Origin of the sequence: Actinoplanes sp. SE50/110, from assembly GCF_900119315.1 — a bacterium.
In the GTDB taxonomy this organism is placed as follows: domain Bacteria; phylum Actinomycetota; class Actinomycetes; order Mycobacteriales; family Micromonosporaceae; genus Actinoplanes.
This window is the reverse complement of sequence record NZ_LT827010.1, coordinates 7,513,676-7,629,018: the sequence shown is the minus strand read 5'-3', so window position 1 is coordinate 7,629,018 and position 115,343 is coordinate 7,513,676. Positions and strand designations below refer to the sequence as shown.

At 71.9% G+C, this 115,343-nt stretch carries 92 protein-coding genes, 1 pseudogene and 2 riboswitches (2 of these 95 running past the window's edge); of the genes and pseudogenes, 53 read left to right on the top strand and 40 right to left on the bottom strand.

All coding sequences use genetic code 11. The features are described from left to right. Positions 1-1,012: the beginning of a glycogen/starch/alpha-glucan phosphorylase gene (locus ACSP50_RS34060; RefSeq protein ID WP_043512736.1), read on the bottom strand. It extends 1,430 nt beyond the left edge of the window; only the first 1,012 of its 2,442 coding nucleotides appear in the window; its start codon is at positions 1,010-1,012; the stop codon falls past the left edge of the window. Positions 1,013-1,447: 435 nt separating this feature from the next. Between ACSP50_RS34060 and ACSP50_RS34055 the strand changes: the two genes are divergently transcribed. Continuing rightward, positions 1,448-3,220, top strand: coding sequence for a hypothetical protein (locus ACSP50_RS34055; RefSeq protein ID WP_014693865.1), 1,773 nt, complete (start codon positions 1,448-1,450; stop codon positions 3,218-3,220). A 51-nt stretch (positions 3,221-3,271) separates the two neighbouring features. Here ACSP50_RS34055 and ACSP50_RS34050 read toward each other — a convergent pair whose 3' ends face one another. After that, a complete protein-coding gene (locus tag ACSP50_RS34050) occupies positions 3,272-3,934 on the bottom strand; it encodes an HAD family hydrolase (protein ID WP_231956774.1) in 663 nt (220 codons plus the stop codon). A 121-nt stretch (positions 3,935-4,055) separates the two neighbouring features. On the opposite strand from ACSP50_RS34050, the gene ACSP50_RS34045 reads away from it, so the two are divergent. Next, complete coding sequence (locus tag ACSP50_RS34045) at positions 4,056-4,697, top strand: 4'-phosphopantetheinyl transferase (protein WP_043512731.1); 642 nt, start codon at positions 4,056-4,058, stop codon at positions 4,695-4,697. Here the strand turns inward: ACSP50_RS34045 and ACSP50_RS34040 are convergent. Then, a complete protein-coding gene (locus ACSP50_RS34040) occupies positions 4,677-8,849 on the bottom strand; it encodes an AAA family ATPase (RefSeq protein WP_014693862.1) in 4,173 nt (1,390 codons plus the stop codon). The genes ACSP50_RS34045 and ACSP50_RS34040 overlap by 21 nt on opposite strands. A 176-nt stretch (positions 8,850-9,025) precedes the next feature. On the opposite strand from ACSP50_RS34040, the gene ACSP50_RS34035 reads away from it, so the two are divergent. Both ACSP50_RS34035 and ACSP50_RS34030 read left to right on the top strand, forming a co-directional pair. Beyond that, entirely contained in the window at positions 9,026-9,424 is a 399-nt protein-coding gene (locus ACSP50_RS34035) for an ester cyclase (protein WP_014693861.1), read from the top strand. A 111-nt stretch (positions 9,425-9,535) separates the two neighbouring features. Beyond that, positions 9,536-10,498, top strand: a complete 963-nt coding sequence (locus ACSP50_RS34030; RefSeq protein ID WP_014693860.1) for an LLM class flavin-dependent oxidoreductase — start codon at positions 9,536-9,538, stop codon at positions 10,496-10,498. A 48-nt stretch (positions 10,499-10,546) separates the two neighbouring features. On the opposite strand, the gene ACSP50_RS34025 is transcribed toward ACSP50_RS34030, so the two are convergent. The 3 genes from ACSP50_RS34025 to ACSP50_RS45265 all read right to left on the bottom strand — a co-directional run bounded on the left by ACSP50_RS34025 (position 10,547) and on the right by ACSP50_RS45265 (position 14,322). Next, positions 10,547-11,749, bottom strand: coding sequence for an MFS transporter (locus tag ACSP50_RS34025; protein ID WP_014693859.1), 1,203 nt, complete (start codon positions 11,747-11,749; stop codon positions 10,547-10,549). 33 nt (positions 11,750-11,782) lie between these two features. Beyond that, complete coding sequence (locus ACSP50_RS34020) at positions 11,783-12,613, bottom strand: siderophore-interacting protein (RefSeq protein ID WP_014693858.1); 831 nt, start codon at positions 12,611-12,613, stop codon at positions 11,783-11,785. 233 nt (positions 12,614-12,846) lie between these two features. Continuing rightward, entirely contained in the window at positions 12,847-14,322 is a 1,476-nt protein-coding gene (locus tag ACSP50_RS45265) for a hypothetical protein (RefSeq protein ID WP_099343929.1), read from the bottom strand. 716 nt (positions 14,323-15,038) lie between these two features. On the opposite strand from ACSP50_RS45265, the gene ACSP50_RS34010 reads away from it, so the two are divergent. The 8 genes from ACSP50_RS34010 to ACSP50_RS33975 all read left to right on the top strand — a co-directional run bounded on the left by ACSP50_RS34010 (position 15,039) and on the right by ACSP50_RS33975 (position 24,392). Further along, on the top strand, positions 15,039-15,815 hold the full coding sequence (locus ACSP50_RS34010; protein WP_014693856.1) for an L-type lectin-domain containing protein: 777 nt from the start codon (positions 15,039-15,041) through the stop codon (positions 15,813-15,815). Positions 15,816-15,948: 133 nt separating this feature from the next. After that, positions 15,949-16,845: a glycosyltransferase family 2 protein gene (locus ACSP50_RS34005; RefSeq protein ID WP_014693855.1), complete on the top strand. Its 897-nt coding sequence runs from the start codon at positions 15,949-15,951 to the stop codon at positions 16,843-16,845. After that, positions 16,842-17,948: a glycosyltransferase family 4 protein gene (locus ACSP50_RS34000; protein WP_014693854.1), complete on the top strand. Its 1,107-nt coding sequence runs from the start codon at positions 16,842-16,844 to the stop codon at positions 17,946-17,948. Before ACSP50_RS34005 ends, ACSP50_RS34000 begins: the two co-directional genes overlap by 4 nt. Further along, positions 17,945-19,879 carry a hypothetical protein gene (locus ACSP50_RS33995; protein WP_014693853.1) on the top strand — a complete coding sequence of 645 codons (1,935 nt, stop codon included), beginning with the start codon at positions 17,945-17,947 and terminating at the stop codon, positions 19,877-19,879. The genes ACSP50_RS34000 and ACSP50_RS33995 overlap by 4 nt, the downstream gene beginning before the upstream one ends. Further along, on the top strand, positions 19,876-20,748 hold the full coding sequence (locus ACSP50_RS33990) for a hypothetical protein (protein ID WP_014693852.1): 873 nt from the start codon (positions 19,876-19,878) through the stop codon (positions 20,746-20,748). The genes ACSP50_RS33995 and ACSP50_RS33990 overlap by 4 nt, the downstream gene beginning before the upstream one ends. Beyond that, positions 20,742-22,013 (top strand): lipopolysaccharide biosynthesis protein, encoded by a 1,272-nt coding sequence (locus ACSP50_RS33985; RefSeq protein ID WP_014693851.1) that lies wholly within the window; start codon positions 20,742-20,744, stop codon positions 22,011-22,013. Before ACSP50_RS33990 ends, ACSP50_RS33985 begins: the two co-directional genes overlap by 7 nt. Next, complete coding sequence (locus ACSP50_RS33980; protein ID WP_014693850.1) at positions 22,013-23,248, top strand: glycosyltransferase family 4 protein; 1,236 nt, start codon at positions 22,013-22,015, stop codon at positions 23,246-23,248. Before ACSP50_RS33985 ends, ACSP50_RS33980 begins: the two co-directional genes overlap by 1 nt. Continuing rightward, on the top strand, positions 23,226-24,392 hold the full coding sequence (locus ACSP50_RS33975) for a glycosyltransferase (RefSeq protein WP_014693849.1): 1,167 nt from the start codon (positions 23,226-23,228) through the stop codon (positions 24,390-24,392). The genes ACSP50_RS33980 and ACSP50_RS33975 overlap by 23 nt, the downstream gene beginning before the upstream one ends. A gap of 45 nt (positions 24,393-24,437) precedes the next feature. Here ACSP50_RS33975 and ACSP50_RS33970 read toward each other — a convergent pair whose 3' ends face one another. The 4 genes from ACSP50_RS33970 to ACSP50_RS33955 form a co-directional block, all read right to left on the bottom strand. Further along, a complete protein-coding gene (locus tag ACSP50_RS33970) occupies positions 24,438-26,096 on the bottom strand; it encodes a cellulase family glycosylhydrolase (protein ID WP_014693848.1) in 1,659 nt (552 codons plus the stop codon). A gap of 188 nt (positions 26,097-26,284) precedes the next feature. Continuing rightward, a complete protein-coding gene (locus ACSP50_RS33965; RefSeq protein ID WP_080128268.1) occupies positions 26,285-28,069 on the bottom strand; it encodes a precorrin-2 C(20)-methyltransferase in 1,785 nt (594 codons plus the stop codon). A gap of 193 nt (positions 28,070-28,262) precedes the next feature. Continuing rightward, positions 28,263-28,883 carry a precorrin-8X methylmutase gene (locus tag ACSP50_RS33960; protein ID WP_197688248.1) on the bottom strand — a complete coding sequence of 207 codons (621 nt, stop codon included), beginning with the start codon at positions 28,881-28,883 and terminating at the stop codon, positions 28,263-28,265. Continuing rightward, positions 28,880-30,244: a precorrin-3B synthase gene (locus tag ACSP50_RS33955; protein ID WP_014693845.1), complete on the bottom strand. Its 1,365-nt coding sequence runs from the start codon at positions 30,242-30,244 to the stop codon at positions 28,880-28,882. The genes ACSP50_RS33960 and ACSP50_RS33955 overlap by 4 nt, the downstream gene beginning before the upstream one ends. Before the next feature lie 81 nt (positions 30,245-30,325). Further along, a riboswitch (cobalamin riboswitch) is annotated at positions 30,326-30,466 on the top strand. A gap of 30 nt (positions 30,467-30,496) precedes the next feature. Between ACSP50_RS33955 and cobN the strand changes: the two genes are divergently transcribed. Continuing rightward, complete coding sequence (cobN, locus tag ACSP50_RS33950; RefSeq protein ID WP_014693844.1) at positions 30,497-34,036, top strand: cobaltochelatase subunit CobN; 3,540 nt, start codon at positions 30,497-30,499, stop codon at positions 34,034-34,036. Here the strand turns inward: cobN and ACSP50_RS33945 are convergent. Continuing rightward, on the bottom strand, positions 34,033-34,401 hold the full coding sequence (locus tag ACSP50_RS33945) for a carboxymuconolactone decarboxylase family protein (RefSeq protein ID WP_014693843.1): 369 nt from the start codon (positions 34,399-34,401) through the stop codon (positions 34,033-34,035). The two genes, cobN and ACSP50_RS33945, sit on opposite strands and share 4 nt — an antisense overlap. On the opposite strand from ACSP50_RS33945, the gene ACSP50_RS33940 reads away from it, so the two are divergent. Further along, complete coding sequence (locus ACSP50_RS33940) at positions 34,402-35,079, top strand: sigma factor-like helix-turn-helix DNA-binding protein (protein WP_014693842.1); 678 nt, start codon at positions 34,402-34,404, stop codon at positions 35,077-35,079. Between the two features lie 6 nt (positions 35,080-35,085). On the opposite strand, the gene cobF is transcribed toward ACSP50_RS33940, so the two are convergent. From cobF to ACSP50_RS33925, 3 genes are all read right to left on the bottom strand, one after another. Beyond that, positions 35,086-35,841 (bottom strand): precorrin-6A synthase (deacetylating), encoded by a 756-nt coding sequence (gene cobF / locus ACSP50_RS33935; protein ID WP_099343926.1) that lies wholly within the window; start codon positions 35,839-35,841, stop codon positions 35,086-35,088. A gap of 82 nt (positions 35,842-35,923) precedes the next feature. Continuing rightward, entirely contained in the window at positions 35,924-37,192 is a 1,269-nt protein-coding gene (locus ACSP50_RS33930; protein ID WP_014693840.1) for a sialidase family protein, read from the bottom strand. Next, positions 37,185-37,688 (bottom strand): RNA polymerase sigma factor, encoded by a 504-nt coding sequence (locus ACSP50_RS33925; protein ID WP_014693839.1) that lies wholly within the window; start codon positions 37,686-37,688, stop codon positions 37,185-37,187. Before ACSP50_RS33925 ends, ACSP50_RS33930 begins: the two co-directional genes overlap by 8 nt. Positions 37,689-38,677: 989 nt before the next feature. On the opposite strand from ACSP50_RS33925, the gene ACSP50_RS33920 reads away from it, so the two are divergent. Beyond that, on the top strand, positions 38,678-38,881 hold the full coding sequence (locus ACSP50_RS33920) for a cold-shock protein (protein ID WP_014693838.1): 204 nt from the start codon (positions 38,678-38,680) through the stop codon (positions 38,879-38,881). Between the two features lie 180 nt (positions 38,882-39,061). Here ACSP50_RS33920 and dinB read toward each other — a convergent pair whose 3' ends face one another. Further along, complete coding sequence (dinB, locus tag ACSP50_RS33915) at positions 39,062-40,237, bottom strand: DNA polymerase IV (protein WP_014693837.1); 1,176 nt, start codon at positions 40,235-40,237, stop codon at positions 39,062-39,064. A 139-nt stretch (positions 40,238-40,376) separates the two neighbouring features. On the opposite strand from dinB, the gene ACSP50_RS33910 reads away from it, so the two are divergent. After that, positions 40,377-40,772: an Hsp20/alpha crystallin family protein gene (locus ACSP50_RS33910; protein WP_014693836.1), complete on the top strand. Its 396-nt coding sequence runs from the start codon at positions 40,377-40,379 to the stop codon at positions 40,770-40,772. On the opposite strand, the gene ACSP50_RS33905 is transcribed toward ACSP50_RS33910, so the two are convergent. The 5 genes from ACSP50_RS33905 to ACSP50_RS33885 all read right to left on the bottom strand — a co-directional run bounded on the left by ACSP50_RS33905 (position 40,769) and on the right by ACSP50_RS33885 (position 47,161). Continuing rightward, positions 40,769-41,404 (bottom strand): carbohydrate-binding protein, encoded by a 636-nt coding sequence (locus ACSP50_RS33905; RefSeq protein WP_099343925.1) that lies wholly within the window; start codon positions 41,402-41,404, stop codon positions 40,769-40,771. The genes ACSP50_RS33910 and ACSP50_RS33905 overlap by 4 nt on opposite strands. A gap of 120 nt (positions 41,405-41,524) precedes the next feature. Continuing rightward, on the bottom strand, positions 41,525-42,397 hold the full coding sequence (locus ACSP50_RS33900) for a TIGR03619 family F420-dependent LLM class oxidoreductase (RefSeq protein WP_014693834.1): 873 nt from the start codon (positions 42,395-42,397) through the stop codon (positions 41,525-41,527). Positions 42,398-42,640: 243 nt separating this feature from the next. Next, the gene (locus ACSP50_RS33895; protein ID WP_014693832.1) at positions 42,641-45,361 is read right to left on the bottom strand and encodes a bifunctional diguanylate cyclase/phosphodiesterase; all 2,721 of its coding nucleotides are present in this window, start codon (positions 45,359-45,361) and stop codon (positions 42,641-42,643) included. A gap of 89 nt (positions 45,362-45,450) precedes the next feature. Next, positions 45,451-46,095 carry a response regulator transcription factor gene (locus ACSP50_RS33890; protein WP_014693831.1) on the bottom strand — a complete coding sequence of 215 codons (645 nt, stop codon included), beginning with the start codon at positions 46,093-46,095 and terminating at the stop codon, positions 45,451-45,453. 10 nt (positions 46,096-46,105) lie between these two features. Next, the gene (locus ACSP50_RS33885) at positions 46,106-47,161 is read right to left on the bottom strand and encodes a sensor histidine kinase (RefSeq protein WP_043512724.1); all 1,056 of its coding nucleotides are present in this window, start codon (positions 47,159-47,161) and stop codon (positions 46,106-46,108) included. 124 nt (positions 47,162-47,285) lie between these two features. Here ACSP50_RS33885 and ACSP50_RS33880 point away from each other — a divergent pair, with 124 nt between their 5' ends. Next, on the top strand, positions 47,286-47,807 hold the full coding sequence (locus tag ACSP50_RS33880; RefSeq protein ID WP_014693829.1) for a hypothetical protein: 522 nt from the start codon (positions 47,286-47,288) through the stop codon (positions 47,805-47,807). Between the two features lie 11 nt (positions 47,808-47,818). Here the strand turns inward: ACSP50_RS33880 and ACSP50_RS33875 are convergent, their stop codons facing one another. The 3 genes from ACSP50_RS33875 to ACSP50_RS33860 form a co-directional block, all read right to left on the bottom strand. Next, complete coding sequence (locus ACSP50_RS33875) at positions 47,819-48,784, bottom strand: DNA polymerase domain-containing protein (protein ID WP_043512721.1); 966 nt, start codon at positions 48,782-48,784, stop codon at positions 47,819-47,821. After that, positions 48,784-50,028, bottom strand: a complete 1,245-nt coding sequence (locus tag ACSP50_RS33870; protein ID WP_014693827.1) for an ABC transporter substrate-binding protein — start codon at positions 50,026-50,028, stop codon at positions 48,784-48,786. Before ACSP50_RS33870 ends, ACSP50_RS33875 begins: the two co-directional genes overlap by 1 nt. A 446-nt stretch (positions 50,029-50,474) precedes the next feature. Continuing rightward, a complete protein-coding gene (locus tag ACSP50_RS33860; protein WP_014693826.1) occupies positions 50,475-50,723 on the bottom strand; it encodes an SCO4226 family nickel-binding protein in 249 nt (82 codons plus the stop codon). A 124-nt stretch (positions 50,724-50,847) separates the two neighbouring features. On the opposite strand from ACSP50_RS33860, the pseudogene ACSP50_RS45260 reads away from it, so the two are divergent. The 4 genes and pseudogenes from ACSP50_RS45260 to ACSP50_RS33840 all read left to right on the top strand — a co-directional run. Further along, positions 50,848-51,138 (top strand): annotated as a pseudogene (locus ACSP50_RS45260) (ATP-binding protein); the annotation flags it as partial. 154 nt (positions 51,139-51,292) lie between these two features. Then, positions 51,293-52,576: a helix-turn-helix transcriptional regulator gene (locus ACSP50_RS44925; protein WP_014693825.1), complete on the top strand. Its 1,284-nt coding sequence runs from the start codon at positions 51,293-51,295 to the stop codon at positions 52,574-52,576. A gap of 63 nt (positions 52,577-52,639) precedes the next feature. Beyond that, on the top strand, positions 52,640-53,446 hold the full coding sequence (locus ACSP50_RS42765) for a hypothetical protein (RefSeq protein WP_155123705.1): 807 nt from the start codon (positions 52,640-52,642) through the stop codon (positions 53,444-53,446). Between the two features lie 36 nt (positions 53,447-53,482). Beyond that, complete coding sequence (locus ACSP50_RS33840) at positions 53,483-53,830, top strand: MmcQ/YjbR family DNA-binding protein (RefSeq protein ID WP_014693823.1); 348 nt, start codon at positions 53,483-53,485, stop codon at positions 53,828-53,830. Between the two features lie 414 nt (positions 53,831-54,244). Here the strand turns inward: ACSP50_RS33840 and ACSP50_RS33835 are convergent, their stop codons facing one another. Further along, on the bottom strand, positions 54,245-54,838 hold the full coding sequence (locus ACSP50_RS33835; RefSeq protein ID WP_043512710.1) for a TIGR03086 family metal-binding protein: 594 nt from the start codon (positions 54,836-54,838) through the stop codon (positions 54,245-54,247). An 80-nt stretch (positions 54,839-54,918) separates the two neighbouring features. On the opposite strand from ACSP50_RS33835, the gene ACSP50_RS33830 reads away from it, so the two are divergent. Further along, positions 54,919-55,368, top strand: coding sequence for a MarR family winged helix-turn-helix transcriptional regulator (locus ACSP50_RS33830; protein ID WP_014693821.1), 450 nt, complete (start codon positions 54,919-54,921; stop codon positions 55,366-55,368). A 44-nt stretch (positions 55,369-55,412) separates the two neighbouring features. On the opposite strand, the gene rnhA is transcribed toward ACSP50_RS33830, so the two are convergent. Then, complete coding sequence (gene rnhA / locus ACSP50_RS33825; protein ID WP_043512708.1) at positions 55,413-55,880, bottom strand: ribonuclease HI; 468 nt, start codon at positions 55,878-55,880, stop codon at positions 55,413-55,415. Positions 55,881-56,147: 267 nt separating this feature from the next. Between rnhA and ACSP50_RS33820 the strand changes: the two genes are divergently transcribed. From ACSP50_RS33820 to ACSP50_RS33795, 6 genes are all read left to right on the top strand, one after another. Then, on the top strand, positions 56,148-57,080 hold the full coding sequence (locus ACSP50_RS33820) for an ABC transporter ATP-binding protein (protein WP_014693819.1): 933 nt from the start codon (positions 56,148-56,150) through the stop codon (positions 57,078-57,080). Beyond that, positions 57,077-57,844, top strand: coding sequence for an ABC transporter permease (locus ACSP50_RS33815; protein WP_014693818.1), 768 nt, complete (start codon positions 57,077-57,079; stop codon positions 57,842-57,844). The genes ACSP50_RS33820 and ACSP50_RS33815 overlap by 4 nt, the downstream gene beginning before the upstream one ends. 82 nt (positions 57,845-57,926) lie before the next feature. Beyond that, positions 57,927-58,763: an ABC transporter ATP-binding protein gene (locus ACSP50_RS33810; RefSeq protein WP_014693817.1), complete on the top strand. Its 837-nt coding sequence runs from the start codon at positions 57,927-57,929 to the stop codon at positions 58,761-58,763. Beyond that, on the top strand, positions 58,760-59,545 hold the full coding sequence (locus ACSP50_RS33805; protein WP_014693816.1) for an ABC transporter permease: 786 nt from the start codon (positions 58,760-58,762) through the stop codon (positions 59,543-59,545). Before ACSP50_RS33810 ends, ACSP50_RS33805 begins: the two co-directional genes overlap by 4 nt. After that, positions 59,542-60,678, top strand: a complete 1,137-nt coding sequence (locus tag ACSP50_RS33800) for a sensor histidine kinase (RefSeq protein ID WP_014693815.1) — start codon at positions 59,542-59,544, stop codon at positions 60,676-60,678. Before ACSP50_RS33805 ends, ACSP50_RS33800 begins: the two co-directional genes overlap by 4 nt. Then, positions 60,675-61,292: a response regulator transcription factor gene (locus ACSP50_RS33795; RefSeq protein ID WP_014693814.1), complete on the top strand. Its 618-nt coding sequence runs from the start codon at positions 60,675-60,677 to the stop codon at positions 61,290-61,292. The genes ACSP50_RS33800 and ACSP50_RS33795 overlap by 4 nt, the downstream gene beginning before the upstream one ends. A 412-nt stretch (positions 61,293-61,704) precedes the next feature. Here ACSP50_RS33795 and phoA read toward each other — a convergent pair whose 3' ends face one another. Then, positions 61,705-63,051 carry an alkaline phosphatase gene (gene phoA / locus ACSP50_RS33790; protein WP_014693813.1) on the bottom strand — a complete coding sequence of 449 codons (1,347 nt, stop codon included), beginning with the start codon at positions 63,049-63,051 and terminating at the stop codon, positions 61,705-61,707. Positions 63,052-63,325: 274 nt separating this feature from the next. Then, a riboswitch (cyclic di-GMP riboswitch) is annotated at positions 63,326-63,405 on the top strand. Positions 63,406-63,510: 105 nt separating this feature from the next. Here phoA and ACSP50_RS33785 point away from each other — a divergent pair. Further along, positions 63,511-66,759, top strand: coding sequence for a Calx-beta domain-containing protein (locus ACSP50_RS33785; protein ID WP_043512703.1), 3,249 nt, complete (start codon positions 63,511-63,513; stop codon positions 66,757-66,759). A gap of 197 nt (positions 66,760-66,956) precedes the next feature. Here ACSP50_RS33785 and ACSP50_RS33780 read toward each other — a convergent pair whose 3' ends face one another. Genes ACSP50_RS33780 through ACSP50_RS33770 form a run of 3 tightly spaced genes read right to left on the bottom strand, consistent with a single transcriptional unit; the run spans position 66,957 to position 71,277 of the window. Continuing rightward, entirely contained in the window at positions 66,957-68,900 is a 1,944-nt protein-coding gene (locus ACSP50_RS33780; RefSeq protein WP_043512701.1) for an ABC transporter ATP-binding protein, read from the bottom strand. Between the two features lie 29 nt (positions 68,901-68,929). Continuing rightward, positions 68,930-70,666, bottom strand: coding sequence for an ABC transporter ATP-binding protein (locus ACSP50_RS33775; protein WP_014693810.1), 1,737 nt, complete (start codon positions 70,664-70,666; stop codon positions 68,930-68,932). Further along, the gene (locus tag ACSP50_RS33770; RefSeq protein ID WP_014693809.1) at positions 70,660-71,277 is read right to left on the bottom strand and encodes a TetR/AcrR family transcriptional regulator; all 618 of its coding nucleotides are present in this window, start codon (positions 71,275-71,277) and stop codon (positions 70,660-70,662) included. The genes ACSP50_RS33775 and ACSP50_RS33770 overlap by 7 nt, the downstream gene beginning before the upstream one ends. Positions 71,278-71,373: 96 nt before the next feature. On the opposite strand from ACSP50_RS33770, the gene ACSP50_RS33765 reads away from it, so the two are divergent. Continuing rightward, positions 71,374-73,029: a sulfatase-like hydrolase/transferase gene (locus tag ACSP50_RS33765; RefSeq protein ID WP_043512699.1), complete on the top strand. Its 1,656-nt coding sequence runs from the start codon at positions 71,374-71,376 to the stop codon at positions 73,027-73,029. Positions 73,030-73,105: 76 nt separating this feature from the next. Then, the gene (locus ACSP50_RS33760) at positions 73,106-73,798 is read left to right on the top strand and encodes an adenosylcobinamide amidohydrolase (protein ID WP_014693807.1); all 693 of its coding nucleotides are present in this window, start codon (positions 73,106-73,108) and stop codon (positions 73,796-73,798) included. Between the two features lie 36 nt (positions 73,799-73,834). Here the strand turns inward: ACSP50_RS33760 and ACSP50_RS33755 are convergent, their stop codons facing one another. Next, positions 73,835-74,419, bottom strand: a complete 585-nt coding sequence (locus tag ACSP50_RS33755) for a DUF1684 domain-containing protein (RefSeq protein ID WP_014693806.1) — start codon at positions 74,417-74,419, stop codon at positions 73,835-73,837. Positions 74,420-74,641: 222 nt separating this feature from the next. Here ACSP50_RS33755 and ACSP50_RS43230 point away from each other — a divergent pair, with 222 nt between their 5' ends. After that, entirely contained in the window at positions 74,642-75,622 is a 981-nt protein-coding gene (locus tag ACSP50_RS43230) for a class I SAM-dependent methyltransferase (protein WP_014693805.1), read from the top strand. Positions 75,623-75,634: 12 nt separating this feature from the next. Here ACSP50_RS43230 and ACSP50_RS33745 read toward each other — a convergent pair whose 3' ends face one another. After that, positions 75,635-76,444: an HAD family hydrolase gene (locus tag ACSP50_RS33745; protein WP_157432815.1), complete on the bottom strand. Its 810-nt coding sequence runs from the start codon at positions 76,442-76,444 to the stop codon at positions 75,635-75,637. 189 nt (positions 76,445-76,633) lie between these two features. Between ACSP50_RS33745 and ACSP50_RS33740 the strand changes: the two genes are divergently transcribed. The 4 genes from ACSP50_RS33740 (at position 76,634) to ACSP50_RS33725 (ending at position 81,705) form a co-directional block, all read left to right on the top strand. Beyond that, positions 76,634-77,782, top strand: coding sequence for an NAD(+)/NADH kinase (locus ACSP50_RS33740; RefSeq protein WP_014693803.1), 1,149 nt, complete (start codon positions 76,634-76,636; stop codon positions 77,780-77,782). A 13-nt stretch (positions 77,783-77,795) separates the two neighbouring features. Further along, the gene (locus ACSP50_RS33735) at positions 77,796-79,454 is read left to right on the top strand and encodes an FAD-dependent oxidoreductase (protein ID WP_014693802.1); all 1,659 of its coding nucleotides are present in this window, start codon (positions 77,796-77,798) and stop codon (positions 79,452-79,454) included. A gap of 2 nt (positions 79,455-79,456) precedes the next feature. Beyond that, positions 79,457-80,926 carry an ATP-binding protein gene (locus ACSP50_RS33730; RefSeq protein ID WP_014693801.1) on the top strand — a complete coding sequence of 490 codons (1,470 nt, stop codon included), beginning with the start codon at positions 79,457-79,459 and terminating at the stop codon, positions 80,924-80,926. A 377-nt stretch (positions 80,927-81,303) separates the two neighbouring features. Continuing rightward, positions 81,304-81,705 (top strand): SRPBCC family protein, encoded by a 402-nt coding sequence (locus ACSP50_RS33725; protein WP_014693800.1) that lies wholly within the window; start codon positions 81,304-81,306, stop codon positions 81,703-81,705. Positions 81,706-81,923: 218 nt separating this feature from the next. On the opposite strand, the gene ACSP50_RS33720 is transcribed toward ACSP50_RS33725, so the two are convergent. From ACSP50_RS33720 to ACSP50_RS33705, 4 genes are all read right to left on the bottom strand, one after another. Next, on the bottom strand, positions 81,924-82,790 hold the full coding sequence (locus tag ACSP50_RS33720) for a class I SAM-dependent methyltransferase (protein ID WP_014693799.1): 867 nt from the start codon (positions 82,788-82,790) through the stop codon (positions 81,924-81,926). A 90-nt stretch (positions 82,791-82,880) separates the two neighbouring features. Beyond that, positions 82,881-83,384 carry a DinB family protein gene (locus ACSP50_RS33715; RefSeq protein WP_014693798.1) on the bottom strand — a complete coding sequence of 168 codons (504 nt, stop codon included), beginning with the start codon at positions 83,382-83,384 and terminating at the stop codon, positions 82,881-82,883. A gap of 4 nt (positions 83,385-83,388) precedes the next feature. Beyond that, entirely contained in the window at positions 83,389-84,117 is a 729-nt protein-coding gene (locus tag ACSP50_RS33710; RefSeq protein ID WP_014693797.1) for a hypothetical protein, read from the bottom strand. Between the two features lie 10 nt (positions 84,118-84,127). Further along, positions 84,128-85,474: a nitrate/nitrite transporter gene (locus ACSP50_RS33705; RefSeq protein WP_014693796.1), complete on the bottom strand. Its 1,347-nt coding sequence runs from the start codon at positions 85,472-85,474 to the stop codon at positions 84,128-84,130. A 151-nt stretch (positions 85,475-85,625) separates the two neighbouring features. Between ACSP50_RS33705 and ACSP50_RS33700 the strand changes: the two genes are divergently transcribed. Next, positions 85,626-86,624, top strand: coding sequence for a Clp protease N-terminal domain-containing protein (locus ACSP50_RS33700; protein WP_080128117.1), 999 nt, complete (start codon positions 85,626-85,628; stop codon positions 86,622-86,624). 188 nt (positions 86,625-86,812) lie between these two features. Here ACSP50_RS33700 and ACSP50_RS33695 read toward each other — a convergent pair whose 3' ends face one another. From ACSP50_RS33695 to ACSP50_RS33685, 3 genes are read right to left on the bottom strand one after another with little or no spacing between them, the layout of a single operon-like run. Beyond that, positions 86,813-88,639, bottom strand: a complete 1,827-nt coding sequence (locus tag ACSP50_RS33695) for a prolyl oligopeptidase family serine peptidase (protein ID WP_014693793.1) — start codon at positions 88,637-88,639, stop codon at positions 86,813-86,815. Positions 88,640-88,649: 10 nt separating this feature from the next. Continuing rightward, complete coding sequence (locus ACSP50_RS33690) at positions 88,650-90,422, bottom strand: N-acetylglutaminylglutamine amidotransferase (protein ID WP_014693792.1); 1,773 nt, start codon at positions 90,420-90,422, stop codon at positions 88,650-88,652. A 12-nt stretch (positions 90,423-90,434) separates the two neighbouring features. Beyond that, positions 90,435-92,975 (bottom strand): carboxylate--amine ligase/circularly permuted type 2 ATP-grasp protein, encoded by a 2,541-nt coding sequence (locus tag ACSP50_RS33685; RefSeq protein WP_014693791.1) that lies wholly within the window; start codon positions 92,973-92,975, stop codon positions 90,435-90,437. 179 nt (positions 92,976-93,154) lie between these two features. Between ACSP50_RS33685 and ACSP50_RS33680 the strand changes: the two genes are divergently transcribed. The 15 genes from ACSP50_RS33680 to ACSP50_RS33615 all read left to right on the top strand — a co-directional run bounded on the left by ACSP50_RS33680 (position 93,155) and on the right by ACSP50_RS33615 (position 113,017). After that, positions 93,155-94,225 (top strand): NAD-dependent epimerase/dehydratase family protein, encoded by a 1,071-nt coding sequence (locus ACSP50_RS33680; protein ID WP_014693790.1) that lies wholly within the window; start codon positions 93,155-93,157, stop codon positions 94,223-94,225. Between the two features lie 35 nt (positions 94,226-94,260). Continuing rightward, the gene (locus tag ACSP50_RS33675) at positions 94,261-95,457 is read left to right on the top strand and encodes a SulP family inorganic anion transporter (protein WP_014693789.1); all 1,197 of its coding nucleotides are present in this window, start codon (positions 94,261-94,263) and stop codon (positions 95,455-95,457) included. 88 nt (positions 95,458-95,545) lie between these two features. Further along, the gene (locus tag ACSP50_RS33670; RefSeq protein ID WP_014693788.1) at positions 95,546-96,541 is read left to right on the top strand and encodes a LacI family DNA-binding transcriptional regulator; all 996 of its coding nucleotides are present in this window, start codon (positions 95,546-95,548) and stop codon (positions 96,539-96,541) included. A 313-nt stretch (positions 96,542-96,854) separates the two neighbouring features. Next, on the top strand, positions 96,855-98,234 hold the full coding sequence (locus tag ACSP50_RS33665) for an ABC transporter substrate-binding protein (protein ID WP_014693787.1): 1,380 nt from the start codon (positions 96,855-96,857) through the stop codon (positions 98,232-98,234). A gap of 67 nt (positions 98,235-98,301) precedes the next feature. Next, positions 98,302-99,249, top strand: coding sequence for a carbohydrate ABC transporter permease (locus ACSP50_RS42755; RefSeq protein WP_014693786.1), 948 nt, complete (start codon positions 98,302-98,304; stop codon positions 99,247-99,249). 12 nt (positions 99,250-99,261) lie between these two features. After that, complete coding sequence (locus ACSP50_RS42750; RefSeq protein WP_014693785.1) at positions 99,262-100,149, top strand: carbohydrate ABC transporter permease; 888 nt, start codon at positions 99,262-99,264, stop codon at positions 100,147-100,149. A 77-nt stretch (positions 100,150-100,226) separates the two neighbouring features. Beyond that, a complete protein-coding gene (locus ACSP50_RS33655; RefSeq protein ID WP_014693784.1) occupies positions 100,227-101,786 on the top strand; it encodes a glycoside hydrolase family 13 protein in 1,560 nt (519 codons plus the stop codon). Between the two features lie 91 nt (positions 101,787-101,877). After that, on the top strand, positions 101,878-104,145 hold the full coding sequence (locus ACSP50_RS33650) for a discoidin domain-containing protein (RefSeq protein ID WP_014693783.1): 2,268 nt from the start codon (positions 101,878-101,880) through the stop codon (positions 104,143-104,145). A gap of 73 nt (positions 104,146-104,218) precedes the next feature. Continuing rightward, entirely contained in the window at positions 104,219-108,037 is a 3,819-nt protein-coding gene (locus tag ACSP50_RS33645; protein WP_063714031.1) for a discoidin domain-containing protein, read from the top strand. A gap of 83 nt (positions 108,038-108,120) precedes the next feature. After that, positions 108,121-108,633: a YcxB family protein gene (locus ACSP50_RS33640; protein WP_014693781.1), complete on the top strand. Its 513-nt coding sequence runs from the start codon at positions 108,121-108,123 to the stop codon at positions 108,631-108,633. Between the two features lie 87 nt (positions 108,634-108,720). Beyond that, positions 108,721-109,230: a methyl-accepting chemotaxis protein gene (locus ACSP50_RS44920; RefSeq protein WP_014693780.1), complete on the top strand. Its 510-nt coding sequence runs from the start codon at positions 108,721-108,723 to the stop codon at positions 109,228-109,230. A 129-nt stretch (positions 109,231-109,359) separates the two neighbouring features. Further along, positions 109,360-109,635, top strand: coding sequence for a YchJ family protein (locus ACSP50_RS33630; RefSeq protein WP_014693779.1), 276 nt, complete (start codon positions 109,360-109,362; stop codon positions 109,633-109,635). A 33-nt stretch (positions 109,636-109,668) separates the two neighbouring features. After that, the gene (locus ACSP50_RS33625; RefSeq protein ID WP_014693778.1) at positions 109,669-110,520 is read left to right on the top strand and encodes a tryptophan 2,3-dioxygenase; all 852 of its coding nucleotides are present in this window, start codon (positions 109,669-109,671) and stop codon (positions 110,518-110,520) included. Further along, positions 110,517-111,734 carry a kynureninase gene (gene kynU, locus ACSP50_RS33620; RefSeq protein WP_014693777.1) on the top strand — a complete coding sequence of 406 codons (1,218 nt, stop codon included), beginning with the start codon at positions 110,517-110,519 and terminating at the stop codon, positions 111,732-111,734. Before ACSP50_RS33625 ends, kynU begins: the two co-directional genes overlap by 4 nt. Continuing rightward, the gene (locus ACSP50_RS33615) at positions 111,731-113,017 is read left to right on the top strand and encodes an amidohydrolase family protein (protein ID WP_231956773.1); all 1,287 of its coding nucleotides are present in this window, start codon (positions 111,731-111,733) and stop codon (positions 113,015-113,017) included. The genes kynU and ACSP50_RS33615 overlap by 4 nt, the downstream gene beginning before the upstream one ends. Positions 113,018-113,255: 238 nt before the next feature. Here ACSP50_RS33615 and ACSP50_RS33610 read toward each other — a convergent pair whose 3' ends face one another. Both ACSP50_RS33610 and ACSP50_RS33605 read right to left on the bottom strand, forming a co-directional pair. Then, positions 113,256-114,278, bottom strand: a complete 1,023-nt coding sequence (locus tag ACSP50_RS33610) for a Gfo/Idh/MocA family oxidoreductase (protein ID WP_014693775.1) — start codon at positions 114,276-114,278, stop codon at positions 113,256-113,258. 97 nt (positions 114,279-114,375) lie between these two features. Then, positions 114,376-115,167 (bottom strand): hypothetical protein, encoded by a 792-nt coding sequence (locus ACSP50_RS33605; RefSeq protein ID WP_014693774.1) that lies wholly within the window; start codon positions 115,165-115,167, stop codon positions 114,376-114,378. A gap of 153 nt (positions 115,168-115,320) precedes the next feature. Between ACSP50_RS33605 and ACSP50_RS33600 the strand changes: the two genes are divergently transcribed. Further along, a protein-coding gene (locus tag ACSP50_RS33600) for a methyltransferase domain-containing protein (protein WP_014693773.1) crosses the window boundary here: on the top strand, positions 115,321-115,343 show its beginning. Its footprint extends 901 nt past the window's final position; only the first 23 of its 924 coding nucleotides appear in the window; its start codon is at positions 115,321-115,323; its stop codon lies beyond the right edge, outside the window.

Genomic DNA, 115,343 nt, shown 5'->3' with positions numbered 1-115,343 from the left:
GGATGGCGATCGTCGGATGCGTGTCGTTGAGCTGGATGACGTTCTTCTCGGCGAAGTCGTCCCAGTCCGTGTTGCGCATCCGGAACCGCCGGATGATGTCCCGCAGCGAGCAGGAGCAGAGGAAATACTGCTGCTTGAGGCGCAACTCGCGGCCCAGCTCGGTGCTGTCGTCGGGGTACAGGACCTTGCTGATGTTCTCCGCGCGGACCGCTTCCTGCACCGCCTCGGCATACTGCCCGGCCGAGAACCGCGACAGGTCGAACGAGGCCTCACTGCCTCGCGCCCGCCACAGCCGCACGATGTTCACCGTCTGCGTCCCGTAGCCCGGGACGAGCATGTGGCTCGGCTCGCCGAGAACCACCTCGCCGGGCAGCCACCGCTTCCGGACCGGTGACCCGGCCACCGGCTCGGTGTGTCCGTAGAAGCCCACCGTCTGCCGGTCGTCGGGCGCCGGGAATTCCCACGGGTTGCCCTGGAACGCCCAGTCGTCCGGCCGTTCCGCCTGCGCCCCGTTCTCCAGCGACTGCCGGAAGATCCCGAAGTCGTACCGGATGCCGTAGCCGACCGCCGGAATGTCGCGGGTCGCCATCGAGTCGACCAGGCACGCGGCCAGCCGCCCCAGGCCGCCGTTGCCCAGGCCCGGCTCCACATCCAGGTCCTCGATCTCCTCCAGCGTCCGCCCGAGCGCCTTGACCGCCTGCGCGGCGATCGCACCCGTGGCGGAATAGAGCAGATTCTGCTCCAACTGCGCCCCGAGCAGATACTCCGCGGAGAGGTAGTAGACCCACCGCGGATTGCTGGCGTAATGCGCCGCCGCCGTCCGCGCCCGTCGATCCGCGAGCCGATCCCGCACGGTGAGCGCGAGCGCCTCGTACGCGTCCCGTGGGCTGGCCGACTCGACCGTGGTGCCCCTGCGGTAATAGAGGCTGCTCAGCAGATCCTGTTGGAACTCGTCCGCGGTGGTGCCCAGTCGTCGCAGGCCGATGCCCTGGCTGCCTTGGCGAAGATCCATGCGGCCCATTCTGCCGCGACGACGTTTCCGGCCGCTGACGTTCCCCGTTCCACAGAGAGAAGAACCAATACAAGATCAACTTCAAGGTCGCAGGACGCATCGACCCGCCCCGCCACCCGCGGTCGGTCACCGGACCCGATCGCCGGTCACCATGCCGCCTGTGGTCGGCCGGACCGCGGGCTGTCCGGCCGGCGGAACCGGGTACGCCGAACGGGACTGCATCAACCTCCGCTAACGGTTCGCTGAGAGTGGTCCGCCGGCTTCCAGTTCGAGCCGGCCTCCGGCGACCGCCGCGCGCCGTACGCGTTCGCCTCGGCCGGCGGCCAGCTCCAGGCCCGCGAGCTGGGTAAACCGTCCGCCCCGGCGACCTGGGGCACGCCGCCGCGCGCCGCCGTCCAGCCGCGCGCCGCGGCCCCGTACCGGACCACGTTCGTGATGGACACCCGGAACTGGACCGCCTGGAACAAGTTCATGGGCCTGTGGAACGCCGACACCTGGGCGTACGTGCCGGTCGACAACCCGGCGAACACCCTGGAAGCGACCGCCGACCTGCCGCCCGGCAACTACTTCGTCACCGCGATGTACGGCATCTACGGCGTCGACAGCTACCTGATCACCAAGTCGTTCACGGTCGGCGCCCGGGGCGCGCGCTACTGGGCGGTGCCGATGACCGGCGAGTCGTCCGGCACGTTCCTCGCCACCTACCTGCGGGCGCCCGGCACCTTCACGGCCTACATGACGCCCGGGGTCACCTGGTCCCGGCTGGTCGATTACGGCAGCCAGAACCTGAACCTGACCGACGTGAACCTCGGCTCCGGGGAGACCGGCACCGCCGAGACGGTCGGCGCCGGGCCGCTCATGCCGGGCACCGGGCGGTACGGCTCGCAGACCCGCCGTGAACGGGACAAGCTCTACCTGTACGAGCCGATCCAGCTCACCGACACCGCCGGCAACCCGGGCTCGGACCCGTCCACCTCGCGCACCACGATGACGCTCAGCGCGGGCGGGACGGTTCTCAAGACGGCCGCGTCGCTCAGCCTGGCCGCGGACGTGCCGCCCGCCGCACAGCTGTACACACTGGATCAGACCACCACGCACCGGTCACAGCAGTCCCTGCTGAACACCAGGATCCAGAACACCTGGACGTTCTCGTCGGCGACCACGACCAGCGCCCGACTGCCGCTGATCGACGTGGCGGTCGGCGCCACCGGTCTCGACGCCCGCAACCGGGCGTCCGGCGGGCCCGTCCAGTTGACCCTCACGCCGTCGACCCGGTCCAGTGACGCGGTCACCCGGGTCGACCGGCTGGAGTGGTCGGCCGACGACGGCGCCACCTGGACCGCGGCGTCGGTCACCACGGGCGGCGCGTCGATCACCGTGCCGCCCGGTGCGGCGTTCGTGTCGCTGCGGATCACCGCGGCCAACGACCGGGCCGGCACCCTGGTCCGGACGGTGACCCGCGCCTTCGCCGGCCCCGCCGAACCCGCCGACGAGAAGCTCGGCACCACCGGCGAATTCGGCGGCGAGCTGGAGATCTCCGGCGTCACGGTGAACGGCGGGCAGCCCCTCACCGTCGGCACCGCGGGCACCTTCGAGGCGATGACCGCGACGTACGCGGTCAGCGACCCGGTCAACGCGACCATCCGGTCCGGCCTGGTGCTCTACCACGGCTCGTACACCCAGCCGGACGGCATCATCCCGGCCAGCGTCAACTGCGTCCGATTCCAGCAGGTCATCGGCCGGTGCACCGCCGACTTCCGGTCGTACGACCACCGCTGGGCGCTCAACAGCAACGCCCTGGCCGGCGACTGGCACGTGGCGATCTGGGCGGAGAACGCGGCCGGCACCCGGATGATCGACCGGCACGACGCGGCCACCGTGACCCTCAGGAAAGCCACCCAGCTGACCACCGACGCCACCCCGGAACCCGTCGCCAAGCACCGGACGATCACCGTCGCGGGGGCGCTGAGCAGGGCGGACTGGGAGACGTGGACGTTCCGGCCGTACGCCGGGCAGACCGTCGACCTGCAATTCCTCCAGTCGGGTGCGAGCAGCTGGAACGGGCTCCGGACGGCCACCTCGGATGCCGCGGGAAAGCTGAGGACGACGACGCCGGCGGTGACTTCCGGGGCGTTCCGCTACCGCTATGCCGGCGACGGCGCGTCGGCCGGAATCAGCAGCGCCGCCGACTCCGTCGCCGTGCAATAGCGGACCGCTCGGCGCTGCCGGTCTGCACCGCTCGCGGCGCCGCGACGGTGCCTACCCCTCGGACAACTCGTTGACCGCCGCCGGGACCTCCGGGAACGTCGCTACGGCGGCGGTCACGAACCGGGGGTCGAAGTCCGGCAGCCGGCGTACCCCGCTCTGCAGGCAGGCGATGAAGCGGATCCCGGCGCCGCCGGCGGCCACCGCGTCACCCGGCGAGTCACCGACGTAGACGCATTCCTCGGGGTGGAACCCGGTCTCGGCGAGCAGTTCGTCGAAAACCCGGGGATCCGGTTTGCGGTACCGGGTGTTGTCCTGGTGGTACGCCCGGGTGACCCGTCCGGCCAGCACGTGGTCCGGCGCCAGCAGGTGCTGCACCTCCGGACCGGTGCGGGAGGTCAGCAGCATGACCGTGTGACCGGTGCCGACCAGGCGATCGAGGGCGTCCAGGTTGTCCGGCGGGATCACGTCGAGTCGGCCGTCGGCCAGATACCGCTGATGCGCCGCGGGGAACAGCGCCGCGAACCGCTCCAGGTCGACGCCCGGCGACCGGTGCGGCATCGCGTCGAGCAGCGTCTCGCCCCAGGTGGCCAGGTGCACCGCGCGGCTCATCGGCGGCTGGCCGACCTGCGCCAGGACGTCGTTCTCCAGGTCGAACGACGCCGCCTCGGTCAGGCACAGCGTGTCGTCCACGTCGATGATCACCGCACGAATCACGGATGCCAGGGTAGGGGTCGCCGCCCGTCCCGATGGTGGCGCGTCGCCGACCTGTCCGATCATCCGGGATCCGGCAGTCGTCGGAGCCGCCGCCCGGCGGTGGTGTGCAAGACTCCCGGCTGTGCTGGATCGGTTGTTGCCCCACCCCGTGCGATCCGCTTTCGCCCTCACCGACGATCCGGACGAGGCGTGTTACCCGGGTGAGGAATCGCTGGTCGCGACCGCGGTCCCGAACCGCCGCCGGGAGGTGGTGACCGCCCGCCGCTGCGCCCGCGAGGCGCTGCTCGCCCTCGGTCACGCCCCCGCCGCGATCCCGCGCGGCCCCCACCGGGAACCGCTCTGGCCGGCCGGCGTGGTCGGCAGCATCACGCACTGCACCGGCTTCCGTGGCGCCGCGGTCGCCCACACCGGCGAGCTGACCGGCGTCGGCATCGACGCCGAGCCGCACGCCGCACTGCCGCCCCGGGTGCTGGGCGCGGTGACCGACCCGGTCGAGCGCGCCATGCTGGACCGGCTCGCCACCACGCACCCGGAGACCTGCTGGGACCGGCTGTTGTTCAGCGCCAAGGAGTCGATCTACAAGGCGTGGTTTCCGCTGACCGGCCGCTGGCTCGGTTTCGAGGACGCCCGCCTGGACATCGACCCGGACGGCACCTTCGTCGGGCACATCCTGATCGAGTCGCCGCTGCCCCGGCTGGCCGGCCGGCACCTGGTCGACCGGGGCCTGATCCTGACCGCGGTGTCAGTTCCCGCACAGGGGTGAGAGCGGCTTGCCGTCGTTGCGACTGGCGATCCGCGCGACCCGGCACAGGTCCGGGAGGACCGCGACCGGGTCGAGCCGCCACACCCCGAATGTGTGGTCGAAGCCGGAGCTGGCCAGCAGGCTCCCGTCCGGCGCGAAGGCGAGCGCGCCGGACCGGTAGTCGTGACCGTTCAGGGTCGCCGTGAGCGACCGGGCGCCGACGTCCCAGAGGTGCACCCGCCCGTCGAACTCGGTGGAGGCCAGCGTCCGGCCGTCCGGCGCGAAGGCGATCGCGTCGACCTGCTGAATCTGCGGCGGGGTCTGCCACCGCACCGGGGCGCCGTCCGGCTCGCGGACCTCGACCGAGCCGTTGGTTCCGGTGACCGCGACCGCACCGTCGACCGGTGACACCGCGATGTCGAGCGGCCGATAGCCGAGCGGGACGCTGCCGGCCGGGCTGAAGTCGGCGGTGCGCCAGCGCTGCAGGGCGTAGCCGTCGTGGTATCCGCCCGCCACGGTCAGTCCGGTGAACAGCGAGGTCCCGTCCCGGCTGAACGCCACCGAGGACGGCGTGGCGCCCAGCGGGAACCGGGCCCGGACCGCCTGCCGGCCGACGTCGTAGACGAGCGCCTGATCCGCCTGCCCGGTGACCCCCCGCTTGGTGAGATCCTCCTGGGACTGCTGGGTGACCACCGCGATCAGGGATCTGTCCGGAGACACGGCGAGGTCGGCCGGCGTGCCGGGCAGCGGGACGGTCACGCGCACCTTGCCGGTCGCCGCGTCGCGCACCTCGAGTCTGCCGTTCGTGGTGCTGTCGACCAGCGTGCCCGGGTCCGGGAAGGCGACCGAGATCGGGACGCCGTCGGTCGGGATCTCGGTGAGCAGGGCCCGGGAGCCCGGGTCCCAGACCCGCACCTTGCCGTCCTCGCCGGCGGTCGCCAGCCGCCGGCCGTCCGGCGCGAAGGCGCTGGTGATCACCCGCGTTCCGTGCGGCAGCCAGGTGGTCGCCCGCCGGAACACCGCGGTCGGCGCGTCGACGCCGGTGACCGCGATCGTCCGGCCGTCCGGGGAGACCGCCGGCGACGGGAGCGACGCCACCCCGGTGTCCTCCGTCCGGCGATCACCGCCGGCCAGGGCGAACAGGGCGACCGAATGCAGACCGTTGTTGACCACGACGACGCCGTCGGGAGTCACCCGGATCGGAGCCGCGAAGGGGGTCACCGACTCGGTGATCATCGTTTGCCGGCGCCGGCCCGACGGGATCGCCCACTGGGTGAGCTGGCCGAGCCGGTTCGCGCCGATCAGCGTGCCGTCCGGGGCGAACGCGACGTACGCGGTGTCCGGGACGGTGGTGACCAGCCGCCCGTCGCTGATCCGCCACACCTTGGCCGGAGACGGTACGGGCCGGGTGACCGCCACGTATCGCCCGTCGGCGCTGATCGCGAGGTCGTAGGCGGCGTAGTCACCGACCGGCAACGACCGGATCAGCCGTCCGGAGGCGGCGTCCCACATCCCCAGCTCGAAGGGCATGCCCTCCTTGGTGTCGGTGCGCCAGCCCATCGCCGTCGAGGTCCCGGGCAGCCAGGCCGCCCCGGCGCCGCCCGGCAGGGCCCGGACCAGGTCACCGGTGGCGGCGTCCCAGATGTACAGGCCGTTTCTCGCGGCGACGCCGGCGAGCAGGAACCGGCCGTCCGGCGAGAACGCCAACGACCGCGTGTAGCTGCGGGTGCTCCGGTTCGGCGGGACCATCCGCTGCCCGACCGGCGTGAGCGTGGTGGCGTCCCAGAGCCGGACCGACCCGTCGCCGTGCCCGATCGCGATGCGCCTGCCGTCCGGGCTGAACGCCGCGGCGGTGCCACCCGGGTCGGTGCCGAGCGTTCCGATGGCGTTGACCATCTGCGCGGAGAGCACCGCCCCGCGTGCCTCGGTGGTCTCGCGCACCTGCCAGCTGTCGAGTGCCCGCCGGACCGCGGCGATCTCGTCCCGGTTCAGCGCGTTCACCGCCTCGGCCGCGTACTGCCGGGACGCCGCCTCCTGCTGGCTCGCCTGGGCCTCCCGTTGCCGGGTGGCCGCCACGTGCTGCCGGTCCAGCGCCACCAGCCCGCCCGCGACGGCCAGCAGCAGCGCCACACCGAGCCCGGCGGCCAGCCGCCGCAGCCGCCCGGTCGCCCGCCGCCGGGCCGCCTCCGCGCGCTCGGCCGCCTCGGCGCCGGCCGCCAGGAAGTCCGGCGCCGGCCCGGGCAGGCTGTCCGCGTCGATCAGCCGCTCCCGGGCGGCGAGCAGGCGGGCGCCGCGCAGCAGCAGGTCCGGGTCGCGGCCGGAGCGGTCCCAGTCCTCGGCCGCCTCCGCGACGCGTTGCCGCAGCTCCAGATCGGACCGGGCCTCCGCCACCCAGCCGGCCAGCCGGGGCCACCCGGTCAGCAGCGCCTCGTGGCTGATCTCCACGGTGTCGGTCCCGGCGGTGACCAGGCGCTCGGCGACCAGTCGGTCCAGCACCCGGGAGCCGTCCGGGGACCGCCGGCCACGCCGCCGCACCACGGTGCCGGTGCCGGTCATCGTCACCAGGGAGAGCAGGGCCGCGCGCAGGGCCGCCTGCTCCTCCGGGCCCAGCCCCAGGTAGATCCGTTCCGCCGTCTCGGCCACCGCGTGCCGGATCCCGCCGGTCGCCCGGTAGGCCTCGACGGTGAGCTGATCCCCGTCCCGTCGCTCCCAGGTCGCGCGCAACGCGTGTGCCAGCAGCGGCAGCGCGCCCGGCTCATAACCGCCGGCCCCGGCGCCGCCCTCGCCGAGGTCGCGCAGCATCAGCTCGGGCAGGCCCGGGTCGACCTTCAGCCCGGCCTGCTCGGCCGGCTCGACCACGGCCCGCCGCAGCGACCCGGCGTCCAGCGGGCCGAGCACGACATGCCCGCCGGCCAGGAGTCGGGCCAGCGGCGGCAGCTCGACGCAGGCCGGATAGAAGTCGGACCGCACCGCGATCATCACCAGCGCCGGCGCCGCGGCGGTCAGCGCGGCCGCGAAGGCCAGCCGCTCGGCCGGGTCGGCGCACTGGGTGAACAGCTCCTCGAACTGGTCGACCACGATCACCGGCCGCCGGCCCCCGGCGGCCGCCCGCCCGGCCAGCGCGCCGAGCGACGCGGGCTCCCGGCGCACGTCGCGAAGCAACCCGTCGACGTCGGCCGCCGGGTCACCGGCCTGCTCCGGGGTGGCCCCGGGCAGGCCGGCGAGGTGCCGCACCAGGTCGCGCAGGGGAGTGGCGCCGGGGGTGAGCACGATCCAGGGCCAGGCCGTCGCGGCCGGGCCGAGTCGGCCGGCGCCGATCGCCGGGAGCAGGCCGGCCCGCACCAGGGAGGACTTGCCGACGCCGGAGACCCCGGTGACGACCAGGGGCGGACCGCCCACCAGCTGCTCGCTCAACCGGGCCAGCAGCTCGGCCACCTGCGTCTCGCGGCCGCGGAACCACGGGGCGTCGGCCGGCTGGAAACTGGCCAGTCCGGGATAGGGCGGCACCGAGCCGGACAGCGGCGGCGCGGCGGGGGCCGTCTCCTGGTTGACGGCGAGCAGCTGCCGGCGGACCTGTTCCAGCTGCCGGTGCAGCAGCAGGGTCTGCCCCGCGAACTGCTGCCGCAGATCGTCCAGCGACCGCCGGACGTCGGTGAGCATCCACCGCAGCGAGCCGACGTCGCTGCCCAGCTCCTCGAAGACCGCCTCCAGTTGATGCCGGAAGCCGTCGTCGGCGGTGGCCGCCTCGGTCAGCGCGGTGGCGACCGCGTCGATCTCGTGCAGCACCGCGGAGACCTCCGCCTGCAGCCGCCCGCCCCGCTCGTCACCGGCGGTCAGCAGCGGCAGCAGCTCGTCGGCGACCGCGTCACGCCACTGCTGCTCGGTGATCGGGCCGCCGCCGCGCATCCGCTGGGCGGTGCCGGCCAGCACGTCGGCGAGATAGTTGCTGCCCAGGCCCCCGAGCTGGGCCAGCGCCATGGCGAACGCCCCCGGGACGCCGAGCCCGGCGCCGGCCACCGGTGCGACCGCCGAGGCGGTCAGGAAGGCGAGGATCGCGTACGGCCCGGCGCTGCGCAGTCGTGCGCGACCGCGCCGTCCGCTCTCCCGCACCCAGGACCGCACGCCGGCGCGAGCGCGCTCGACGGGGCCGGGGGTGTCGTCCGGATCCGGCACGGCGACCCTCCTCGGTGGACTGCTGGCATCGCTGGAGGCCCCATGATGGCATCGTCGGGCGACCGGCGGCACCGGCCGGATGACGGGTTCCGCGCCGGCCCGGTCCACTGTGCTGTTGCCCACGCGCGGGCCGCGCCTGCACCACTATGGGTGAGCGACATGCGACAGTGCGCATCATGATCGATGCGGACATCACCCGGCGGGTGGTCACCGAATTCCTGGCGTACGTGCGGTCCGGCCGCGACCCGGGCCGCGCCACCGCCCTGATGGCGCCGCGGGTGCGGGCCCACCAGGTGCAGTCCGAGGACCCGGTGACGATCGTCCGGACGCCCGCCGACTACGCCGGTCACGTACAGGAGATGATCGACACCTGGGGCGAGTTCCACCTGCAGGTGGAGGACCTGCTGGTGGACGGTGCCCGAGCCTACGTCCGGCTGGCCCAGACCGGCCGCCACACCGCGACCGGCCGGGTGGTCCGCCAGGTCAACGCGATCGTCTACCACGTCGAGAACGGCCGGATCACCGAGTACTGGATGCAGATCGACCGCGCCGGCCTGGCCGCCCAGCTCACCTGACCGGGTGCACCGCGGGGCGCAGCGGCGGGCGCGGCGGTACCGCGCCGGGCGTACACCGGAAGTCGTCCCGGAGCGGACGCGGTCTTTCGCCGCGTCGGCGACAGTGGGCGGATGACGGAGCGCGCGTTTCGATTCGGGGTCATCGCCGCGCAGGCGCGGACCGGTGCGGAATGGGCCGCGAATGCGCGGCGGGCCGAGGAGCTGGGATACGACACCCTGCTCATCCCGGACACCCTGGTCACGCTGTCGCCGTTCGCGGCGCTGGCCGCGGCGGCCGCGGCCACCCGGACGCTGCGGGTGGGCACGTATGTGCTGAACGCCCCCAACCGGACCGCGGCCCAGGTGGCCTGGGAGACGCGGAGTCTGCAGACGATCAGCGATGGGCGGTTCGAGCTCGGGGTCGGCGGCGGGCGGCCGGGCGGGCACGCCGACACCGCGGCGCTGGGCGGGTTGTGGGGGACGCCGGGGGAGCGGCTGCGGCGCACGGCGGACACGATCGCGGCGGCACGCGGCCTGCCGATGCCGCCCACGGTGCTGGTGGCGGCCTCGAAACCGGGGATGATGCGGCTCGCGGCGGAACAGGCGGACGTGGTGACCTTCGGCCTGCCGCCGGTCGCCACACCGGGGGAGCTGGCGCGGGCGGCGACGGAGTTCCGTGGCCTGTCGAACCGGGCGGATCAGGTGGAGCTGCTGGTGGGGGTGACCGCTTTCGCCCCGACCATCTTCGCGCTGCCCGCCTGGCTGTCGCGGCAGGTGGGCGGGGATCCGCGGGAGATGGCGGCGGCCGGGGCGGCGACGTTCCTGATCGGGGACGCCGACCACGCGGCGGAGGAGCTGCTGCGGCGGCGAGCCGCGGGAGGTTTCTCGTACTTCGCGGTGAACGGGCCGTTCATGGAGGCCTTCGCGCCGGTCATCCAGCGTCTGCGCGGCACCGGGCCGGTCGGCGGGTCAGCGGAGCCGGCGGCCCCGGACGGCGACCGCCGCGGCGGTGAGCGGCGGCCGGCGGGCACGCCCGGCCCGTCGACGAAGGTCGCCGCGGCCAGCCGGCTCCACCGCCCGACGGAGGCCTCGTAGGGGTTCACCCGAGCGCCAGGCATCGGTCATGCTGCGAGCCCGGGGCGATCAGATCTGGCGGTCACGTCCGGCGAAGGCGCCGGCCACGATCTGCGGCACCATCAGGCCCACCATGATGCCCAGCGGCGCCTTCCACCCGTGCGTCGCGTCATGCAGCGCCCCGATCAGGATCGGCCCCGGGATCGCGATCAGATATCCCACACCCTGCGCGAACGCGGACAGCCGCACCACCGTGCCCGGCGTCCGCCCGCGCAGCGCGATCATGGTGAGCACGAGCGGGAAGGCCGTGTTCACCACGCCCAGCAGGACCGCCCACAGCCACGGCGCCGCCGCGGGGTCCGCCCACAGCCCGGCGTACCCGGCGATCCCGAACGCCCCCAGGCAGATCGCGATCAGGCTTTGCGACCGGACCCGCCCGGCCACCGCCGACAGCGCCATCCCCAGCGGCACCCCGAGCAGGGAGGTGGTGGCAAAGAGCACGCCGGCCTTCTCCGCGGACAGCCCCGAGTCGCGGTAGATCTGCGGCAACCAGCCGATGATCACGTACGCCGAGGTGGACTGCATGCCGAAGTAGACGGCCAGCGCCCAGGCGATCGGCTGCCGGATCATCCGCACCGGCGCGGTGGCGGCCGCCGGCGCGGCCCGGCGCGGCCCGGTCCGGCGGGCCATCAGCAGCCATGGAGGCAGCGCCACCACGGCCGCGAGCGCCCAGCAGGCCAGCCCGAGACGCCAGTCGCCGAAGCTCTCGGTCAGCGGCACGGTGATCGCGGCCGCCGTGGTCGCCCCCAGGTTCAGCGCGACCGAGTAGAGCCCGGTCACCGCGCCGACCTGGGTCGGGAAGAAATCCTTGACGATCGACGGCAGCAGCACGTTGGCGAGCGCGATGCCGGCCAGCGCGACCGCGCTGAGCAGCAGGAACACCGCCGAGTTGGGCGCGAAGGGCCGGGTCGCCAGGCCGATGGTGAGCAGCACCAGGCCGCCGGCGATGACCGGCACCGGGCCGATCCGCCGGGCGATCCGGGGCGCGAGCAGGCCGACGGTGGCGAAACAGAGGACCGGGACCGAGGTGAGCAGGCCGGCGACCGTGCCGCTCATGTGCAGGCCGGCGCGGATCTCGGTGAGGACCGGCCCGATGCTGGTCACCGCGAGCCGCAGGTTGGCCGCGCCGAGGATGAGCGCGATGAGGGCGAGGGTCCGCCCCCGACGCGGGCCGGTCAGTCGATCTTCAAGTTGTTCGTCCCGCAGTGCCACAAGACCATCATCGCCGGGCCGGGGCGGCCCCGGTCAGCGGGTCTCCTGTTCGCGTTCGACCTGCGCGTTCCACTCCCTCTTGCTGGACTGCCAGCCGTCCTCGTTCAACCCGCGGCGCCAGTAGCCGGAGATCGACAGCTGCTCCATCGGCAGCTCCCGCTCGACCCGCAGATAGCCGCGCAGCTCCTTGACGAAGCCGGCCTCGCCGTGCACGAAGGCGTGCACCCGCCCGGCCGGGAACTCCAGCTCGCGCACCGCTTTCACCAGCGCCTCGCCGACCGGCCGGTCACCCCGGTGCAGCCAGACGATCTCGGCGTCCGCGGCGGTGGGCAACTCCTGCTCCTCGTCGGGACCGTCGACCTCCAGATACGCCCGGACGGGCGCGCCGTCGGGCATGCCGGCGAGCGCGGCGGCGATCGCCGGCAGGGCGCTCTCGTCGCCGGCGAGCAGGTGCCAGTCCGCGTCGGGCGACGGCGCATACGCCCCGCCGGGGCCGGAGAACCGGACCACGTCGCCGGGCCGGGCCCGCGCCGCCCACGGCCCGGCGATCCCCTCGTCGCCGTGCACCACGAAGTCGACCCACAGCTCGGGCACCTCGGGCAGCCACTTACGCACCGTGTACGTGCGGACGAGCGGCCAGTCCTCGCGCGGCATGGTCTCGCGGATCGTGCCGACGTCGAACGGCTCCGGATAGGTGACGCCGTCGCGCGGGAACAGCACCTTGATGTAGTGGTCGGTGAAGCGCGCGGCGTCGAGCCGGCCGATCGCCTCGCCGCCGATCACCACCCGCACCATGTGCGGCGTCAGCCGCTCCACCCGGGTGACCACGCCCTGATGGGCCGGCCGCGCTGGTCTGTTCGCCATCTCTGCACCTCAACTCGCCGGAGGGGATCTCCGGCAGGTAAGGCTACCCTTCATTTCGGCCGGACGACCGCCCCCATCGGGCACTCTTCGATTTCCGGCGGGCACCCCTGCCGGGTCACGGTCGCCGGCGACGGCGGCCGCCGATCCGGTGGTACGACGTGGGCAGGGCGGCGCCCGGCGAAGAGTACGCCGGAGCACCGCCCTGTGAATGTCCACCGTGGCCGGTGGCCGGTTCAGTACCGCCGCGGCCGGGACCGGGCGAAGGCGAACCCGATGATCGCGAGAAGGATCACCACGGCCCCGCCCCCGAACACCGCCGGGTGGTCGCTGAGCAGCGTCAGCGGCCCGCTCTTGGTGCTCGCCGGCGGCTCGGCGACCGTCTCGCCCGGGCCCCCGGTGCCCTTCGGCGCCGGGTTGTCGGCCGCGCCGACGTTCACGCCGTAGTCGGCGGCCGGTGCGGCGTCCCCGGTCGGGGTCGCCTCCGGCTCGGCCTTTCTGGTGGTCTTCGCCGGGGCGGCCGCCGGGTCGCCGCCGGAGGAGCCGGCGGTCGAGGAGTCGCTGCCGGCGGTCGAGGAGGCGGTGGCCGCCTTGGTCGGCGCCTTGGTGGTCGGCTTCGTCGTGATGATCGTCGACTTGGTCTGCCCGACCGTCTCGCCGCCGTTGTCCGTCTTGGTCGGGGCCGGGGTGGGCACCACGGTCGACTTCACCGTCGCCTTGGGCGTGGCCGTCGCGTTCCCGCCGGTGTTGTTGTTCCCGCCGCCCCCGGTGTTGTTGTTCCCGGTGTTGGCGCCGCCGCCCGTGTTGTTCCCGCCCTGGTTGCCGCCGGTCTGGTTGCCGCCGCCCTGGTTGCCACCGGTCTGGTTGCCGCCGCCCTGGTTGCCACCGGTCTGGTTGCCGCCGCCCTGGTTGCCACCGGTCTGGTTGCCGCCGCCCTGGTTGCCACCGGTCTGGTTCCCGCCGCCCTGGTTGCCACCGTTTCCGGCGCGGACGAGGATCCGCACGGCGTCGATGGCCGGCGTCTGATTGGCCCGCTCCATCATCGGCGTGCGGTGCGACCCGTCACCGGCCCACGACGCGCACTGCGCGGTGCCCTCGGCCGGCAGCCCCGGCACCTGGATGGTCACCGTGTCCGGCGTCCGCCCGCCCTTGCCGTCCTCGGTCGCCACGAAGAACGCCGGCACCGGATCCGGGTCGGGCGCGGACCGGGTGCTGGCCAGCATCCGGCACGCGGTGTGGAAGTGGCCGCGGACGATCCCGTTCTGCAGCACGCTGGACTCGACGTAGTAGCCGCCCTTGCCGGCCGCGAGGAACCGGTCGCGGATCAGGTTGCGGGTGCTCACCTTGAGCGTGAACGGCGTGTTCGGCGCGACCACCACCGGCGCCGCGGTGATCAGCAACGACGCGTCGTTGGCGGCCGAGGCCACCTCACCGAACTCGGTGGAGACGCAGCGGTCACCCTTCTGGAAGCCGTCGTGCGCCGGGAGCCGGCTGTCGATGCAGGTGTCGGTGAGGATCTTCTGCCCGTTGACGATCTTGCCCGCGCCGCTCTGGCTCGCGGCCTTGGCCTGCGGGGTCTCGTCGGCGTGCGACAACTGGGTGAACCCGATCGCGCCGCCGGCGGCCAGCACGACCGCACCGGCGGCCAGCAGCCGGCCACGTCCCGACCCGGCGGCCGTGAGGCCGGTACGACGGTGACCCGTGCTTCCCATGACGTGCCCTTCGATGGTGACGTTCGCCATTGTGTGACGCCGACGCCCAGACGTTAGGAGCAGCCCGGTGAGAAATCAATTCCGGAACAATATTTAATGATACCGCGATCGAAACTTAAGGAAAAATATGTGGTGACCCGCGAACCCCCGGCATCAGCCGAACGGATGATGCCGGGGGTTCATCGTGATCGGCAGATTTTTCGCTGACCTGCCCTAACTCAACCACACCCCGCAGCCCGCGTAAACGCTGCCATGACTGTCTGTGAGCAAGCTGTGGGTTGGTCGCGGCCTTTTCCGCGCCCGGCACCCGGCCGGCGGGAATGGGCTGACCAAGCCTTTCGAGAATGGTGAAAAAGATGCCCGCTTTCGCCGTGGTCGTGGCCGGGTCCGGCGGCATGGGCAGTGCCGCCGTCCACCCCTGGCCGCCGGGTGCTCGGGGTGGGGTGGAGGTCGAACCGTGGCGTGTGGCTTCTCTCGGGCGCGGCTTCAGGTTCGTGCCGGTGATGGGGAGTTTCGCGCCGACCCGGCGCCGACCGGGACGACCCGCTTCGACCTCGGCCGGTTCGCGCCGTCCCCGTCCGGGGCGGGTCTACACGAGTGAGCCGGGGATTCGGCCCGAAGGGAAGAAATAACCACAACTAGGTCACGCGACTCCGAAGTCTGCCCTACCTTAGGCCAGGTCTTAGTCGGGCAAATCGACTGAAATGGAGCATGTCGTGCGTCTTTCCCGTTCATCGCGGCAGACGCGGGGTGGCCTGCTGGTCTCCGCCGTGCTGTCGATACTCGCCGCCGTGCCCGCCACGGGCGCGCCGGCCGCACCGAGCGCCATGCACGAGAGCCACCCGATCACCGACGGCCACGGGCACGACCTGGAGCTGAACGGCACCGCCGCGCTGATCACCCGGACCGGCACCGGCAAGCGGATCATCCAGCTCACCGCCGGCGGCTACAAGCAGATCGGCTCCGCCTGGTCGACCGGGAAGGTCGACCTGGACCGGTCGTTCAGCACGTCGTTCAAGGCCTTCCTGCACCACAACCGGCCGGGCGGGGACGGCATCGCGTTCCTCGCCCAGGGCCACGGGCCGCGCGCGCTCGGCGGCTGGGGCGGCGGCCTCGGCTACCGCGGCATCCGCCGCAGCGTGGCGGTCGAGTTCGACACCTTCCAGAACTCCACCGATCCGAACAGCAACCACCTGGCCGTGGTGCTCGGCGGTAATCCGGACCGGCACCTCAAGGCGGTGACCGCGTCGATTCCGCTGTACGGCAAGCCGTTCCAGGCGCGGATCACCTACGGCGGCGCCGACCACCGGCTGCGCGTGTACGTGCGGGGCCTGTACCGCACCGCCAAGGAGAAATTGATGCTGGACGAGCGGGTCGACGTGGCGCGCGAGACCGGTGTCCGTGCGGGCTGGCTCGGCTTCACCGGCGCGACCGGCGACCGGGTCTCCCACCAGGACGTCTACGACTGGACGGTCGACGCGCCGCAGGCGTGACGGCATGCCGGCGTCGTGTGAGCGGCGCCGGCCGCCCCTCCCGGCGGACCGGTGACACCCGTCCGCCACCTCCCCGCACCCATGCGTCCGGCCCGCCGAGGCCGCCTCCACCCTGCCCGATCGGAGACAATCCATGCCCACGGTCGACCGTGTGCTCCCGCCCGAGACCGGCACCGAAGAGCTCGAGGAGCTCGAACAGCTCGAGGAACTCGACCAGATCGAACAGTCCGTGACCGGTACCGAACCGCCGGCCCGGCCGGCGGCCGAAGCCGAACCCGAGCCGCTGGTCAGCGTCGTCGTGCCGGCGCTCAACGAGGCCCGCAACCTGCCGCACGTCTTCGCCCGGCTGCCCCGGGTCGACGAGGTGATCCTGGTCGACGGCGGCTCCACCGACGACACGGTGGCGGTGGCCCGCCGGCTGCGGCCGGACATCCGCGTCGTCACCCAGAACCGCAAGGGCAAGGGCAACGCCCTGGCCTGCGGCTTCGCCGCCTGCACCGGCGACATCATCGTGATGATCGACGCGGACGGGTCGACCGACCCGGGCGAGATTCCCCGCTTCCTCGAAGCGCTGCGGGCCGGCGCCGACTTCGCCAAGGGCTCCCGGTTCCGCGCCGGCGGCGGCAGTGCCGACATCACCCGGTTGCGCCGGGCCGGCAACAGGATGCTCAGCGTCCTGGTCAACATGCTCTTCGGCACCCGCTACAGCGACCTCTGCTACGGCTACAACGCGTTCTGGGCCTGTCACCGGGACGTCTTCGACCTGGACAGCACGTCGCCGGCGCCGGCCGGCGCGGACGGGCGGCTCTGGGGCGACGGCTTCGAGATCGAGACGCTGCTCACCCTGCGGGCCGCCCGCGCCCGGCTGGCGATCGAGGAGGTCTCCAGCTTCGAGCACGACCGGATCCACGGGGTGAGCAACCTGAACGCGTTCACCGACGGCATCCGGGTACTGCGCACCATCGCCCGGGAGTGGCCGCGCGGCCTGCGCCGCGGGTCCCGGCAGCCGGCCGGGCGGGCGGCACGATGAGGATCGGCGTCGTCTCGAACGCGTACCACCCCGACATCGGCGGGGTGGAGACGCACGTGCGGCGCCTGTGCGCCGGGCTGATCGCGGCCGGCGACGACGTCGAGGTGCTCACCCAGCACGCCGGCCGCACCACCGAGGTGGTCGACGGCGTGCTGGTCCGGCGTTTCCCGCTGACCGTGCCGGCCCGGGACTACCGGATCTCGCTGCCGCTGTGGCGGTGGGTGCGCGATCACGCGGTGGAGTACGACGTGCTGCACACGCACAGCTATCACGCGCTGGTCTCGCTGGGCGCCACGCTCGGACGGCATCCGACCCCGCTGGTCTTCACACCGCACTATCACGGCACCGGACATACCCGGATACGTGCCGCATTACACCCGATCTATCGGCCGTTCGGGCGCCGCATCGTCGGCCGGGCCGGCCGGATCATCTGCGTCACGGAGGCCGAACGGGACCTGCTGCACCGCGACTTCCCGGAGGCGCGTGGCCGGGCCGTGGTGATCCCGAACGGGACCGACCCGCGCCCGGTGGTGCCCGGGAAGCGGACCGGGGTGCGTGGCATCGTCTGCGCCGGCCGGCTGGAGCACTACAAGCGGGTGGACCGGGTGATCCGGGCGATCGCCGAGCTCGGGCCGGCGTACCGGCTGGACGTGGTCGGTGACGGACCGGCGCTCGGCGCGCTGCGGCAGGTCACCGGCCGCCTCGGAGTGGCCGGCCGGGTGGTCTTCCACGGCCGGCTCGACGACGCCGCGTTCGCCGGCTGCCTGGCCCGGGCGTCCGCGGCGGTCTCCGCCTCGGCGCACGAGGCGTTCGGGATGACCGTCGCCGACGCGCTGGCCGCCGGCATCCCCACGGTCGCCTCGCCGATCCCGGCCCACCGCGAGCTGACCGGGATGGCCGGTAGCAACGCGTGGGTCCGGCTGACCGATCCGGAGGACACCACGGCACTGGCCGACGCGCTGCGCGACGCCGTCGCGGCCGGCCGGTCGGCCACCGCGGCGCCGCTGCCCACCTGGGACGACGTGGTCGCCGCGACCCGGGAGGTGTACTCCGCGATCACCGGGATGCCGTTGCCCACCGGCGCGGGAGCGGGAGGCCGGTGAGCGCGGTCACCGCCCGGCCCGCGCCGGGGCTCGTCGGGTCGCGGTCCGGCCGCCCGCGGTCGCCGGTCACCGAGGCGCTCTGGTGCGCGGCCTCGCTGAGCGTGGCGGGGGCGGCCGGCACCGCGGCGATCGTGACCGCGTACCACCGGGCCGAATGGGGGCGTGGCGGGCAGTTCGGCTGGTTCTGGGCCGGGATGCTGCTGTTCACCCTGCCGGTCGGCTGGTGGGCCCTGCGCCGCGGCACCTCGCCGCGGCTGCGGCTGGCCGTGCTGATCGGCTACGGGGCCTTCACCTACCTGCCGAAACTACTGCGGCACCCGAGCGGCCCGCTCTACCACGACGAGTACGCGCACTGGGGCCAGAGCCACCACATCCTGGCCGACGGCCGGCTCTTCGAGGCCAACCCGATCGTCCGGGTGATCGGCGACTACCCGGGTCTGCACGCCTGCGTCGCCGGACTGGCCGCGCTCACCGGGCTGAGCGTCTGGCAGGCCGCCCTGTTCGTGCTGACCACCGCGCACGTGCTGCTCACCCTGGGGGTGGCGGTGCTCGCCGGGCAACTGCGGCCGGACGCGCGGATCGCCGCAGCGGCCGCCGTCGGCTACAGCCTGAACAGTTCGTTCCTCTACTTCGACACCCAGCTCGGCTACGAGTCGCTGGCCATCGGCATCCTGGTCTGGGCGCTGGTCGCGGCGGTCCGGGCGAGCCGGGCCACCACCACCGGGGCCCGGCTCGGCTGGGCCGCCTGCACCCTGCTGCTGGCCCTGGTGATGACCGCCACGCACCACCTGACCGCGCTCTGGATGACCGGGATTCTCGGGCTGTTCGCGCTGGTCACCACGGTCCAGTCGGTGCGGGTCCGGGAGCTGATCACGCCGGCCCGGGTGGTCTGGGCGCTGACCTCGGGCACCGCGCTGATCGTGGCGATCTGGCTGGGCATCATCGCCCCGCGCACCGGCAGCTACCTCGACCCGTACCTGGGCCGGGCGCTGACCCAGATCGGCGGCCTGGCCGGCGGCGAGGAGGGCGGCCGGGAGCTGTTCAGCAAGTCGGTGCTGCCCTGGTGGGAGCAGACCGCGGCGTACATCGCCCCGGGCCTGGCGACCGTCGCCATGCTCGGCGCGCTGCTGCTGTGGTGGCGTCGCCGGCACACCGAGGAGCCGGTCACCCACGCCGGGATCACCGCGATGCTGCTGCTCGGCGGCCTGTACTTCCCGGCCACCCTGCTGATCCTCACCCCGGCCGGGGCCGAGGGCGCGCGCCGGTCCTGGGCGTTCAGCTATCTCGGCCTGGCCATCGCGGCGGCGCCGGCGGCGGTGGCGCTGCTCGACCTGTTCGCCGGCCGGGTGCTGCGCTCGATCGCCGGTGCCCTGCTCGGCACGATCGGCGCGGTGCTGCTGGTCGGCAACAACGCGGCCGGGATGAATCCGTCGTACCGGTTCCCCGGGCCGCCGGTCTACGGCTCGGACACCCGGGCCGCCACCCCGGAGGTGCTGGCCGCGGCACACTGGCTGCTGGACACCCAGGGGCGCGGGATCCGGCTGGTCGCCGACCGCTACTCCGGGCTGATCCTGGGCTCGTACGGTGAGCAGCAGCCGGCCACCGGGTCGGCGAGCTTCCCGGCGTACGACCTGTACCGCGCCCGCCCCGGGCAGCCGATCGACCGGCACCTGCTGGCCCAGCTGCGCGACTGGCATTTCGAGTTCCTGGTGGTCGACCGGCGGATGGCCGAGCAGGTGCCGGACATCAACATCTACTTCGAGACGAACGAGCCACTGCGCCACGACGGGGTGCCTGCCTTCGACCGGGCGCAGCTCACCAAGTTCGACACGATGCCCTGGTTGATCAAGGTCTACGACGGCCCGCACCTGGCGATCTACCGCTTCGACTTCGACAGCCTGGCTCACCCGACGGCGGGACGCCCCCAATGAAGATGATCTTCCGGCCGCTGGTCACGGCGTACGCAAGTCTCTCGATCTTGCTGCCGGCCGCCGGCCTGCCCTGGCCGGTGCTGCTGCCGGCCTGCCTGCTCGCCCTGCTCGCCATCGGCGAGCTCTGGGTCTTCGCCCTGGCCGGGCGGCCGGCCGAGGCCGGCATCCCGGCGGTCCGGGCCGGCCTGGCGGTGCTCACCGGCCTGCTCACGCTGCCCGCGGTGGCGCTGCTGCTGCACCCGCTGCGGGCCCCGGTGAGCCCGGTGCCGCTGATCGCCGGGGCCGCCCTGCTGGCCACCGTGCTCGGCGTGGCCGGGCTGCTGCGCCTGTACTACAGCCGCCGATGGGACGACGAGGACGACGAGGTGGGCGTGCCCGTGCAGCGGGTGGCCGGCGAGGCCGGCGACCGCCCGGGCGCGCGGATCCCCGGCACGTTGCGCACCGCCGCGGCCATCGTGCTGCCGATCGCGCTGTCGCTGCTCGTCGGCGGGGTGGCGATCCGCGCGGTGGAGCGGGGCTCGCACCCGGCCCTGCCCGGCTACCTGACGGTGGCGCTGGGCGGCTGGGCGGCCGGGCTCACCCACCCGGTCGCGGTGCCGGCCCGCGGCCTGGCCGTGCCGGTCCGGATCACCAGTTCCGGGCTGCCGACCAGCACCGCCTGGCTGCGCCTGCGGGTGGGCGCCGCGGTCGTGGCGACCCGCCAGGTGACCGTGGGCAGCGGCAAGGTCTACGCGCTCAGCGTGCGGGTGCCGGCGTTGCCGCCGGACGGCTGCCTGCGACCGGTCGGGATCAGCGTGGGCGGGACCGGCACGGTCTTCTACGCCCGCTCCGCGACCACCGTGCCGGCCCGGCGGCGGACCGCGTGCTGATCACCGCGACCCGCCGGGTGCTGGACGACTCGCTGGCCCGCAACAGCCTGCTGATCATGGCGACCTCGGTGGTCAACGGCGGGCTCGGTTACCTCTACTGGCTGCTGGCGGCGCGCTCGCTGGCTCCGGCGCAGGTCGGCACGGCCACCGCGCTGATCTCGGCGGCCACCGCGGTCAGCATGATCGCCAACCTGGGCGCCGGGCACATGTTCATCCAACGGCTGCCGGGCAGCGCCGCGCCGCTGTGGGGCCGGATCGTCGGCGGCGGCCTGCTGGCCGGCGGTGCCGCCACCGCGGCCGCGGCCGCCGGGGCCGCCGTGCTGGTGCCGATGGTCGCGGTGAACTTCGGATTCCTGGCCCGGCCGGCCGGCGCGGTCGCGATGATCGGCACGGCGACCGCGATCACCGCCACCACGCTGCTCGACAACGTGTATGTGGCGCACCGGGCCGGCCACGGGATGTTCGTCCGCAATCTGGGCCTTGCCGCCGGCAAAATCGTCGCCCTGTTGGGTCTGCTGGCGCTGGGCGTGCACGCGGCCGGTGTCGTGGTGCTCTCCTGGACCCTGCCGACCATCGTGGTCAGCGCGGCGACCGTGCTCGCCGGGCTGCCCCGGCTGCGGCCCGGTGCCCGGCTGCGGCTGACCGGGCTGGCCGCCGAGGTGCCGCACCTGCGGGCCGCGCTGACCGGCCACCACCTGATCAACCTGACCCAGGCGGGCCCGGCCGCGCTGCTGCCGGTGCTGGTCACCGCGCGGCTCGGGCCGGGCGCCAACGCGCACTTCTACCTCGCCTGGATGACCGCGTCGATGCTGTTCATGGTCTCCCCGGCGGTCGCCTCGGCGCTGTACGCCGAACGCACCAACGCCGCCCGGGTCGGCCTGCGCCGGGCCGCGCTGGTGGTGCTGGCCATGGTCGGCGCGCCGGCCGCGCTGCTGCTCGCGGCCGGCGGCCGGATCCTGGCGATGTTCAGCGCCGGATACGCCGCCGAGGGGTCGATGCTGTTGCAGATCCTGGTGCTGGCGGCGCTGCCGGACGCGGTGAACAACCTGGCCGTGGCGCACTGGCGGTCGCTCGGCGAGTTCCGGCTCTGCCGCCGGCTCAACGCGGTCCGCGCGGTCGCCTGCCTGTCGCTGTCCTGGCTGCTGCTGCCCGGCGCCGGGGTGACCGGGGCCGGGATCGCCTGGCTGACCGGCCAGACCATGTCGGCGCTGCTGGTCGGCGCGGTCGCGGTCGCACTCTCCGCCCGCCGGAAGGCCCTCGCCTGATGAAGATCCTGCACCTGTCCAACCTGTACCACCCGGTGATCGGCGGCCTGGAGCGCAGCATCGCGACCAGCAGCGCCGAGCTGGTCCGCCGCGGTCACGAGGTCACCGTGCTGACCCTTGCGACACCGGCCACCCGTCAAGATCAAGAGATGATTGACGGGGTACGGGTCCGCCGCGTCCGCAGCGTCGCCACCACCCTGCTGCCCGGGATGAACGCGGACGCCGCCAAGCCGTTCCACCCCACCGTGGCCGACCCGTTCACCACCACCGCGATCGCCCGGGTGCTGCGCGCCGAACACTTCGACGTGGTGCACAGCCACGACTGGATGATGTACAGCTACCTGCCGCTGCGCCGGACCCGGATCGGCCGCCCGCACGTGCACACCGCGCACGACTTCGGGCTGACCTGCGTGCGCAAGACCTTCGCCCGGGCCGGCCGGCAGTGCTCCGGGCCGGGTCCGATCCGCTGCGTGAACTGTGCCGGCGCGCAGTACGGCGGACCGCGCTCGCTGGCCCTGACCGCCGGGCTGCACGCGCACCGGCACCGCGGCATCGACGTGCTCACCGCGATCTCCACCTCGGTCGCCGCCGCGCTCGGCCAGGCACGGCTGCCCGGTGACCTGCCGGTGCGGGTGGTCTCCAGCCTGGTCCCGGACGGGCTGGACGCGCTCGCCGACCGCACGCCCCGGCCGGACTGGCTGCCGGCCGGGGACTACCTGCTCTTCGTCGGGGCGCTCGGGCCGCACAAGGGCATCGGGGTGCTGTTCGACGCGTACCGCCGACTGTGTTCTTCCTGGTCCGGCCCATTGCCGGCGCTCGTCTGCCTGGGCACGCCGCGGCCCGACACGCCACCGGCTCCGCCCGGCACGCTGATCCGGCACGACGTGCCGCATGCGCAGGTGATGGCGGCCTTCCGGGGTGCGGCGGCCGGCGTGGTGCCGTCGTTGAACGAGGGGATGGGCCAGGTCGCGGTGGAGGCGATGCTCGGCGGCGCGCCGCTGGTCGCCTCGGCCGCCGGCGGGCTCACCGACGTCGTCGAGGACGGGGTGAGCGGGCTGCTGGTGCCGCCCGGCGACCCGGACGCGCTGCACGCCGCACTGCGCCGGGTGCTCACCGAACCCGGCCTCGCCGACCGGCTGCGGGCGGCCGGTCGGCAGCGCGGGCTGGACTTCACCGCGGCCCGCGTCGTCCCGCAGATCGAGGAGGTCTACCGTGCCTGTGTCGCGTCGTCCTAGGGTCGTGGTCGCCGGTTCCGGGTGGCACTTCCTGTCCGGGATCAGCTATTACACCTGTCGATTGAGCAACGCTATGGACGAGCGGTACGACGTGGGCGCGATCCTGATGCGCCGGCTGCTCCCGGCCCGGCTCTACCCCGGGCGCGACCGGGTCGGGCAGCGGCTCAGCGACCTGGCGTACGCGCCGGGCGTCGAGGTCTTCGACGGCGTCGACTGGTGGGCCGCGCCGAGCCTGCCCCGGGCCGTCGCCTTCCTGCGCGAGCAGCGGCCCGACGTGCTGGTGCTGCAGTGGTGGACCGGCGCGGTGCTGCACTCCTATCTGGCGCTGGCGGCCGCCGCCCGGCGGATGGGGATCCGGGTGGTGATCGAGTTCCACGAGGTGCAGGACACCGCGGAGCTGCGCCACTCCTGGGCGGCCCGCTACGTCCGGGCGGCGATCCGCCCGCTGCTGGCCCGGACGTCCGGGGTGATCGTGCACTCCGCCTACGACCAAGATCAACTGAACCGGGTGTACGACCTGGGCGGCCTGCCGTCCGAGATCGCCCTGCACGGGCCGTTCGATCATCACGGCGGCACGGGACAGCGGGTGCCGGGACCCGACGGGATCGTGCGCCTGCTCTATTTCGGGACGATCCGGCCGTACAAGGGCCTGGAAGATCTTGTCGCCGCCTTCGGCGACCTCGGAGCGAACCATCGGCTCACCGTGGTGGGGGAGACCTGGGAGGGCTGGACGCTGCCGCTGGAGGCGATCGCGGCGTCCCCGGCCCGGGACCGGATCACCGTGGTCAACCGCTACGTGCCGGACGCCGAGGTCGACGAATACTTCGCGGCCGCCGACGCGGTCGTCCTGCCGTACCGGCGCAGCTCGGCCAGCGGCCCGCTGCACATCGCGATGAGCCACGGGCTGCCGGTCGTCGTCACCTCGGTCGGCGGCCTCGTGGAAGCGGCCGGACCCTATCCGGGCACCGTGTTCGTACCGCCCGGCGACCCGGCCGCGCTCGCCACCGGCATCCGGGAAGCCGCCGGCCTGATCGGGCGGCGGCACACCGACCCGTCATCGTGGGACCGGACCGTGGACGCCTATGAACGCCTCTTCACCCGGATCGGCATCGGCCGGGACGTCGTCACCTCCTCGCCGTCCTGACGGTTCCCCGATCGACAAGCCGATTCCGCGACCGGCGGCGTCGGATCAGGACATCGTCACGTCGTCGAACCAGGCGGTGCCCCGGTTGTTCCCCGACTTCAGGTGGAGCTGCACGCCGGCCGCCCCCGCCGGGGCGGTCGCGTCCACGGTCAGCTTCGTCCAGCCGGTCGTGCCGGTCGGCAACGCCCTCGACGACGTCTGACCCAGCCACCGGTCGTTGGCGTCGAACCAGCTCAGCGCGATCTGGGTGGTACCGGTCAGGTTCTGTCCCTTGGCCCACGCCTCGGCGTGCCACCGCAGGCCCGGCTGGACCGGGGTGACCGGGGCGGTCCGGATCGCCGGCAGGCCGTCATCGGTGTGGGAGGTGCCGGTGAACTTCACCGAACCGGACCCCGAATGCGCGACCCCGTTCACCCGCACCGCGGGGCCGGCATCGGACAGGTACGGCCGCCACGGCGAATTGCCGGCCGGCGCCTCGAAACCCAGGTCCAGCACGCTGTTCGTCAGAGGTTGACCGGCCCAGTACGCCTTCACCACGGCCGCCGCCGCCTTCGCCGAGCCGTCCGCCCGGTACAGGCCGTACTTGTACTGCGCCGGGATCTTCGACACGGCCGAATTCGTCGGGATGGCACCGTCGGAGAAGTCGGTGAGCGTCCACGGCGCCACCGAACCCACCCCGGCGACCCGGGCCGCCGCGAACACCCGCGCCAGGTAGGCGGCCTGCTCACCCTCGGTGCCGGACACCGTGCTCAGCCCGGTCTCGCCGATCACGATCGGCAGCGGGGCCGCCGCGGCCTGCGCCGTGCGGATCTCGGCCAGCGACCGCTCCGAGTTGCCGTAGAAGTGGAAGTCCAGGTAGTCGAGCGGGGTCGCGGCCAGCGTCGCCCGGATCTGCGACAGACCGTTCGACCCGGTGGCGCCGGACACCGACAGGGTCAGCGGCATCGTCGGCACCGCCGCCCGGATGCTCGGAATGATCTTCTTGACCCAGGTGACGGCGCGCGCGTCGGACGGGTCGAACTCGTTCTGCACCTCGACCGACAGGACCCGCGGGTCGTTCGCGTACGGGGCGAGGACGGCCCTGGCCCACGCGGCGCTGCCGGCCGTGTCGGTGTAGCCCTCCCACCAGTCGAACAGGGTCAGCTTGACGGTGAGCCCGTGCCCGTCGGCGATGCTGATCAGCTTGTTGAGCCTGGCGGTGTAGTCCGCCTTCGGCGTCGGATAGCCGAACGTGCTCGGGAAGACGATGACCCGCACGTCGTCGGCGCCCAGTGCGGCCGCCTTGGTCAGATCCGCCTCGATCCGCGCCGCGTCGAACCGGGTCCACATCGCCGACCACCCGGCGTTCGACGGGTAGTAGTTGATCGTCTTCGCGGTGCGCACCGCGTCCAGCCGGCTCGCCAGCGTCGGCGTCCCCTTGACCGTCGCCTTCGCCGGTGCCGCGGTGGCACCGGCGGGTGCGCCCGCACCCGCGTTGCCGCCCGGGCCCGGCTTCGCCGGGGTCGGCGCGGGCTTGGCGGCGGGCGTCTTCACCGGCGCCGCCCCGGGCTTGGCGGCAGGCGTCTTCACCGGTGCCGCCCCGGTCTTGACGGTCGCCTTCGCCGGCGCCGGCTTGGTGGCCGCGGAGGCCACCCCGTGCTGTGCGAAGACGGAAAGGAGAAGTGAAGAGGCCAGAATCGCGGCACGTCGACCGACAAGTTTCATGGGGGAGCCCTTCACGGAGTTGCCTTCGGTGGCCCCTCCTTTCGGCGCTCCAGCACGGTGCCGTCAGGTAACTCGTCGATGCAGTGCGGTTGCCCTCCGTTGCCGATCAGGTGCACCCCGTCGATTCCCCCGCGTCCTGCTGATCGACCACCCCCGCCCGGTGCTGCGTCTTTCCCGCTGTTCGCTCGCTATGGGATCGCCGTGCCACCCTCGGTCGGGTAGTGCCGCGGGGTGTAGACGACCGGATCGCCGTTCCCGGTGGCCACCGCCCGGGTCTGGGAGGAGCCCACGATCAGCAGGCAGCGCATGTCGATGCTCGCCGGGTCCAGAGCGCCGAGCGTGGTGACCCGCACCGACTCGGCCGGCCCGCCGACGTCCCGGCCCACCACCACCGGGGTGCTCGGCGCACGGTGTTCCAGCAGCAGTTCCCGTGCCCGGACCAGCTGCTCCTTGCGCGACTGCGAAGCCGGGTTGTAGATCGCGATGACCAGGTCGGCCGCCGCCGCCCCGGCCAGCCGGGACTCGATCACCGACCAGGGCTTGAGCCGATCGGACAGCGACATGACGCAGAAGTCGTGACCGAGCGGCGCCCCCGCCCGGCTCGCCACCGCCTGCGCCGCGGTGAGCCCCGGCACGACCCGCACCGTGACGTCCTTCCACTGCGGGTCCTCGGCCACCTCCAGCACCGCGGCGGCCATCGCGAACACCCCGGGATCCCCGGACGACACCACCGCCACCCGCCGTCCCCGCTTGGCCAGATCCAGCGCGAACGCGGCCCGCTCGGCCTCCACCCGGTTGTCCGAGGCGTGCCGCCGCTGCCGCGCGTCGACCGGCACCCGATCGATGTAGGTCGTGTATCCCACCAGATCGTCCGCCTCCGCCAGCGCCGCCCGGGCCTCCGGGGTCAGCCACTCGGCCGCCCCCGGGCCGAGCCCGACCACGGTCACCCGCCCCGCCCCGGCACCCCCGCCGCCACCGGAACCAACGGCTGCCGCCGCGTCCATGCCGCGGGCGCCCACGCCATGAGCGTCCGCACCGCGGGCGTCCGCGCCCACGCCCACGCCCACGCCCACGCCCACGCCCACGCCCACGCCCACGCCATGAGCGTCCGCACCGCGGGCGTCCGCGCCCACGCCGGAGGCATCCGGCTTCGCGTCGAGCCCGGATGCCTCCGCCCGGTCCGCGGGAGCGCTCGCCGTGCCGCCGGCGGCGAGCGAGCCGTTGGCTTCGGCGAAGGCGGTGGCGGCGGGGCTGGGCAGGAGGGCGAGCGAGAAGTAGGGCACCGTGTCCGGATCGATGTCGGACAGGCGGCCGACCCGTTCCGCGGCCATGGTGGCCCGTTCGACGTAGAAGGCATCGTCCAGCCGGCCGGCCTCGGCCAGCGCCGAGCGCACCCCGTCGAAGGTCCGTCCGAGCTTCATCACGGCGGCCGAGTCGGTGGCCGCCAGGCGCCGGGCGAGTTCGGCCGGGGGCAGTGTGCCGGGCAGCACGGTGAGCACCTCGTCGCGTTCCATCAGGGGCCGGCCGAGCACCGCGGACGCCGCGCTCACCGAGGTCACCCCGGGGACCACGACCGTCTCGTACCGGTGCGCGAGCCGCTTGTGCATGTGCATGTACGACCCGTAGAAGAACGGATCGCCCTCGGCCAGGACCACCACGTCGCGCCCGGCGTCCAGATGAGCCGCCAGCCGCCCCGCCGCCTGCTCGTAGAACTCGTCGATCGCCCCCTGATATCCCCCCGGATGATCAGTGGTCCCGGTGGTCACCGGGTAGATCAGCGCCTCCTCGATCTGCCCGTCCCGCAGATACCCGGCGGCGATCGCCCGAGCGTTGCTGCGCCCGTGCCGGGCCGCGTGATAGGCGATCACGTCGGCCTTCTCGATCAGCCGGGCCGCCTTGACGGTGACCAGTTCGGGGTCGCCGGGCCCCAGCCCGACCCCGTAAAGCCGCCCACGAACCACACCGTCCGTCACAGTCCCCACCTTGCCGCTTCCCGTCCCGGCCCCGCCCTCCGGCGCCGTCCACCACACCGATCCCGCCTCCGGACCTCGGCCGTCGGCGAGCCACACCAATCCCGCCGCCGGATCCCGGCCGTCGGCGAACAACCCCGCCTCCGGACCCCGGCCGCCGCCGAAGCGCGCCGAGTCCGGCGCCGGGCGGCACCCGCTACTCCGCCTCCGAGGCGAGAGCGTTGACGGCGGCGGCGGTCATCGCGCTGCCGCCGCGCCGGCCGCGAACGATCAGATACTCCAGCCCGGACTCGGCGAGCGCGTCCTTGGACTCGGCCGCGCCGATGAAACCGACCGGGATGCCCAGCACGGCCGCCGGCCGCGGCGCGCCCGCCTCGATCATCTCCAACAGGCGGAACAGGGCGGTCGGCGCGTTGCCGATCGCGACCACCGCGCCGTCGAGGCGGTCGCCCCAGAGGTCGAGGGCGGCGGCGCTGCGCGTGTTGCCGATCCGCGCGGCGATCCCGGGCACGGCGGGATCGCGGAGCGTGCAGATCACGTCATTGGCAGCGGGCAGGCGCCGCCGGGTCACCCCGGACGCCACCATCTCGGCGTCGCAGAGGATCGGCGCCCCGCCGAGCAGCGCCTTGCGGGCCGCGGCCGCCACCCCCGGGCTGTACCGCACGTCCGGCACCAGGTCGACCATCCCGCAGGCGTGGATCATCCGAACCACCACGCGCGCCACATCCTCGGGCAGCCCGCTCAGGTCCGCCTCGGCCCGGATGGTCGCGAACGACCGCCGGTAGATCTCCGCGCCGTCGCGTTCGTAGTCCATCAGCCTCTCCTCGCCGCCGCCACCACGTCACCCAGCGCTCCCGCCGGCATGACCTCGACCACCGTCTCCGGATCCGCCCGTCGCGTCACCGTGTATCCCGCCCCACCGGCGCCGAGCGAACCGGGCGCAGCCGGGCTCGCCGCGGTCGCCTCCACCCGGACGTGCGGGCCGGCCGGGCTGCCGCAGGCACGCTCGCAGCCGGCCCAGTGGACCGGCAGGCCGTCGGCGAAGCCGGTCGCGACCTCGGCGTCGGCGCGGATGTCGGCCCGGGACTTCGCGCAGCCGGGGCGGCCGGCGCACGCGGTGACCCCGGTCCAGCGGGAGGTCGGGGTCACCACCAGGCCGGTCGCCGCCATCCGCCCGGCCCAGGCCGCGGCGTCCTCCGGAGTGAGGCCGGGGACCAGCACACCGCGCCACGGCGTGACAACCAGGCGCTCGGCCTCCGCCAGGAGCCTCGACTGCCGGCTTTCGAGCCGACCCAACGGCACCAGCGCACCCGCGGCGAACTGCCCGTTTCCGGTCACCACACCGACCAGCGCGCCAGCGGCGTCCTGCTCGTTTCCGGTCACCACGCCGACCAGCGCGCCAGCGGCGTCCTGCTCGTGTCCGGTCGTCACGCCGGCCAGCGGGTCGGTCGCAGCCGGACCGCCTCCACCGGGGGCCGGCCCGGCGGGAACCTCGGCCGTGGCGAGACCGAGCGCCGCGGCGACACGCGCGGAGACCCGGGCCGCGCCGTCGGTCAGCTCGCGCAACCGCCACGCGGCCGCGCCGCCGCCGCGCTGCGCCTCCCGCTCGGCCAGGAACGCGTGCGCGCTCGCCAGCAGAGCCTCGATCACCGAGTCGTGGGTCACGCGCAGCCCGGTGTCGCGCCCCCCGAACGTCAGGGCGAACCGGTCGCCGGCCGGGGAGCCGGCGAGCGGGACGGCGGTGACGTCGGCCGCGAGCGGGACCGGCCCGAGAGCGAACAGGAACTTGCCGGGCAGCGCGGCCAGCCCGGGATCGGCGCAGATCGCCGCGTCGAGGCGCCGGACCAGGTCCCGCACGGTGTCGCTCGCCATCGGCGGGGCGGCGATGTTGCGTACCGCGTCGTGGGTTGCCGATGGCAGCAGCCCGGCGGCGCGCAGGCGGGCCGCCACCGTCTCCACCCGGTCTTGCGGGAGTGCTCTGAGCTGCAGGTTCGCTCGGGAGGTGAGCTCCAGGCGCCGGTCGCCGAACTCCTCGGCCAGCTCGCGCAGGCAGCCCAGCTGGGCGCCGGTGAGCATGCCGCCGGGCAGCCGGACCCGCGCCAGCAGCCCGTCGGCGGCGGCGTGCAACCGCAGCGCGCCGGGGCAGGCGTCGGTGTCGGACTGTCGAAGGCGACTCACGGCCCGGATACTACGGGCGGCCCCCGACAGGACCGGAGCCTCGGGTCGGCAGCCCCCTGAATCGTCAGCGGCGTCACAACGTTCGGTAGCGTGTGCGACGACAAGTGAATTCGAGCGGCACTGCCGCGGAGGAAGCCGGTGCGAGTCCGGCGCGGTCCCGCCACTGTCACCGGGTGAGCTGCCCGGGAGCCAGGAACTCCGGTCGCCGTGATTCTTACTACCCGGGGCGCGGACCCCGAGGGGAGCGCACGCGTGTTTCTGCTGCTGTCGACGTCCGACACGGACCTGCTCAGCGCCCGGGCCAGCGGCTCGGCATGGCGGCTGGGCAATCCGGCCCGCACCGGGGTGGCCGATCTGCCGGCCCTGCTGGACGGGGTGGAGCTGGTCGTGGTCCGCATCCTGGGCGGCCGCCGGGCCTGGGAGGAGGGCCTCGACGAGCTGCTCGGCGGGGATCTGCCGGTGGTGGTGCTGGGCGGCGAGATGGCGCCGGACGCCGATCTGATGAAGCTGTCGTCGGTCCCGGCCGGCATCGCCGCGGACGCGCACACCTATCTGGCGCAGGGCGGCGCCGACAATCTGCGGTCGCTGCACGACTTCCTGTCCGACACGGTGCTGCTGACCGGCAACGGCTTCGCCCCGGCGGTGGAGAGCCCGCAGTGGGGGATCCTGCCGCGAGCAGCAGAGGGATCAGGGTCGGACGGCCCGACGATCGCGGTCCTCTACTACCGCGCGCACCACATGGCCGGCAACACCGCGTTCGTCGATGCGCTCTGCCGGGCGATCGAGGCGAAGGGCGCCCGCCCGCTGCCGATCTTCACGGCCTCGCTGCGCACCGCCCCCGACGACCTGCTGGCCGAGCTGCGCAAGGCGGACGCCCTGGTGGTGACGGTGCTGGCGGCCGGTGGCACCCGACCGGCGACGGCGAGCGCCGGCGGTGACGACGAGGCCTGGGACGTCGGCGTGCTGGCCGAGCTGGACGTGCCGATCCTGCAGGGCCTCTGCCTGACCAGTTCCCGCGCCACCTGGGAGGCCAGCGACGACGGCCTGAGCCCGCTGGACGCGGCGACGCAGGTGGCGATTCCGGAGTTCGACGGCCGGATCATCACGGTCCCGTTCTCGTTCAAGGAGATCGATCAGGACGGGCTCTCGGTGTACGTCGCGGACCCCGAGCGGGCGTCTCGGGTGGCCGGCATCGCGGTGTCGCACGCCCGCCTGCGGCACATCCCGCCGGCCGAGCGCAAGGTCGCGCTGATGCTGTCGGCCTATCCGACGAAGCACTCGCGGATCGGCAACGCGGTCGGCCTGGACACGCCCGCCTCGACCGTGGCGCTGCTGGCGGCGCTGAAGGACAACGGCTACAAGATCGGCGATTTCTCGGCGTACGACGGTGACGGGCTGATCCACACGCTCATCGCGGCGGGTGGCCAGGATCCGGACTGGCTCACCGAGGAGCAGCTGGCCGGCAACCCGGTGCGGATCTCCGGCGCCCGCTATCAGGCCTGGTTCGACACCCTGCCCGAGGATTTCCGGGCGAGCGTGACCCGGCACTGGGGTCCACCGCCCGGCGAGCTGTACACCGACAACGGCGACATCGTGCTCGCCGCCCTGCGCGACGAGAACATCGTGGTGATGGTCCAGCCGCCGCGCGGTTTCGGGGCCAACCCGGTCGCCATCTACCACGACCCGGACCTGCCGCCCAGCCACCACTATCTGGCCGCCTACCGCTGGCTGGCCGACGAGTTCGGCGCGCACGCGGTGGTGCACGTCGGCAAGCACGGCAACCTGGAGTGGCTGCCCGGCAAGAACGTCGGCATGTCCGCATCGGACGGCACCGACGCGGCGCTCGGTGACCTGCCGCTGATCTATCCCTTCCTGGTCAACGACCCCGGGGAGGGCACCCAGGCGAAGCGCCGCGCGCACGCCACCCTGGTCGATCACCTGATTCCGCCGATGGCCCGGGCCGAGTCGTACGGCGACATCGCCCGCCTGGAGCAGCTGCTGGACGAGCACGCGAACATCGCCGCGCTCGACCCGGCCAAGCTGCCGGCCATCCGGGCGCAGATCTGGACGCTGATCCAGGCCGCCAAGATGGATCACGACCTCGGTCAGGCGCACCGGCCGGACGACGAAGAGTTCGACGACTTCATCATGCACATCGACGGATGGCTGTGTGAGGTCAAGGACGTGCAGATCCGCGACGGCCTGCACGTGCTGGGCGCCGCGCCGCAGGGCGAGGCCCGGATCAACCTGGTCCTGGCGATGCTGCGGGCCCGCCAGATGTGGGCCGGCCAGGTCGCCGCGCTGCCCGGTCTGCGCGAGGCGCTCGGCCTCGCCGAGGACGCCCCGATCGCGCGCGTCGACGAGATCGAGGCCGAAGCCAGGCGCCTGGTCACCGCGATGGAGGACGGGGGCTGGCCGGCCGATGTATCGGCGATCTCGGATGTTCCGCAAGTGCGGGACGTGCTGCGGTTCGCGGCGACCGAGGTGGTGCCGCGGCTGAGCCGCACCACCGACGAGCTGACCAACGTGCTGCACGCGCTGAACGGCGGCTACGTCCCGGCCGGTCCGAGCGGCTCCCCGCTGCGCGGCCTGATCAACGTGCTGCCCACCGGCCGTAACTTCTACTCGGTCGACCCGAAGGCGATCCCCAGCGCGCTGGCCTGGGAGACCGGCCAGGCGATGGCCGACTCGCTGCTGGCCCGCTACCGGGCCGACTACGGCGACTGGCCGAAATCGGTCGGCCTGTCCGCGTGGGGTACCAGCGCGATGCGCACCGCCGGCGACGACATCGCCGAGGTGTTCGCCCTCATCGGCGTACGCCCGATCTGGGATCCCGCCTCGCGCCGGGTGACCGGCCTGGAGCCGATCGCGCGCGAGGAGCTGGGTCGGCCCCGGATCGACGTCACGGTCCGCATCTCCGGCTTCTTCCGGGACGCCTTCCCGCACGTGGTGGCGATGCTCGACGACGCCTTCCGGATGATCGCCGAGCTGGACGAGCCGGACAACCACGTCCGCGAGCACGCGCTGCGTGACCGGGCCGAGCACGGCGACTGGCGGCGGGCCACGATGCGGATCTTCGGGTCCCGCCCGGGGGCGTACGGCGCCGGCATCCTGCCGCTGCTGGACAGCCGGAACTGGCGGGACGACGCGGACCTGGCCGAGGTGTACGCGGTGTGGGGCGGCTTCGCCTACGGGCGGGACCTGGACGGGGTGCCGGCCCGCGGCGACATGGAGAACGCGTACCGCCGGATCGATGTCGCCGCCAAGAACATCGACACCCGCGAGCACGACATCGCCGACTCGGACGACTACTTCCAGTACCACGGCGGCATGATCGCCACGGTGCGGGCGCTGACCGGCCGGGCGCCCGCCGCGTACATCGGCGATTCCACCAACCCGGACGCCGCGCGGACCCGCAGCCTGACCGAGGAGACCGCGCGGATCTTCCGCGCCCGGGTGGTGAACCCCCGCTGGATCGCCGCGATGCGCCGGCACGGCTACAAGGGCGCCTTCGAGCTGGCCGCCACCGTCGACTATCTCTTCGGGTACGACGCGACCGCCGGCGTGGTGACCGACTGGATGTACGAGCAGCTGGCCACGACGTACGCGCTGGACGCCGAGAACCAGGAGTTCATGCGCCAGTCGAACCCGTGGGCGCTGCACGGCATCACCGAGCGCCTGCTGGAGGCGGCCGAGCGCAAGCTCTGGGACTCCCCGTCGCCGGACACCCTGACCGCGCTCCAGCAGCTCTACCTCGAGACCGAGGGCGACCTGGAGGACGGGCCGGCCTAACCCCAGTTCGTCGGGGCCTGCTGCCGGGTGGTCACGTTGATCCGGTTGAAGAAGTTGGTGGTGGCGATCCACAGCACGATCGCCGCCAGCTGCTCCTCGGTGAAGTGCTTCGCGGCCTCGTCCCAGATCGCGTCCGGCACCGGGTCCGGGTTGTCGGCCAGCCGGGTGGCGTATTCGGCCAGGGCGAGCGCGGCCCGTTCCGGCTCGGTGAAGTACGGCGTCTCGCGCCACACGGCGACCGCGAACAGCCGGTCGTCGGTCTCACCGTTCTTGCGCAGGCCACGTGCGCCCGAGTCGACGCACGGGCCGCACCCGTTGATCTGGCTGGCCCGCAGGTGCACCAGCTCCAGGACGACGCTCGGCACGTGCCGGCCTGGCTGACCACCGTGACCGGCCGGGTCTGCCTGGACATGCTGCGCGCCCGCGGCTCCCGCCGGGAGGAGCCGCCGGTCGCCGAGTCACCCGGGGCCGAGGATCCGGAACGGGACGCGGTGCTGGCCGACTCGGTCGGTGCGGCCCTGCACGTCGTCCTGGAGATGCTCACCCCGGCGGAACGTCTCGCCTTCGTGCTGCACGACCTGTTCGCGGTGTCGTTCGACGAGATCGCGGTGGTCGTCGGCCGCAGCCCGGCCGCCGCGCGGCAACTGGCCAGCCGGGCCCGGCGCCGGGTGCACGGTGGATCCCCGGCCGGCATGGCCGATTTCGCCCGGCAGCGCAGGATCGTGGACGCGTTCCTGGCGGCGGCCCGCGGCGGCGACTTCGCCGGACTGCTCAGCCTGCTCGACCCGGACGTCATGCTGCGCATGGACGACTCCGGGGCGCGCCTCGGCGAGGGCACCACCGCGGAGCAGGCGGCCCGGTTCTTCTGCGGGCGTGCGCACGGCGCGATCCCGGCGACCATCGACGGGGCGGCCGGGGCGTTCGTGCGGACACCGTTCGGGGCGCGGATCGCGCTGTCCTTCACGGTGGCCGGCGACCGGATCATCGCGATCGACGCGATCATGGACCCGGACGACGCAATCACCATCGAGCTGCTGACCTGACCCCGGTCAGTCCCCGGCGCGGCGGCGCAGCAGGTAGGTGTCCATGATCCAGCCGTGCCGCTCGCGGGCCTCCGCGCGGGTCGCGACGATCTCGTCGCCGACGTCCGCGACCCGGCCGGAGGCCAGCAGCTCGTCCTCGGTGCCGACATAGGCGCCCCAGAAGATCTCGGCCTCCGGGTACGCGGTGAACGCCTGCTGCGCGTCCAGCATCACCACCACGTCGTCGGCGCCCGCCGGCCAGCCCTCTGCCAGCCGCCGCCCGGTCGTCACCTGGAACGGCTGGCCCACCCGGTTCAGCCCGACCCGGTGTTTGGCGGCCAGCGCGGAGACGCTGCTGATCCCGGGGATCACCGCGTACTCGAAGGTGACCGCGCCGCGGGCCAGGATCTCGTCCAGGATCGCGATCGTCGAGTCGTAGAGCGCCGGATCGCCCCAGACCAGGAACGACCCGGTCTCCTCATCCTTGAGGTGCTCGGCGATCAGCTCCTCGATCACCTGGGAGCGGCGGGAGCGCCAGTCGGCGATCGTGCCGGTGTAGTCGGCCGGGGTGCGGTCCCGGTCCGGGTCGCGGCCCTCGACGATCCGCTTGTGCGGATGCGAGTACGCCCGGATGATCCGCTCCCGCAGGTCGATCAGGCTCTGCTTGGCCTCACCCTTGTCGAGCAGGAAGAACACATTCGTCCGGCCGATCGCCTTGGCCGCCTGCAGGGTCAGATGGTCCGGGTCGCCCGCGCCGATCCCGATCACGTAGATCTTCCGCACGCCCTGAGTCTGCCGCACCGCCCCGGAGACGCCTCGGGTGGCTCACCCTCCCCCGTGTGAGGGCGCGCCACCCGAGACGCTGTCAGGGAACCTCCGGCCGGTGTACGAAGGTCCAGTCGGCGCCGTCGGCGGAGACCCAGGCGCTGAACTCGTCGGAGTCGCTGTCGGTCGCGATCATGAAGCCACCGCCGCCCAGCCGGTACGCGTCGTGGCCGAGCCGTGGCCCGACCCGGACGAACGTCCGTCCCTGGTCGGTGCTGCGGAACGAGCCGCCGGCACCCTGCAGGATCACGGTGCGGTCGTCGACCGGCAGCACGGAGACCACCGGACCGTCGGCATCCAGGGTCGCCCGATCCTCCCAGGTGACGGCGCCGTCGACACTGGCCCACAGATGCAGCAGACCCTCGTGCATGCGCGTCACGTAGACGAGCCGGCCGTCGCCGGTGCAGATCTGACACCAGATGGTGGAGAGCCCCGCCCCGCGGGGCAGCGGCAGCGGATATCGGTACCAGCTTCGTCCGCCATCCCTGCTGACCTCGGCGTCCAGGGCGTCCTTCCCGGCGTCCATCCACCAGATCCCGGCCTGGGGCGACATCACCATCGTCGAGGAGAAGCGGGCCTGCGACGAGAGGTACATGGTGCCGTCCCCGGTTGCCGGGTCGATGGCGACCAATCCGGCCTCGGTCGGCTGGACCCGCCAGCCGAAGGGCACGGTGGCGCCCGTGTCGACCCTGGTCCGATGCCAGGTCGCACCGGCATCCGGGCTGGCCCAGATGACCGGCAGGCGCTGGGCGGTCACGACCCGGGGCGCGGACAGCGCCACCACCATGCCACCGATCGTGTCCGTGACCTCCGCCTGCTTGTATATCGCGCTGATCGGTGCCGGCAGCGGAAACTTGTGCCAGGTCTTTCCGCGATCGGTGGTGGACGCCAGCATCTGGTGGCACCCGTCGCCGCCGCACTTCTGATATTGCAGGTACAGGTGATCGACGTCGCCCGCCCGCATCTGCGTCTGGAGTCCGGTCAGGGTGTCGCCGGAGCCGACGGGCACCCAGAAGTCCGGACGGGTCTGCCGATACTCGCGCGGTGCGAGGGGACCCGGCGCGTTGCGCGCAACGGTGGTGCGCCACGGCGCAACCCCGGCGGTGGGCGAGGGATCCGGGGTGCCGCGGCCGGCGGCGACCCCCAGGGCCGTCCCGCCACCGGCGGTCAGAATCGTGGCGGCGATCGCGGCGAACCACCGGCTGCGGCCGCGGCGGCGATATCGGGTGGACCGGGCGATCACATCGTCGAAGTCGGGCTTGGCGGCGGCCGCGACCGCTGTCACGAAGCCGCCGAACGGGTCAGACATGGGTGTTCTCCAGGTCCGTGTCGCGGAGGAACTCGGCGAGCGCGCGGCGCCCGCGGAACAGTCGGACTTTGACGCTCTCGACGCTGATGCCGAGCATCGTGGCCACCTCGGCCACCGGCAGATCCGCGATGTGGTGCAGCACCACGGTCTCCCGGGTGGCCCGGGGCAGCCGTTGCAGCGCGGCGACCAGCGCGACGTGGTCCGGTGAGATGGCCGGGGCGGGGTCGGCGGCGCGCAGCCGGCCGGTCCGCACCACCCGGTCGAACAGCTGACGGCGGCGGTGGCGGGAGCGGGCCAGGTTCGCCGCGACCCGAAACATCCAGGCCTCCGGGTTCGTCGCCTGCAGGACGCCGCCGGGACGGGCCACCGCCCGGGCGAACGCCTCCTGCACCACGTCCTGGGCCTCGGCGAAGTCGCCGGTGATGCCGTACAGCTGGGCCACCAACCGGCCGGCGGACGCGGCGTACAGCTCGCGAAGGTCGATGTCGGGGTCCACTGCGGGCGCTCCTGCCGGGAAGGGGCGGGGTAGATGCTCACCCATACGACTCACGGTGGGCGCGCCAGGTTACACACGTTCTCACCCGAGCCGGGGGGCTCCGGTCCGGCGGTCACCGCGGGCGAGGAGAAAGCCGGTCGGCCGACGAGAAAATCTGGTCTCCACGGACTAGACATTCTTCGCGGGTGTGGTAATGTTTTCTCCGTTGAGAGAGATCGGTCAGACGTTGACAGAGGTCGGCTGGAGACGCCGACGTAACAGGCCGAGCGTCGACGCAGGGTCCGGAAATGCTCGGGCCCGCTCGGTCACCGCGGTGGATCCACATCACCGCGAGCGACATGGCAAGTGCACGACAAGACCTTGACGTCGTTCCAGGTCAGGGCAACCGCAGGTGGGGCTGATGCAGTTTTCGGGGCTCCGCCTGATGCAGCAGGGATCCGCCGCACATGTGCGGGGCCGTGAAGTCGCGTGGGCTCCGCCATCGACGGACAGCACCGTGAGTGATGAGTAACTGAGGAAAGGGAGGGCTGGACGCCGTTGGATCGCCCGCCGTCAGGACGTTGTGCCAGTTCTGCGGGCGGACACACCGTGGTCCCATCGAAGTGAGGTGGTCTCCGGTCACGCTTACGCGATCCTCGTACCGTCCGCTGCCGTGCGCGGCAGGGTGCGGAAACGAGAACCCGACGAACCTGTCGGTAGATGGTGTTTTCATCCCGTAATCCCGGGCCCCGGCGCGATGTGCGCCGGGGCCCTCGTTCATGACCGGAAGGGGGGCCCGCTCCGGTGACGTGCGGGCCGGCGCCACGGCCTGTGCTACGGTTCGTTTGTTGCAGTTTTGATTTCCGTAGACGTTTTCCGCGCCTGATGGGGTTATCTGAAACCCTCGCAGGCGCTTTTTTCGTTTGTCGTGTCGGTTCGGCGCGGGCGATCAACGCGGTGACGTGCGAGTCCGCATACCGCGGTCTCCAACAGCCTGCGAAGGAGCAGACATGGCTACCGGTACCGTGAAGTGGTTCAACAGTGACAAGGGTTTCGGCTTCATCGCGCAGGACGGTGGCGGCCCCGACGTCTTCGCCCACTTCTCCGCGATCGCGTCGAGCGGCTTCCGCAGCCTCGACGAGAACCAGAAGGTGGAGTTCGACATCACCCAGGGTCAGAAGGGCCCGCAGGCGGAGAACATCCGCCCGATCTGATCTTCGATTGCGCGAACGGCGGCCTGACTGGTTCAGCGGGCCGCCGTTCGGCGTTTCCGGCGAAGCGACTCCCTGCCGGGCAGGTACGCGGAAGTGACTATCTGCCGGCGGATCCGCGCACAGCACGCTCTTCGCCGGGCCGGTCCGCGCGGGGGACTGCAGGGTCTGCGGGAGTGACGCTCAGTCGGGCAGGATCGGGACCGACGGGTTCATCTCGCGGCCCAGCATGTCGGCGCGGCGCAGGGCGGACGCGCCGAACCGGTCGCGCACCCGGTCGACCGCGGCGTCCAGCCCGTCCTGCCGCGGGGCCTCGAACGGCAGCTCCAGCTGGACGCCACCCTCGCCGTCCAGATTGCTCACCGCGACCCCGATCAGGGTCAGCCCGCGCTGGTCGATCAGCGGCCGGGCCTCGCGCAGCAGGTCGGTCGCGAGCCGCAGCACCGCGCCGGTCTGCAGGGTCGCCTTGAGCAGGCTGCGGGAGCGGGTGACCCGCTGGAAATCGTCGAACCGCAGGCGCAGCGTGACCGTCCGCCCGGCCCGGTGGGCGCCGCGCATCCGGTGGGTGACCCGGTCGACCAGGGCGGCCAGCACCGCCTCCACATCCTCCGGGGCGCGACGGCCACGGCCGAGCGCGCACTGCGCCCCGATCGAGCCGCGCCGGCCCCCGCTGCCGACCCGGCGCGGGTCGTGGTTGTGGGCGAGCGCGTGCAGGTGCCGCCCGGTGTTGCCGCCGAGCATCGCGATCAGCGCGGCCTCGCCGACCCGGGCGACGTCGCCGACCGTGCGGATCTGCCGTTCGCGGAGCCGGTCGGCGGTTTTCGGTCCGACGCCCCAGAGTTTCTCGACCGGGAGCGGGTGCAGGAAGGCCAGCTCGCCGCCGGGCGGCACGACCAGCAGCCCGTCCGGTTTGCCGGCCCCGCTGGCGACCTTGGCCAGGAATTTGGTGCCGGCGACACCGACCGTGATCGGCAGGCCGACGCGGGCGCGCACGTCGGCGCGCAGCCGCCGGGCGATCTCCTCGGCCGTGCCGCTGATCCGCCGCAGCCCGTCGACGCCGAGGAACGCCTCGTCGATGGAGATCGGCTCGACGATCGGCGTGGTGTCCCGGAACACCGCGAACACCGCCTTGCTGGCCGCCGCATAGGCCGTCATGCGGGGCGGCACGACGATTGCCTGCGGGCACAGGGCCCGCGCCCGGGACAGGCTCATCGGGGTGCGGACGCCGCACGCTTTCGCCTCGTAGGACGCGGCCAGCACCACGCCGCCGCCGACCAGGACGGGCCGGTCGCGCAGCGCGGGATCGTCGCGCTGCTCGACCGACGCGTAGAACGAGTCCAGGTCGGCATGCAGGATCACCAGGCCATTTTAGTACGTGTGTTCGAATCGGGGGAGGGGTTGCGCTGATCACATCGGGGGCGGGAATCGCGTACCGGCAATCCCGGTTCGAAAGGTTGAGTCACTTACGCTCAAGCTGATGGAGAACGAGGAGCCCACCATGTTGCTCACCACCCCGACCGTGCGCGACCTCGAGCGTCTCACCGCCCGGGTCACCTCGACCCGCGCCACCGGCGCCCGGCTCGACGCGTACCGCGAGGACGACACCTTCCACATCGACATCGACCTGCCCGGCGTCGACCCCGCCTCGATCGACATCACCGTCGACGGCCGGGTGCTGACCGTCCGTGCCGAGCGCGGACGCGCCGAGCGCGAGGGCGTCCGTTACCTGATCGCCGAGCGCCCGGTGGGCCCGGTCAGCCGCCAGGTCCACCTCTCCGAGAAGCTGGACACCGACCGGCTCGAGGCGCGGCACGACAACGGCGTGCTCACCCTCAGCATCCCGGTCCTCGAGGAGCGCAAGCCCCGCCGGATCGAGGTCGCCGTCGCGGGCTAGTGCTCGAACTGGATCCAGTTCACGTTCATGAACTCGCTGTCGTCCGGGGCCGTGAACGTGAGGTAGATCGTGTGCGTGCCGGTCACCGGGCGCAGCGCCGCCACGTCGGTGCGCCAGGTCTGCCACCCGCCGGTGTTGCTCACCGAGAGCTCGCCGACCGGGGCGTTGCCGAGGCCGTCCAGCCGGATCTGCACCCGGCCGGACACCCCGGCGGCGGAGGCCACCCGGATCTTCGCCTTGGTGGCCGGCACCTCGCCGAAGTCGTACTTGTCGAAGCGCAGATGGTCGCCCCGGTTGATCCAGCCGACGTTCTGCCCGCCGCTCTCGTCCTGGGTGTCCTGCGCCTGAATGCCGGCCAGCTCACTGGCCGACTCGGCCTGCAGCAGGCCGTACTCCACCGGGGTGGGCGCCGGCGAACTCGGCGCCGGCGTGTCGACCGGGGCCGAGGAGGCCGCGGCCGTGGCGGATGCGGTCAGCGCGGCCGGGACCGCGGCCGGGGCGGACGGCGTGTCCTGCCAGCGGCCGATGCCGTAGCCGAGCAGCAGCAGGGCGAGACCACCCAGGCCGATCAATGCCCGGTTACGGTTCGTCCAGGAACGGGTCCGGTAGACGGTCGGAGTGCGCTGATCCACCCGGCAAGGGTAGACAGCCGTTCCCATCGAGCGCCGCGACTGCCGGTTTCGTTACGAAACCCGACGCCGGGTGCCGGACCGGTGACGGTGCGGCGCCGTGGCGGCCGGCCCCGCACCGTCTCACGGCGCGAGTTCCTCCAGCATCTCCAGGCCCAGCTCGGCCGCGCGCACCGGGTCCGCGTCCGGCCCGCCGATCCGCGGATCCCAGTTGGGCTCATGGAAGATCTCCGTGGCGCCGGCCTCCGCGAACCGCCGCACGCTTGCCCGGATCTCCGGGTAGGAAGCGCCTTCCGGCGCAACGGCACGGACGATGATGCGTACGTCGTCAGCACTCCGGCCCGCACCGGCCGCCCCGGCCCGGACCAGTTTCGCCCCGCGCTCGATGTCGGCCAGGCTGGCCCGGCTGCTGCTCACCCACCCCGCCGCGAGCCGGCCGGCCCGCCGCAGTGCCACGTCCGCGCCGCCGCCGAGCAGGATCGGCGGGCCACCGGCCTGGACCGGGCGGGGCCGCATCCGGCTCGGCGGCACCCGGTAGAACTCGCCCTCGAAGCTCGCCGTCCCCTCGGCGAACAGCGTGCGCAGCGCCGCCAGATACTCCTCGGTGCGCCGCCCGCGCGGTGTCGGGTCCGAGCCGGTCGCCGTGAACTCCGGCTCCGACCAGCCGGTGCCCAGCCCCAGGTCGAGCCGTCCGCCGGTGAGCCGGTCCAGGGTGCCCGCCTGCTTGGCCAGCAGCGCCGGTGACACGTACGGCAGGTTGATCACCGAGACCCCCAGCCGGATCCGCGAGGTGACCGCGCCGGCCCAGCTCAGCGCGACGATCGGATCGAGCACGCTCTGATAGACCGGAGCCAGCTCCTGCTCCTCGCCGACGAGCAGCCGCTGGAACGTCCACAGCCCGTGGTAGCCGAGCTCCTCGGCCCGCCGCGCCACCGTCGTCAGCGTCTCCGCCTCGGCCCACGCCCCGGACACCGGCAACCCGAAACTGATCAGCATGAGCCAAGCCTAGGCCGCCCGGCCCGGATGGCGGGCGGCGCCGGGAGCACGGCGGTGCCGCAGCTACTGCTGGGTAGTGGGGTTCCTGCAGCTCATCGGGTTCCGGCGGAGCTGTCGGCGCGCAGTGGTGGCGTGTCCGGTGCCGGGGGTGGGCTTCGACCCCGCCGACCTGGGGTGGTACCTGGTGGGCGTCGCCCTGCCGGCGGGGGTGCTCACGGCGTACACCGTCGGGGTGCCCAGGGGTCAGAGCGGCGCGTCAGCGCCCTCCAGGAAGAGCCGCCCGGCCTCGACGGCCGGCACGGGCCGGGAGAAGTAGTAACCCTGGGCGAAACCGCAGCCCATCTCCCGGAGCGCGGCGAGCTGGCCGAACTCCTCGATGCCCTCGGCCACCGTGGCCATGCCCAGGCTCTTGCCGAGCCGGACGATGGTGTCGGTGAGCGCGGTGTCGCCGGCGAGGACGCCGAGGCGCTCGACGAACGACCGGTCGATCTTGAGGGTGTCCACCGGGAAGCGGCGCAGGTAGGCCAGCGACGAGTAGCCGGTGCCGAAGTCGTCGATGGCCAGGGTGAGGCCCAGCGCCTTGAGCCGGACCAACTGCTCCAGGTTGGCCTCGGTGTCGGTCATCAGCACCGACTCGGTCATCTCCAGGCACAGCCGGTCGGCCGGCATGCCGGTCTCGGCCAGCACCGCCGACACCGTCTCGGCGAAGTCCTGCTGGTCGAACTGGCGGACCGAGACGTTCACCGACATCTTCAGCGGCCGCCCGTCGGCCGCCTCGCTCCACTCGACCGCCTGCCGGCAGGCCTCGTGCAGCACCCAGCGGCCGAGCGGCACGATCAGGCCGGTGGCCTCGGCGATCGGGATGAAGTCCAGCGGGTTGATCATGCCGCGGGTCGGGTGCGGCCAGCGGACCAGCGCCTCGAAACCGACCACCGCGCTGGTCTCCAGGTCGATGGTGGGCTGGTAGTGCAGGCGCAGTTCGTGGTTCTCCAGCGCGGCGCGCAGGTCGTTCTCCAGCTCGAGCCGCTCCACCAGGCCCTCGCGCATCCGCGGGTGGAAGCTGGTGAAGATGCTGCCGCCGGCCGCCTTGGCGTGGTGCATGGCCAGGTCGGCGTTGCGCAGCAGCTGCTCGGCCCCGTCCGGCTCGTTCGGCTCCAGCAGGGCCGCGGCGGCCAGGCCGATGCTCGCCCGCACGTGGATCCGCCGGGCGCCGACCTCGACCGGCAGCTCCAGGTCGTCCAGGATGCGCCGGGCCACGAACTCGGCCTCGTCGCCGGTGGCCGCCTCGATCAGCACCGCGAACTCGTCGGCGCCGAACCGGGCGACCAGGTCCTCGGCCCGCACGCAGGCCTGGACCCGGTCGGCGATCTGCACCAGCAGCTGGTCGCCGGCCAGGTGGCCGAGGCTGTCGTTGATCCGCTTGAAGCCGTCCAGGTCGAGGTGCAGCACGGTCAGGTCGGTGGTGCGGGCCAGCGCGGCCTGCGCCCGGTCGTGGAACAGCACGCGGTTGGCGAGCTGGGTCAGCGGGTCGTGGTATGCCTCGTGCACCAGCTGCTCCTGCAGCTCCTTGCGCTCGCTGATGTCCCGGGTGTTCAGCACGAAGCCGCCCACGTGCGGGTCGTCGACCAGGTTCGTGATGATCACCTCGGACGGGCACTTGCGGCCGTCCCGGTGGGTGTGCACGACTTCGAGGGTGGCCGTGGCGTACGGCCGGACCGCGACCTGCCGCATGGCCTGGGCCAGCCGCATCGCCACCTCGGCGTCGACCAGGTCGGTGTAGCGCCGGCCGACGAACAGCTCCGGGCCGTACCCGAAGACGCGCAGCATCGACTCGCTCTGGAAGGTCACCCGGCCGTCCGCGTCGATCACCGTGACCACGTCCGAGCTGTGCCGGACCAGCGCGTGGAACCGCTGCTCCCGGGCGTACAGCTCGGCGGTGCGCTCGTCGACCCGGGCCTCCAGGGTGCGGGTCAGGTTCCGGTTCTCCAGCAGGGTCAGCACCTGACGGCCGATCAGCAGCAGGATCAGCAGCGAGCGGGTCCACGTCACGAACGGGCTGCTGTGCCCGCTGACCAGGTGGAACAGCGCGCTGGCGAACAGTGCCGCGGTGACCGCCGCATACGGGAACATCACGCCGGTGGCCTGCGCCCGGGCGCTGAACTCGCTCTTGAGCGGCTCGGCGTCCTTCGGTCGGGCGGCGCCCACGATGATCAGGCAGAACCCGGCGATCCACCCCATGTCGATCAGCGCGCCGGCCTGGTAGTCGTGGATCATCCGCTGGTAGGCGTAGCCGATGTCGGAGATCGCGAAGCCGATCACGCCGAGCCCGAAGAAGGTCAGGTCGGCCGAGCAGCGGTAGAGCGCCCGTCGCTGCGGCAGCATGTAGCCGATGATGGTGGCCATCACGATGTCGCCGAGCGGGTAGCTCAGGGTGAGGTAGAGGTCGGTCCCGGCAGTGCCGTGGCCCAGCCGGGGGTCGACCACGAACACCCAGCCGACCAGCACCAGGGACGAGGCGACCAGCAGACCGTCGAGGACGCTGCGGGCCCGGTTCGCCAGCGGCTGCGCGCCGCTCGGCAGGATCAACAGGCCGAGCGGGACCAGCAGCATCAGGCCGGTGAAGCCCAGGTCGGCCCAGGACGGGATCTGCGGGTCACCGCCGTGCGGAAAGAACTCGGCCACCGTGTAACTCGCGCCCGCGCCCCAGCTGAACACGCCGGCGCCGAGCACCGCCCAGCCCCAGCGGGCCCGGCCGGTGAACAGCCGGCTGCGCCACACGCAGGTGCCGGCGGCCACCATCGGCAGGATCGCCAGCGCCCAGGTGGAGACGTCGGCGGCCAGTTGCCGGCCACCGGCCTCCGTGCCGACCAGCACCGCGAGCACGGCCAGGACCGCAGCGACGGCGATGCAGACGTGGACCCAGCGGCGGATGTCCACCGGGCCTTCCCCGTTGTTGAGAGTCATCTCCACGCCCCCTTGTGCGATCAACTGGGAGCATCGGGCGGCCGGGTGCCCGGATGAGGAACGGCGAGGGTGCAAGACGGTTAGACCATTCAGACCAGGCCGTCCTGGTACGCGATGATCACCAGCTGGACGCGGTCACGCACGCCGAGCTTGGTGATCGCCCGGGTGATGTGGGTCTTCGCGGTCAGCGGGCTGATCACCAGGCGGGCGGCGATCTCGTCGTTGGACAGGCCGGTGGCGACCAGGGCGACGACCTCACGTTCGCGGTCGGTGAGCACGGTCAGCCGATCCCGCTCCGGCGTCTTGTCGGCATATTGTGTGAATTGGCCGACGACGCGGCGCGTGACGCTCGGGGAGAGCAGCGCGTCGCCGGCCGCGACCACCCGGACGGCGGTGCGCAGGCCGTCCGGGTCGACCTCCTTGGTGAGGAAGCCGCTGGCACCCGCGGCGAGGGCGGCGAAGACGTACTCGTCGGTCTCGAAGGTGGTCAGGATGATGACCCTGGTGGTGCTCTCCGCCGCCAGGATCGTCCTGGTGGCGGCGATGCCGTCCATTCCGGGCATCCGGATGTCCATCAGGATCACGTCCGGGCGCAGGTCCCGGGCGGCCCGCACCGCCTCGTCGCCGGTCGACGCCTCGCCGACCACCTCGATGTCCCGGCCGCGCCGCAGCAGGCTGCGGAAGCCGGCGCGGACCAGATGCTGGTCGTCGACGAGGAGCACGGTGATCGGCATGTCGGTCCTCTCAGTCCTTCGGCTCGGTGCACGGCAGGGTGGCACGGACCGCGAAACCGCCGTCCGCGGGTCCGGCGGTCAGCGCCCCGCCGAGCGCCGCGACCCGCTCCCGCATCCCGGCGATCCCGTGCCCGTCGGTGATCGGCCCGCCGGGCGTCCCGTCGTCGCGCACGTCGACCAGCACACCGTCCGGCGCGTACCGGATCGTCACCGTCGCGGTGGTGGCGCCGGCGTGCCGGACGGTGTTGGTCAGCGCCTCCTGCACCACCCGGTAGACCGCCCCGGCCACCGGCGCCGGCACCTCCACCGGGTCGCCGACCTCGGTCAGCGACACCCGCAGCCCGGCCGCGCGCACCTGCTCGGCCAGCGGCTCCAGCCCGGCCAGGCTCGGCAGGGCGCCCGCACGCAGCACGCCGACCAGCGACTTCAGGTCGTTCATCGCCCGGCCGCGGACCTCCTGGGCGAGCCGCAGCGAGGCGCGCGCCTCCTCCGGGTCCTCGTCGAAGGCGTCCAGCGCCACGTTCAGGTGCACGCCGACCACGGCGAGCGTGTGCGAGACGACGTCGTGCAGGTCGCGGGCGATCTCCACGCGCTCCTCGACCCGCCGCCGGCTGATCTCCAGCTCCCGCCAGCGGACCGAGTTGCGCCAGGCGAGCGCCGCGGCGATCACCGCCCCGGTCCACAGCATCTCGCCGCCGACCTGCGCGAAGACCCAGCCGGAGCCGTGGCGGGTGACCGCCCAGTCCCAGCCGGCGCCGAACGACAGCAGGACCGAGGCCACGACCACGGCGGTACGCGGGCGACCGGCCAGCACGGTCAGCACCAGCGCCGCGGTGGCCGGCCACACCCAGCCGGCCGTGGTCAGCGCGGCCGAGTGGAAGGCGGTGACGGTCAGTACCGAGACGACCAGCGTGGTGCGGGGCAGGCGGCGGGCCGCCAGGACCAGCAGGGCCAGCAGGACGGCTAGTGAGACGGTCATCACACTCTGTTTGTTGCCGTCGGTCATGGCGAGGCCGGCCGGCACGCCGACCAGCGTCGCGGCGGCGCCGAGATAGACGAAGTTCATGGTCAGGACGCTAGGGGCGGCGGCCGGTCCACCGCGTCGTCCGGCCGCTGTCACCCGCATGGACGCCTCCCGCGTACGAGCTACACCGTTCGATGTATGCCGTCTGCCTCGATAAGGTAATCGAGTGACCGCCGCGGAACTGCTCGCCGCCTCGGGACGCTTCCCGATCGCCCCCGGCCTGACCGATCGTGAGTTCACCGACCTGGAAGCCGAGTTCGGTTTCACCTTCGCGCCCGACCACCGCGCGTTCCTCGCGGCCGGCCTGCCCACCGGCATCGGCTGGCCCGACTGGCGCGGCGCCGACCGGACCGCGCTGCGCTCGGCGCTGATCGCGCCGGTCGAGGGCGTCCTGTTCGACGTGGCCGAGAATGATTTCTGGTACGAGGGGTGGGGCGCCCCGTTCGGCGACCGCGTCGCCACCGCCCGCGCCGGCCTGATGATCGCGCCCCGGATGATCCCCCTCTACGCCCACCGCTACCTGCCGGCGGCGATCCCCGGGCATCCGGTGCTGTCGATCTACCAGACCGACGTGCTGTGTTACGGCGCCGACATCGGCGACTGGCTGCACCGCGAGTTCGGTCTCGGCCGGCCGGCCGACCGGCGGGTGCGCCCCACCGTCCCGTTCTGGAGCGCCCTGGTCTCCTGAAGCCCGGCGCCTCAGTCCGTCGCGCTCTCGCGGCGCGCCTTGGCCCGGCGTTTACCCTCGTGCATGGCCTGCACCCGGGCCACCGGGATGGTGTGCCCCTCGGCGATCAGCCCGGCGTCCAGCGGTTGCGGCGCCGGCATCGCGGCCGCCCACGGATCGTCGTCCCGCAGCAGCGCCGGCGCGGTGTGGATGGTGAAGTCGGCCGGGGTCACACCGTCCAGCTCGTCCCAGGCGACCGGGAACGACACCGGCACCCCCGGCCGGATCCGCGGGCTGTAGGCGGCCGCCACGGTCGCCCCGCCGGCCCGGGTCGCGTCCAGGAACACCCGGCCGTGCCGGTCCTCGCGGATGAACGCGGTGGTGGCCAGCACCGGGTCGATCCGCTCGGCGCGGGCCGCCACGGCCCGCTGCGCCGCGGCGACGTCCTCGGGTGCCGGGTCGCCGGCCAGTGGGACGAAGACGTGCACCCCCTTGGAGCCGCTGGTCTTCACCGCACCGCTCAGCCCGGCCTCGGCCAGGGCCTGCCGGACCAGCCGCGCCGCCGCCACCGCGGCCGGGAAGCCGTCGTCCTCCGGCGGGTCCAGATCCATGATCAGGTGGGTCTGCCGGTGCGGGGCGGAGGCCAGCGCCAGCGCCGGGTGCAGCTCGACGGCCCGCTGGTTGCCGAGCCACAGCAGGGTGCGCCGGTCGTTGCCGAGCGCGTAGGTGACCTCGCGATGCGAGGCCTCCGCCCAGACCGTGGTCCGCGGCACCCAGTCCGGCGTGTATTTCGGCAGGTTCTTCTGCATGAACCGGTCCTGCCCGCGGAGCACCCGGATCACCGACAGCGGCCGGTCCCGCAGCACCGGCAGCAGCCGGGCGGACATCGCGTCCAGATAGTCGATCAGATCCCGCTTGGTGGCGCCCGCCGCCGGGAAGATCTCCTGATCCAGATTGGTCAGCGGGACTCCGTCGCGCTCCTCAGCCATGCCCGCCATCATCGCAGGAACTGCGCGGCGGCCCGGACCAGCGCGGCCTGCAGAGCCTTGCGGTCGTGGCCGGTGGTGTACCCGTCGAGGGCCTTGGTGATGGCCGCCTGCCAGGGCTGCGAGCAGGCCGAACCGTGCGCGCAGGACGGGACCGGGGTGGCCGACCTCCAATCCGCCATCGCCGAGCGCTGGTAGGGCGAGAAATCCGCGGCCGGGATGTCGGTGCGGGCCGGGATCGAGCCCTTCACGCTGTTGAACGCCTGCTGCCCGGCCGCCGAGCTGACCGTTTTCAACCAGCACTCGGTGCCGCTGATGTTGGGCGCGCCGGTCGCCATCGTGAACGAGTCGGCCAGCCACTGGAAGGTCCTGCCGTTGCCGGGGAAGGTGAACCAGCGGTAGTCGGTGGCCCCCTTGGCCGCCAGGTCGGCCGCCTCCCAGTCGCCCATCAGCTGATAACCCGCCTTGCCGTCGATCAGCAGCCGCTCGGCCTGCGGCCAGTCGAGGGTGTCCCGGTCGGCGTTGGCGAACGTGAGCAGGGTGGCGAAGTCGGCGATCGCCCGGGTTACCAGCGCGTCGCCCCACGAGGTGGCGCCGGTGAACAGCCCGGCGAACCGTTGCGCGCCCAGATCGCTGATCAGCACCGCCTCCAGCAGCATCAGCTGGGTCCAGTCGCGGCCCACCGCGAGTGGTGCCTCCACCCCGGCGGCCCGGAGCCGGCCGAGGTCGGCCAGCAGGGCGGGCAGGTCCCCGGGTGTGCCGGTGATGCCGGCCCGGGCGAGCACCGCCGGGTTGCTCCAGACCACGTTGGCCCGGTGCACCCCGACCGGGATCGAGTAGATCCGGCCGCGCACGGTCAGGTCGTCGACCAGGCCGGCGGGCAGCACGCCGCGCAGGTTCCACGCGGTGTAGTAGGAGGTCAGATCCTCCACCTGGCCGGCGTCGATGTAGTCGGTGAGCTCGGCACCGGCGTGCGCCTGGAAGGTGTCCGGCGGGTCGTGCCGGGCCATCCGCCGGGTCAGCTCCTGCTTCGCGTTCACCCCGGCGCCGCCGGCCACCGCACCGTTGCGGAACCGCTGGCCCGGGCAGTCCGCGGTGAACCGGCCGACCAGCGCGTCCAGCCCGGCCTTCTCCCCACCCTCGGTCCACCAGGTGAAGACCTCGACGGTGCGCGGCGCGGGCTCGTCGTGGTCGGCGGAGGTGCAGGCGGCGACGGTCAGCAGCGCGGCCACGGCGAACACGGCGACCTTACGCATGCCGCCCAGAGTATTACCGAACGGTGGAAAGCGCCGGACCCACGGCGGGCTCCGGGAGATCCCGCCGACCGCGGAACGGCCCGGCCAGGACGATCAGACCGGCCGATGCGTACGTCACGGTCATCACGGTGAGAGCGAGACGGTTGCCGTACGCCGTGGCCAGCCCACCGCCTTGACCGCGCGCAATGCCCGGGCCGCGCCGCATCGGCGGACCCGGACGGGCACCGCACCGGCGGGCCAGCCCGAGCAACGATGCTGCGCAGCCAGGCGTCGGTGGCGAACGCGCGGGTGCCCCACGGCTCGGCGCGCGCGGCCGGGCTGCCCAGCCAGGAGCGGATCAGCTCTTTACCGATGCTGTGGTGCGCACGGCGTACTCGGTGATCGTGTCATCCCGCCGGAGCGCGGACCGGCCCCCAAAAGCGGCACCGCGCCCCGGCGGGACCCCCTCAGACCTCGGCGGTGAGCTCGAAGACCTGGGTGGTGGGGTGGCCGGCGCGCTCGTGCACGCGCATCACGGCCTCCTTGCTCGGACCGGTGCTCAGGCAGAACACCTTGCCGGCCTCGGGGTCCAGCCAGGCGCGCTCGAAGTGCACGCCCTCCTCACCCTCGATCTTGAGGTCGGCGTCGTGCGCGGCGTTCAACTGCTGGGCGGTGACGCCGAAGAAGCCGTCGTGGACGTCCATGAACTTCGCCATCGGTAGATCCCCTCGCGGTACGTCCCATGTGGCGGAACTGACCCGCTCAGCGTGCCCGGCGCCGGCCCGTCGGACATCGGTCATAACACCTAGGAAGCCGGCCGGCCGCCCCTAAAGTTCCGCTGTGGCCCTCACCAGTCCCGTCCTGGTCGGACGGAGCGACCAGCTGGACCTCGCCGGGCGCCGGCACACCGAAGCCGCCGCCGGCGCCGGCGAGCTGCTCCTGCTGGCCGGCGAGGCGGGGATCGGCAAGACCCGCCTGCTCCGCGAGATCAGCGGCCGCGCCACCGCCGCCGGATTCGCGGTGATCGGCGCCGCCGCCATGCCCGGCGACCTGGAGGTGGCCGCCGGCCTGCTCGCCGACCTCGGCGCCGGGCTGCGCCGCGACCCGGCCACCGCGGCGACCGGCACCCGGCTCCTCGACCGGCTGCGCGAGGGCGCCGGCGGCGACCCGGACCGGCATCGGCGGCTGCTGGTCGCCGACCTGGTCGAGATGATCGAACTCGTCGCCGCCTGCCCGCGACCAGCGCACCGCCGCCCTGCGCGCCGGGCTGCCGGACGCGACCGGCGTGGTGGTGGCCCGGCTGCACGCGGCACTGGCCGCGGCGTACATGCTGGACCGCCGGCTCACCGAAGCCCTCGACCACGGGCAGCGGGCCCGCACGATCCTCGGGGACAACGACGACCTGGACGCCACCGTCGGCTCGGTCCTGCTCTTCCACGGCCGGCTCGACGAAGGCATCGGCCTGCTCGAAGCGGTGATCGCCCGGGCCGTCGCCGGCAACCACGAACGCGAAGCCGCCCGCGCCTACCGGATGCTCGGCTCCTCCGCCTCGGTGCTGGTCGAATACGACCGCGCGGAGCGCTGGCTGGCCGCCGGCATCGCCTACGCCGAACGGGTCGAACGCTGCAACGACCGGCACTACATGGCCGCGCACCTGGCCCACGTCCGCTGGGCCACCGGCGACTTCACCGGCGCCGCCGCCCAGGCCCGGGCCGCCCTCGCCGACGGGCGTGGTGGCATCACCACCCGGATCACCGCGCTGCACGTCCTCGGCTACGCCGCCCTGCCCACCGACCCCGTCGCCGCCCGCACCCAACTGCGGGAAGCCGCCGAGCTCGGCAGCGGCATGCGCGAACTGCAGCGGGTCTCACCCGCCTGGTGGGGACTCGCCGAACTCGCGCTCCTGGAGAACGACCCGGACGCGGCGATCGCCCGGTGCGAGGACGGCTACGCGGCGTCGGCCGCCGTCCACGACGCCGCCTACCTCTTTCCGTACGTCGTCACCGGCACCCGGGCCTACCTGGCCGCCAGCGGTCCCACCCGGGCCCGCGAATGGGTCGCCCGCACCGGCGCGCTGCTCGGCGACCGCCGGATCCCCGGCACCCTCGGCGCCGTCGACCATGCCCGGGGACTCATCCACCTCGCCGAAGGCCAGACCGGAAAGGCCCGCACGTCCCTCGAACGGGCGGGTGAATTCTGGGCCGGCCGGCGGCGGGTCTGGGAGAACACCGGCGCGCTGCTCGACCAGGCGCGGTGCGCCCACCGGTCCCGGCGCCCCGGCGAAGCCGCCCGGCTGGTCGCCGCCGCCTGGACCACCTGGGGCGGACCGGTGCCGGCCGGCTGGTCGATCAGTCCCACCGGGACCGCCGGCACGTCGCCGCTGACCACGCGCGAGCTGGAGGTCGCCCGGCTGGTCGCCGCCGGACGCACCGACCGGGAGATCGCCGGCACCCTGGTGATCTCGCCGCGGACCGTCGCCGCGCACGTCGAGCACATCCGGACCAAACTCGGGGTGACCCGGCGCACCCAGATCGCCGGATGGCTGGCGACGGTTGAGGCTTCGAGTTAATTCCATCGTGGTCCGTCGAACGGGCCATAGCTCGTGGTCTATCGCGAAAGCACAATCTCCGGCATGAGCGTTCCGGGGAACACTGTCATCCTGCTCGTCCTGCTCAGCGCGTTCGTGGGCTGCGTGGGATATGCGCTGGGGCGGTGGCACGAACGGCGGGAGGGCGGGGCGGACCGGGCGGAGGCGTACCGGGACGGGTATGACCACGCGGCCCGCAGCGTGTTCAGCATGGCGGCCCGGGTGGCGGGGCGGCGGCGGGGGCGGGGGGCGGTGCGGGCCTCCGCGGTGGTGTCGCCGCCTGATCCGTCCGTTGCTCCGGTCTCCTCTTCGCCGGCCGCTCCTGCTCCTGTTTCCGCTCCCGCTTCTGCTGCTGCCGGTCCTGTTGCCGTTTCCGGGATGCCCCAGCCGGTCTCCACCGGTGCCTCTGCCGAAGCGCCCCTCGCCGGTGTGCCCTCTTCCGGTGTGCCCTCCTCCGGGGTGGCTGCCTCCGGGGGGCCCGCCGCAGGTGTGTCGTTCCCGGCTCCGGAACCCATCGTCGTGCCGGGCCTTCCGGAGCCGGCGGCTGAGGGCGGGGTGCACTACTCGTCGCTGCCCGATCCGCGGTGGGGCGCCGAGGAGACCGTCTCGCCGCCGCCGGTGCCACGCGCCCGGCACTACGTCTCCACGGCGGGCGAGACGGACACCCCGGCGCCGCGGGAAGGGGCCGGCCGGCACACCGTGCCGGACGAACTCGTGCAGGCGGCCACCTACAAACTCGCCGCCGACCGGGTGGCCCGAGCCCGGGTACCCCGGTCATCCGGTGAAACCACCGATCCGTCCGAATCAGATCAGGGCGGGCGGCCGTCGGTGCCGCGGCCGCGGGGACTGTGAGGGGTTTCTGTCATACCCCGGGGATAGGTTCCCGGCATGGTCACCGTCGATGATGTGCGGCGGGTCGCCCGGGACCTGCCACGAAGCACCGAACACCTGATCCGGGACAGGGTGAAGTTCCGGGTGGGCAAAATCGTGTATGTCGCGTTCTCCCGCGACGAGACGATCATGGGCTTCGGCTATCCCCGACAGGAGCGCGACGCGCTGATCGCCGCCGATCCGGTGACGTTCCACCTGCCCCGCGAGTCCGACCTGCGGTTCAACTGGGTGCAGGCCTACCTGGCGCACCTCGACGAGCAGGAGATGACCGAGCTGGTGCTGGAGGCGTGGCGGATGTGCGTGCCGAAAAAGGTGTGGACCGCCTACCTGCCACGCCTGGCCTGACTCCCGCCCCGGTCCTCCCTGCTCCGTCCGTCGTTCGGCCCGCCCCGCTGCGCCGCCCGCCCCGCCTCCCCGGTCGTCGGTTGCACCTGCCTGGACCGCTGTGCCGTCACCGCGCGCCCCGGCTGGCTGCCCGGTCTTGTCGTCGCTGTCGGCCGAGCCTCGTTACGGCTTCCCAGCCTCCGCCCGACCGGCTTCGCTGGTCCGGTCGAGTCGGTTCGTCCACTGGCCTGGGCATCGGTCGGGCATGTGTCGGGGCGGGCTTGCTTTCGGGTGGGGGCTGTCTCGGGTCGGGCTTGTGTCGGGGCGGGCCTGCTTCTGCGTGGAGGCTGGTCTCAGGTCGGGCCTGTGCCTGGGCGGGCTTGCTCGTGGGTGAGGGTCGGTCTCAGGTCGGGCTTGGGCGCCGGCAGGGGCGGTTCATGGGCGGCGGCCGAGGAGCAGCAGGATTTCGGTGAGAGGGTCGGCGGACGGCGGGACCGGCAGCGCCGGGGCGAAGGCGGCGCCCGGGGCCAGGCGGGCGGCGTCGTCGGGGACGGCGCGGGCGATCGGGACGGTGGCGGCGAGGACGGCCGGGCCCGGGTGGTAGGGCAGATCCAGTGTGCGGGCCACATCCCAGCCGTGCACGACGTAGTCGACCAGGTGGAAGGTCAGGGCCAGGTGGCAGGGGAACGTGCGGTCGGCTGTGAACTCCGGCAGATGCACGGGGCGGTCCAGGGCGCCCGGGGCGGCGAAGGCTGCGACGACGTCGGCGGCGGCCTCGGCGTACCGCGCATCGAAGTCGGCGCCGGCCGGAGCCGCAGCCCAGTGCGAAAGATCCCACCCGTTGCCCCGGGCCGCCGCGGCGAAGCCGCGGTGCTGCGCCGTCATGTGCCCGAGCAGCGTGGCCAGATCCCAGCCGGCGCACGGGGTCGAACGCCGTAGATCCTCGACGGTCGCCCGCGCGACGAGGTCCACGGTCGCGCGGACCGCCTCGGCGTGGATCGGGCGAAGATCCTTAATAGTCGTATGCACATGATTACGATCTACCGCCGCGTACGATCCGTCAAGAGGTTGCCGGAAACGGCCCGCCGCGGCCATGGCAAGCTGCGCTGGTGGAAAGGGACGACCTCGGCGCGATGGCCGCGCGGCTCGGCCGGCGCCTGATCGCGATGGAACAGCCGATCCTGGCCCGGCACGGGGTGTCCATGTGGGGCTACGTCGTCCTGAACGCCCTGGCCGAAAACGCGATCCGCACCCAGGCCGCGCTCGCCACCGGTATCGGAGCGGACAAGACCCGCCTCATCCCGATCCTCGACGACCTGCAGCAGCGCAGCCTCATCGACCGCGAACCCGACCCGGCCGACCGCCGCGTCCGCCTGCTCGCCCTGACCGGATCCGGTCAGCGGCTGCACCGCGCGGTACAGGCCGAGATCCGCGCCGCTGAGGACGAACTGCTCGACGAACTGCCGGCCGCCGACCGCGAAACGTTCCTGCGGGTGCTGGCGATTCTGGCCCGCCGCCCGGACGGGAACGGCCTCCGATCGGTTCAGCCCAGCGGCTGAGGCGAGGTTCGCTCCGCCGGGCGGGGCCTGCCGGTGGGGGCCGGTCAGAGCTTTGCGGCGGCTACGGCTTCCTGGAGGCCTCGGGCGGCGAGGCGGTCGGCTCGTTCGTTCTCCGGGTGGCCGGCGTGGCCTTTGACCCAGTGCCAGCGGACTTCGTGGCGCCGGACCGCGGCGTCGAGGCGTTGCCACAGGTCGACGTTCTTGACCGGCTGGCGGGCGGCGGTCTGCCAGCCGTTGGCGGCCCAGCGGGGCAGCCACTTGGTGATGCCGTCCCGGACGTAGACGCTGTCGGTGTAGATGTCGACGGTGAGCGGGGCGCGGTTCAACGTTTCGAGGGCCCGGATCGGAGCCGTCAGCTCCATCCGGTTGTTGGTGGTCGGGGTGGCCTCGCCGCCGCAGAGGTCCTTCTCCGAGCGGCCCCAGCGGAGGACCGCGCCCCAGCCACCGGGCCCGGGGTTCGGCACGCAGGCGCCGTCGGTGTAGATCTCGACGATGCGGCTGTGGTCACCCATGCCGCGAACCATACCGAAACCGCCGGCCGGCGGAACGGAGCGCGACCGGTCGGCGGTACGGGACGGGGGAGCCCTGGTGGGACGCGCCGCCCGGTCCGAAGGAGAAGGGTGGCCGGCACGGGGAGAGCAGGCCCGGCGGCGCGAGACGGTGGACGGGGTGGAGGCTGAGGGTTGCCGAGTGAGGGATGCCATGCCAGGGCTGCCCCGGGCGGTGTGCGGCCGGGGCCGCCGTAAGGTGGCCGGAGGCGGATCGGATGGGCGGAGCTCATGGTGGGTGGCGACGTGGCCGCGGTGGAGATACGGGACGTCGTGGTGCGCTACGGCGACACGACGGCCGTCAAAGGGGTGTCGCTGGACGCCCGGCGCGGGCGGGTGCTGGCGCTGCTCGGGCACAACGGCGCCGGGAAGACGAGCCTGCTGCAGGTGTGTGAGGGGTTCCGGAAACCGGATGCGGGCACGGCCCGGATCCTGGGCATGGATCCGATCGCCGAGCATGACGCGCTGATGCCGCGGCTCGGGATCATGCTGCAGTCCGGCGGGGTCTACCCGTGGGCGGCCGCGGGGGAGATCCTGCGGCTGTTCGCCTCGTTCGCGGCCAACCCGCTCGACACCGGCATGCTGCTCGACCGGCTCGGCCTGCGGAAGGTGGAACGCACCCGGTTCCGCCGGCTCTCCGGGGGCGAGCAGCAGCGGCTGAGCCTCGCGGTGGCCCTGGTCGGGCGGCCCGAACTGGTCTTCCTGGACGAGCCGACCGCCGGAATGGACACCGAGGCCCGGCACACCACCTGGCAGCTGATCGAGGAGTTGCGCGCCGACGGTGTCTCGGTGCTGCTGACCACGCACCTGCTCGACGAGGCGGAGCGGCTGGCCGACGATGTGGTGATCATGCGGTCCGGCGAGGTGGCGGCGACCGGCACGCCGGCCGAGCTGACCGCGGCGGCCGGGATCGACCTGTTGGAGGTCCGCGCCGACGCGGGCCTCGAGCTGACCTCCCTGAGGGCGCGGCACGAGGTGGTGGAGACGTCGCCGGGGGAGTATGCGATCACCGGCGCGCTGGACACCCGCGCGCTGGCCGACGTGCTGGGCTGGTTCGCCGCGGCGGACGCGCACGTCACCGCGGTGAGCAGCCGCCGGCGCACGCTGGAGGATGTCTACCTGTCCCTGACCGGTAACCAGAGCACGGTGGGAGCCACCCGATGAGCGTCGCGACCGGGACTTTCACGCCGGCGCCCGGGCGGGCGTCGATGCGTACCGTCATCAGCCGGCAGATCCGGATGGAGCTGCTGCTCACCGCCCGCCGGGGCGAGGCGGTGGTGCTGGCCATGGGGGTGCCGCTGCTGGTGCTGCTCGGCGCCGGGCTGACCCATGCGACGAACCTGCCGACCGGCGACCGGCTCGGCTTCGTGGTGCCGGGGGTGCTGGCGCTGACCGTGATGTCGACGGCGTTCACCGGCCAGGCGATCACCACCGGTTACGAGCGGAGTTACGGGGTGCTCAAGCGGCTCGGCGCCTCCCCGCTGACCCGGCCCGGCCTGCTGCTGGCCAAGACGGCGGCGGTGCTGGTGCAGATCGTGCTGCAGGTGCTGTTCCTCGGGCTGGTCGGGGTGCTGGTCGGCTGGCGTCCCGACCTCGCCGAGGTCCTGCCCGCGGCCGGGGTGACCGTGCTGGCCGCGGCCGGGTACAGCGGTCTGGCCCTGCTGCTGGCCAGCGTGCTGAAACCGGAGACGACGACGGGTGCGGCCACACTGATCTACGTGCTGATGCTGTCGGTCGGCGGGATCATGTTCGCCGCGCCCGACCTGGGGACGGCGGGATGGTTCCTGCTGCCGCTGGCCGCGCACGCCCAGGCGCTGCGCGACACGCTGATGAACGGGGCGAGCATCCCGCTGTCGATCTGGCTGGCCCTGGCCACGTGGGCGGTGGTCTGGCTGACCGCGGCCGCCCGCAGCTTCCGCTGGGAGTAGGCGCGTCCATCGATCGGTGGACAGCCGATGACGCCCGCGTGGTCGTCGCGCCGCAGGTGCCCGGAACGGGACGATCGTCGGCATGGAAGCGATAGAGGTGTCGAGCCTCCGCAAAACCTATCGGGACAAGGAAGCGGTCCGCGGCATCGACCTGGCGGTCGGCCGCGGGGAGATCTTCGCGCTGCTCGGGCCGAACGGGGCGGGTAAGACGACCACGGTCGAGATCCTGGAGGGGCATCGCCGGCGCGACGGCGGCAACGTGCGGGTGCTCGGGGAGGACCCGGGCACGGCGGGGCGTGGCTGGCGGGCCCGGATCGGGATCGTGTTGCAGGACGCCGATGACGCCGCCGACCTCACGGTGCGCGAGATGGTGCGGCATGTGGCCGGGTTCTACCCGCAGCCGCGCCCGGCCGACGAGGTGATCGAGCTGGTCGGGCTGACCGCCAAGCAGAACAGCAGGATCCGGACACTGTCCGGTGGGCAGCGGCGCCGGGTCGATGTGGCGCTGGGCATCGTGGGGCGGCCCGAACTGCTGTTCCTGGACGAGCCGACGACCGGTTTCGACCCGGCGGCGCGGCGGCAGTTCTGGGAGCTGATCCGGGCGCTGGCCGGGGACGGCACCACCATCCTGCTCACCACCCACTATCTGGACGAGGCGGAAGCGCTCGCCGACCGGCTGGCGGTGCTGGCCGACGGGCGGATCGTGGCCGAGGGCACCCCGGCGACGCTCGGCGGCCGGGCCGCGGCCGGGGCCCGGGTGTCCTGGCAGCAGGACGGGCGGACCCGCACCGAACAGGTCGCCGACCCCAGCGATCTGATCCGGGAGCTGGTCGCGACCGGTGCGGACCTGCGCACCCTGACGATCACCCGCCCCACCCTCGAAGACACCTACCTGACCCTGATCGGAGCCGACCGATGAGTTCGATGAGTCTCGGCCGGGGCCACGTGGAGGTGCTGCAGTTCCTGCGGGACCGGACCGCGGTCGTCTTCACCTTCCTGTTCCCGGCGATGCTCCTGCTGCTGTTCGGGACGATCTTCGGCAACGACTACGACCGGGCCGGGGCGAGCGCGGCCCAGGTCTACACCGCCAGCATGCTGGCCTACGGGGTGCTGACCACCGGGTTCGTGACGATGGGCTCCGGGCTGGCGCTGGACCGCGAGGACGGCACGCTGAAGCGGCTGCGGGGTACGCCGTTGCCGGTCACGTCGTACCTCATGGGGAAGTTGATCCTGGTATTGACCTTGAGCGTGGCCGAGGCGGCGCTGATCCTGTTGGTGGGCGTGGTCGTCTTCGACATGCCGCTGCCGCCGGCCAGCCACTGGGTGACCTTCGCCTGGCTGATGATCCTGTCGGTGACCTGTTGCTCGCTGCTCGGCGTCGCGGTCAGCGCGGTGGTCAGGCATGCCCGCAGCGCCGGGGCGATCCTGAACGTGCCGGTGGTGGCGCTGCAGTTCATCTCCGGGGTGTTCATCAATCCGATCACCCAGCTGCCGTCCTGGCTGATCACCGTGGCCTCGTTCTTCCCGATCAAGTGGATGGCCCAGGGCTTCCGGTACGTCTTCCTCCCGGACAGCATGAAGTCGCTGGAGGCGGCCGGGGCATGGGAGCTGGGCCGGGTCGCCGTGGTGCTCGGTGTGTGGTGTGTGATCGGATTGGCGCTGTGCCTGGTGACCTTCCGGTGGAGCGACAAGGACCGATGACCGACTCGGAGGCCGTGCACGCCCGCTATTCCCGCTGGTGGGACACCTACTTTTTCGTGATCACGGCCGCCGGCGCGGCCGCGGTCGTCACCTCCGGCGCCGGGGCGGGGCATCGGGGGGTCGCGGCCGCCGCGATCGTGGCGATGCTGATCGTGCACGCCACGGTCGGCTGGCGGGCGGCGCGCGGACCCGACGGACCGTTCTCGATCGCGGTGCTCGGGGTGCAGGTCGCGCTGTTCATGCTGGCGGCGGCGAGCGCGCCGGTGGCGTCGTGGCTGCTGTTCGCGGTGATCCCGCTGATCTTCCAACTGGCCCCGGTGCGCCTGGCGATCGGCGCGGTGGTGCTGGTCACGCTGGTGCCGCCGGCGGTCGACCTGGCCGCCGGGACCGGCAACCTGAAGACCGACCTGGTCATCTCGGCGATCTCCGCGGGGTCCGGCGTCTGGCTCGGGCTGTGGATCATCCGGGTGATCCGGCAGAGCACCGAGCGGGCGAATCTGATCGCCGAGCTGGAGGAGAGCCGCGCCGAGGTGGCCCGGCTGTCCCACGAGGCCGGGGTGACCGCCGAGCGGACCCGGCTGGCCGGGGAGATCCACGACACCCTGGCGCAGGGCTTCACCAGCATCATCACGCTGATCCAGGCGTCCGACCCGGAGCTGCGGGACGAGCGGCTGGCGCTCGCGGTCCGCACCGCTCGGGAGAATTTGGCGGAGAGCCGGGCGATCGTGGCCGCGCTGTCGCCGTCCGCGCTGGATGCCGGGCTGACCGACGCGGTTCGGCGGCAGACCGCCCGGTTCACCGAGGAGACCGGGCTGGCCGCGAGTTTCCGCACCACCGGGGAGCCGCGCGATCTGGCCACGCCGATCGAGGTGGTGCTGCTGCGCGCCACCCAGGAGGCGCTGACCAACGTACGGCGGCATGCCCGGGCGAACGAGGCGGCGGTGCTGCTGGCATATTCGCCGTCGTCGGTGCGGGTCGTGGTGCGCGACGACGGGTGCGGTTTCGACACCACGACGAACGGCGGCTTCGGGCTGCCCGGCATGCGGCAGCGGGCCGAGCAGGTGGGCGGCACCCTGACCGTGCGCAGCGACCCGGACACCGGCACCACGATCGAGTTGGAGGTTCCCGCATGATCCGGATTCTGCTGGTCGACGATCACCCGGTGGTCCGGATGGGGTTGCGGGGGATGCTCGACGCGGAACCGGACCTCACGGTGATCGGCGAGGCGTCGGACGGCGCCGAGGGGGCGGAGATCGCGCTGCGGGACCGCCCCGACATCGTGCTGATGGACCTGCGGATGCCGGGCGCCGACGGGGTGGAGGCGACCGGCCGGATCCTCGCCGGCGACCCGGGCATCCGGGTGATGGTGCTGACCACCTACGAGTCCGATCGTGACATCCTGCGCGCGATCGAGGCCGGCGCCAGCGGTTATCTGCTCAAGGACGCGTCGCCGGCCGACCTCGCCGACGCCGTCCGGGCGGCCGCCCGCGGGGAGACGGTGCTCGCGCCGAGCGTCGCGTCGACCCTGGTCCGCCAGGTTCGCACACCCGCTCCGCCGGCGCTTTCGGCCCGCGAGACCGAGGTGCTGAAACTGGTTGCGGCCGGCCTCACCAACGCCGACATCGGCCGACGCCTGTTCATCTCCGAGGCGACCGTCAAGACGCACCTGCTCCGCGTCTTCAACAAGCTCGACGTCGCCGACCGCACCGCCGCCGTGACCACCGCCATGCGTCACGACCTTCTGTGAACCCGATTGCCGGTGTACGCCGCGCGGCCGCCACCCCTCACCACCGATGCGCGGCGCAACGTCGCGGGGGTTGAGAGGTCACTGCCCGGTGGTACGCGCCGAGCTGCTGCCATCCGACACCCATGCGCGGCACGACGCCGCCGGGTCGGAAAGGGCGACACCGATGCGCGGCGCAACGCCGCGGCCAGGGAGGTTTTCGGGGTGAACCGCAGCCACCCGCGGACAGTGAAGGGCCGCGGTGATCGCCCTGGACGCGCAGCGGCCAGATCGCCGTGGCCCGGCCCGCGCGGGAGCATGCGGTCCGCACCCCGGCGGATGCGCGTACATGAAAAATTTGATCTTGAAGTTGGTCGGTGTGAAGCCGCGAGGGCCGGGGAATCCCCGGCCCTCGCTTCATTTCCTGCTATCGCATTCAGCGGATCCCGAGGGCGCGCTTGAACGTGAAGAAGAGGTCCGTCTGATTGGTGACGCCGAGGACGTTGGCGGCCTGCGGGCCGCCGGCGGCGATCCGGACCTCGGTGCCGGTGTGCTGCTGGGAGCCGGTGATGTCCGACGTCGCGTAGCTGATCGTCATGGTGGCGTTGTCGTGCGTGACCAGCGTGGCGGTGTAGCCCATCGTGGCGGCCTCGACGATCTGGCTGGTGTGGCCGTGGTCGGCGGTGACGACCACCAGGGTGTCGGGGTGCTTCTTCTGATAGTCGAGCGCCTTCTTGATGGCGGCGTCGAAGGCGACGGTCTCGCCGATCTGCCCGCACGGGTTGGCGGCGTGGTCCTGCTTGTCGATGGACGCGCCCTCGATCTGCAGGAAGAAGCCCTTGTCGCGGTGCCGGGTCTGCCGGTCCAGCACGTCGAGCGCCTTGGTGGTCATGTCGACCAGGTGCGGCTGCGCGGCGTTGCGGGCGACGTTGGTGGCGCAGGTCGACGGGGCGGTACCGGTGCGGGTCGGCGTGGGGCCGGTCCACTCCAGGTCCATGTTGTTGGGGGCGAAAGCGCCCAGGATCGGCGCGGCCCAGGAGGCGGCGGCGAGCCCGGTGGCGTCGGTGACGACCTGGTAGCCGACGCTCCGGGCCTGGTCGGTGACGGTCTGGCCCTTGAACCTGCCGGCCTGCACGGTCTGGTCGAAGTACGCCTTGCCCCCGCCCAGCAGGACGTCGGGGCGGGTCTGAACCAGCTGCTCGGCGATCGAGCCGGCGCCGCCGTTGACCTTGTCGTTGACGGCGCACGCGGCCATCGACTGCGGGCCCTTGCAGCCGCGGTCGACGACGTGCGAGGCGAGCACGGCCGGGGTGGCGTCCTGCAGCTCGGCGGTGGTGACGTCACCGGTCCGGTAGCCGGCCTTCTTGGCCAGCTCCAGGATGGTCTTCACCGGGCTGCCGTCGGGCAGCACGCTGATCGCGCCGTTGTAGGTCTTGTGCCCGGTCGACCAGCCGGTGCCGGAGGCGGCCGAGTCGGTCACGTACTCGGGCAGCTCCGGGTGGGCCTTCTGCACGGCGTAGGTGGTGTACGCGCCGGTCAGCGGCAGGGTGTCCATGGCCAGGCGGCCGTTGGCGCCGACCTGGTAGTTGCGGGCGATGGTGATCTCGCTGTCGCCCATGCCGTCACCGAGCAGCAGGATGACGTTGCGGGCGGTGCCGCCCTTGATGGCGTGCAGCGCGGCCCAGGTGTTGTCCCGGTGCGAATCGCCCGCCATCGCCATCGAGGGGATCGCGACGACCGCGGCGGCGGCGGCCGCGAGGGCCACGCGTCCTCGGATATTCATAGTTGCGCACTCCCTAATCTGATTGACCGGCCCCAGGGCATCAGTCCCGGGCGACGGGAAGGTTTCCGTCCGGTACTGATCGGGTTGACAGGGCACTACGCCTGATCGACAGGGGTCGCTGCCGGGTTTCTTAGGACGAATTAGGCGTTCCGCCGAAAAGAGCCCGTTATGCCGGTTAGATTACGGATGGCGTCGCCTCACGTGGATCTTCAGTCCCCGTGTTCGCGCTGCTGAGGGCCGGGTTCCCCGGTGCCCCGACCGCCCCAAGGTGCGGTACCCGAACAGGCAACCTCGTTCCGATGACGAGGACGCAAAGCCAGGGACCTCCCTGCTGGAGGTTGCCCAGCCGCCGAAGGAGACAGGAAGAGAATGGGTCATCGACCAATCCAAGCGGCGTCGCACGAGCGAGTGCCGTTCACGTTCTGGGGACGACCTCGGATCCGGACAGTTCTGGCGACCGTGGCAGCGGCCGCGGCGGCCTTCGCCCCGGCTGTGATGGTGCCCGCGCCGGCGCTGGCAGCCAACCCCTCCACCGTTGACAACCTGACCATCACCGATGCCGGGAACTGGGAAGGCAGCAAGGTCACCTTCACGCTGACCTACACCGGCAGCTCTCCTGGCGACTTCACCATCGCCACCGCGGCGGGCTCGGCGAGCTCAGGGGCCAGCGACTTCACCGCCACCCCCAGCAAGACCTCGATCACCTTCCCGGGCACCGCGGCCAGCTCGAACAACTCGACCACGGTGACGGTGGACACGGCGGCCGACGCGGACACCGCCGACGAGACGTTCAGCCTGGTGGCCACGGACACCCTGGGCAACACCAAGTCGGGCACCGGGACGATCTACGCGGTATCCGTCTACCCGACCTTCGGGCTGACGCCGTCGACCTCGACCGTGGCGGAGACCGCGACCAAGGACGCACAGGGCAACGTCACCCAGAAGACGGTGACGGTCACCGCCACGCTGACCGCGCCGCTACCGCACGACATCAGCATCCCGGTCTCCACGGTCAACGGCGCGGACGTCGACCCGCTGAAGAACGCCACCTCCGCCGGTGGCGTGCTGCGGGACTACGACGCGCTGCCGGCGACCGCGGTGATCACCATCCCGGCGTACACGTACACCGGCACCACCACCGTTCAGCTGTACGACGACAACGTCGACGAGACGGCTACCAATGGGCAGTCCTTCACCGTGCAGGCCACGGACACCCCTGTGGTATTGGCGACCAACGTAGGCGCGAGCAAGAGCACCATTACCATCACCGATGACGACCCTACGCCGGTGGCGTCGATCGGCGATGCGACGTCCGCGGTTACCGAGGGCGGGGCGCTCAACTTCCCGGTGACCCTGGACCGCCCGTCCGACGCGACCAACCTGTCCGTCGGCTACTACACCGCGGCCGGCACGACGATGACCGGCTCCTCCGCTGGCAGCCCGTCAGATGTCACCACCCCGGGCAGCAGCACCACGCCCAACGTGGCCACGATCGCGGCCTACTCCACGACCCGGACGATCGCGGTGCCGACCGACAATGACGTCAACTTCGAGGGCGCGGAGAACGTCAAAGAGGTCCTGAGCAGTGCCAACAGCAGTGCGGTTGGCGTAACGATCGGCACGAAGTCGACGGGCGTCGGAGTCATCAACGACAACGATGCGGGCCCGGCAGTCACCCTCGCCTCGGTCAGCACATCGCCGGGAGTGTTCCCGGAGGGCGACTCGGGCGAGAGGGTTCAGAAGGTCAGGGTTACCGTCGCCGCGGGTACCTACCCCGTACCGGTGAAGATCGACTGGGCGACCAGGGACGGCTCCGCCACTGCGGGCTCCGACTACAAGGCCGCCTCGGGCAGCTTCACCATTCCGGCCGGCACGGACACCACGAGCTGGTACGGCGACATCCCCATCACCGTCTACGGTGACGTGGTCAAGGAGAACTCGGAAACCTTCTCCATCGACGTCACCAGCTCGACCAGCACCATCGGCGCGGTCAGCGGCGACACCACCATCACTCTCAGTGAGGCGGGGGAGTCGGACGCCAAGCCGACCTTCAACGTCGGTGACGTCTCGGTGAGCGAGGGCAACAGCGGTACCTCGTTCGCGAAGGTGCCGATCGTGATGAGCGGCGCCTCGCCGTCCGACACGGTTTTCACCACGACGTTCCATGCCGGCACCGCCGTGGGCACCAGCAACGGTGTGCCCGGTGACAATGACTACACCGTCCCCACCGACAGCACGGTGACGATCAAGGCCGGCGACACGACCGGATACCTGAGCATCCCGATCAACGGTGACACCGTCTACGAGCGGGACCAGGTCTTCAGCGTCGACTTCACCACCGCCAGCAGCGACGTCACCAACACGAACACGCCGGACGTCCAGCACACCGCGCGGGTCACGATCGGCAACGACGACGCGCAGCCGACGCTGACCTTCAACAGCAGCAACGCGACCGAGGGCCAGCCGATCACCGTCACCGGCAAGATCGTCGGGGTTTCCGAGTACGCGTACAAGCTGGGTCTGACCGTGGGCGGCACGGAGACCAACGCGGCCACCACGGGCACCGACTTCACCGTGCCGGCCAGCCTGGCAACCACGTCGATCGCGGTGCCGGCCGGGTACTCCGGTGAGCTGACCGATATTCCGAGCGTCGGTGGCGGCTACACCTGGTCGTTCCCGACGCTGGACGACCAGATCGACGAGCCGACCGAGGGCTTCACCGTCACCGCGAACGAGACCACCGGCGTGCCGACCGGCTTCACGCCGGCTGTCGGAACCTACAAGATCGCGGACGACCCGCTGGACCTGCCGCCGGCGATCGCCATCGGCGACACGACCGTGAACGAGAAGGACGGCACTGCCGAGGTGCCGATCGACCTGACCTTCAACGGTGACGCGACGTCGACCACGCAGAACGTGACCGTCCAGTACAACACCTCGGACGGCACCGCCAAGGCGGGCAAGGACTACACGCTCACCAAGGGCACTCTGACGATCCCGCCGGGCACGATGAAGACCAGCATCAAGGTCCCCATCATCAACGACTCGGACATGGAGGACGACGAGACCTTCTCCGTGCGGCTCAGCAACGCCAACCCGTTGGGCGCGCAGATCACCAGTGGAGACTCGACCGTCACCATCAAGTCGGACGACACGGTGGCACCGGTCACCCCGACGCTGATGCTCACCGGTCCGGCGGCCGGCGCCGGCGCGGTCACCGCGTGGGGCAAGGCCACCCCGGGCACCAAGGTCATGCTGTACGGCGCGGCCCTGCCCGAGATGGACAAGAAGGACCTGAAGCTGATCGACACCGTGACGGCCGACGCTTCCGGGATGTACAAGTTCAAGTCGCTCACGGCGACCACCGGCTGGGCGTTCTACGTGCAGGCCGAGGTGGGCGGCGCGACGTCGATCCGGGTCGTCAAGCTGAACCAGTCGCCGGGGCTGACGCTCTCGACGAGCAAGGGCAAGCTGGGCGTGACGGTCAACGGGAACCCGAAGGCCTCCGGCCAGACGGTCACCATCCAGCGCAAGAGCGGCAGCAAGTGGGTGACGGTCGGCTCCGGCAAGACGACGTCGAGCGGCTTCAAGGGCTCGTACAGCTTCAAGTCGGGCACCAAGCTGACGGTGCGGGCCATGGTTTCGGGCAGCAGCAGCCTGGGCATCAACGCCGGCTACTCGTCCAGCAAGGCCATCACCATCAAGTAGTCATCACCTGACCCGAAACAGCGGGGGCGGCCATCCGGCCGCCCCCGCTCCCTTTTGCTGGTGCCGTGTTGCTCGGTCTTGCCGGTGCCGTGTTGCTCGGTCTTGTCGGTGCCGCGTTGCTCGGTCTTGTCGGTGCCGCGTTGCTCGGTCCTGCTGGTGCCGCGTCGCTCGGTCCTGCTGGTGCCGTGCCGTGGTGCTCAGTCGACCTCGGCGACGGCCTGGGCGAACTGCGCCGAGTAGAGGCGCGCGTAAGCCCCCTCGGCCGCGATCAGCTCGTCGTGGGTGCCCTGTTCGACGATGGTGCCGTTCTCCATGACCAGGATCAGGTCGGCGTCGCGGATGGTGGAGAGCCGGTGCGCGATGACGAAGCTGGTCCGGCCGGTGCGCAGGGTGTTCATCGCCCGCTGGATCAGCACCTCGGTGCGGGTGTCGACCGAGCTGGTGGCCTCGTCCAGGATCAGGATGCTGGGCTCGGCGAGGAACGCCCGGGCGATCGTGATCAGCTGTTTCTGCCCGGCGCTGACGTTCGAGCCCTCCTCGTCGATCCTGGTCTCGTAGCCGTCCGGCAGCGTCCGCACGAAGCCGTCGACGTGCGCGGCCTCGGATGCCCGCACGATCGCCGCCTGGTCGTGGTCGTCGGCGCCGTACGCCAGGTTCTCCGCGATCGTCCCGCCGAACAGCCAGGTGTCCTGCAGCACCATCCCGATCTGCTCGCGCAGCTGCTCGCGCGGCATGGTGGCGATGTCCACCCCGTCCAGGGTGATCCGGCCACCGGTCACGTCGTAGAACCGCATCAGCAGGTTGACCAGCGTCGTCTTGCCGGCCCCGGTCGGGCCGACGATCGCCACCGTCTGGCCCGGCTCGACGGCCAGCGACAGGTTCTCGATCAGCGGCTTGTCCGGCAGGTAGCGGAACGACACGTTCTCGAACGCGATCCGCCCCTGCACCGGCGGCATCTCCCGGACGGCCGGCTCCGGGCTCTGCTCCTGCGCATCGAGCAGGGCGAACACCCGCTCGGCCGAGGCGATGCCGGACTGCACCAGGTTCGCCATGCTGGCCACCTGGGTCAGCGGCTGGCTGAACTGGCGCGAGTACTGGATGAACGCCTGCACCTCGCCGAGGGTCAGCGACCCGGACGTCACCCGCAGCGCGCCGACCACCGCCACCAGCACGTAGTTCACGTTGCTGATGAACATCATGGCCGGCTGGATCAGGCCGGAGATGAACTGGGCGCGGAAGCTGGAGGCGAACAACCGGTCGTTGTGCTCGCGGAACGTGCCCTCCGCCTCCTGCTGCCGGCCGAACACCTTGACCAGCGAGTGTCCGGTGAACATCTCCTCGATGTGGCCGTTGAGCTGGCCGGTCGTCTTCCACTGGGCGACGAACTGGGGCTGCGCCCGCTTGCCGATGAAAGTGGTCAGGAAGAACGACAGCGGGATGGTGACCAGCGCGATCAGTGCGAGCAGCGGCGAGATCCAGAACATCATGCCGAGCACGCCGACCACGGTCAGCAGTGCGGTGACCAGCTGGGCGAAGGTCTGCTGCAGGGTCTGCGCGATGTTGTCGGTGTCGTTGGTGGCGCGGCTGAGCACCTCACCGCGCGGCTGCTTGTCGAAATACGACAGCGGCAGCCGGGACAGCTTCGCCTCGACCTGGTTGCGCAGGTCGTACACCGCGGTCTGCACCACCCGGGCGGTGATCCGGCCCTGCAGTACGCCGAACACCCAGGCGAACAGGTAGACCACGACCACCCAGGCCAGCACGTGCATCAGCTTGTCGAAGTCGATGCCTCGGCCGGGGATCACGTCGTTCATCCCGGCCAGCAGGTCGGCGAACTTGGTGTTGCCCCGCTGGCGCAGGCCCTCGACGGCCTGCTCCTTGGTCACCCCGGGCGGCAGGGTCCGGCCCAGCATCTTGCCGACCACGCCGTTGAAGATCACGTCGGTGGCGTGGCCGAGCAGGCGCGGGCCGAGCACCGACAGGAAGACCGAGGCCACACCGAACAGCAGCACCACCCCGACCAGGGCCCGTTGCGGTGCGAGCATCCGCAGCAGGCGCTTGGTGGAGCCCTTGAAGTCCTGCAGTTTCTCCGGCGGGCCGCCGGCCCCCATCATCATCCGGGCGGCCGGCGGGCCGCCCATCGGCCGCGCCGGCGGCCTGTTCGGCGCGGTCACGCGTTTGCCTCCTGCTCGGTGAGCTGGGAAAGAACGATTTCGCGGTACGTCGGATTGCCGTCCATGAGTTCCTCGTGCGTGCCCGTCCCGACGACCCTGCCGTCGTCGAGCACCACGATCCGGTCGGCGTCGCGGATGGTGCTGACCCGCTGCGCCACGATCACCACGGTGGCGTCGGCGATGTGGTCGGTCAGCGCGGCCCGCAACGCTGCGTCGGTCGCGTAGTCGAGAGCCGAGAAGGAGTCGTCGAACAGGTAGATCTCCGGCCGGTGCACCAGCGCGCGGGCGATCGCCAGCCGCTGCCGCTGCCCGCCGGACACGTTGGTGCCACCCTGGGCGATGGGCGCGTCCAGCCGGCCGTCCATCTTCTCCACGAAGCTCCTGGCCTGGGCGATCTCCAGCGCCGCCCAGAGCTCGTCGTCGGTGGCGTCCGGGTTGCCGTACCGCAGGTTGGTCGCGATCGTGCCGGTGAACAGGTAGGGCCGCTGCGGCACGATGCCGACCAGCCGGGACAGCAGGTCGGGGTCGAGCTCGCGGACGTCGACGCCGTCGACCAGCACGGCGCCCTCGGTCGCGTCGAACAGCCGCGGGATCAGGTTGAGCAGGGTCGTCTTGCCGCTGCCGGTGGACCCGATGATCGCGGTAACTTCCCGCGGTCGGGCGATGAGCCGTACGTCGGAGAGGACCGGGGCCTCGGCCCCGGGATAGTGGAAACTGACCGCCCGCAGCTCCAACTCGCCGTGCCGGGTCACCTCGGTGACCGGCGCCGCGGGCGGCGTCACCGACGTCTCGGTGGCGGTCACCTCCTGGATCCGCTCGGCGCAGACCTCGGCTCGCGGGATCATGATGAACATGAAGGTGGCCATCATGATCGACATCAGGATCTGCATGAGGTAGCTGAGGAACGCGGTGAGCGCGCCGACCTGCATCGCGCCGCTGTCGATCCGGTGCCCGCCGAACCAGAGCACGGCCACGCTGGACAGGTTCACGATCAGCATGACGGTCGGGAACATCAACGCCATGATCTTGCCGGCTCTCAGCGAGACCTGGGTGACGTCGTTGTTGGCCACCTCGTACCGTGCCTGCTCGCGCTCGTCGCGGACGAACGCCCGGATCACCCGGATGCCGGTGATCTGCTCGCGCATCACCTGGTTCACCCGGTCGATCTTGACCTGCAGGCTGCGGAACAGCGGCCGCATCCGGCTGATGATCAGGCCGACCACGCCGATCAGGACCGGGATGATCACCAGCAGCAGCCCGGAGAGCGGCACGTCCTGGCGCAGCGCGAGCACGATGCCGCCGACGCACATGATCGGCGCCGAGACCATCAGCGTGAAGGTGAGCAGCACCAGCATCTGGATCTGCTGCACGTCGTTGGTGGTGCGGGTGATCAGCGACGGCGCGCCGAACTGGCCGACCTCGCGGGCCGAGAAGGTCTGCACCCGGGTGAAGATCGACTCGCGCAGGTCGCGGCCGACCGCCATCGCGGTGCGCGCCCCGAAGTAGACGGCGACGATCTGGGCGGCGATCTGCAGCACGGTGATGCCGAGCATCCCGCCGCCGATCCGCATCACGTAGCCGGTGTCGCCCTTGATCACGCCGTTGTCGATGATGTCGGCGTTCAACGTCGGTAGGTAGAGCGTCGCGAGCGTCTGCAGGAACTGGAAGAGCACGATCAGGCCGATCGTGTTCCAGTACGGCCGCAGGTGGACGCGAAGCAGTTTCATCAGCACTTCGCTGGCTCCCCAGATGTGGCGGACAGAATGCCGTCGAGCAGCAGCGACGCCAGCTCGGCGCCGCTGAACGCCTCGCCGTCGGCGAACGGGCCGAACGTGTTGGCGCCGCAGTAGAGCAGCAGCAGCCGGGCCGCCTCACCCGGCGTGACGCGCAGCCGGTCGGCGTCCGGCTCCAGCACCGCGGTGACCGCGGACAGCAGCTTCCCGCGGGTCGAGGTCATCTGCTCCTGAGCGTGCGGATCGGTCTCGCCGGCGATGAACAGCCGGCGGGCGGCGTGCATCAGGTGCGCGTTCGACTGGAAACGGGTGTGCACGATCTCGGCCGCCTCGCGCAGCCGGACCCGCAGGTCGGCCGAGCGGTCGATGGCGGCCAGCGCGTCCAGCACCGGCTGCGGGTCGAGCGCTTTCACCACCGAGCAGACCACGAGCTCGTTCTTGTTGCTGAAGACGCCGAAGATGGTGCCCTCGGCCACCCCGGCGGCGTGCGCGATCATCCGGGTGCTCAGGTCGACACCGTGCTCGCGCAACAGCGGGATGGTCGCCGCGATCAACGCGGCCCGCCGCTCACCCGGCGCCAGGGCCGGTTGTCGTCTCCGTCGGTTCTCCACGCGGCACAGCCTACTGAGCGAGCACTCACTCAGCCACTGACTTTTGTCATGGACCCGCGTCGAACCGGAAACGGCACGGTGGCGTATCAAGGAGATGTGAGTCAACAGAAGTCGTACCGCCGGGTCATCCGCCAGGTGACCACGGGTTTCGCCGCGATCCTCGTATTCCTGGCGCTGATCCTGCCGGACCAGATCACCCGGCTCCCACCGGGCAACCACTGGTACACCGCGCTGCTGCGGATCCCGCTGGAGGCGCTGATCGCCGGCGCCGCCCTGCTGGTCGTCCCGGCCGCCCGGTGGCGCCGCCGGCTGGCCGCCGCGCTGGGCCTGCTGCTCGGCGCGCTGACCGTGGTCAAACTGGTCGACATCGGATTCTTCGCGATCCTGGCCCGCCGGTTCGACCCGGTGCTGGACTGGACGCTGTTCGACGACGGCTACAACTTCCTGGTCGACTCGATGGGCAGGGGCGGGGCGCTCGGCGTGGCGTCCGGCGTGGTGCTGCTCGCCGTCCTCCTGATCGCCGGGATGATCTGGGCGATGCTGCGGCTCACCCAGGTGGCGCTGGGGCACCGCCGGCTCGCCTGGAGCGGGCTCGGGGCGGCCACCGCGGCCTGGACCGTCCTGGCACTGCTCGGCACCCAGCTGATCGGCGGCCTGCCGGTGGCCGCGCACGCCGCCGCCGACCTGGCCCAGGAGACCGCCCTCGCGCTGCCCAAGGACCTCGCCGACAAGCGCGCGTTCGTCGCCGAGGCCGGCGACGACGCGTACCGGGACCGCCCCGCCGACCAGTTGCTCACCGCGTTGCGCGGCAAGGACGTGGTGGTCTCGTTCATCGAGAGCTACGGGCGTGACGCGGTGGAGAACCCGGCCTTCGACGGCTCGGTGCTGACCGCGCTCGCCGACGGCGACAAGAAACTGGCCGCGGCCGGGTTCGCCGCCCGCAGCGGCTTCCTCACCTCGTCCACCGCCGGTGGCGGCAGCTGGCTGGCGCACTCGACGTTCCTGTCCGGCATGTGGGTCAACAACGAGTCCCGCTACCGGAGCCTGATGGCCACCGACCGGCTCACCCTGACCCGCACGTTCAAGAACGCCGGATACCGCACGGTCGGCGTCGAGCCGGGTGTCATCTACGCGTGGCCGGAGGGTGACTTCTACGGCTACGACCAGGTGTACGACAAGGCCGCGCTGAACTATCACGGCCCGCAGTTCAGCTGGTCGCCGATGCCCGACCAGTACGCGCTGGCCCAGTTCCAGAAGGCCGAGTACAGCCGCCCGAACCGCGGCCCGCTGCTCGCCGAGATCACCCTCACCTCCAGCCACACCCCGTGGGCCCCGGTCCCCGGCATGCTGGACTGGGACCAGCTCGGCGACGGCAGCGTCTACGGCCCGATGGCGCGTAGCACCAACCCGAAGGACGTCTGGTCGGACGACAGCAGGATCAAGACGGAGTACGCCCGGTCCATCGCCTACTCGGTGGACAGCCTGATCGGGTGGGCCGCCACATACGGCGACGACAACCTGGTGATGGTCTTCCTCGGCGACCACCAGCCGGCCTCCGTCGTGGTCGGCCAGAACGCCAGCCACGACGTGCCGATCGCGATCGTCGCCAAGGACCCGAAGGTCCTCGACCGGATCGCCTCGTGGGGCTGGACCGGCAGCGTCAAGCCGGCCCCGACCGCGCCGGTCTGGCCGATGAACACCTTCCGTGACCGTTTCCTGCAGGCCTTCGGGCCCGAAGGCGATCCGCACTAGAGGCTTTCCTCATCCGCCCGGTAGGAAGCCGGCCGGCTGTGCCCTCGGCGCAGCCGGCCGGCCGTACGCTCGTGCGGTGCTCGCCGAACCGTCGCTGACCCACCGCCCGGAGGACGGCCACTCCGCGCCGCTGCTGCTCTGGCGTTTTCCCGAGCCCGTGCTGGCGGCCTCCACGGCGGTCCTCGGCGGCGGCGTCGGCCGGTGCGAGTGGGTGATCAACGCCAGCGTCCCGATGTCCTACGCCCGCCCGGACCCGGCGAACCACCTCGCCGAGCTGGCCGCCGCCCTGCACCTCACCGGCCCCGGCATCGGCCTGCTCACCGGCGTCGACGTGCACGACATGGTGGCCACCACGGAGGACGGCGTCGAGGTCTGCGCCACCGTCGGCCTGGGCGCCCCGATCCGGGCCGCCGAGCCGGGCGTGACCGGTTTCGCCCATCACCCCGGCACCATCAACATCGTCATCTGGATCCCGCAGCACCTCGCCCCCGGCGCTCTGCTCAACATCGTCGCCACGGCGACCGAGGCCAAGACCCAGGCGTTGTACGCGTTGGGCCTGCACGCCACGGGCACCGCCACCGACGCGATCGCCGTCCTCTGCCCGGCCGCCGGCCCCACCGCGGCCTACGGCGGCCCGCGCTCCCGCTGGGGCGCCCCGATGTCCCGCGCCGTCTACGAAGCCGTCCACACCGGCGGCCACACCAACCTGACCACCGGCCGCTCCTGGTCCAGCCGCGCCGCCGGCCCACCGGCGGATCGGCGGCCGTGACCGCACCCGGGACGAGGTCGAGCCGCCGCCGAAAGGTCAGTGGTAGGAATGCTCGCCGGCCGCCAAGGGGTGGGCGAGGCGGTTCTCCGGTGGGGCGAGCGGGCAGGCCCAGCGTGGGTCGTACGCGCAACTCGGGTTGTAGAGGTAGTTGAAGTCGAGGCGGACCCGGCCGGGGCGCAGCCACTGCAGGCCGCGGCCGTGGGTGCCCTTGACGGTGTCGGTCAGGTAGCGGCCGCCACCGTACGACTGCGTGCCGCAGGTGGTGTCGCGGACCGGAAGGAACAGCCCGCCGCCGTAGGCGGCGATCCACCACAGGGTCAGCTCACCGAACGGCGTCTCCAGGATGCCGGCGCGACGGTAGCGCACGGCGCCGTCCGGCCCGCCGGTGTCGATGGTCAGCTCCCCGTCCGCTTCCCGCACCGGGACCTCGACGATCAGGTCGTCGTTCGGCGGAAAGTACGACAGGCCCGCGAAGCCGGCCCGCTCGTCCGCCGGGATCGGCGACTGCGGGTGGCCGGCGAACAACTCGTCCCGCCGCCTGCGGAAATCCGACAGACCGCCCGGCTCCAGATACATCCGGGCCACCGCCGCCCGGAAATCCGCCAGCTCCAGTGCTTCCATGCCCCGACGCTAACCCCCCACCCCCGACACCCTCGGGTCAGCATCCCACTCCCGCATTTCGCCCGTCGATGACGAGAGCTCCGAAAACAGCCAGCGAAGCGAAGCCGTTTTCGGCGCTCTCGTCATCGACGATCCGGGGCGAAATGCCGCCGAGCCGAAGGCGAGGCCATAAGCCCAGCCATCTCGTTGCGCGCGTCACATCGCCGCTGCATTCTTGGGGACGTGCCGGAACGGATTAGCGAAGTCACCGCCCTGCTGGCTGAGGTGCTCGCGCCGCGGGCGCCGCTCACCGTGATCGTCGACGGGGGCGATCCGGGCGCGGCGGCGGATTTCGCCTCGCGGCTGGCCGCGGCCTTCCCGGCGAGCGCGCGGGCCTGGAGCATCGACGCGGTGCTCGGGCTGACCGGGCCCGGCCGGGGCGGCGGTTTCGATTCGGCGCTGAACGTGCTGGAACCGGCCACCGATCAGGTGCTGGTGTATCTGCGCGGCGGGCCGCGGAACAGGTTCGCGGCCGGAGACGGGGAGCGCCGGGCCCAGGTGGTGATCGACCACCGCGATCCGGACTGGCCGGTGATCCGGCACGTGCACCCGTCGCTGGCCGATCCCGATCGGTGGTATCTGTCCGAGAGCCGGGCCTTCTTCGCGGCTCGCGCGGCGAACTGGGACGTCAAGTTCGGTGACGATCTGCCGGCCTACGCCCGGGCGGTGCGCGAGGCCGGGGTGCGGCCCGGCGACGTGGTGCTGGACGTGGGCTGCGGCACCGGGCGGGCGCTGCCGGCGCTGGCCGCCGCGGCCGCGCCGGGCGGGCGGGTGATCGGGCTCGACTTCACCCCGGACATGCTGGCCGAGGCGGCCCGGGCCGGCCGGGACGCGTCCGCCACGCTGCTGGTGGCGGACGCGCGACGGTTGCCGATCGCGACCGGTGCGGCGGACGTGATCTTCGCGGCCGGGCTGATCAACCACCTGCCGGATCCGGTGGCCGGGCTGGCCGAACTGGCCCGGGTGACCCGGCCGGGCGGGACGATCGCGATGTTCCACCCGGTGGGGCGGGCGGCGTTGGCCACCCGGCACGGACGCACGCTGCGGCCGGACGAGCCGCTCGGCGCGGCACGGCTGGCGCCGCTGCTGGCCGGGGCGGGGTGGGTGCTCACGTCGTACGAGGACGGTGAAGATCGTTTCTTGGCCCTGGCGACCCGGCTCTGAACCGCTCGGCGTTCAGGCGCTGATCAGACCCAGCTCGGCGAGGTGGGCCGCGAAGCCGTCGTCGTCGACGCCGGGCGCCCGGGCGGTGGCCGCGGCGAGCACGGCCGGGTGGGCCGCGCCGATCGCCACCGAGTGCCCGGCCAGGGCCAGCATGCTCAGGTCGTTGGGCATGTCGCCGAAGGCGACGGTGTGCTCGGGCGCGATCCCCAGCCAGTCCAGGGCGCGGGCCACCCCGGCCGCCTTGTCGACGCCCGGCGGACCGATCTCGACCAGGTGCGGCGCCGCGTAGGTCAGCGTGGCCCGCTCGGCGAACCCGGCCTCGGTGAGCCGGGCGACCAGCTCGTCCGAGCTGAGCGAGGCGTGCCGGATCGCCGCTGCGTACGCCGGCTGGTCGGTGATGTCGGTGAGCGGCACGGACCGCCACGGCTCGGGTGGCGGGCTGCCGCGCAGCGCCAGGTATTCCGGCGTGAGGTCCCAGGAGGCCACGCCGAACACGCTGAGCGCCGCGCCCGGCAGCGTGCGGCTGAAGTCGGCCAGGTCACGCAGCTCCGGTGCGGGCAGGGTGCGCTGCCACAGGGTGCGGCCGCCGTCCTCCGGGGTCCAGCCGAGCGCGCCGCCGTGGCAGACCGCGACGGTCAGGTGCCCGGCGAACGCACCGAGCCGGGTCACCCCGTTGCGGGTGCGGGCGGTGGCGGCCAGCAGCGGGATGCCGCGATGGCGCAGCTGGGCGGCCGCGTTCAGGGTGGCCGCGCTGACCAGGTCGCCGCCCGCGGGGACGACCGTGCCGTCCAGATCGGTGACCACCGCCTGCCACTGCGTCATGTCCGGCATTCAACATCATGGGCCGGTCGCCTGCCGCCCCGTCCCACGCCACGCCCGGCGTAGCGGCCCGCTTCGCGGGTTGCTTCGCCGACCGGATTTCTCCGTGCTCCGCGCCACGGTGCGGACGGTCGCCGATCTTGCTGCCGGCGTGGAAGGCTGTCACCGGAAACCGCGGAGAGGGGACCACGAATGGGCATGGTCAAGGTGGTCGGCCTGGTGCTGCACCCGCGCCGGGACTGCGGGTCGGCGGTCGACACCATCGTGAGCTGGGCAGCCGCCCGCGGGGTGACCGTGCTCGGCCTGCCCGACGAGATCAACCGGATCGACTGCAGCGCGGTCGCGGTCTCCGCCGAGGAGATGGTCGAGCGGGCCGGCCTGCTCGTCAGCCTCGGCGGCGACGGCACCATGCTGCGCAGCATGCGTCTGGTCGAGGGCCGCAAGACGCCGGTGCTCGGGGTGAACGTGGGACGGCTCGGGTTCCTCGCCGAGGTCGACCTGCCCGACCTCAAGGACGCGCTCTCCTCGATCGACGACCACTCGTTCCGGGTGGAGAGCCGCACCGCGGTGCGCACCGTGCTGCCCGACGGGCGGCGGGTCACCGCGTTCAACGACATCGCCCTGGTCCGGGTGCCCGGGCACGGGTTGGCCGCGGTCGGCATCCGGGTCGAGGGCAAGCGGTTCGTCAACTACGCGGCCGACGCGGTGCTGGTCTCCACCCCGACCGGCTCGACGGCGTACAGCTTCTCGGCCGGCGGCCCGATCGTCTCACCGAACGTCGAGGGCCTGATCGTCAGCGCCGCCGCCGCACACTCGTCGTTCAACCGCTCGCTGGTCCTGGACACCTCCGAACACCTCAGCCTCGACGTGCTGCCCACCAGCGGCCGGCTGGCGATCGAGGTCGACGGGATCATCGAGGGGTACGCCGAGCCCGGCGCCGCCGTGGAGATCGAACCCGTGCCGGGCGCCGCGCAGGTGATCCGGTTCGGCGAGACCTCGTTCTACGAGCGGGCGCGCCGCAAGCTCCGGGTCGAGGGCAGCGCCCAGGCCGGCGACTGGGACACCGGTGACGCGGTGGTGGTCGACAGCTTCGAGCGCCAGCGGTATGAGGTGCTCGTCGGCGGCGAGGTGGCCGGCATGCTGCACTACCGCCGCCACGGCGACCGCGTCGAGCTGCTGCACACCGAGGTCGACCAGGCCTTCTCCGGTCGCGGGCTGGCCGGCCGGCTGGCCTCGGCGGCGCTCGCCGACGCCCGGTCCCGGTCCGTGCCGGTCACCGCCACCTGCCCGTTCGTGGCCGGATACGTCGAACGTCACCCTGAGTTGACCGAGCTGAGCTGAGGAAGATCAGACAATGGGCCAAGCCGCGATTCTGACCGTCGACGACGACCCCTCGGTCTCCCGAGCCATCGCCCGCGACCTGCGCCGACGCTACGGCGACCGGTATCGGGTGATCCGGGCCGGGTCGGCCACCGAGGCGCTCGACGTGCTGAAAGAGCTGAAACTGCGCGGCGGTCGGGTCGCCGTCATGCTCGCCGACTACCGGATGCCGCAGATGAACGGCATCGAGTTCCTGGAGCAGGCGATGGACCTGTTCCCGCACGCGCGCCGTGCCCTGCTCACGGCGTACGCGGACACCGACGCCGCGATCCAGGCGATCAACCTGGTCGACGTCGACCACTACCTGCTCAAGCCGTGGGACCCGCCGGAGGAGAAGCTCTATCCGGTCCTCGACGCGCTGCTCGACGCCTGGCAGGCCACCGGCGACCAGGAGATGCCGGACATCCGGCTGGTCGGGCACCGGTGGAGCGAGCCGTCCTTCCAGATCCGCGACTTCCTGGCCCGCAACCTGGTGCCGTACAAATACTTCGGCGCCGACGAGCCGGAGGGCCGCCGCCTGATGGAGGCCGCGGACGCCGGCCCCGAGTCGATCCCGCTGGTGGTGACCGCCGACGGGCGGGCCCTGCCCCGGCCGAGCGTGCAGCAGGTGGCCGAGGCGGCCGGCCTGTCCACCAACCCGGGCCGCGACTTCTACGACCTGATCATCGTGGGCGGCGGGCCGGCCGGACTGGGCGCCGCCGTCTACGGCGGGTCGGAGGGCCTCAAGACCCTGCTGATCGAGCGGCAGGCGGTCGGCGGCCAGGCCGGCCAGAGCTCCCGGATCGAGAATTACCTCGGCTTCCCGGACGGGATCTCCGGCGCGCAACTGACCGACCGGGCCCGGCGGCAGGCCGACAAGTTCGCCGCCGAGACGCTCAACACCCGCGAGGTGGTGGGGTTGCGCACCGACGGCTCGGCCCGCACGCTGACCTTCGCCGACGGTGGCGAGGTGTCGGCACACGCGATCCTGCTGGCCACCGGTGTCTCCTACCGTCCGCTGGTCGCCGAGGGCGTGGCCGGGCTGACCGGCTCCGGTGTCTTCTACGGCTCGGCCGCCACCGAGGGGCCGGCCTGCGCGGGCAGCGAGGTCTACATCGTCGGCGGAGCCAATTCGGCCGGCCAGGCGGCGCTCTTCTTCGCGAGATACGCGCGCAAGGTCACCCTGCTGGTCCGCGGTGACTCCCTCGAATCGTCGATGTCGTATTACCTCATCCAGCAGCTGGCCCAGGTGTCCAACATCGAGGTGCGGACCAGGTGCGAGGTGATCGGCGCGCAGGGCGACGGGCACCTGCAGGCGATCACCATCTGCGACAGCAAGGGCGGGACGAAAGCCACCGTCGAGTGCGGCTACCTGTTCGTCTTCATCGGGGCGGAGCCCCGCACCGACTGGCTCGGCGACGCGGTGGAACGCGACGGGAAAGGCTTCGTGCGCACCGGCTCGGATCTGCTGGCGAACGGCACGCGTCCGCGGGGATGGGATCGCGACCGCGATCCGTTCTATCTGGAGAGCAGTGTTCCCGGCATCTTCGCCGCCGGCGACGTCCGGGCCAACTCGATCAAACGGGTGGCCTCGGCGGTCGGTGAGGGCGCGATGGCCGTCGCGCTGGTCCATCGTTACCTGGAGGCGCAGTAGCCATGACCATCGAAGCGGACGAGATCCAGCTCCAGCCCTGCGAACCGGGGCGGCTCACCCCGGCCGAGCTGAAATCGCTGTTCCTGTTCGAGAAGCTGACCGACGAGCAACTCGCCTGGATCGCCGAGCACGGCTGCACCATGCGGGTCGCCGGCGGCGGCCTGGTGCTGCGCGAGGGTGATCCGGCCGACCAGTTCTTCGTGCTGCTCAGCGGAACGATCGCACTGACCCGCCGGGTCGGGCAGGACGATGTGCAGACCAGCCGCACCGAGCAGCGCGGCGTGTACATGGGCGCCACCAACGCGTACCTGCGCGACGACGGCGTGCCCCAGCGGTACATGGCGTCGATGCGGGCGCTTTCCGACGCCGAGTTCTTCGTGCTCTCCGCCGGAGACTTCGGCCGGCTCATGCGCGACTGGTTCCCGATGGCGATCCACCTGCTGGAAGGCCTGGCGCTGGGGATGCGCAGCTCACAGGCGGCGATCGGCGAGCGGCAGCGGCTGCAGGCGCTCGGTGCGCTCTCGGCCGGCCTCATGCACGAGCTGAACAATCCGGCCGCGGCCGCCGCCCGGGCCACCGGAGCGCTCCGTGAACGGGTCGCGGCGATGCGGATGAAACTCGGCAAACTGGCCAAGGGCAAGGTCGCGCCCGACCGGCTGACCGCGCTGCTGGAGCTCCAGGAGGAGGTGATCGAGCGGGCCGCGAAGGCGCCCGTGCGCACCGCCATGCAGATCGCCGACCTGGAGGACGAGCTCGGCGACTGGATGGACGAACACGGCGTGACCAGCGGCTGGGACGTCGCGCCGGTCTTCGCGCAGGGTGGCATCGACGCCGAGTGCCTCACCGAGATCCTGGCCCGGCTCGAGTCACCCGAGCTGCTCGACCAGGCGATCCACTGGATCGGGTACGCGTTGGAGACCGAGCAGCTGATGAGCGACATCGAGGACGCCACCGGCCGGGTGTCCTCACTGGTCAACGCGGCCAAGCAGTATTCGCACGTGGACCGCTCGGCGCACCAGTGGATCGACGTGCACACCGGGATCGACAGCACCCTGGTGATGCTCGCCCACAAGATCGGCAACGGGGTCCGGGTGGTGAAAGACTACGACCGGACGCTGCCGCAGGTGCCGGTCCACCCGGCTGAGCTCAACCAGGTGTGGACCAACCTGATCGACAACGCGGTACAGGCGATGTCCGGGGCGGGCACCCTCACCATCCGCACCTACCGGGAGGACGACCGGGTCGTCGTCGCGGTCGGCGACACCGGACCGGGCATTCCCGACGAGATCAAGAAACGGGTCTTCGAGCCGTTCTTCACCACCAAACCGGTCGGTGAGGGGACCGGGCTGGGCCTGGACATCTCCTACCGGATCGTGGTCAACGGCCACGGCGGCGACCTGTCCCTGCAGTCCGCGCCGGGCGACACCAGGTTCCTGGTGCGCCTGCCGCTGAGCGAGCCGGCGTCGGCGTAGATCGGCGGGAGGCGCCTGTCGCCGGTCCCCAGTATCGGGGCCGGCGGTGGGCGGCTCCCCGCGGTGCTTGATTCGTCACTTTCTCTGACGACAGTCAGCGTCGCCTCTTTACGCCCGTTGCCTGCCGTTGCCGTTGCCTTGCCCTCGCCGCCGTTGCCGTCGCCGTGGGCGGGTCGGGGAGTACGGATCGGCGTGGAGTCGGTCGATGCGACGGGGCAGCGGGTACTGGTCGCGGTGACCGAGGCCGATACGCTGGCCGGGTATGTGCCCGGCCGGCCGCGGGCTCGGTGGCGCTGACCGTTACCGGTCACCCGGAGGAGCCGTGGCAGCCTGCCGACGCCGGCGAGATGCTCGGCGCCCTCACCCGGGAGTAGAGATTGGCCACGGTTGCGGTGGAGACGATTGTCGACCTTCCGGCGGCGCGCGTGTGGGAGGCGATCGCCGACGTGGGGGCGGTGCACGAGCGGCTCCTGCCGGGGCGCGTGGTGGCCGCCGAGATCGACGGGGGCTTCCGGACCCTGACGATGCCGAACGGGGCGCGGATCCGCGAGCTGCTCATCGCGATCGATCATGAGCTGCGCCGGTTCGCCTATGCGGTGGTCGAGGGGCAGGGATTGCCGTTGACGTACCACCAGGCCGCTTTTCAGGTTTTCGAGGTGGAGGACCAGGCCAGGATCGTCTGGACGACCGATCTGCTGCCGGACGCGCTGGCCGGAGCGGTCCGTGCCCGCGTCGAACGCGGCATCGTGGAGATGAAAGCGGTCCTGGAAGCAGCGTAGGCCCGACCTGGGGCCAAGCCGGCCGAGGACCGCACGGGAGCCGAGCCCGCACGGGGCGCGGTGGCCGAAGTCGCGGGAGCTGAGAATCCCACGGGGCGCGGTGACCGAGGTCGCGCGGGAGCTGAGAATCGTGCGGGGCGCGGCGGCCGAGAAACCGCGCGCGGCAAGGTGACCGAGGCCGCGCGCGGGGTGGCGGCTGGAGGTGGGGTCGGGCGGGGTCAGATGTCGGCGACCGTGACCCGGCTGGTGCGGAAGGAGATCGTGTCCGGTGTGGCGGCCATCATGCCGGCGGCCAGGTCGAGCAGGTGGTTGTCCCGGACGACGGTGAATCCGTGCCGGGTGAGCAGCTGCGACATGCTTTCCGGGCGCCACGTCGACCGCCACGGTTCGGCGGCCCACGGGTTGGCGCGGCCGGTGAGCCGGGCCATCCCCTGCACCACGAAACGGCCGAAGGCGGCGGATGCTGATTTAGTCTGGTAATTGGTGATCAGGCGGCTCCCGGACGGGGACAGCGAGGCGATCGCCCGCACCGTGGTGGTCACCTCCTCCGGCGTCAGGTACGGCACCACGCCCTCCCACACCCACGTGGTCGGCATGGCGGCGCGATGTCCGGCGGCGGCCAGCGCGTCACCCAGGCGGTCCCGGCCGAAATCGACCGGGACGAACACCGGCGCCCGCCCCGGCAGCTTCCCCGCGCGGTCGCGTTTGTCCTGCTGGGACGCGGGCTGGTCGACCTCGAAGACATCCACCTCGGCGAGCTCGGGCATCCGCCAGGCACGGCCGTCGAGCCCGGCGCCGAGGATCACCACCTGCGGCGTACGGTGTTCCCGGACCGCCTCGTCGATCGCCACCGTGCGCGGCACCATCATCTCGGCGCAGCGCAGCACCATCTCGTAGCCGACCCGGCCGTTCCAGTCGGCCGGCAACCGCTGCTCGCGCACCAGGTCGACCTGGGTCCGCTCGTCGTCGCGGAGCAGTTCCCACGCGGTCGGGTCGGCGAACCGGCCGGGCGCGATCCGATCGTGTGCCGCGGCCCTGCCCTGGCACACCAGCACCGCGGTCTGACTGGCCCGATACTCCGCCATGATCCCCCCAAGAACGTCGGAGCCGGAGCCCGCGTGACCGCACGGCCACCACCTCCGGCGGGACGTCACGGCGACAGCTCGGGCGTGACGTCAGGACAGCAGCCCCCGCACATATGCCGCCTGTCCGGCATGCTGGGCGTCATCGTCGTACACGCTGACCAGCCGGACCCCCAGGGTCACCGGCGGATCCCATCTGCGGTCGACGATCCGGTCCAGGTCCGCTTCGGTCAGGCCTCGCACAAAGTTCACGGTCCGCTTGTGTACGGCATGGTAGTACTCGATGAGCGCGGCCGCGCTCTCCGGAACCACGGCCGCCACCTCCGCCGCGGTGTGACCGTAACCGGTGTCCGACGGGTCGGGCTTGCGGCCGAAGCGCCCCGCCCAGTCACCCTCGACGTACACCTGCTCGGTGTCCAGGAGCTCGGCGAGGTGGCTGTCCTGGACCCGGGTCAGGTGCCAGACCAGCCAGCCGATCGGGTTGGCCCCCGGCGCCGGCGCCCAGCGCAGCTGCTCCGGGGTGAGGCCCTGAACCGCGGATTCCACCATTGCGGGCAGCCGGCCGTACGCGTCGTCGAGCAGGCCTGTGACGTCCATCGGTTCAGTCTCCCTGCTGGTCGGAGTGCTGCTCGGAATTCTGCTGAGTGTCGGCACCAGCACCATCACCGGTGCCCGCGGTCGCCGTGTCCGACCCCGGGGTGCTCCCGGTGCCGCCGGTCTGCTCCGGCTGCGGTGCCTTCGTCGTCGCGGTCGGGCCGGGGCCGGAATCCGCGGGGGCGGTGGTCCCGGCGGGCTTGGCCGTCTGATCGGAACCGGTCGCAGTGGTGGAGGGCGAAGGTGCCGGAGCCTGCTTTTTGTCGGTGGTGTGCCTACCGCTCCAGTGGAACACGGTCGGCGCCCCGCTGTCCCGCCCGCTCGTGGCATCCGCCGCGGAGCGGCCGGCCAGCAGCTCGGCCGTGGTCAGCGTGCCCAGCGCCAGCAGGAACAGCGCACCGGCCACGAGCAGGATCCGCTTCCAGTGGATCCGCCGGGACGGGCCGGCCGGCGCGTCGGCCGGTGCGGCCGGGGCCGCGGCCACCTCGGGGGTGCCGATGGCGGCCGGCGCGGTCACGAACGCGGCCTGCAGCTTCCGGGTGCCGTGGTGCACGAAATGCCGGTAGATCTCGGTGCCGACCGAACTGATCAGGCTGACCAGGGCCGCGCCGGCCAGGGTGCCGGCCACACCGAGGAAGGATCCGATCACCGCGGCGGAGACCGCGGCCAGGGTGCCGGCGATGGTCTTCGGGATGTCGATGCCGTCCCAGATCCGGGCTTGCGCGCGCTCGGTCATGTGCCCCCTCTCAGTCGCGCCAGCCCTCCTCCTTCACCGCTCGGGAGGCGGCCAAAACCCGTCGTTCGGCGAGGGCCACGCGCAGCGGCCGGATCACGATGCCTTCCTCCTGCTCCAGCCGGCGACGGGCCAGTTTCCGGGTGCGCAGGATGCCGGTCAGACCGGCCGCGGCCACCAGGAACTGCACCGACATCGCGACCCGGAAGTCGGCGATGTGATAGTCGGCACTCCCACCGGTGCGGGCGTCCAGGATCAGCCCGATCAGCTCGATGGTGAGCAGGGACGCGACGAAGCCGCCGACGTTGACCACGCCGGTCGCGGTGCCCAGGCGGTGCGGCGGGTTGAAGGTGCGCGCGTAGTCGAAGCCGATCATCGAGCCCGGACCGCCCGACCCGAGAGCGACGACCAGCAGGATCAGCACCGGCAGCGGCGCCCGGCCGGGCCAGAGCAGGACCAGCGCCCAGGCGCCCAGGTTCACCGCGATGATGCCGAGCACCAGCAGCGACCGGCGCAGCGGGTAGCGCTGCACCAGCGTGCCGAGCACCGGGCCGGCCGCCATGCCGGTGATCACGAAGACGGTGAGCAGCGATCCGGCCTCGCCGCGGGTCAGCCCCTCACCGGCGATCAGGAACGGGATGCCCCACATGAGGGCGAACACCGTGCCGGTGAACTGGGTGGTGAAGTGGGTCCAGAGGCCGAGCCGGGTGCCCGGGTGCCGCCAGGCGCCGCTCAGGTCGGCGCCGAGCTGCCGCATGCTGACCGGGCTGCCGCTGCTCATCCGGCGCTCCGGGGTGTCGCGCAGGGCGGCCAGCGCGACCAGCGCGACGAACACGCCCGCGCCGGCGGCGCTGAGGAACGCGGTGCGCCAGCCCGGGCCGGCCAGCAGGGCGGCCAGCGGGATCGCCGAGATGATCTGCCCGGCCTGCCCGACCAGGCCGGTGAGCTGGGTCAGCACCGGCACCCGGCGGGGCGGGAACCAGTGCGGGACCAGGCGCAGCACGCTGATGAAGGTCATCGCGTCGCCGGCGCCGACCAGGATGCGGGCCAGCACCGCGCCGGTGATCCCGTGGGCGTTCGCCATCAGGACCTGGCCGGCGGCCATCACCAGGCCGCCGCAGACCACCAGGCGCAGTGATCCGAAACGGTCGAGGAGCAGGCCGACCGGGATCTGCAGGCCGGCGTAGACCAGCAGCTGCAGCACGGCGAAGCTGGCCAGGGTGCCGGCGCCGACACCGAACCGGTGTTGCGCGTCCAGCCCGGCCACGCCCAGCGAGGTGCGGTGCAGGACGGCGATGACGTACGCGGCGAGGCCGGCGGCCCACACCGCCCAGGCCCGGGCTCCGGGTCGCAGGGACATGTGGCGCCTTCCACTCGCGCGATTTACAGGATGTTTCCACCCTTCTCCGCAGGTCGCCGGGTTGCAACGTGCGTTTCCCCACTGCCGGTTGTCGGTGTAACCCTATTGGGGGTATATGGTGGTAACCCCAAGTGCCGCGGAGGTGCGTGCGATGCCGAAGATCAACGTGTATCTGCCCGACGAGCTGGCCGAGGCGGTCCGGGAGACCGGGCTGCCGGTATCGGCGATCTGCCAGCGGGCCCTGGAGCAGGCGGTGCGCCGGGTGACCGCGATCCGGGAGACCTCACTGGGCGAGCTGTCCAGCGGCGACCTCGAGGAACGCTTCCCGCTGATGACCGGCCGTACCCGGACCGTGCTGGCCCTGGCGGTCGAGCGCGCCCGGGCTTCGGCCGCCCGGGCCGCGGCGGCCGGCACCGGCGCCGCGTCGCCGGCGCCGTCCGGGGACGTCATCGGGTCCGCGACGTCGGCGCTGGTCGCGGACACCACGGATGCGGTCGCGTCAGCCTTCGTCAAGGACGCCACGGATGCGGTCGCGTCAGCCTTCGTCGACGACGCCACGGATTCCGTCGCGTCGACGCTGGTCGCGGACGCCACGAAGGTCGCGGGGTCGGCATCGATCGCGGTCGGCACCGGTGACCTGCTCGGCGCGATGATCCAGGAGGGTGGCAACCTGGCGCTGCACGTGCTGCGCGCCCTGGAGGTCGAGCCCTCGGCGCTGCTGCGCGAGCTGGACCGGGACGGCGTGGCGGAGCCCCCCGGCCCCGGCGACGGCGTCCACTTCAGCATTCCGTCGGCCGGCGCGCTGGAGCTTTCGGTCACCGAGGCGACCGGGCTCGGGCACAACTATGTGGGCTGCGAGCACCTGCTGCTCGGCCTGGTCGGCGAACCCGACGGCGCGGCCGGCCGGATCCTGCGCGCGGCCGGCGCGGAGCCGCGGCTGACCCGCCGGGCGGTGGCCTCGGCGCTGGCCGGCTATGTCCACCTGCGGGCGAACACCGCGGCCGCCGCCGGCTACTCGCAGCTGCAGGCGGGGAGCGGCGGGGCTCCGGCGGCCACCGCGGACCCGGGCCGGCTGCTCGCCGACGCCCTGCAGCCGCTCATCGCCCGGATCGAGCGCCTGGAGCAGCGCCTGCCCGCGGGCGGGGAGTGAAGCCGCCGCCCGTCGGCCGCGCCGGGCCGAGGCGGCCCCTCAGCCCGAGGACGACGACGGGGCGGCCGCTCGGCTCTCGGTCGGGGATGGGGCGGCCGCTCCGTGCTCCGGTGGGGGTGGGGCGGCCGTTCGGCCCGGGGACGGGGATGAGGTGGCTGGTCGGCGTTCTCCTCGCGGCGGCCACCGTCCTATTCGTGCCGGCTCCGCTGATCACCTGACAGATGCGTGGTGAGCCAGGTGACGGTCTCCTGCAGGAAGGCGGCGCGGGACGAGCGGTGCAGCAGGTCGTGGCCCTCGCCGGGGAAGACGACGAGGCGGTGCGGTGCGCCGCGGGCGGCGAGGGACTCGGCCACCTGGGTGGCCTCGATCAGCGGCACGTTGGTGTCGTTCTCGCCGTGGATGATCAGCAGGGGCGCCCGCAGGTGGTCCAGGCGGTGCACGGGGGAGAGGTCGCGCAGCAGGTCGGCGTCGGCCACCGGGTCGCCGTACTTGCTGACGGCCGCGGCGGCGATCCAGGGCTCGGTATAGCGATAGAACGTCGCAAAGTCGGACATGCCGCAGATGTCGATGCCGACCGCGAACAGATCCGGGTAGGCGCACAGCGCGGCCAGGGTCAGATAGCCGCCGTAGGAGCGCCCCATCACGCCGAGCCGCCCGGCGATCCCGGAGTCGCGCAGATGGCGGGCGCAGGACCGGACGTCCTCGATCGCGTCGTACCGCAGCGCCCCGTTGTCCGCGTTCACGAAGGTGTGGCCGAAGCCGGACGATCCGCGGACGTTGGCGGCGAACACCGCGATGCCGCGGCGGACCAGGGATTGGAAGAGCGGTCCGTGCCCGGGGCGTTCCTGCGCTTCCGGGCCGCCGTGCAGCCAGATCACCGTGGGATGCGCAGCGGTGCCACCCGGCGGCGTGAACAGCCAGCCGGTCAGGGTGAGGCCGTCGTGGGCGGTGACCTTCTCCAGCGTGGGACGGACCGCGTCGGGGGCGGCCGGCTCGGCGGAGATCGGGCGGACGTTGCCACCGTCGCGGTCGCAGGCCCAGACGCCCTGCGGCTGTCCCGGGCTCTCCGCGGTGAAGGCGAGCGTCGACCCGTCGAAACTCCAGACCGGCTCGGAGATCACCGTCCCGGGCAGCGGCACGGTGACCGACCGCGTCGTCGTTCCCACGGTGGGCTCGAAAGCGCGGCCCGTGGGGGAGGAGGCCGGCGGGACGACGTGGTCGAGGGTGCGCAGTTCGAGGGCGGATTCGCCGCCGCGCACGTTCCAGAGCAGGGCGGCGGTGCGGCCGTCCGCCGTGATCGCGAAGGTTTCGAGTTCGACCGGCTCGGTGGTCAGCGTTTCCACCGTTCCGGCGGTGGCGCGGATCAGGGCCGGGAACTCGCCCGCCTCGCTGCGGGCGTAGACGCACCCGCCGCCCGGGCTGAACAGAGCCAGCTCACCGGGGGCGATGGTCTCCGACGTACCGGCGAGAAGGTTCTTGCAGAGGATCCGGCGGGCGCCGCGGGGCCCCTGCCGCAGCAGGGCGAAGCGGCCCGCCGGGTCGATGTCGCAGAGCGAGATCAGGTCGCCGGTGGCGACGACGGTGCGGGTGCCGGTGACCGCGTCGACCAGCAGGGCGTGGGTGAGGTTCTCGGTGACGGCCAGCAGCGGGCGGCCGGGCAGCCAGCGCATGTTCTCCGCGGTGTCGGTGCCGAAACCGGCGACCTGGTGCGGGTCGGAGCCGTCCGGGCGGACCAGCCAGACCTCGTGGCGCGGGGCGCCGCCGGGGGTCAGCCGGCAGGCCAGCCAGCCCCCGCCGGAGGACCAGGCGACCGCGGCGACCGGCTCCGGGAAGGTGATCGCGAAGGCCCGGTCGCTGCCGACCGGCTGCACCCGGACGGCCGGGGTGCCGCCGCGGTCGGAGACGTAGGCGGCGTGCCGCCCGTCCGGGGAGAGGGCCGGTGACCAGTTGCCGGCGATCTCCGACGAGATCTCGGTGAAGGCCGGCAGCACGGCGACGTCGTCACGCTGACGCAAAAGGTCTCCTTCAGATGTTCTTGTCCTGCAGCCACATCTCCAGCAGCGCCAGCTGCCACAGCTGGTTCGCGCCCAGTGTCGTCCGCGGCGTGTTGGGGTCGGCCAGCAGCGCCTCGACGTACTCCGGGCGGAACAGGGCCCGGGCCCGGGCGGCCGGGGCGTGCAGGGCGTCGCGGACCCGGTCCAGCATCGCGCCTTCCAGGTGCCGGATGCCGGGGACCGGGAAGTATCCCTTCGGACGGTCGATCACCTCGTCGGGCACCAGCCCGCGGGCCGCGTCCTTGAGCACCCCCTTGCCGTCCGCGGCCAGCTTGTGCTCCGGCGGGCAGGCCGCCGCGAGTTCGACCAGCTCATGGTCGAGGAACGGGACGCGCGCCTCCAGCCCCCATGCCATGGTCATGTTGTCGACCCGTTTCACCGGGTCGTCGACGAGCATCACCTGCGAGTCGATCCGCAGCGCCGCGTCGACCGCGGTGTCCGCGCCGGGCCGGGCGAAGCTCTCCGCGACGAAGGCGGCGGCGTGGTCGCGGTCGAGCATCCAGGCCGGGTTGAGCTGCCCGCGCAGCGCCGCGTGCGGGCGGTCGAAGAACTCCCGCGCATACGCCTCGGCGGCCTGCTCGCGCGGCACCCCGGCGAGCGGTGGATACCAGCTGTATCCGGCGAAGATCTCATCCGCGCCCTGCCCTGATTGTACGACCTTGACATGCTGCGCGACGTCTTCGCTGAGCAGGTGGAAGGCGATGCAGTCGTGGCTGACCATCGGCTCGCTCATCGCCGCCACCGTCCGGTCGACGGCCGGCAGGAAACGGTCGTGCCCGATCCTGATCTGATGGTGCTCGGTCCCGAACTGCTTGGCGATCAGGTCCGAGTAGGCGAACTCGTCGCCGCTCTCGCCGCCGGCCGCCTCGAAGCCGATGCTGAACGTGGTGAGATCCCGCTGGCCCTGCTCGGCGAGCAGGGCGACGACCAGGCTGGAGTCGAGACCGCCGGAGAGCAGCACGCCGACCGGCACGTCGGCCACCATGCGCCGTTTCACGGCGATGTTCAGCCTCTCCCGGACCGCTTCCGCCCACTCGCCGGCAGAGCGGTCAGCGGTCCGGGTGAACGCGGCTGACCAGTACGTCCGTTCCGACCCCGTACCGTCGGCCTTGATCACCCGGACCGTGGCCGGGGGCAGTTTGCGGATCCCGGACAGGATGGTCCGCGGCGCCGGCACCACCGAGTGGAACGTCATGTAGTGCTGCAGCGCCACCCGGTCGATGGTGGTGTCCACCCCGCCGGCGGCCAGCAGCGCCGGCAGGGTCGAGGCGAAGCGCAGCCGCCCGGGCGTCTCGGCGAGGTAGAGCGGCTTGATCCCGAGCCGGTCCCGGGCCAGGGTGACGGTGCCGGTGTCATGTTCGGCGATCGCGAAGGCGAACATGCCGTGCAGGTGCGTGACGCAGTCGGCGCCCCACCGGTGGTACGCCTTGAGGATCACCTCGGTGTCCGAGCCGGAGACGAACGTGTATCCGTGCCCGCGCAACTCCTCGCGCAGCTCCCGGTAGTTGTAGACGCAGCCGTTGAAGACCACGGTCAGCCCGAGCACGTCGTCGGTCATCGGCTGCCGCCCGGCGTCGCTCAGGTCGATGATCCGCAGCCGCCGGTGCCCGAACGCGATCCGCCCGTGCTCCCACACGCCCTCGCCGTCCGGCCCGCGCGACTGCAGCACGGGCAGCATCCGGCGGACCGCGTCGGTGTCCGCGACGCGCTCCCCGTAACAGATCTCACCGGCGATTCCGCACATACGACCTTCCCCTCAACTGAGCAACCAGGTGTCCTTGGAGCCGCCGCCCCGGGACGAATTGACGATCATGGAGCCGGCCGGGGCGACCCGGGTCAGTGCCGCCGGGGCGACCACGGGCTGTCGGCCGGTGAAGACGAACGCGCGCAGGTCGACGTGCCGGGGTGCGAGCCGCTGCCCGTCGAAGACCGGGTGGGTGGAAAGCCGGACCAGGTCCTGCGCGACCCACCGGTGCGGGGCGGCGCGGATCTGCCGGCGCAGCGCGTCCAGCTCGTCGGCGGTGGCGTGCGGGCCGATCACGATCCGGTCGCCGCCGTACCCGTCGACCGGCTTGCAGACCAGCTCGTCCAGCCGGGACAGCACCTCGGCGCGCTGCTCGGCGACCCCGCACAGGTAGGTCGGCACATCGGCGAGCAGCGGTTTCTCACCCAGATAGAACTCGATCATCCGGCTGACGTACGCGTAGACCGCCTTGTCGTCCCCGATCCCGTTGCCCAGCGCGTTGGCCAGTGTCACGGTCCGCGCGTGCAGCGCCGCCACCAGGCTGGGGCCCAGCGGCATCCCGTCCGCGCCCGGCGCGTGCACCAGGCTGTCCTCGCCCATCCGCAGGTAGATCACGTCGACCGGATAGCGCTTGCCGTCGCGCAGCCGGTGCACCCGGCCCCCGTCGACGAACAGCTCGGTGGTGCGCACCACCGGCACGTCCATCGCCTCGGCCAGCATCCGGTGCTCGAACCAGGCCGAGTCCTCCGGGCCCTGGCTGAGCACGACCAGCGCCGGGTCGTCGCCGGCGGCCGGCCCGGCCGCGGCGAGCAGCGCATCCTTGAGCAGGGCCGGGGTGTCCTCGACCGGGGTCAGGTTCCGCGGCCGGGGCAGCTCGGGCAGGATGCTCTCGGTCAGCCGGCGGTTCTGCATGGCGTACGCGATGCCGGACGGCACCCGCAGGTTGTCCTCCAGCACGCACCAGCCGCCGTCCGCGTCCCGGACCAGGTCGACGCCGGCCACCTGGGCGCGCACCGCGCCGCCGCCGATCAGCGCGCCGCTGGCCCGCAGCTCGGGTGAGCCGTCGATCACCCACTCCGGGACGATGCCCTCGGCGACGATCGCCCGGTCGTCGTACACGTCGGAGAGGAACGCGTTGAGCGCGCGGACCCGCTGGGTCAGCCCGGCCCGCAGCTCGGCCCAGTCGGCGGCCGGAACGATCCGGGGGACCAGGTCGAACGGGAACAGCCGGGTGGCCGCCTCGCCGGCCACACTGAAGGTCACCCCGTTGGCGCGCTGCTCCTCGTCCCGCGCGTCCTCGCGTTTGCGCAGCCCGGTCGCGCCGAGCGCGGTGAGCACCGGCAGCACCTCGGCGTACTCGGGGGCCACCGACTCCGCCGGGAACGCCTCGTCGCCGGCCACGTCGTACGGCAGCAATCGATCGGGCCCGGACAGGCCGCCGCCGGCAACGGAGGCCGCCGCCGTGCCCCGGGTATCGGTGATCAGCAGATCGACGACGTCGGCGATCCGGCCGCGCCGGGCCAGGGCGCGCCGCTGCCGGGCGGCCGCGCTGCCCCGGCTCAGCGCGCGGGCGGACAGGTCGCAGACCTGCTCCCAGTCACCCAGCTCCTCCAGGTGCGGTCGCAGCTCGCCGACCAGGTGCTCGATCGCGACGGTGGCCGGCACCGGCGCCGGCGTGCGGGGCAGGTCGAGCAGGTCGCCCTCCAGGCCGGAGCGGGCCGCCCGCCACATCGCGGCGCGGTGCAGCGGGGGACGGGCGGGCGGCAGCGGGACGCCGGCGCGGTGCTCGTGCTGGGCGCGCCGGACCAGGGCGCGGAACAGCCCGGCCAGCAGCACCACGGTGTCCACATCCGGGCAGGCGTCGGTGACCCGCAGCTCCACGGTGGGCACGTGCGCGGACGGCCGGACGTCGAAGTAGACCATCTTCGGGTCGCTGATCGTCTCGGACGCGATCAGGTCGCTGACCAGCTGCTCGTGCTCGGCCGCGGAGTGCAGCACGCCGCTGTCGCCGGCGGTCGGCCAGCGCATCCAGACCAGCGAGCGGACGCTGGCGTACCCGGAGTCCTCGCCCATCCAGAACGGCGAGCTGGCGGAGAGCGCCAGCAGGGCGGGCAGGGCCGGGGCGACCCGCTGCGCCACCGAGACCGCCTCGTCGCGGTCCGGCACCCCGACGTGCACCTGGGCGCCGCAGATCAGCTGCTCACGGACCAGCATCTGGTATTCGTGCAGCATCCGGCGGTACCGGGTGGTCCCGGTGACCGGCAGCGCGTCCAGGTCGACCAGCGGCACGGTGCCGGCCGCCACCAGGCCGAGGCCGAGCGACTCGGCGACCGCCACGGCGGTCCGGCGACGCTGCGTGATGCCTTCGCGCAGACCGTCCAGGGTGGTGGTGACCGGCGTGTTGGTCTCCACGACCGAGCGGTGCAGCTCGGCCGAGAAGTGCGCCGGGTCGAGTCGGTCGAGGATCTCCGGGGCCCGCGGGGTGAGCTCGCGCGTCGTCACATCGACGACGTGCAGCTCCTCCTCCGCGCCCAGGGTCAGGGACTCCGCCATTGCTACCGCCTTCAGTTCGGAAGTCCGCTCAGCGTTCCGATCGGGTGTGGCAGATGTGTCACGTGCCCATTTCCGGTCGTCGCCAAGCATCGTGATCACTTCCCCCGACCGGTGGGCAGTGGGTTTCGTCGCTACCGGTAACCTCGGGCGTCGGCATCCACACCCCAGCGGAGGTCCTGATGGGCAACGTCGTCGTCATCACCGGGTCGGCCGGTCTGATCGGTTCCGAGTCGGTCCGTCACTTCGCCGGTCTGGGCATGGACGTGGTCGGCATCGACAACGACATGCGCGGTTACTTCTTCGGCGCCGACGGGTCCACCAAGTGGAACCTGGAGCGGCTGACCACCGAGATCGGCCCGCGCTACACCCACTACTCGCTGGACATCCGCGACCGTGAGGGGCTCGGTAAGATCTTCGCGGAGTACGGCCGGAGCATCGGCCTGGTGATCCACGCCGCGGCCCAGCCGAGCCACGACTGGGCGGCCCGCGAGCCGTTCACCGACTTCGACGTGAACGCGGTCGGCACGCTCAACATGCTGGAGGCGGCCCGCCGGCACGCGATCGACGCGCCATTCATCTTCACCTCGACCAACAAGGTGTACGGCGACACGCCCAACTCGCTGCCGCTGGTGGAGCTGGACACCCGGTGGGAGCTGCCCGAGGACCACAAGTGGTTCCAGGGCATCGACGAGACGATGACGATCGACAACAGCCTGCACTCGATCTTCGGCGCCAGCAAGGTGGCCGCCGACGTGATGGTCCAGGAGTACGGGCGGTACTTCGACATGCCGACCGCGGTCTTCCGGGGCGGCACGCTGACCGGGCCCGGCCACTCGGCCGCCGAGCTGCACGGCTTCCTCGCGTTCGTCATGCGCTGCGTGATGGAGCAGCGGAAATACCGGATCTTCGGCTACAAGGGCAAGCAGGTGCGCGACGCGATCCACTCGCACGACCTGGTGTCCGCGTTCGAGGCGTTCCACCGGGCGCCGCGGGTCGCCGAGATCTACAACATGGGCGGCGGGCGCACCTCGAACTGCAGCGTGCTGGAGGCGTTCGCGCTGGCCTCGGAGATCGCCGGGCTGCCGGCCGACACCGAGTACGTGCCGGAGAACCGGGTCGGCGACCACCAGTGGTGGGTCAGCAGCACCGCACGGTTCGAGGAGCACTACCCGGACTGGAAGGTGACGTACGACGTCCCGATGATCCTGCGGGACATGTACGAGTCGAACCGGGACGTCTGGAAAGCCTGACCCTCGACTTATCGGACATTAGGTATTTTTACCTAATGTCCGTACTGACGCAGTTGCTGCGCCGGGACCTGCCGGCGTCCGTCGTCGTCTTCCTGATCGCCATCCCACTCTCGCTCGGCATCGCCGCGGCGTCCGGCGCCCCGCTGCTCGCGGGCCTGGTCGCCGCGGTCGTCGGCGGCATCGTCGCGGGTGCCCTCGGCGGCGCCCCGCTCCAGGTCAGTGGCCCGGCCGCGGGCCTCACCGTGATCGTGGCCGGCGCGGTCGCCGAATTCGGCTTCGCCGGCACCGCGGCGATCGTGGCGGCCGCCGGCCTGGTCCAGATCCTGCTCGGGATCTCCCGGCTGGGCCGTGCCGCCCTCGCCCTGTCACCCGCCGTCGTGCACGGCATGCTGGCCGGCATCGGCCTGGTCATCACGCTCAGCCAGATCCACGTGCTGCTCGGCGGCGCGCCGCACAGCAACGCCTGGGACAACCTGCGGCAGCTCCCCGGCCAGGTCGCCATCCACCACGCCCCGGCCACCCTGCTGGGTCTGCTCACCATCGCGGTGCTGCTGCTCTGGCCGCGCTTCGTGAAGATCACCGTGTTACCCGCCGCGCTGGTGGCGGTCGCCGCGGTGACCGCGCTGGCCTGGGTGCTGGGCGCCGGCGTGGTCCGGGTCGACCTGCCCGAGGAACCGCTCGCCGAGCTGATCACGCCGATCTGGCCGGACGCGCCGCTGCGCCGGATCACCGTCGCGGTGCTCACCATCGCGCTGGTCGCCAGCGTCGAGTCGCTGCTGTCCGCGGTCGCGGTCGACCGGATGCACGACGGGCCGCGCGCCCGGCTCAACCGGGAACTCGTCGCCCAGGGTGCGGCGAACACGCTCTCCGGACTGCTCGGCGGCCTGCCGGTGACCGGGGTGATCGTGCGCAGCTCGACCAACGTGGCGGCGGGCGCGCGCAGCCGGGCGTCGGCGATCCTGCACGGGGTGTGGATCGCAGTCTTCGTGCTGTTCTGCGCGGCGCTGCTGGAGACCATCCCGATGGCGGTGCTGGCCGCGGTACTGATCGTGGTCGGGGTCCGGCTGATCGATCCGGCGCAGATCCGCACCCACGCCCGGCACCGGGAGCTGCCGGCGTATCTGGTGACGGCGTCCGGGGTGGTGCTCGTCGACCTGCTCACCGGAGTGGCGCTCGGGGTGCTGACCGCGGTGGCGTGGCGGCGTGCGTCACGGCTGGCGGTCGGATCCTGATCAGCGAGCCGCAAGCACTGTCATCGATTTCTGCGCTGGCCGCAAAAGTAGGTTCAGTTTTTGCAAAGGTTTGACGTAGGATTCCGTCGTGACCAAACGTCTTGCCGAGGTGGCGAAGAAGGCCGGGGTCAGTGAGGCGACCGTCAGCCGGGTGCTCAACGGGCGCGACGGCGTCTCCGAGGCCACCCGGGCGTCGGTCCTGACCGCCCTCGATGTGCTGGGCTACGAGCGACCCACCAAGCTGCGGGGGGAGCGGGCCCGCCTGGTCGGCCTGGTCCTCCCCGAGCTGCAGAACCCGATCTTCCCGGCGCTCGCCGAGGTGGTGACCGCCTCGCTGGCCCAGCGCGGCTTCACCCCGGCGCTGTGCGCCCGCACGATCGGCGGCGTCCCCGAGTCCGACTATGTCGAGATGCTGCTCGACCATCAGGTCTCCGGCGTGATCTTCGCGGGCGGCTCCTACGCGCTGGCCGACGCCTCACACGAGCACTACCGCCGGCTGACCGACCGCGGCCTGCCGGTGGTGCTGGTCAACGCGGGCGTCGACGAGCTGGGCTTCCCCCGGGTGTCGACGGACGACGCGGTGGCGGTCGAGCAGGCCTTCGGGCATCTGCGGTCGCTGGGCCACGAGCGGATCGGCATGGTCCTCGGCCCCGAGGGGCACATCCCGTCGCGCCGCAAGCTGACCTCGATGATCCAGGTGGCCGGCTGGACCGACGACAAGTGGGTGGAGCGCTCCAGCTTCTCGATGGAGGGCGCCCGGGTCGCCGCGGCCAAGCTGATCGAGCGCGGCGCGACCGGGATCATCTGCGCCAGCGACGTGATGGCGCTGGGCACGATCCGGGCGGCGCGCCGGCTGGGGCATGCCGTGCCGGCTGACGTGTCGGTGGTCGGCTTCGACGACTCGGCGTTCATGACCTGCACCGATCCGCCGCTGACCACGGTGCGTCAGCCGATCGAGACGATGGGCCAGTCCGCCGTCGACCTGCTGGTCACGCAGATCGAGGAGGCCCGGGTGGTGCGCGACGAGCTGCTCTTCGAGCCGGAGCTGGTGGTGCGCGGGTCGACCGGCCCGGCTCCGCGGTGAGCCCGGTGGGCGCTGCAGGAATCGACAACTGAACGCAACCCCGGAACGGCTGCCGATCGCGTCTTGCGATCGGCAGCCTTCTTTTTGTCCCGATAGTTGCCCGCAAAGCTGACATACCGGCCCCAGGCCGCCTGCTGTCTATATCTGTCGTTCCAAAGTCGTGTCTTTGCAAGACAAAATCGAAACCTTGCGGAAATCAGTTGGCCTCGCTACGGTGACTCCACTCACAGTGCTGCGGCCCTGTGGCTCATCAGCATCGATCACTCGCAGATCAGCGAACGCCATGGATAACCGTTCCCGAAGGGATGGACAGATGTCCGCACCGCAGTACCGGAAGGCCGTGGCGTTCGCGCTCGCGGCCGGCCTGGGACTCAGCCTCGCGGCGTGCTCCACGAAGAGCGACGACGAGAGCACCAGCGCCGACGGCAAGACGACCATCACGGTGGACTGCATGCCGGTCGGCACCGAGAAGGAGCTGGTCGCCAACTGGAACGCCGACGTCGCCGCCTTCGAGAAGGCGAACCCGAACATCACGATCAAGAGCGTGAGCGTCGGCACCCAGTGCAACAACCCGCCGGACTTCACCGCCCGGCTGGCCGGTGGCACCACCACCGACGTCTTCTACGGCTACATGACCGACCTGCAGCAGGTGCTCGACTCCGGCCAGGCGATGGACATCACCCCGTACCTGACCGACGAGAACGTCCCCACCTGGAAGGACGTCGACCCGGCGCTCAAGCAGGTGTTCACCGACGGCGGCAAGACCTACGCGCTGCCGATCAAGAACTACTCGATGGGCCTGGTCTACAACACGGTGCTGTTCAAGAAGGCCGGACTGGACCCGGCGAACCCGCCGAAGACCTGGGCCGAGGTCCGCGCCGCGGCCAAGAAGATCGTCACCGCCGACCCGGCGGTCGCCGGGTACGCCGACTACAGCGCCGGCAACACCGGTGGCTGGCACTTCACCGCCGAGCTGTACTCGCAGGGCGGCCAGATCCTGACGGCCGACCACAAGAAGGCCGACTTCAACAACGCGATGGGCAAGCAGGTCCTGCAGAACCTCAAGGACATGCGCTACGCCGACAACAGCATGGGCTCGCGCCAGCTGCTGCAGTGGGGCGACCTGCTGACCAACGCCGCGGCCGGCAAAGTCGGCATGTTCATCGGCGCGCCGGACACCACCCAGCAGATCGTCTCCCAGTTCAAGGGCAGGTACTCGGACTGGGCGGTCGCTCCGCTCCCCGGCCAGGACGGCCTGGCCAAGGCCACCCTCGGTGGCGGCGACGGCTACTTCTTCAAGAAGGGCCTGACCGACGCGCAGATCAAGGCCGGCCTCAAGTGGGTCGCCTACGAGAAGCTGACGGTCGGCAAGGGCCAGTTCGACTATCCGCGGGCCAAGCCGCAGAACTACCCGGTGGGCCTGCCCCAGCCGCTGCTGTTCACCAGGGACAGCGCGACCGCGAAGGCCGAGTTCGACCTGCGCAAGGCGAACGCCAACGTCGACCCGGCGATCTACTCGCTCTTCGAGGCGCAGCAGCTCCCGATCAAGGGCGAGCCGACCAACGCCCAGGCGATCTACGCGGTGCTCGACTCGGCGATGTCCGGAGTGCTGACCAACCCGAACGCCGACCCCGGCGAGCTGCTCAAGACCGCCGAGCAGAAGGTCGACCAGCTGCTCGCCGCCGGTAGCTGATCCCGCGAGGAGTGCGGGCCGGTCCCGGCCGGCCCGCACCCTTCCGACTCATCGCAGGAGTTTTCCGTTGGCGACCATCACCGCCCCGGGCACGACCGGCAAGCCGGCCGCCCGCGTCGTCCAGGCCCGGACCGGCGCGCGGCGCAGCCGCAAGATCCGCGACAACCTCACCGGGTACGTCTTCCTGATCGGCGCGATCCTCTGCTTCGCCCTCTTCACCTGGTATCCGATGATCCGCGGGATCATCATGAGCTTCCAGAAGACCAGGCGCGGCGTGACCACCTGGGTGGGCTTCGACAACTACACCCGGATCATCGCCGACCCGAGCTTCTGGCCCGCCTGGCGCAACACCGTCTACTTCACCGTGCTGGCCCTGGTCATCGGGTACGCGGTCCCGTTCTTCGTGGCGATCCTGCTCAACGAGCTCCGGCACGCCAAGGGCTATCTGCGGGTCCTGGTGTATCTGCCGGTCATGCTGCCGCCGGCCTCGGCGTTGTTCCTGTTCAAGTTCTACGCGTACGACCCGGGTGACGCCGGCCTGTTCAACGCGATCCTCAAGTTCCTGCACCTGCCCACCTCGCAGTGGATGCAGTCACCGAGCGCCACGATGCCGGCCATGGTGATCGCCTCGACCTGGATGAACATGGGCAGCGCGGTGCTCATCTACCTGGCGTCGCTGCAGAACATCCCGGGCGAGCTGTACGAGGCGGCCGAGCTGGACGGCGCCGGGCTCTGGCGCCGGATCTGGAACGTGACGATCCCGCAGACCAGGCTGATCCTCGGGCTGCTCGCGATGATCCAGATCGTCGCCACCATGCAGGTGTTCATCGAGCCGCTGATCCTGGCCAACGGGGCCGGCACGCAGGACTCGGCGACCACCGTGGCGTACCTGATCTATCAGCACGGCTTCTACCAGAACGACCTCAACGGCGCCGCCGCACTCGGGGTGATCATCCTGCTGGCGCTGGCCGCCTTCTCGGGTGTGTACCTGCGGCTCACCACGAAGAACGACTGAGGACGGACCAGCATGTCTCAAGATTCCGGCACCCGGACGCTCGTCTCGCAGGCGCAGCTGCGGCGGGGCAGGGGCAGGTACGTCTACTGGACGCTGCTCGGCCTGGTCGTCCTGGCGTTCACCCTGGTCTTCATCGGCCCGCTGTACTGGATGGTGACCGGCGCGCTCAAGACCGGTCAGGAGGTCGCGCAGACCCCGCCGACCCTCTGGCCGCGGCACCCGGACGCCAGCAACTACACCAACGCGTGGCAGAACCTGAACCTCGGCAAGCTGCTGTTCAACACGTTCTACTACGCGATCGGCGCGGTGCTGTTCCAGCTGGTCTTCGACACCGCGGCGGCGTACTCGCTGTCGAAACTGCGCCCGGTGCTGGGCAACGTGGTGCTCGGCGCGATGCTGGCCACCCTGATGATCCCGGTGATCGTGCTGATCGTCCCGCAGTACGTGACCGTGATCGACCTGCCGTTCGTGCACACCAGCCTGATCAACCAGCCGCTGGCGATCTGGCTGCCGCTGGTGGCCAACGCGTTCAACATCTTCCTGTTGAAGCGGTTCTTCGACTCCATCCCGGAGGACCTGATGGCGGCCGCCCAGGTGGACGGCGCCGGCCCGTTGCGCACGCTCTGGTCGATCATCCTGCCCATCTCCCGCCCGATCCTCGGCGTCGTCTCGATCTTCTCGGTGACCTACGTCTGGAAGGATTTCCTCTGGCCGAAGCTGGTCATGCCGGACCCGTCGACCCGGACCGTGAGCGTGGGCATCGTGGCCTTCTCCGGTGGCTCGTCGGTCAACGAGGTGATCGCCGCCTCGGTGATCGCCGCCGTCCCGACCGTGATCATTTTCCTGATCTTCCAGCGCAACATCATGTCCGGTCTGACCGCGGGCAGCGTCAAGGGCTGAGCATCACCCGGAAAAGGGAGGCGCTCGCCTCTTAAAGCGCAAAAAATGCTGCAATAATACGCAGAAAGTGAGTTCTCGTGTCCGCAAAAGACAGTGCGTGGTGGCGCGACGCGGTCATCTACCAGGTGTATCCCCGGAGTTTCGCCGACTCCGACGGCGACGGCGTCGGTGACATCAACGGCATCCGCGCCCGCCTGGGCCACCTCCGCGACCTCGGGGTGGACGCGATCTGGATGAGCCCGTGGTACCCGTCGCCGATGGCGGACGCCGGATACGACGTGGCCGACTTCCGCGACGTCGACCCGGTCTTCGGCACCCTGGCCGGCGCCGAGGCGCTGATCGCCGAGGCGCACGCGGCCGGGATCCGGATGATCGTCGACATCGTTCCGAACCACATCTCCGCCGAGCACCCGTGGTTCAGGGCGGCGATCGCCGCACCGGACGCGCCCGAGCGGGACTACTTCTGGTTCCGGCCCCCGTCCGAACGGATGCCCACCGGCTGGACGGGGGAGTTCGGTGGGACCACCTGGACGAAGGCGCCGGACGGCTCCTGGTACCTGCACCTGTTCACCCCGGAACAGCCCGACCTCAACTGGGAGCACCCGGACGTCCAGGCCGAGTTCGAGGACATCCTGCGGTTCTGGTTCGACCGGGGCGCCGACGGGATCCGGATCGACTCGGCCGCGCTGCTGTTCAAGGACACCACGCTGCCCGAGGTCGAGGAGGGCAGGCCGCACCCGTTCCACGACCTGGACGCGGTGCACGACGTCTACCGGGCCTGGCGGCGGGTCGCCGACGACTACGAGGGCCGGGCGCTGATCGGCGAGGTCTGGATGCCGGACGTCGAGCGGTTCACCAACTACCTGCGGCCGGACGAGCTGCACGCGGCGTTCAACTTCGACTTCCTCGGCTGCGCCTGGGACCCGGCCCTGCTGCGCTCCTGCATCGACCGCACCCTGGACGCGCATGTCAAGGTCGGCGCCCCGGCCACCTGGGTGCTCTCCAACCATGACGTCACCCGGCACGTCACCCGCTACGGCCGGACCGACACCACGTTCAGCTTCGAGAACAACCTCGACGGCACCCCGGTCGACCTGGAGCTCGGCACCCGACGGGCGCGGGCGGCCGCGCTGCTCTCCCTGTCGCTGCCCGGCGCCACCTACGTCTACCAGGGCGAGGAGCTGGGCCTCTGGGAGAACGAGAACATCCCGGAAGAACAGATCCAGGATCCGATGTACGGGCGGCGCGGGCACACCCGGGACGGCTGCCGGGTGCCGCTGCCCTGGTCGGGCGACGAACCGCCGTTCGGGTTCAGCAGCACCGACCCGTGGCTGCCCCAGCCGGCCGAGTGGAAGGACCGCACCGTGGCGGCGCAGACCGGCGACCCGAACTCGATGCTGGAGCTCTACCGGTCGGCCATCCGGCTCCGCGGTGAGCATCTCGACGACCCCGCGATGACCTGGTTCGACCACGGCGACGACGTGCTGGCGTACCACCGCGGCGCCGATTTCGCCTGCCTGCTCAACCTCTCCGGCGCACCCGTTCGGCTGCCGGAGCACCAGACCATCCTGCTCGCCAGCGGCCCGCTCGACGGTGACCTCCTCCCCCGGGACACCGCGATCTGGCTGCGCCTCTAACCCGGCGGGCGACGTCCCCGGTTCCACCGCCGGGGGCGCCGCACGGCAGGACGAAGGAAACCGGGGGCTGGCCACACCAAGGAAGGGACCCATGGCCAACCGCACCGCCCCACTCCTCACCGCAGCCGTCGTCCTCGCGGCCGCGGTCACCACGGTGATGTGGCAATCACCCGCGGCGCAAGCCGCCGGACTGTCCCCGTTCGACGTCGCCGGACGGGGCGCCACCGTGCCGTTCACCGAGATCGAGGCCGAGAAGGCCGCGACCAACGGGACCTCCACCGGCACCGACCGCACCTACGGCACCCTGTCCTCGGAGGCCTCCGGTCGCGAGGCGGTCACCCTCGACGCCGCGGGTGAATACGTCGAGTTCACCCTGACCGAGCCGGCCGACGCGGTCACCTTCCGGTACAGCATCCCGGACGGCAGAAACGCGTCGCTGGACCTGCGCACCGGCTCGACGCTGATCAGGACGGTCCCGGTCACCTCGAAGTACAGCTGGTACTACGGGTACTACCCGTTCACCAACAACCCCGGTGACGGCCGCCCGCACCACTTCTACGACGAGGCCCGGGCGCTGTTCGGCACCACGTATCCGGCCGGCACCAAGATCCGGATCCAGGTCGGCTCCACCGCGCAGTCGCCCAGCTTCACCGTCGACCTGGCCGACTTCGAGAACGTGCCGGACCCGATCGGCAAGCCCGCCGGCGCCATCGACGCGGTCGCCGACTACGGCGCGGACCCCACCGGGGCCACCGACTCCACCGCGAAGATCCAGGCCGCGGTGGACGCGGGCAGCGCCTCCGGGCGGGTGGTCTACGTCCCGCCGGGGAACTACACGCTGTACAGCCACGTGATCGTGGACCGGGTGACGCTGGCCGGGGCGGGTCCCTGGTACACCGTGTTCGGCGGGCGGCACCCCACCCAGCGGAACCTGGCGGCCGGCATCTACGGCAGGTACGCCAACCAGGGCGGGCCCAGCCGGAACGTGACGGTCAAGGACCTCGCGGTGATCGGCGACATCCAGGAGCGGGTCGACGAGGACCAGGTGAACGCGTTCGGCGGCGCCCTGTCCCATTCGACGCTGGACGACGTGTGGATGCAGCACACCAAGGTCGGCGCCTGGATGGACGGCCCGATGGACCGGTTCACCATCCGGAACAGCCGGATCCTGGACCAGACCGCGGACGGCGTGAACTTCCACATGGGCGTCACCAACTCCACGGTGACCGACACCTTCGTCCGCAACACCGGTGACGACGGCCTGGCCATGTGGGCGGAGAGCACCCCGAACGTGGGCAACTCGTTCACCCACGACACCGTGGTGGCCCCGATCCTGGCGAACAACATCGTCAGCTACGGCGGCCGGGACATCACGATCAGCGACAACGTGATGGCCGAGACCGTCACCAACGGCGGCGGCCTGCACGTCGCCAACCGGTACCCGGGCGTGCAGGGCCCCACCGCGGTCGCCGGCACCTGGACGCTGGCCCGCAACACCCTGATCCGGACCGGCAACTCCGACTACAACTGGAACTTCGGGATCGGCGCGCTCTGGTTCTGGCCCGACTCCGGGGCGATCACCGGTGCGACCCTGAACGTCACCGACACCGACATCCTGGACAGCTCGTACGCCGGGATCCAGTGGATCGGCAACGGCACCAGCGGGCTCACCCTGACCAACGTGACCATCGCCGGGGCCGGCACGTTCGCGCTGCAGGTACAGGCGCCGGCCACCGCCACGTTCACCAACGTGACGGCGACCGGGATCGCGCAGAACCCGCCGACATACAACTGCACCGGCTCCGGGCTCGCGATCACCGACGGCGGCGGCAACTCCGGCTGGCAGACGCCGGCGCCGTACTGCGGGCCGTGGCCGGCGCCGCGGTGGGGCAACAGCACCAGGCCCCCGCCGACCTCTTCTCCCACACCTTCGCCCCCGGCGAACGGCAACCTGGCGCAGGGCAGGGCGGTGACCGCCACGTCGGCCAACGGGCCGTACGTCGCGGCGAACGCGGTCGACGGCAACGCCGCCACGTACTGGGAGAGCGCCAACGGCGCGTTCCCGCAGTCGATCACCGTCGACCTGGGCCAGAACCGCACGCTCGCCCGCGTCGTGCTCACGCTGCCGCCCGCGACGGCCTGGGCCACCCGGACCGAGACGCTGTCCGTCCTGGGCAGCACCGACGGCTCCACCTTCAGCACGGTCAAGGCGAGCGCCGGGTACACGTTCGACCCGGCCGGCGGCAACACCGTCACGATTCCGGTGACCGCGACCTCGCGCTACCTGCGACTCACCTTCACGGGGAACACCGGCTGGCCCGCGGGTCAGCTGTCCGAACTCGAGGCCTACGCCTCCTGAAAAGAACCCCGGCGGGCGGCCATCCACCAGGTTCGCCCGCCGGGTCCCCTCTGATGGAAAGGTGCGCTCCCGCATGTCCAGATTCAGGCTCATAGCCGCAGCGGCGGCCGCGAGCGTGGTCGCGGCACTCGTCCACGCCCCCGCGGCGCTGGCCGCCGGCCCCAACCTGGCCGCCGGCAAGACCTTCAGCGCCAGCAGCTACACCGACGTCTACCCGGCCGGCAACGCCGGGGACGGCAACGCCGACACCTACTGGGAGAGCAGCAACAACGCCTTCCCGCAGTGGCTGCAGGTCGACCTCGGCAGTGCCACCCCGGTCAACCAGGCGGTGCTCAAGCTGCCGCCGGCCACCGCCTGGAACACCCGCACCGAAACGCTGTCGATCACCGGCAGCACCGACGGCAATGCGTTCAGCACGCTCAAGGCGAGCGCCGGCTACACCTTCAACCCGTCCTCGGGCAACACGGTGACCGTCGACCTCACCACGGTCAGCACCCGGTTCCTGCGGCTGAACTTCACCGCGAACACCGCGTGGCCGGCCGGTCAGCTCTCCGAGCTCGAGGTGTACGGACCGGTCAGCGGCGACAGCCAGGCGCCCAGCGCGCCGTCGAACCTGACCTGGACCCAGCCGGCCAGCGGGCAGATCCGGCTGAACTGGAACGCGTCGACCGACAACGTCGGCGTGACCGGCTACGACATCTACGCCAACGGCCAGCTCCGCACCTCGGTGGCCGGGAACGTCCTGACCTACACCGACAGCCAGCCCGACTCGGCGACCGTGGCCTACTACGTCCGGGCCCGGGACGCGGCCGGCAACGTGTCCGGCAACAGCAACGCGGTGACCCGCACCGGCGCGACCGGGGACACCCAGGCGCCGACCACGCCCGGCACCCTGTCCTACACCACCCCGGCGAGCGGGCAGATCCGGCTCAGCTGGGGCGCGTCCACCGACAACGTGGGCGTGACCGGCTACCACGTGTACGTCAACGGGACGCTGAAGACGACGGTCACCGGCACCACGTACACCGACAGCCAGCCCGACACCGCGACCGTCGCCTACTACGTGAAGGCGCGCGACGCGGCCGGCAACGAGTCGGCGGCCAGCAACACGGTGACCCGGACCGGCGCCCCACAGACCGGCACCAACCTGGCGGTCGGCAAGCCGATCGAGGCATCCTCGACGGTCTTCACGTTCGTCGCCACCAATGCCGACGACAACGACACCGCCACCTACTGGGAGGGCAGCGCGTACCCGGCGAACCTGACCGTGAAGCTCGGCGCGAACGCCGGTGTCACCTCGGTGGTGGTCAAGCTCAACCCGTCCAGCGACTGGGGCACCCGGCAGCAGACGTTCGCGGTGCTCGGCCGGGAACAGTCGTCGTCCGCGTACACCACCCTGGTCGGTTCCACGACGTACACCTTCAATCCCGCGACCGGCAACACGGTGACCATCCCGGTCACCGCGACCACGGCGGACCTGCGGTTGTCCTTCACCGCCAACACCGGCGCGCCCAGCGGCCAGGTCGCCGAACTGCAGGTGATCGGCACGCCGGCGCCGAACCCCGACCTCACCGTCACCGGCATCACCACCGCGCCGGCCTCGCCGGTCGAGACCGACGCGATCACGCTGTCGGCCACGGTCCGCAACGCGGGCACGGCGGCCTCGGCCGCCTCCTCGGTCAACTTCTACCTGGGTACGACGAAGGTGGGCACCGCCTCGGTCAGCGCACTCGCGGCCGGCGCCGCCACCACGGTCACCGCGTCGATCGGGGCGCGTGATGCCGGCACCTACGCCGTCTCCGCGGTCGTCGACGAGGCCGACACGGTGATCGAGACCAACGACGCCAACAACTCCTACAACAGCCCGACCAGCCTGGTCGTCGCCCCGGTCAGCAGCTCCGACCTGGTCGCCTCGGCGGTCTCCTGGTCGCCGGGCAACCCGTCGGCCGGCCAGACCGTCACCTTCTCGGTGACCCTGAGGAACCAGGGCACCGCGCCCACCGGCAGCGGCGCCCACACCGTCACGGTCACCGTCCTCAACGGGTCGACGACGGTCAAGACGTTCACCGGGTCGTACACCGGCACGCTCGCCGCCGGCGCCGCGTCCCCGTCGATCAACCTGGGCACCTGGACCGCCGTCAACGGGAGGTACACGGTGCACACGGTGGTCGCCGCGGACACCGCCGAGCTGCCCGTCAAGCAGGGCAACAACACCAGCGACAAGGCGTTCTTCGTCGGTCGCGGCGCCACCATGCCGTACGACATGTACGAGGCCGAGGACGGCACGGTCGGTGGCGGCGCGGCCGTCGTCGGCCCGAACCGCACCATCGGCGACCTGGCCGGCGAGGCGTCCGGCCGCCGGGCGGTCACCCTCAACCAGACCGGCGCGTCCGTCCAGTGGACCACCCGGAACGCGACCAACACGGTCGTCGCCCGGTTCTCCATCCCGGACGGCACCACCAGTTCGATCAACGTGTACGTCAACGGCACGCTGAACAGGACGCTGGCGCTCACCTCGAAGTACGCCTGGCTGTACGGCAGCGAGACGGCGCCGCAGAACTCCGGCACCGGCCCGCGGCACATCTACGACGAGGCGAACACCCTGCTGACCGGGTCGTTCCCGGCCGGCAGCACGATCAGGCTGCAGAAGGACGCGGCGAACAGCGGCAGCATCGCGATCGACTTCATCCAGCTGGAGCAGGTCGCTCCGGTCGCCGACCCGGATCCCTCGAAGTACGTGGTACCGACCGGTTTCGACCAGCAGTCGGTGCAGGCGGCCCTGGACACGGCTCGTCAGGACAGCACCAAGCTCGGTGTCTACCTGCCGGCGGGTGACTACCAGACGTCCAACAAGTTCCAGGTGTACGGGCGCTCCTTGAAGATCATCGGCGCGGGCCCGTGGTACACCCGCTTCCACACGCCGGACACGCAGACCGAGACCGACGCCGGCTTCCGGGCCGACGCCACCGCGAACGGCTCCACGTTCGCCGACTTCTCGTTCTGGGGCAACTACACGATCCGGATCGACGGCCCCGGCAAGGTGTTCGACTTCGCGAACGTCTCCGGGATCACCATCGACGACATCTGGGCCGAGCACGTGGTCTGCCTGTACTGGGGCGCCAACACCGACAACATGGTGATCAGGAATTCCCGGATCCGGGACACCTTCGCCGACGGCATCAACATGACCAACGGCAGCACCGGCAACCTGGTCGACAACAACGAGTCCCGCGCCACCGGCGACGACAGCTTCGCGCTGTTCTCCGCCATCGACGCCGGCGGCTCCGACGAGATCAACAACACCTTCTCCAACCTCACCAGCCTGCTCACCTGGCGTGCGGCCGGCATCGCGGTCTACGGCGGCTACGCGAACACGTTCAAGAACATCTCCATCGCGGACACGCTGTGCTACTCCGGGATCACGGTCAGCTCGCTGGACTTCGGCTACCCGATGAACGGCTTCGGCGCCAACCCGCCCACCGTGCTCGACAACATCTCGGTGGTCCGGGCCGGCGGCCACTTCTGGGGCCAGCAGGTCTTCCCGGCCATCTGGATGTTCAGCGCCTCCAAGGTCTTCCAGGGCATCCGGATCAGCAACGTCGACATCCTCGACCCGACCTACTCCGGCATCATGTTCCAGACCCAGTACATCGGCGGCAACCCGGTCAACCCGATCACCGACACGGTCTTCACCAACGTGACGATCAGCGGGGCGCAGCGCAGCGGGGACGCCTTCGACGCGAAGAGCGGTTACGGGATCTGGGCGAACCCGCTGCCCGAAGCGGGACAGGGGCCGGCGGTGGGGTCGGCGACCTTCACCAACCTGACGCTGAGCAACAACTACAGGGACATCGAGAACCCGACGACGACCTTCACCATCATCCGGAACTGATCACCGGGTGAGAGGCAGCGTGCCCGCGTCCGTCGTCCGGACGCGGGCACGCCCATTTGGAAGATCCTTTTGTAGGGTCTGTCGTGCACATCGAATTCACCCATGCGCGGTCGCAGGAGTACTTTCACCGCAGATTCGCCGGAGCCGGGTCCAAGGTCGCCAGGCCGTTCGCGATTCCCGCGGCCATCCTCGGAGTGCTGGGCTGGCTCGTCTGCTGCGCCGCCGGGTCGGTGCGTAGCGAGCTGGCGGCCGGCGGGGTGCTGATCGCGGTGGCAGCCGCGCTCGCCGGTGTCGCGTTCCTGCGGTGGCGGCAAGAGGTCGTCGTGCCGGCCGACTGGCGAGAGCCACGCACCTACGTGCTGACCGACGAGAGCTTCACGTCCTGGACCGCGAAGACATCGGCCAAGCTTGCGTGGTCGGCGTTCACCTGGTTGCGGCAGGAGGACGACGCCTACCTGCTGCGCACCATCGCCGGCAGGACCTGGGACATTCCGCGAGAGCCGCTGACCGCGGAACAGGACGCGGTGCTGGCCGGGTTCCTGGCCGAGCTGCTGGCGGCGGGGTCGGCGGCCCCCGCTGAGCGGGATCGATCGTAAAGATCGTGGGTTTTCCGGCGGAAACGCTCCGCGGCGGGCCGGTCGGGTGGGATGTTCTACGTATCGGTAGAAAGGGATCACCACGAAATGACCGACTGGGATCAGGGCGACAGCTGGTCGTCGAGCAGTGCGGGCCAAGAGGACTGGTCGGCGCAGGACCGGCAACGCGACTCGGCGAACCGGTTGGCCAACGTCAGCAATGACATGGCGACCGCCACGCAGGCCGCGGTGCACGCGGCGGAGACCGCGGTGCAGGTGATCCAGCGGCTGGAGGCGAGCAGCACCGAGATCGGCAAGGTGGTGCAGCTGATCGCGACGATCGCGAAGCAGACGAACCTGCTGGCGCTGAACGCGACGATCGAGGCGGCCCGGGCCGGTGAGGCGGGGCGCGGGTTCGCCGTGGTGGCCAGCGAGGTCAAGGACCTGGCGAACGAGACCGCGACCGCGACGAACGAGATCGGCACGCAGGTCGGCGGGATCCGGACCGACACGCAGAACGCGGTCGAGGCGATCCAGGAGATGCAGGGCCTGATCGAGGAGCTGGATCGCTGCCAGAAGGTGATCAGCGGGATCGTGGTGGAGCAGCAGGCCGGCTGAGGCACACTGTCCGGCATGGCTAGTAGGAGACCGCCGAGGGCTCGGGCCTGCCCGTGCGGGTCACCGGCGTACGCCCGGTGTTGCGGACCGCTCCATGAGGGCAAGCCGGCGGAGAGCCCGGAGGCGCTGATGCGGTCGCGCTTCAGCGCGTTCGCCCTGGATCTGTCCGATTACGTCCAGGCCACCTGGCATCCGGACACCCGCCCCGCGACGCTGGAGAGTGATCCCGGCCTGCGCTGGGTACGCCTCGAGGTACGGGAGACGACCGGCGGCACCCTGTTCGACGCCGAGGGCACCGTCACGTTCCGGGCGCATTTCCGGGACAACGGGACGCCCGGGGTGCTGGACGAGAAGAGCCGCTTCGTTCGGCACAACGCCCGATGGGTCTATCACAGCCCGGTGTGATCTCCTGAAACCTGAAAGAGGTAGGTGATCACCATGTCGGCAACGAGGCCGATCGAGGACGGGATCGTCCGCGACTTCAAGGTCAATCTCTCGTACGGGGAGTATCTGCACCTCGATGAGATCCTGGGCGCGCAGCACCCGGTGAGCGTGCCCGAGCACCACGACGAGCTGCTGTTCATCCTGCAGCACCAGACATCCGAGCTGTGGCTGAAGCTGATCATCCACGAGCTGCGCGCGGTGCTGCGCAACCTGGCCAAGGACGACCTGAAGCCCGCGCTGAAAGGCCTGGCCCGGGTCAAGCACATCCAGCGGACGCTGACCGAGCAGTGGTCGGTGCTGGCCACCCTCACGCCCACCGAGTACGCCCAGTTCCGCAGTTTCCTGGGCACGTCGTCGGGTTTCCAGTCGTACCAGTACCGCGCGGTCGAGTTCCTGCTCGGCAACAAGGACCGCGGCATGCTGCCGATCTTCGACGATCAGCCGGCCGCCCGGGAACTGCTGGCGGAGCTGCTCGGCACCCCGAGTGTGTACGACGAGTTCCTGCACTACCTGGCCCGGCACGGGCATCCGGTGCCGGAGGCGATCCTGGCCCGCGACGTGACCGAGGCGTACGAGTACCAGCCCGACCTGGTGCCGGTCTTCCAGCACATCTACGAGAAGGCCGAGCAGTACTGGGAGGCGTACGAGGCCTGCGAGGAACTCGTCGACCTGGAGGAGAACTTCCAGCTCTGGCGGTTCCGGCACCTGAAGACGGTGGAACGCACGATCGGTTTCAAACGGGGGACGGGCGGCTCCAGCGGGGTCGGCTTCCTGAAGGCGGCTCTCGATCTGACATTCTTCCCCGAGCTGTACGCCGTCCGCACCGAGATCGGAGTGCCCCGTTGAGCCTTCTCGCCCGCGCCGCCGACCTGGACGCGGCCGACCCGCTGGCGAAGTTCCGGGAGCGGTTCGTGCCGGCGCCGGCGGTCGCGTCGTACCTGGACGGCAACTCGCTGGGCCGCCCGCTGATCGCGACCGCCCAGCTGATCGACGAGTTCGTCCGCGACCAGTGGGGCGGCCGGCTGATCCAGGGCTGGACCGACGGCTGGCTGGAGTGGCCGCTGACCCTCGGTGACCGGCTCGGCGCGGTCGCGCTGGGCGCCGCGGCCGGGCAGACGGTGGTCGCCGATTCGACCACCGTGCTGCTGTACAAGCTGGCCCGGGCCGCGGTCGACGCCCGGCCGGGTCGCCGTAGGGTGGTGCTCGACACCGACAACTTCCCGACCGACCGGTACGTGCTGGAGGGCATCGCCGCGGAGCGTGACCTCACCCTGGTCTGGATCACCACCGACCCGGTCACCGGCATCCACCCGGAGCAGGTGGCCGAGGTGGTCGACGAGGACACCGCCCTGGTGCTGTTCTCGCACGTGGCGTACCGCTCCGGCTGGCTCGCCGACATCCCGGAGATCAACCGGATCGCGCACGAGGCGGGCGCGCTGACCCTGTGGGACCTGTGCCACTCGGCCGGTTCGGTGCCGATCCGGCTCGACGAGTGGGGTGTCGACATCGCGGTCGGCTGCTCGTACAAGTATCTGAACGGCGGCCCGGGCGCGCCCGCCTTCGCCTACCTGCGGCGCGAATTGCAGGACGAGGTGCGCCAGCCGATCCACGGCTGGATGGGGCACCGGGCGGCGTTCGAGATGGGGCACGGCTATGAGCCGGCGCCCGGCATCCGCGCGCTGCTCAGCGGCACCCCGCCGATCCTGGCGATGGTGCCGATGCACGCCAACCTGGACATGCTCGCCGAGGCCGGGATCGACGCGGTCCGGGCCAAGTCGCTGCTGCTCACCGGCTATGTGCTGGAGCTCGCCGACGAGTGGCTGACCCCGCTCGGCGTCGAGGTGGTCAGCCCGCGCGACCCGGCCCGCCGCGGTGGTCACATCACGCTGCGCCGCGCCGGGTTCGAGCAGCTGCTCGAACCCCTCTGGGCCGGTGGGGTGATCCCGGACTATCGCCGTCCGGACGGGCTGCGGATCGGCCCGGCACCGCTGAGCACCAGCTTCACCGAGGTCCACCAGGGCCTCGCCACGCTGCGCGACCTGGCCGGGAAGCACCGGTGACCGCTTCCGAGACGCCGCCGTCCGAGGTCTGCGACCCGGCCTCGCCTGCGGCTTCGGCGTCGAGCCCGTGCGGTGGTGCGGGCTGCGGCGGTGCCGGCTGCTTCAGCCGTACGTCGAGGTCCGCTCGTCCCGGCGAATCCGATGCCGGCGGTACGCCGAGGCCCGCCCGCCCCGGCGAGTCGCCGTCCGACGGTCCGCCGCGGCACTCCCGCTCCGGCCAGTCGCGGCCCACCGTCACCCGGGTTCCCGACCCGCGTGTCGACGACCGGATCGACTGGTTGATCGCCGACTCGGTCTGGTGGGGCGGCCGGCTGCGCCGGGGTGTGGCCCTCCGGGTCGCCGCCGACGGTCAGGCGAAGCCGGTCCCGGCCGAGATGGCCCCGCCGGACGCCGTCCGCCGTTTCCCCGGCACGCTGCTGCCCGGCCTGGTCGACGCCCACGTGCACGCCGCCCTGGTCGATCTCGGCACGGTCCGGTCCGGTGGCATCGCCGCCGTCTGGGACCTCGGCGGTGTCCCGGACACGCTCCGGGAGCTGGCGGCCCGGTCCGCCGAGCCGGGCACCGGCCTGCCCCATGTCCGCTACGCCGGCCCGTTCCTGACCGCCCCCGGCGGCTATCCCAGCGACCGGACCTGGGCCCCGCCGGGCAGTTGGCGGGAGATCACCTCGGCCGCCGACGCGGGCGCCGCGGTGGCCGACGCGTGGTCGGCCGGCGCCACCCTGATCAAGGTGACCGCGCACACCGGTGGCCCGACCCTGCCGCAGCCCACCCTGCGGGCTCTGGTCGACGCCGCGCACGCCGCCACCCTGCCGGTCGTGGTGCACGCCGAGGGCCCGGGAACGGTCGCCGCCGCCGTCGAAGCCGGCGCCGACCTGCTGGCGCACACCCCGTGGACCGAGCCGCTGCCGGACGCGCTGATCCGGGCCTGTGCCGACCGGATGACCTGGGTCAGCACCTTGGACATCCACGGCTGGGGCAGCCCGGACGCGGCGCAGGGGATCGCCGTGGACAACCTGCGCCGGTTCATCGACGCGGGCGGCAAGGTGCGTTACGGCACCGACCTGGGCAACGGCCCGCTGATCCCGGGCGTCAACCCGCGGGAGCTGCGGGCCCTGCGCTCGGCCGGCCTCACGCCGGACGAGATCCTGATCGCGATGACCGAACCCGGCACTCCCGGCGTGACCTGGCTGCCCGCCGGCCTCACGCTGGCCCCGGACACCTTCGCCGACTCCCTGGCCACCGCCCGGGTCCTGGACGACAGCACCCGGCCGCGCCCGGCCTGACGCCGGCGTCGGCGGGTCGGTCGGTTCCCTGGGCGATTCGACCCGGCCGGAGGCCGGCGTCGAACAGGTCCGCCGGGACGGTTCCGCCCCGCCGCATCCGGCCCGACCGCCTCCCGTGGGTGGAGCGGGCAGGTCGCGCGTGGGCGGAAGGCGGTGGCCGGAAAGCAGTGGTGGGTGCCGCCGGGCAGTACCTCGCCGACGGCTTCCGGCCCTCAGGCCGACCGGCAGCGGCCGGGCGTCAGAGGGCGACGGAGCGGCCGGTGGAGGCGGAGACGCGGGCCGCGTCGAGGACCTCCATGGCGCGCACGGTGTCCCACGGGTCCACCGGCAGCGGCCCGTTGCCCAGCACCGCGTCGGCGAACGCCGGATAGAACGAGTCCCACCGACCGCGGCAGCTCTCCACCGGCGCCCCGGTCGTACCGCGCCACAGGTGGCCCCACCGGTGCTCGTGTTCGACACCCCAGCGGTCGCCGAGCTTGGCCGGGGTCTTGCCGGCTTTCAGCATCTCCTCCTGGCAGTCGAGCTCGGCGGAGATGTACGTCCCGGCGGTGCCGGTGACCCGGAAGCGCGGGCCCGGGCCGGCCTGCCGCCAGCTGCCCCACAGGTGCGACTCGACGCCGCTGAGGTGGTGCATGGCCAGGAAGAAGTCGTCGTCGAGCTCGCCCTCGCCGCGCACCTCGGCGTACACCCGCTGGGCCGGGCCGTGCAGTTTGAGTGCCTGGTCGACCAGGTGCGAGCCGAAGTCCAGCAGGGTGCCGCCGCCGGCCGCGGGCGGCAGCCGGTCGGGCGCCCAGCGTTCCATCCGGGACTCGAAGCGCCGGATCGTGCCGAGCGACCCCTTCTCGATCAGTTTGCGCACGGTGAGGTAATCGGAGTCCCAGCGCCGGTTCTGATAGACGGTCAGCGGGACGCCGGCCGCCTCGGCGGACTTGACCAGCTCACGGGCGGTCGGCGCGTCCAGCGCGAAGGGTTTGTCGACGACCACGGCCAGGCCCAGGCGGACGGCCTCACGGGCCAGGTCGGCGTGGGTGGAGGCGGGGGTCGAGATGGCCACGGCCCGGACGCCGGCGGCGGCCAGGGCCTCGATCGAGTCGTACGCCTCGACGCCGGGGAGTTGCTCGGCGATCTGCTTGCGGCGTTCCTCGGAGGTGGTGACCACACCGACGAACTCGATGTTCTCCGCCGCGGCGATCAGCGGGGCGTGGAAGATCCGCCCGCCGCTGCCATACCCCACCAGCCCGACTCGCACCCGCTCGATCATGCCGGAAGTTTTTCACATCAGTTGCCGGGCTGTTGCGGGTGCTCCCGGCAGTTACTTGTGATAACGGCCGCATGACGTGACGTCACGAAATGTGGTATCAGCGGCGCAGTCCCCGTGCGGTGCGCACCACATTTCCGGCCGGCCGGACGATCTCGTCGCGCAGCCGGCGCCCGACGGCACCGACCGCCCGGAAGGCCGGTCCGACGGCGTGCCGCCCGACGAACGCGATCGCGATCCCGGCGGGGCGCAGCAGGAACCGGTAGACCATCCGGGCGGCCGCGGCGAGACTGCGGCCGATCAGGGCGGCGGTCCCGGCGATGCCGCGGCCGATCGGGCGGAGGATCCAGCGGTACGACGCGTCCGCGGCCCACACCAGCGCCTGCCCGAGCGGGGTGAGCACCCGGCGGTAGAACGTGATCAGCACCCACGCCATCCCGTGCCCGATCGGCGCCAGCACCCAGTTGTAGACCGCCTGCCCGGCCGGCGCGATCAGCACGTGCCAGGTCCAGGCCAGCGCCCGCCCGAGCGGGAACAGCACGAACCGCCCGAGGAACACCAGCAGCGGCCGCAGCAGGAATCGGACCAGCTGGCGCAGCACCCAGGCGACCCCGGTGACCAGCGCCGCGACCAGCCAGCGCAGCGCGTGCCAGACCGGCAGCAGCACCCACTGCAGCAGCTGGCGGACCAGCCGGAGCAGCGGCGCGACCAGGAGCGTGCGCAGCAGCCAGCCCAGGGCCCGGCCGACCGGCCGCACCACGAACCGCTGGACGAGCACCCCGAGCTCCCAGAGCAGCCGGAACGGGAAGACGACGATCAGCGCGACGGCCCGGATCGGCCAGGTGAGCCAGGCGGGCGCCGCGGGCGCGGGCCGCGGCAGGGGGGTGGTCATCACGGGCTCCTCGTTGCTCAAGCCGTTCCACGGTACTGGAGTGCATCCAGCCGGACCGCAGTGGAGCGGATCCGGCGGATGGGCAGGTGGCGCCCCCTGTCAGATGGGTGACGGGACCGGGATCCGGGGTCCGCCGCGGAGAACAATCGCGGGATGGAGCCGGCGCAGCAGGAACG

Bases quoted from the DNA above. Each gene is read 5' to 3' on its own strand.
- rnhA (WP_043512708.1), bottom strand. From the start codon at position 55,880: ATGGGTGACCACAGCCGCATCGTCGAGATCTACACCGACGGCGCCTGC.
- ACSP50_RS33645 (WP_063714031.1), top strand. From the start codon at position 104,219: ATGTCCAGATTCAGGCTCATAGCCGCAGCGGCGGCCGCGAGCGTGGTC.
- ACSP50_RS34020 (WP_014693858.1), bottom strand. From the start codon at position 12,613: ATGGCGAACAGACCAGCGCGGCCGGCCCATCAGGGCGTGGTCACCCGG.
- ACSP50_RS34030 (WP_014693860.1), top strand. From the start codon at position 9,536: ATGACGGAGCGCGCGTTTCGATTCGGGGTCATCGCCGCGCAGGCGCGG.
- ACSP50_RS44920 (WP_014693780.1), top strand. From the start codon at position 108,721: ATGACCGACTGGGATCAGGGCGACAGCTGGTCGTCGAGCAGTGCGGGC.
- ACSP50_RS33860 (WP_014693826.1), bottom strand. From the start codon at position 50,723: ATGGCGAAGTTCATGGACGTCCACGACGGCTTCTTCGGCGTCACCGCC.
- ACSP50_RS33815 (WP_014693818.1), top strand. From the start codon at position 57,077: ATGAGCGTCGCGACCGGGACTTTCACGCCGGCGCCCGGGCGGGCGTCG.
- ACSP50_RS33610 (WP_014693775.1), bottom strand. From the start codon at position 114,278: ATGATCGAGCGGGTGCGAGTCGGGCTGGTGGGGTATGGCAGCGGCGGG.
- ACSP50_RS33690 (WP_014693792.1), bottom strand. From the start codon at position 90,422: ATGTGCGGAATCGCCGGTGAGATCTGTTACGGGGAGCGCGTCGCGGAC.
- ACSP50_RS33990 (WP_014693852.1), top strand. From the start codon at position 19,876: ATGAAGATGATCTTCCGGCCGCTGGTCACGGCGTACGCAAGTCTCTCG.
- ACSP50_RS33970 (WP_014693848.1), bottom strand. From the start codon at position 26,096: ATGAAACTTGTCGGTCGACGTGCCGCGATTCTGGCCTCTTCACTTCTC.
- ACSP50_RS33630 (WP_014693779.1), top strand. From the start codon at position 109,360: ATGCGGTCGCGCTTCAGCGCGTTCGCCCTGGATCTGTCCGATTACGTC.
- ACSP50_RS33705 (WP_014693796.1), bottom strand. From the start codon at position 85,474: ATGTCCCTGCGACCCGGAGCCCGGGCCTGGGCGGTGTGGGCCGCCGGC.
- ACSP50_RS33840 (WP_014693823.1), top strand. From the start codon at position 53,483: ATGGTCACCGTCGATGATGTGCGGCGGGTCGCCCGGGACCTGCCACGA.
- ACSP50_RS33625 (WP_014693778.1), top strand. From the start codon at position 109,669: ATGTCGGCAACGAGGCCGATCGAGGACGGGATCGTCCGCGACTTCAAG.
- ACSP50_RS33895 (WP_014693832.1), bottom strand. From the start codon at position 45,361: ATGACTCTCAACAACGGGGAAGGCCCGGTGGACATCCGCCGCTGGGTC.
- ACSP50_RS33805 (WP_014693816.1), top strand. From the start codon at position 58,760: ATGAGTTCGATGAGTCTCGGCCGGGGCCACGTGGAGGTGCTGCAGTTC.
- ACSP50_RS33720 (WP_014693799.1), bottom strand. From the start codon at position 82,790: ATGGCGGAGTATCGGGCCAGTCAGACCGCGGTGCTGGTGTGCCAGGGC.
- ACSP50_RS33700 (WP_080128117.1), top strand. From the start codon at position 85,626: ATGCCGAAGATCAACGTGTATCTGCCCGACGAGCTGGCCGAGGCGGTC.
- ACSP50_RS33800 (WP_014693815.1), top strand. From the start codon at position 59,542: ATGACCGACTCGGAGGCCGTGCACGCCCGCTATTCCCGCTGGTGGGAC.
- ACSP50_RS33890 (WP_014693831.1), bottom strand. From the start codon at position 46,095: ATGCCGATCACCGTGCTCCTCGTCGACGACCAGCATCTGGTCCGCGCC.
- ACSP50_RS33885 (WP_043512724.1), bottom strand. From the start codon at position 47,161: ATGAACTTCGTCTATCTCGGCGCCGCCGCGACGCTGGTCGGCGTGCCG.
- ACSP50_RS34000 (WP_014693854.1), top strand. From the start codon at position 16,842: ATGAGGATCGGCGTCGTCTCGAACGCGTACCACCCCGACATCGGCGGG.
- ACSP50_RS33735 (WP_014693802.1), top strand. From the start codon at position 77,796: ATGGGCCAAGCCGCGATTCTGACCGTCGACGACGACCCCTCGGTCTCC.
- ACSP50_RS33930 (WP_014693840.1), bottom strand. From the start codon at position 37,192: ATGTCTGACCCGTTCGGCGGCTTCGTGACAGCGGTCGCGGCCGCCGCC.
- ACSP50_RS33795 (WP_014693814.1), top strand. From the start codon at position 60,675: ATGATCCGGATTCTGCTGGTCGACGATCACCCGGTGGTCCGGATGGGG.
- ACSP50_RS42750 (WP_014693785.1), top strand. From the start codon at position 99,262: ATGTCTCAAGATTCCGGCACCCGGACGCTCGTCTCGCAGGCGCAGCTG.
- ACSP50_RS33680 (WP_014693790.1), top strand. From the start codon at position 93,155: ATGGGCAACGTCGTCGTCATCACCGGGTCGGCCGGTCTGATCGGTTCC.
- ACSP50_RS33715 (WP_014693798.1), bottom strand. From the start codon at position 83,384: ATGGACGTCACAGGCCTGCTCGACGACGCGTACGGCCGGCTGCCCGCA.
- ACSP50_RS33665 (WP_014693787.1), top strand. From the start codon at position 96,855: ATGTCCGCACCGCAGTACCGGAAGGCCGTGGCGTTCGCGCTCGCGGCC.
- ACSP50_RS33740 (WP_014693803.1), top strand. From the start codon at position 76,634: ATGGGCATGGTCAAGGTGGTCGGCCTGGTGCTGCACCCGCGCCGGGAC.
- ACSP50_RS33710 (WP_014693797.1), bottom strand. From the start codon at position 84,117: ATGACCGAGCGCGCGCAAGCCCGGATCTGGGACGGCATCGACATCCCG.
- ACSP50_RS33650 (WP_014693783.1), top strand. From the start codon at position 101,878: ATGGCCAACCGCACCGCCCCACTCCTCACCGCAGCCGTCGTCCTCGCG.
- ACSP50_RS33685 (WP_014693791.1), bottom strand. From the start codon at position 92,975: ATGGCGGAGTCCCTGACCCTGGGCGCGGAGGAGGAGCTGCACGTCGTC.
- ACSP50_RS33810 (WP_014693817.1), top strand. From the start codon at position 57,927: ATGGAAGCGATAGAGGTGTCGAGCCTCCGCAAAACCTATCGGGACAAG.
- ACSP50_RS33675 (WP_014693789.1), top strand. From the start codon at position 94,261: ATGTCCGTACTGACGCAGTTGCTGCGCCGGGACCTGCCGGCGTCCGTC.
- ACSP50_RS42765 (WP_155123705.1), top strand. From the start codon at position 52,640: ATGAGCGTTCCGGGGAACACTGTCATCCTGCTCGTCCTGCTCAGCGCG.
- ACSP50_RS33820 (WP_014693819.1), top strand. From the start codon at position 56,148: ATGGTGGGTGGCGACGTGGCCGCGGTGGAGATACGGGACGTCGTGGTG.
- ACSP50_RS34055 (WP_014693865.1), top strand. From the start codon at position 1,448: ATGGACACCCGGAACTGGACCGCCTGGAACAAGTTCATGGGCCTGTGG.
- ACSP50_RS33755 (WP_014693806.1), bottom strand. From the start codon at position 74,419: ATGGAAGCACTGGAGCTGGCGGATTTCCGGGCGGCGGTGGCCCGGATG.
- ACSP50_RS45265 (WP_099343929.1), bottom strand. From the start codon at position 14,322: ATGGGAAGCACGGGTCACCGTCGTACCGGCCTCACGGCCGCCGGGTCG.
- phoA (WP_014693813.1), bottom strand. From the start codon at position 63,051: ATGAATATCCGAGGACGCGTGGCCCTCGCGGCCGCCGCCGCCGCGGTC.
- ACSP50_RS33875 (WP_043512721.1), bottom strand. From the start codon at position 48,784: ATGGCGGGCATGGCTGAGGAGCGCGACGGAGTCCCGCTGACCAATCTG.
- ACSP50_RS34005 (WP_014693855.1), top strand. From the start codon at position 15,949: ATGCCCACGGTCGACCGTGTGCTCCCGCCCGAGACCGGCACCGAAGAG.
- ACSP50_RS33900 (WP_014693834.1), bottom strand. From the start codon at position 42,397: ATGCTGATCAGTTTCGGGTTGCCGGTGTCCGGGGCGTGGGCCGAGGCG.
- ACSP50_RS33605 (WP_014693774.1), bottom strand. From the start codon at position 115,167: ATGACCACCCCCCTGCCGCGGCCCGCGCCCGCGGCGCCCGCCTGGCTC.
- ACSP50_RS33780 (WP_043512701.1), bottom strand. From the start codon at position 68,900: ATGGGCGGCCCGCCGGCCGCCCGGATGATGATGGGGGCCGGCGGCCCG.
- ACSP50_RS33910 (WP_014693836.1), top strand. From the start codon at position 40,377: ATGTTGCTCACCACCCCGACCGTGCGCGACCTCGAGCGTCTCACCGCC.
- ACSP50_RS34035 (WP_014693861.1), top strand. From the start codon at position 9,026: ATGATCGATGCGGACATCACCCGGCGGGTGGTCACCGAATTCCTGGCG.
- ACSP50_RS33980 (WP_014693850.1), top strand. From the start codon at position 22,013: ATGAAGATCCTGCACCTGTCCAACCTGTACCACCCGGTGATCGGCGGC.
- ACSP50_RS33745 (WP_157432815.1), bottom strand. From the start codon at position 76,444: ATGACGCAGTGGCAGGCGGTGGTCACCGATCTGGACGGCACGGTCGTC.
- ACSP50_RS33920 (WP_014693838.1), top strand. From the start codon at position 38,678: ATGGCTACCGGTACCGTGAAGTGGTTCAACAGTGACAAGGGTTTCGGC.
- ACSP50_RS33870 (WP_014693827.1), bottom strand. From the start codon at position 50,028: ATGCGTAAGGTCGCCGTGTTCGCCGTGGCCGCGCTGCTGACCGTCGCC.
- ACSP50_RS33730 (WP_014693801.1), top strand. From the start codon at position 79,457: ATGACCATCGAAGCGGACGAGATCCAGCTCCAGCCCTGCGAACCGGGG.